Here is a 92,643-nt window from a genome sequence, read left to right as displayed (position 1 = left end):
GATTGGCTTTGACACCTCCTCTCCTACTCGCGTCCGCGCCTGCACCCCTTCAGCAACACGCACCCCAAACGCAACATCCGCACCTATCCGTGCAACCTCTTACTCGCGCCGTCGACCTGCGCCGACTCATAGAGATCGTACGAAACCGATTTCAGCGCAGCGAGATAGATCAGCGCGTTGTATCCGGTCCAGCGCCGCCGATGCTCATCGACATGAGCACAGTGCTGGCTCCCTCGCCGACCCTCCGTCCGCGCCGCGCCGATCGCCGCCGCACGAGTCTTAAGGCATCTCGACTCGGGCGTGATCGCCGCAATCCTGTTCGCCGGTTACGCCGCCGTCTCCCTGCGCCGCCATCACCTGCTGCTGACGTCCGGCTACGACCTCGGCATCTTCGAGCAGTCGGTGCGGTCCTGGGCGAACGGGCAGTGGCCGACCTCACGTCTAAAGGGCGTCGCCTATCCCGCAGACATCCGATCCCGACGTCTGAGACTGATCTCGCCGCGCCGCGGCGACGATGAGACGCCTTGCGCACGCGGGATGAGCCAGGGTCCCGAACGGGTCGAAGTCAGGTGGTCACGAGCGCCAGCGCCGCCACGGCGATGGTCGCGCCGATCTCGATGAGCCCGACCTGCTTGGGAGTCATCGCCCAGCGCGGGAAGTAGGCCGCTCGGGCGGTGAGGGCGGCGAAGACCGCGACAAGCGGCCAACTCACCCAGGCCATCGCGACGGTGGCGGAGAGATGCCAGCCGACCGAGAGCCAGTAGTGCGGACGCGAGCCGCGCTCGCGGATCATCGTCTTGACATAGACGACCGTGCCGCCGAAGTAGGCCTCGAGGATGCCCGCAAGCACCCAGGCGCGCGGCCCGTCGGTGCCGCCGCCAGCGTCATACGCGACTACGGTCATCAACGCGGACCCGACGGTCGTGGCCAGGCCGCTGACAAGGGCGCGGTCCTCGCGGCGGGCGGACGCGACCATACCGACGCCGAGGGGAACCACGAAGAGCGGCGCCCAGCGGATCAAGCCGGGAGCCAATGCCGCCGTGATCAGCCCGAGGGCGATCGCCGCGAGCCCGTATGCCCGCACCGGTGGGAAGTACCGCGGCTTGCGGCGGGCCTTGAGCCACAGGCCGGCCGCAAAGAAGGCGAAGTAGCCGACGAACCACAAGGCGGTTAGTGGCAGGTGCACCCACCGCGGGCCGGCCGCAAGGATTCCCACCAGGAGGGGAGTCGCGAGCATCGCCCAGGCACCGTGCTGGTTGGGCACCCAGCCCGGCCCACGCCGCCGCTTGTCGGGCGGCGCGGCGGGACGGGCGGCGGTCGTGCTCACCCCATCAGCGTAGGCCGGGGGAAGCCTCGACCCCCGCATGGGTCCCAAGGCCTGCGCGAGCGTGGCCGGGGCTGAACCGGCCTCGCCCACGCAGAGCGTGGGACCCAGACGTGGCTGAACCGGCCTCGCCCACGCAGAGCGTGGGACCCAGACGGGATTCAGGTGTTGCGGCGGCCGAGGGCCAGGCCAATGGCCAGACCGAGGGCCCCCGCGAGCAGATAGGGCGCATAGGACTTGATCAGGACCGGCAGCACGGTTGCGCCGAGGTCGATCGAGTCGTCGGCGGCGACCGCGGGCCTGGGCGTCGCAGGACGAGCGGGGGCCGCCAAAGCGGCAGAACCCGCCGCGGGAGCGGGAGCAGCGCCGGGCGCGGCCGACGAGCCCGCGGACGAGTCGTCCGAGCCCAGGCCCTCGGCGATCTCGGCCGGCGAGAGCGCCATGCCCTCGTCGTCCGCGACCTCGGCGCGGTACTGCGGGAGCGGTTCGCCGTGTGACTTCTCCGCCCCGTGCGCACCTCCGCCCGCACCCACGCTGGCGTCCGAAGTGGACTGTGCGCCAACATATTCGGCCGCGAACTTGCTCTCGATACAGGCGACGAACTGCGCGAGCAGCTTGTCCGAAACGTCCTGCATCACGCCGCGCCCGAACTGCGCCGGCTTGCCCGTGATCGCGAGCTCGGTGGTGACGTCGACCCGGGTACGGGAGCCGCCGTCGGCGGGCGCCAGCTGGATCACGACCGTTGCTCCCGCGGTGCCATTGCCGCGCTTGTCCTTGCCCTTGGCCTCAATCACGGCCCGGTGCGCGGCGTCGTCACGCTCGATGAACTGGCCGGTGCCGGCATACACCAGCGCGATCGGACCGAGCTTGACCTTCACGGTGCCCGCGAAGGTGTCCCCGGTCGACTCGGTGACCGTGGCACCGGGGAAGCAACTCCCGACGCCTTCGAGGTCCATGAACGTTGCCCACGCGGCGTCGATGGAGGCGGGGACGACGAAATCGTGCGTCAGTTCCATATCAGCCGCCGGCCGCCGTCAGCACCGCGCGCCGACTCAGGACGGTCGCCAGGTGCCGTCGGTAGTCGGAGTCACCGTTGAGGTCGCTGGGCGGTGACGTCCCGTCGGCCGCCGCCGCGCACGCGGCGGCGACCGCCTCGGCACTCGCCTGCTGCCCGACCAGCGCGGACTCGACCGCCGGCGCGCGCAGCGGCGTGGCGCCCATATTGGTCAGCCCGATCTTCGCCTCGGCGATGACGCCGTCCGCAACCCGAACGGTGGCGCCGACGGCGACGATCGACCACTGGTGCGCGACCCGCACGAACTTCTCGTATGCCGCGCCCCACCCGGTGTGCTTCGGCACCCGGATCGCGATGAGGAGTTCGCCCTCCTGCACCGCGGTCTCGAAGAGGTCGACGAAGAAGTCGGCGGCGCTCACGGTGCGTTCACCATCCGCGCCGCTGATCACCATCTCCGCGTCGAGCGCAAGGACCGGCGCGCCCACATCGCCCGCCGGGTCGGCGTGCACGAGGGCCCCACCGATGGTGCCGCGGCGACGGATCTGCGGGTCGGCGACCTCACTGATCGCCGCGTGCAGTAGGGCCGCGTGCTCGCGGATCAGCGGGTCGGCAAGCAGATCGACGTATGCCGTCATCGCCCCGATGACGAGCGCGTCACCGTCGTCGCGCACACCACGCAACTCGGCGATTCGGCCCAGGTCGACGATCTTCTCGGGCGCGTTGAGCCGCATCCGCAGGATCGGCAGCAGCGACTGGCCACCGGCCATCACCTTGGCATCGTCCGAATCCGCCAGTGCCGCAATGGCATCCGCGACCGTCTCCGGCGCCACATAGTCGAACTCGGCGGGGATCACTGCGCGCTCCCTTCACCCGTGGCGCCGGGATCGGCGTTGCTCGGGGCATGGTCGTGGAAATGGGGCTGGGCTGCGTCGGCGGCTGCTCCGTCGTGGGAGCCGGCCGAGACGATGGCGCGCCAGACACGCTCGGGGGTGCACGGCATACGGATGTCGTGAATCCCCAATGGGCGCAAGGCGTCGACGATCGCGTTGACGACGGCCGGGGTGGAGGCGATCGTGCCGGCTTCGCCGACGCCCTTGGTGCCCAAGGTGTTCGACGTCGCCGGAGAGGTCGTGTTCTCAGTGACGAAGGAGATCGTGTCGGCCGCCGTCGGCAAGGTGTAGTCGACGAAGGACCCCGTCACCAGCGTGCCGTTGTCGTCGAAAATCGCCTCCTCCCACAACGCCTGCGCGATGCCCTGGACGAGGCCGCCGTGGACCTGTCCTTCGACGATGAGCGGATTGATGACATTGCCGATGTCGTCAACGCAAACATACGTCCGCATCCGGGTCTCGCCGGTCTCGGTGTCGACCTCCATCGCGCACAGGTGGGTCCCGTGCGGGAAGGAGAAGTTGTCGGGGTCGAAGGTGGCTTCCGCGTCGATCCCGGGCTCCAGGCCCTCGGGGTAGTTGTGCGAGGCAAAGGTCGCCAGAGCGACGTCGGTGATGCCGACGCCTTGGTCGGTGCCCTTGACGGTGTAGCGCCCCCCGGCGAACTCGAGGTCGTCCGGGTTGGCTTCCAGCAGGTGCGCCGCAAAGGCTTTGGCCTTCTCGATGACCTTGTCAGCCGCGCGGACCACTGCCTCGCCGCCCACGACCAGCGAGCGCGAGCCGTAGGTGTCCAGGCCCTTGTAGGCGACCTGGGTGTCGCCGTGCAGGACTTCGACGTCCTCGAAGGGCACGCCGAGCCGGTCGGCGACGATCTGGCTCCATGCCGTCTCGTGACCCTGGCCGTGCGGCGAGGTGCCGGTGATGACCTCGACCTTGCCGGTCGGGAGCATGCGGATGGCCGCGTTCTCCCATCCGCCCGCGCCATAGCTGAGCGAGCCGAGCACCCGCGAGGGGGCCAGGCCGCACATCTCGGTGAAGGTCGAGACCCCGATCCCGAGTTGCACGGGATCCTTGCTCTCCCGGCGAGCGGCCTGCTCGGCGCGCAACTCGTCATAGCCGAAGAGGTCCTTGGCGCGTGCGGTGGCTGCCTCGTAGTTGCCGGAGTCGTAGGTCATCCCCGCAACTGACGTGAACGGGAACTCCTCGTGCTTGATCCAGTTCTTCTCGCGGATCTCCAGCGGATCCACGCCCACCTCGGCGGCGAGCTCGTCCATCATCCGCTCGATCCCGAAGGTCGCCTCGGGACGGCCGGCGCCTCGGTAGGCGTCGACCCAGGTGGTGTTGGTCAGCACGGTCTGGCAGTTGAACTGATACGCCGGGAATTTGTAGATCGCGTTGAACATCCAGGCGCCCAGGACGGGCACACCGCCGCCGACGACCGCGACATACGCTCCGAGGTTGGCGATCAGGTCGACCTTGAGCCCGGTGACGGTCCCGTCCTTGGTCGCGCTGAGCGTGAGCTTCTGATACTGGTCGCGGCCGTGGTGGGGCGGACACCAGTGACTCGGAACGGCTTTCGGTGTATTTGACCGGCTTGCCCAGGCGTCGAGCGACCGCGAGTGTGATGAACTCCTCGGGCGTCGTCTGCAGCTTGCCACCGAAGCCGCCGCCCACATCGGGGGCGATGACGCGCACCTTCGATTCCGGTATGCCGGTTGTCGCCGCGATGAGGAAGCGCAGGATGTGCGGGACCTGAGTCGCCGACCACATGGTGATCTGTTCGCCGGTCGGGTCGACGACGGTGGAGCGCGGCTCCATGAATGCGGGGATCAGCCGCTGCTGGCGGTACTCGCGCTCGATGACGATGCCGTCCTCGCGGGCCTTGGCGATCGCCTCCTCGACATCGCCGCCCGAGCCTGCGCTGGCCGAGTCGAGCTGCCAGAAGGCGGACTTGTTGGTGCCCTTGTCGGGGTGCGCGAGGACCTCGTCCTTCATCGCCTCCAGGGCGTCGAAAACCGCTGGCAGCTCGTCGTATTCGACATCGACGAGCTCGGCTGCATCGCGTGCCGCGGCGGCACTTCGGGCGACCACCGCGGCGACGATCTCGCCGGCGCAGGCGACCCGGTCACCGATCATGGGCAGGTGGTCCGGGGTGACCTGCTCGGGCGTGATCGGCCAGGCGTTGGCGCACGCGCCCATGCCTTCGGGGAAGTCGGCCGCGGTGAAGACGCCGAGAACGTTCGTCGCGGCCTTGGCGGCATCGGTGTCGATCGAGACGATCTTGGCGTGCGCGTGCGGGCTGCGGACCATGGCCAGGTGCAGCATCCCCGGCAGGATGATGTTGTCGGTCCACCGAGTGCGGCCGGTGATCAGGCGGTGATCTTCCTTGCGCAGCCGACGGTTGCCGATCTCGGGCCGGGCGCCGTCATCCTGCGGCGCGCCGTCGATGACCTCCTCGGCGATCTCGACCAGAGCGTCCGGGCTCACCGACATCTCACTCACCAGCCTTCGCGGCCGCGGCGACCGCCTTGACGATGTTGTGGTAGCCGGTGCACCGGCACAGATTGCCCTCCAGGCCGGCGCGGATCTCGTCCTCGCTCGGGTCGGGGTTGTCCTTGAGGATGTCGATGGCCTGCATGATCATGCCGGGTGTGCAATAGCCGCACTGGAGGGCGTGGCACTCGTGGAAGGCCCGCTGCATCGGGTGCAGCTCACCGTTCTGTGCGAGGCCCTCGATCGTCGTGACCTCGTGCCCATCGGCTTGCACCGCAAGCACATTGCACGACTTGACGCTGCGGCCGTCGAGGTGGACGGTGCAGGCGCCGCAGTTGCTGGTGTCACAGCCGATCACCGTCCCGGTCTTGCCGAGCGTCTCACGCAGATAGTGGACCAACAAGGTCCGGGGTTCGACATCGTCGGTGAACGTCGATCCGTCCACCGTGACGGTAATGCGCGTCATTGCGTGGTCACTCCCTTGTGCCGGCGATCTGTAGCTCGATCCTGGCCCATCGGAGGGGTCGTGACAAGGCTTATGAACCGCCGGAAACTACGGGCTCGCGCATCCGGGTCAGCCGAGATCGAGAACGGCGATGATCTTGGGCCGCAACTGCTGCGGCGCAATCACTTCGTCGACGGATCCGACCTCGACAGCGCGGTGGATATTGTGCACGCCATCGAACTCCGAGGCCACCGTGCCGACCATCTCGGCGCGCACGGCCGAGCGGATCTCCGCCGCCTCAGCGGCCCGCAGGCTGGCCTCGTCCTCACCGGCTGCGGCGAGGGCGGCCTCGGCATCCTTGACCCGGGGGTCGGCCGAGGTCCGGGCGTCGACATCGCGAGCGAAGACCACGGCTGCCGCCGGCGCGCCACCGATCACCGAGGCGAAGGACCCCTCGATGGCGAGCACCGTCATCCGGGGATTGAGCGCCTTGGAGAAGACGACGAAGGCGCCGCCGTGATAGCGAGAGATGACGACGAAGACGATCGGGCCGTCGAAGTTGACGATGGCCCGGCCGATCTCCGCGCCGTACTCCAGCTGCAGGTTGCGCATCGAGTCCGGCGAGCCGTCGAAGCCCGAGAGGTTGGCCAGGACAACGACTGGCCGGTTGCCCGACGCGGCATTGATCGCCCGGGCGACCTTCTTCGACGAGCGCGGGAACAAGGTGCCGGCGGTGTAGGTGTCGGGCCCGTCGGTGGGCGGAAAACCGCGCCGTGGAACGGACTTGGATTCGATCCCGATCAGGCAGACGGAATGGCCGCCGAGGCGGGTGTCGGTGACGACCGCCGTCTCGGCGTCGGCCATCGTCGCCCAGCGCTCGAGCAGGTCGTGGTCGGCGTCGGCGACGGCGCGCATGACGGTGCGGATATCGAAGGCCTTCTTGCGGTCCGGGTTGGTCGCCGCCGACCAGATGTCGCCGACGGTCGTGAAGTCGCTGCCGTCGAGCCGGTGCGGATAGGTGGTGACATCGCGCTCGACCGGGTCGGTCGTAGGCGCATGCCGCGGGCCCTCCTCCCCCGGCGCGACATAACTCGCGTCGTAGTGCTCCAGCAGGACATCGAGCGCACCCGCCAGGTCGCGCGCCCAATACTGCGCCTGACCATTGGGGCCCATCACCCGGTCGAAGCCGCCGATGCCGAAGTTGTCCTCCGCGCTGACGCCGCCGGAGAAGTCCAGGGACTGTTTGCCGGTCAGCACCATCGCACTCTCCGGCGTCATCACCAGGATGCCCTTGGTATGCATGAGCATGGTCGCCTCGGCGTTCCAATACGGTTGCGCCCCGACGTTGATCCCGGCAACGACGATGTTGATCTCGTGCCCGTCCTGCGTGAACTCCACGATCCGCTTGAGCGCCTTGGCGATCCAGTCCATATTCTCGGTGCCAGAGTCCATCGCGATGCGGGCGCCCGCCGACAAGGCGAACCACTCGACGGGCACGCCGAGCTCCTCGGCGAGATCGAGGGCGGCGATGATCCGGGTGCACTCCGCTTCGGCGATCGAGCCCAATGACCGCAGCGGATCGCCGGCCAGCACGACGCGGGCGACGCCGTCGGGGTGAAGGGCAGTAGGCGTCGAGACGAGCGCGCAGATGATGCCCGCGCGATTGAGCCCGTATGCCCGCTCCACCGGCACGAGAGCGCCGCTCTCGTCGAGGTCGTACTCGGTGACCGTGCCACCCTGACCGGTGATGAAGGCGTGCAGTTCGTAGGGATAGACCATCCCGCGCCGTCGCGCGCGGACGACCTTCTCGGCATACGCATCGAGCGGAGCGAGCTTGGTGGTGGCGGCAGGCTCAACGGTGTAGTCGACGCCGGACCCTGGCTGATACCCGAAGCGCACGACGATCGGCACCACGCGCGCGCCCGCGGCCGTCAGGCGGCCTTCGATGCGGACCTCCTCGATCCCGGCACCCGCCGTTAGGGGCGCGATCTTGGTCTCCATCGCCGTGAGTTGCTCGAGGTCGGCTGACACCGGGGGCCAGACGTGCATCCAGACGTGATTCATATCGAGGCGGTTTTCGCGGGTCGCGAGTGCGGCCCGGGCGCGGCGGATCGCCTCGAGGCAGTTGGCGAGAGCGCGCTCCACGTGCGGCAGCGCGACGATCTTGTCGCTCTCGTCGCGGACGACGGAGAACTGACGCACCTGCGCTAAGGCCACCAGGCGTTGGTCCGCCGGGTTGTCCCGGCCGACGCAATGGAGCAGCAGGACGTCCTTGGGGGCATCGAGCCTGGTCAGTTTGAAGTCGCGCAGTCTCCACAAGTTGAGGCGGCGACCGACCATCGGGTGGACGTCGCGGACCGGGTCGTCCTCGACGAGGCTGCCATCGGGCTGTGGGCGGAGAGTGACATAACCGACCTCGGTGTCCGCATCGCGCACGATCCCGATGGCGATCCGGCGCAGGTGAGAGACGAAGGGCAGCGCCGCGAGCCGGGCAGCCAGTTGCTCGGACGCCGCGTCACCATCGCGGGGCAACTCGGGTGCAGCGAGATAGAGGTCGACAACCTGATCGCGATCATTGGCCGCCCGGGCCGCCTCGATCTGCTCGGTCAGGGCAGTGGTCAGCGGTCCGTCGGGCGTCAGCTCGTCCAGGCGGCCCTCGGTGGTGATCAGGTGCGTCGGGCGGCCATCGAGCGAATAGTCAGCGCTCGCGAATGCCCTTGCCGCCGAGGTGTATTCACGCAGATCGTGTAACTCGTGCTCCCGATAATGCCGCCTGATGAGCACCGAGAGCATCGGGTCGGTCTCCGGCGTCCCGGCGAGCAGACGACGACCGAGGAAGCTGACGATCCGCTCGGGGATATCGGCCAGCGCCTCGAGGCGGGCCGCGCGCTCTGGGCCGTCAGGCAATGCGTCGATGGCCGCCAACTCGGGGCCGACACTGTCGAGCACGCTGGCCCGGTCGGCGTCGACGCGGGGTTGGTCGAACCAGCGGAAGCGCACGCTGCGCGCGAGATCGCCGATGAGCGGGAAGCGCAGTTGCGTGGCCTGCACGACGCGGTCGAGCGCCACCCGCGAGCGGTCGGCCAGGTCGCCCTCGGGGGGCGGCTCCTGAAGCCAGCGCTGGAGCATCGTCGTGGCCATCCGGACGTCCGGGGCCGAGCGTTGCTGCGCGAGGAAGACCCGGAAGACTGCCCCCTCGAGGTCGGGGGTGCGGTCCAGCGAGTCGATGCCGTAATGCCGCAGCACCTGGGCGAGCCGGTCGCGGAAACCTTGTGGCAAGCCGCCCCGGTCGGGGTCGAGGCTGCGCAGATAGGTGTGGAAGAACTCCCTCGGCGAATGGATCGCATGCTCGGCCTCGTGCCTGTCCTCCTCGACCGGCCGGTTGCGGCTCAGCTCCGCAAAGTCCGCCAGCGTGGCCAGCAGGCCCAACTCGTCGGCGATCGGCGAATGTCCTTGCGCAACAAGGGTGTCGCGTGCCGCCAGATAGCTCCGCAGGACACCCTCCCCCACTTTGGCGTCGACGTCGTAGCCGAGCAGGATCCCGTTCATCAGGGTCCGCCCGTATGCCATGACCTCCTCCGCGGATTGCTCACCCGCCGCGGGCGGCAGGTCGAGTGGGGCGGCGGCGGTTGCCGCTTCCGCTGCGCTTCCGTCGCCGAGAGGTTCCAGGCGGGCCATCGGGGCACCCGTCTCGACTTGGGTGCCGGTGCTGACCATCAACTCCTTGACGCGCGCGGCGAAGGGCGCGGGGATGACGGTCTCCATCTTCATCGATTCCACGACAAGGACCGGCGCGCCGGCGGCTACCTCGGCACCGACGGCAACCGGCGTGGCGACGACCAGCGCGGGCGCCTGCGAGCGGATGACGCCGCCCTCGTCGCGGCTGACCCGGTGGGCGACGCCGTCGACCTCGATGGTGTGGACCGGTCCGAATGTCGCGGTCACGACGCGATACGTGCGGTCGCCGACGCTCAGGCGCGCGGCATACGGCCCAAGGCGGGTGATCTGGACCTCCGCGGTCTTGATCTCTGTGGCGCTCTCCAGGACGGCACGGAAGGTCGACGGGCCGAGGCGGTAGGTCGTGACCTTGTAGGCCGCGCCGCGCAGTTTGAGCTCGACGGGCCGCCCGACCTCGTGCTGGACCTGAGGCCGGCCGCCGTGGGCGGTCGCGAGCAGGCGGGCCCGCTCGACCTCCTCGGCATCCTCATAGGCCTCGATGCCAGCCGCAACGAGAGCGATGGCCGAGTGGTCGTCGGACACCAGCCGGCCCTCGCCGCGGACGCGGTCGATCCACCCGGTGTCGGCGGATCCGTCGATGACCTCCGGCTGGTCGAGCAGGTCGAGCACGAAGCTCTTGTTGGTGGCGCCGCCCTCGATGACCACCGTCGTCTCCCCCATGGCGCGACGCAGGCGGGCGAGCGCCTCGGTGCGATCACGGCCATACGCGATGATCTTGGCAATCATCGAGTCGAAGTCCGCGGGGATCGAATCTCCTTCTCCGACACCGGTGTCCACCCTGATCCCAGGCCCGGAAGGGAAGACGAGATGCGCGATGCGCCCGGGTGCAGGGGCGAAGTCCCGGTCGGGGTCCTCGGCATTCAGGCGCGCTTCGACGGCGTGCCCGCGCTCCTGTGGCTTATCGCCAAGCAGGCGCCCACCGGAGGCGATGTGCAACTGCAGCTTGACCAGGTCGGTGTCGGTGGTGACCTCGGTGATCGGGTGCTCGACCTGCAGGCGGGTGTTGACCTCGAGGAAAGCGAAGGTGCCGTCGGCGGGTTGGAAGAGGAACTCGACGGTGCCCGCCCCGGCATACCCGACGGCGATGGCGAGGCGCTCGGCGCTCTCCTTCAGGACGGTCGCCTGCTCGGTGGTCATCACGACCGAGGAGGACTCCTCGATGACCTTCTGATTGCGTCGTTGAACCGAGCAGTCGCGCACGCCGATCGCCCACGCGGTGCCCTGCCCGTCGGCGATGACCTGGACCTCGACGTGCCGGGCACCGGTGACCAACTTCTCCAGGAAGACGATGCCGGAGCCGAAAGCGCGCTGTGCCTCATCGCGGGTCAGTTGATAGGCGGCGGCGAGCTCGTCGTCAGTGGTGACCTTCCGGATGCCGCGACCACCACCCCCGGCGGTCGCCTTGAGCATCAGCGGATAGCCGATCTGGGCCGCGGCCGCGGTCGCCTCCTCGAGCGTGTCGACGCCGCCCCGACTCCACGGGGCGACGGGCACACCGACCTCTTCGGCGATCAGTTTGGAGCCGATCTTGTCGCCGAGCTTACGCATCGCCTCCGGGCTGGGGCCAACGAAGGTGACGCTGATGCGGGCGCAGAGTTCGGCGAAGTTCGGGTCCTCGGCGACGAAGCCCCAGCCGACCCAGGCGGCGTCGGCGCGGGTCTCGGTCAGGGCCTTCTCCAGGACCGCATAGTCGAGATAGGGGCGCGCACTGGCCGGGCCGAGGTTGTAGGCGACATCGGCCTCACGAACGAACATCGCCGTCTTCTCGCCGTCCGTATGCAGCGCGATGACCTGGATCGGCGGCCCGTCCGGGGCTGCAGCATTCAGATCGCGAACGGCGTGAATGAGGCGCATGGCGGCCTCACCTCGATTGACCACGGCAATGCGTGCGAACATTCGCCTCCCTTTCCGTGCATGAGTCACCCCACCCTAGTGGCGTGGCTCACACCGGTGCGCGATCACGCGCCGCTCGGGAGCGGGCCGCTCAGCCGCCGTGGTGGATGGGTCCCGCGGTGCCTTGCAGTCGCTCGCCGGCGCCCCCCCACCGCAGGGCGATGATCTCCGCGGCGATGCTGACCGCGGTCTCCTCCGGCGTCCGGGCGCCGAGGTCGAGGCCGATCGGGCTGGAGAGGTGGGCCAGCTCGGCGTCGGTCAGTCCAGCCTCGCGCAGCCGCGCCAAGCGGTCGTCGTGGGTGCGCCTCGACCCCATCGCACCGACGTACGCCAGGTCCAGGCGCAGCGCCAGCTCGAGGACGGGGACATCGAACTTCGGGTCGTGGGTGAGCACGCAGACGACACTGCGCGGATCGACCGCGCCCGCGGCGACCTGCGCGGCGAGATAGCGGTGCGGCCAATCGACGATCACCTCGTCGGCCTCGGGGAAGCGGCTGTGAGTGGCGAAGATCGGCCGCGCGTCGCACACCGTGACGGCGTAGCCGAGGAAAGAGCCGATCCGCGCCACCGCCGCCGCGAAGTCGATGGCGCCGAAGACGAACATCCGCGGCTTGGGAGCGAAGGAGTTGACGAAGACCCGCATGCCCTCGCCGCGCCGCTCGCCGTCGGGGCCGTATTCGAGGGTGTCACTGCGGCCGGCGGCGAGCAGGCCGCGCGCGTCCTCACGGACCGCATCGTCGGCGCGTGCCGACCACAGTCCCGTACGCCGTTCGCTCCCCTCCTCCTGGCCGCTCCCATCCGCGGGGCGGACCAGGACGCGACGTCCGATGCGCTCGGGTTGCGGGTGGGCGACGATGGTCGCGACGGCGATCGGCTCGCCCGCGGTGATGGCGTCGGCGACCTCGCCGAGCTCGGGGAAGGCCTCTTGCGAGACGGCTTCGACGAAGATGTCGAGGATGCCGCCACACGTCAGTCCCACCGCTAAGGCGTCGTCGTCGGACACCCCATAGCGTTGCAGCACAGGCGAATCCGTCTCGACCACGGTCTTGGCGAGCTCGTAGACCGCGCCCTCGACACACCCGCCGGAGACCGAACCGACGACGGCGTCGTCTGGGCCGACGAGCATGGCCGCACCCGGCGCGCGGGGTGCCGAACGGAAGGTGGCGACGACCGTGGCCAGGCCGACCTTCTCCCCCATCTCCCACCGCGCGCGCAAGTCGTCCAGCACGTCACGCATGAGCGATCACCTCCGTCAGCCGCGTGAAGGTTGCGAGCGAATGGCCGGCGAGGAAGTCGTCCACGTGCGGCAGGGCGGCAGCCATACCGGCTTGCACGGGAGCGTAGCCCGCCTTGCCGCGATGCGGGTTGACCCAGATCACCCGATGGGCGAGCGCACGCAGGCGACGCATTTGTTCACCGAGTGTGCCGGGGGCATCGCGCTCCCAGCCGTCGCTGAAGACGACGACGATCGCGCCTCGGGCCAGGCCGCGTCGTCCCCACCGGTCGAGGAAGACCGCGAGGTTGTCGCCGAGCCGGGTCCCGCCCGACCAGTCCGGGACCACCTCGCCGGCGGCGATGAGTGCCCGGTCGGGATCGCGGGTGGCGAGCGCGCGCGTGACCTGGGTCAGGCGGGTGCCGAGGGTGAAGACGTCGACGCGCGCGAGGCCGTGCACGAGGCGATGGGCCAGGCGCAGGAGGGAATCGGCATACGGGTTCATCGAGCCGGAGATATCGATGAGCAGGACGACCCGGCGCGGCCGGCGGGTGCGGCGTCGCCAACGCAGGCGGCCGGGCTCGCCCATCCGGCGCAATTGGTCGCGCAAGGTGGCGTGCGCGTCAATCCGGCCGCGTGGTGCGGAGCGTCGCCGGGGCGAGGCGCGCATCGGCTGTCGCACCGGGATTCCGGCGAAAAGCGCTGCCAGGTCTCGCTTTTCGCGCTGCGTCAGGGTGGCGATATCGCGGTGCCGAAGCACCTCGACGCGACTCGTGGAGGCGGTCAGCGCCTCGTCGTCGCCGTCACCGCTCGCGCCGTCGCCCCCCTCTTCCAGCCCCGCTTGGGCACGCGGTCGACGGGGGCGGTTGGGCGAGCGCCAGGTTGCGATCTCGCCGCCGAACCACGCGGCATACACCTGGTCGAAGCGCTCGAGGTCGTCCGGGGCAGCGCACAGCGTGGCCCGCCCCGCGACATAGACGCCGCGCTCGTCGCTCAGGCCCACGGCCGCGACGGCGTCGAGGAAAGTGCGTTCCCGATCGGTCGTGACGGGAACGCCGGCCGCGCGTAGGGCCCGGGCGAAGCCGAGGAGGATCGCCTCCGGGGCGTGCACCGCGCTGTCCGGCACCGCAGTCATCCGCCCAGGATCCGATCCAGGGCTGCTCGGACGCGCTCCGCGTCCTCGCGGTATTTGACGGCAGCGCCGAGGGTGGCGCCGGCGGTCTCCATGTCGAGTTCGTGGGCGCCGAGCGTATGCAGCGCACGGGCCCAGTCGAGCGTTTCGGCGACGCCGGGGGGCTTGACGAGGGCCGGTTCGTAGCGGATCTGCTGGACCGCGGTGACGACCTGAGTCGCGAGGGTGTCGGCAATCTCGGGCGCGCGACTGTGCAGGATGGCGAGTTCCCTTGCGAGCGAAGGGTGCTCGATCCAGTGATAGAGACAGCGGCGCTTGAGGGCGTCGTGGAGCTCGCGCGTGCGATTGGAGGTCAGGACCGCAAGAGGCGGAGTGCTCGCTGCGATGGTGCCGAGCTCGGGAATGGTCACCTGCCAAGTCGAGAGCACCTCCAGCAGGAAGGCCTCGAACTCGTCGTCGGCGCGATCGATCTCGTCGATCAGCAGGACGCATGGGGCGGCGCGCAGTGCCCGAAGAATAGGGCGTTGGAGTAGATAGCGCGCGTCGAAGAGGCCGCTCTCGACGTCGTCGAGATTCTGTTGTCCGCCAACGGATTCCAGCGCCCGAAGGTGGAGGATCTGCCGGGCGAAGTCCCAGTCGTAGAGGGCCTGGGTCGCGTCGATCCCCTCATAGCACTGCAGCCGGATGAGCGGCAGGTCCAAGGCGTGGGCGAGAGCTTCGGCGAGCGCGGTCTTGCCGGTGCCAGGCTCACCTTCGAGCAGCAGCGGGCGGCCCAGGCGCAGTCCGAGCCACGCGACCGTCGCCAGATCGCGGTCGCAGACATAGCCCGTATGCCCGAGGGCCTTCGCGAGCGCGTCGGCGTCGGTTGGGTAGGTGGCCGGCTTCATGAGGCCAGCATTGCGCACCCAGAGGCGGGTGCGGTTGCGTGGGTGCTTGCGGTTGTTGGCATGGCCCCCTGCCGGGCCTGCCCGTGGTCCTTGTGTCGGAGCACACGACGCGCTTGTCGGCGGGTGCTGGCACAGTGGGGGGTGACGATGAACCGACCCGACCGGGGAAGCAGGTCCGATGTCGACGACGACTTCCGACTATCGCGCTGCACGTGACCTTTTGCTCGCCCTCCGGGGGGATCGCGACGCCGCCGTCCGTGACTTCGCCTGGCCCAATCTTCGCGGGCCGTGGAATTGGGCGAGCGATTGGTTCGACGTCATCGCGCGCGGCACTGACAAGCCCGCGCTGATCATCGTCGAGGAGGACGGCAGCCGCACCGAGCGCAGCTTCGACCAACTCGCGGTCGAGTCCGATCAGGTAGCCGAGTGGCTGGCCGGTCATGGCGTCGGCAAGGGCGACTCGGTGATCGTGATGCTCGGCAACCAGGTCGAGCTGTGGAGCGTGATGCTCGGGGTGATGAAGCGGGGTGCGGTCATCATGCCGACGACCACGGCGCTCGGGCCGGCGGACCTGCGCGACCGCCTCGATCGCGGCGCGGTCAAGGTCGTGGTCTGCAACCCCGCCGACACGGCCAAATTCGACGGCATCGACGGCGACTATCTGCGGGTCAGCGTCGGCGAGGTGAGCGGCTGGGAGAACCTCTGCACGGCATACGAGCAGGCGGCGGAGCCGGCCGCGCACCCGGGCACGGTCCCCACGGATCGGCTGCTGCTCTACTTCACCAGCGGCACGACGAGCCGGCCGAAGCTGGTGGAGCACACGCAGCAGAGCTATCCGCTCGGGCATATGTCGACGATGTACTGGCTGGGGTTGCGGCCCGGCGACGTGCACCTCAACATCTCCAGCCCGGGCTGGGCCAAGCACGCATGGTCGCTCTTCTTCGCGCCGTGGATCGCCGAGGCGACGATCTTCGTCTACAACTATTCGCGCTTCGATCCGGCCGCCTTGCTGGAGCAGTTGCGGACCGAGCACGTGACGTCCTTCTGCGCCCCGCCGACGGTGTGGCGGATGCTCATCAACGCCGATCTCTCGGGCGGGCCGGGCAATCTGCGTGAGGTGATCGGGGCGGGCGAGCCGCTCAACCCCGAGATCATCGCCCAGGTCCAGAAGCACTGGGGACTGACCCTGCGCGACGGCTACGGCCAGACCGAGACCACCGCCCAGATCGGCAATACGCCCGGATCGGTGGTCAAACCAGGGTCGATGGGTCGCCCACTGCCCGGCATGCCCGTGGTCCTGGTCGACCCGCTGAGCAATGAGCCGACGACCGGCGAGGGCGAGATCTGCCTCGCCCTCGAGGACCGACCGCTGGGGCTGATGACCGGCTATCAGGGCGATGAGTTGCGCAACTCCGCCGCCATGGCCGGCGGCTACTACCACACGGGCGATATCGCGGCAATGGACGCGGACGGCTACATCACCTATGTGGGTCGGACCGATGACGTCTTCAAAGCCAGCGACTACAAGATCAGCCCGTTCGAGTTGGAGTCGATGCTGATCGAGCACCCCGCGGTGGCCGAGGCCGCCGTGGTGCCGGCGCCCGACCCGGTTCGGCTGGCCGTCCCCAAGGCGTATGTCGTGCTCGTCGCCGGGCACGAACCCACCCGCGAGACCGCGCTGTCGATCATGACGTACTGCCGCGAGCACCTGGCGCCCTTCCAGCGCATCCGGCGCCTGGAGTTCTCGGACTTGCCCAAGACGGTCTCGGGCAAAATCCGCCGCGTGGAGTTGCGCCAGCGCGAGGAGGACGCCGCGACGGCGATCGACGGCGAGTGGCGCGAGGAGATGTTCCCCGAACTCAAGGCCTGACCCGCTGATCGGCCGAGGCCGGACGGAACCGAACGACCTGGCAGACTCGTCGCACCTGCGGCCGAGTCGGTCTCGGCCGCCAACGCGCTGGAGATCTCCGGGCCGCATCCGGTCCGGAGCGAGTCCGGCGCGGCGCCGCGGCGGGAGGCCACGGCATACGGACATTTCGGAGGGGTATCAGACATGGCAACAAACACCGGGTCGAGCACGGCGAAGGGCCGGCTGAGCGGCGTCGGGGGGCTGGTCAAGGCCGTCATCGTGGTCGGTGTGGCGTTGGCCGTGCTGATCAGCATGACCCGGCTGGTGCGCACCGTCGCGTCGCCGGCCGACGAGGTCGCGGTTCACAAGGGCGGCGGGATCATCGAGGCCCCGAACTCCAAGGGCTGCGTGGCCGCGAACTCCCGCGAGCTGCGCCGGCCCGGCGACAAGTACTTCTGGTACCCCGCGTCGCAGCGCACCTACAACTTCACCGGTGGTGAGGGAGCCGATCACTCGGCCTTCTCGGTGGTCTCGAAGGACTTCCAGACTTTGGAGGTGCCCGGCTCGGTGGAGTTCACGCTCAACGTCAACTGCACCGTGCTGACCCGATTCCACGACGCGATCGGCAACCGCTACCACGCGTTCTACACCACCTCGGACGAGTGGTCCGAGACCAACGACGGCTGGCAGCGGATGCTCGACCTCTACTTCGCGCCGGCGCTGGACGCGACGCTGGACCGGGTGGCCAAGAAGTACACATGGAAGGAGCTCTACGCGGACCCGACCATCAAGGACGAGATGAACCGGACCGTCAACGAGCAGCTGGCGACGCTCATCCAGCAGAAGATGCCGGGCGAGGACGAGTTCTTCCAGGGCTTCTCCGCGCTCATCCAGCAGCCGACGCCGTCGGAGGCGCTGGTGCAGGCGCTCGCCGACGAGGAGGCCGGACGGGCGCAGGCTGCGGCCGCCAAGGCGAAGGCGGTCGCGGACGCCGAGACCACCGAGGCTCGCGCCGTTGCGGACGCCAAGGCCGCAGAAGCTGCGGCGGACGCCCAGGTCGCGCAGAAGGAGGCCGAGGCCCGCATCGCGCGCCTGGAGGCGGAGATCAAGGCCGCCCAGATGAAGCCCTTCGGCAGCGCGAAGGAATACAACAACTGGCTGGCGATCCAGAACGGTCTCAACCCCTACCAGCCGACCTATGGCGGCTCGGTCGTCGCCCCCAGTCCGTCGACCCCGTAGTCAGCGGTCGCCGAGCTTTTGGCCAAGGGCGGCCAGAGCGGCACCGAGCAGCAGGACGGGGATGATCCAAGCCAGGTCCGAGGTGTAGAAGCCCAGTGCCAGTTTGACGAGGCAGCCCACAAAGATTGCCGCGCCGACAAAGAAGAGAACGGCAGGAAGCGGAGCGGACTTTCGCGGTGATGTCGTCACGCTCTCGGCCCGCCCTGGTCGTTCTTTTCGGCGTAGAAGGCATCCATACTCGGCTCGGGCCGATCCTTCTTGAAACTGCCATCCGACCAGAAGGCCAAGGTGCCGACCACCCCGAGAATGACGAGCGCCACGACGACGATGTAACCAAGGGCCTCACCCATTGGGACGCTCGACAAAGGTTCCCGACGCGCTCGGGTCCTGGGCGCGGAGCCCTTCGAGCAGTTTCGCGTTGAAGCGCTTGTATTCGGGGTACCCGACCAGGGTCTTCGGCCCTACCGGGATGAACATGACGGTCGACTGGGTGGTCTTGAACCCATCGATCCCGGTCTCCGCGTGCGAGGCGCCTTCAGCTTCTCGCACATCGAGATGGAAGGACATCAGTTCCATGTGCCCACCCATACTCCGGACCGAGAACAGCAGGCGCCCAGGCGCCGACCCTTCGAATCGGACAAACGGTCGACCGGGGATGGAGGATTTGACCAACTCGCCGGTCGACCTGGCCATTTCAGCGACCGAACCCGCCGGAACAGAAGTCCGGACCTTGAGGCCCGCGTGCTGATTCTTGTGCTTGGCTGCCATACGCTACTCCTTTCGCTTGACGCTTCGCTCAACGGTAGAACGGAAATTTCTCGCGGGAGAAGTCCCTTAATAGAGGGACTCGTCGAATCCGGGCTGCGCAGCCAACGGGAATGCGCTGACTCCGGGGGGGCGCACCGGCGCGGATCACCATGGGCCGGCCAAGGCTGATTCATTTCCAGGTGTGCGGCGTGCCTGCATAGTGATGTGACAAACCGGATGTACAACTTGGCGGGCACGAGCGGCCGTGGATCGTGGTGGGTGCTTGACGTCCATTGCGTTCCGAACGGAGACGCTCGTGCCCGCACCCGTATCCTCGTTCATCCCGACCGCCAACGCCCTGACCGACCACGATGTCCATCCCGGGATGGAGGTTCCGGTCGCCGTGTGGGAGGTGCTGTCCACCATCCCCGATGCCCGCTCCCGCCAGGGCAGCCGCCACGACCTGGCCCCCGTCATTGTGATCGCGTTAGCCGAGCGGTCGTGGCCCGCTCGGAGCAGGCGTGGGTGTTGCTGGGAGTGGTCGCGCAGGTCGCGGGCGGAGGGGCTACTGGCCGAAACCCGCGCCGAGATGCCGGACCTCTAGCCCTGGGTCATCGACCACCCGCTGCGTGCCCTGGCAGCCGAGGCGAGTTGGACAGAGGTGCTGGCCGCCCTCTGCTGGTTGCGCGCGAATGCGGGTCAACATCGCTACCTCAGGGAGATCGAGGCCCCTGGCGTCGACACCAAGTTTGTCGCCACCCACCGCGACCTCCTTTCCGCGCTCCTACCGGCCGCTCGAATCGACGCCACGCATTCCCGGGCGGCCGGCTTTGCGCCCCGTTATGGCTTTGCCGAACCACGGCCACCGATCCGAATGCGGGTCGCCGAGGGTTTCGCCGGCCTCGACGGCGTCAGCGAGATCGGCCTGCGTGCTGAGGAGACCACGCGATTGCGCGTCAGCGTCCAGAGGGTGCTCGTCATCGAGAACGAAGTCACCTATCTGAGCGCGCCGATCCCTCCGGAATCGGTGGTGATCTGGGGCGCGGGCTACTCCGTCGGCCGCCTCGGCCGGATCCCGTGGGTCCGCGACGGCCCCGGTCGTCTGGCTCTGGGGCGATCTCGACACCCATGGCTTCGCCACGCTCAGCCTCCTTCGCGGCCTGGTCCCGCAGACCGGGTCGATCCTGATGGATCGCGCGACCCTCCTCGAACATCGAGAGCGGTGGGGTCGTGAGCCCACACCGACCCGCGCGCGCCTCGCGCACCTGACGGGCGCCGAGGGCGCACTCTATGACGACCTGGTCGAAGACGTCCTCGGCCCAGCAGTTCGGCTGGAACAAAAGAACGCATCGCCTGGCCTTGGGCAGGCACTGCATTGGCTGCGCTCTGGGACTGATGCCCGGCGCGGCGGGATGGAGGGTCGCGCAGAGTAGGAGTCAGCGCTGGGGGTCGACGACGGCCTTGACGGCGCCGGGTAGCCGGGTTGCGCCCAGGGCCTGCTCGAAGTCACCGAGGCCGAAGCTGTGGGTCACGATGCCCTCGGTGCGCACCCGCCCGGTCTGCAGCGCGAGGATCGCCCGGTCGAAGCAGTCGATCTGCGCGAACGACCCCTTGATCGTCAGTTCCCTCGCGAAAATGTCGTAGGGCGAGAAGGGCACCATCGCATCGGCGTCCGCCATCCCGTAGACCATCACCGTGCCGCCCATGCCCACAAGTCCGGTGCACCGCGACAGGACGTCGGGGGCTCCCGTGGCCTCGACGACGACATCGAAACCGCTGGGCGCCAATGCTTTCAGCTTCTCGTATGCCGCGTCCTGACCCGCCCTCGGCAGCAGCACTGTCTCGTCGGCACCGAAAGCCCCAGCCAGCTCGAGTTTGTGCGGACTCGGCGCGGCGACGGTGATCCGCGCTGCCCCGCCGTGCAGGAGCAGTTGGGCGAGCAGCATCCCGGTGGGCCCCGCGCCGAGCACGAGCACGTCCGAACCCGGCGTGAGCGCGAGCATGTCGGCGCCATGCATCGCGCAGGCCAGTGGCTCGGTCAGCACGGCGACTTCTGGGCCGATCCCGGCCAGAGCGAAGCACTTCCGGGCCGGTGCCACCATCAGTTCGGCGAACCCGCCCGGCGCATTGCATCCGAGCGAACGGAAGTTGCGGCAATACAGCGGCCGGCCGCGGCGGCAGTACTCGCACGAACGGCAGACGTCCGCGTTGTCGACGGCGACGAGAGAGCCAGGTGCGACGCGCGCGACGCTCGCGGGGTCGACCTCGGGGCCGTGCGCGACGACCTCGGCAACGATCTCGTGGCCCGGGATGAGCGGATAAGTCGCCATGAAACCCCCGGCAAGGAGGTGGTGGTCGGTGCCGCACACCCCCGTCAGGACCGGCCGCAGCAGCACCTCGCCCGGGCCAGGTTCGGGGTCGGCCCAGCCCCGGACGACGACGACATTGGCTTGTTCATAGACGACGGCGCGCATGCGAACCAGCCTTGCCCGCAAGGGCGTCGATGCGCAAGAAGCGTCCGAATCAGGCGACGGCCAACTCCGACTCCGGGTAGTAGCCCGGGACCGGCGAGCGCTCGCACCCACACTGCGCATCGCACGGCAGGTAGGTGTGCTCGGCGTGGCCGCAGTCGAGGCAGGGCCGGTCGTGGCTGAGATGAACGGCGTTCTGTGCAGTGAGATCCCACATGGCTCCCCCTCGGGTCGGTTGCGACAACAGAGGCAGCGGCCGCGGCGGTGATACCCGGCCGGTCGAATCCTGAGCGTTCGCTGGCGCCGGTGACGCAGCGGAAATACGGTTCCCCTATGTTGATCGCCGAGGAATTCTTCCTGCTCGCCCACGACGAGCGCACCGGCAAGGCGAAGACCGGCAGTCTGCAGATGCGCGCGGCCATCCCCGGTGCTCTCCTCGTGGAACTTGTTGTGCGCGAACGGATCGCGATCGCGCCGCACGACCTTGGCTGGCGGGAGCGGGACAAGGTCACCGTCCTGCTGGATCGCACGACCGAGGACCGGATTCTTGATGAGGCCTTGCTCGAGGTCCAGAAGCGGGCCGGCAAAAGCGCCAACTCGATCGTCCAGCGTTGGGCGAACGGCAAGACCGGCAAGCACTTCATCGACCTCGTGGCCGGCCGGCTCGTCGCTGCTGGCATCCTCGGCCAGGAACGACACAAGGCGCTCGGCATCTTTCCCGTGGCGCACTACCCGGAGCGCGACCCTGGACCCGAGGCCGAGGTTCGGGCCCGCGTCAATGCGGCTCTCCTGGGCGCCTCGACGGATCAGCGGACGGCCATCCTGATCGCGATGCTGCTGGCCACGCGGACCTTGACCACGGTGCTTTCTCCGGAGACCGATCCCAAGGCCGCCAAGCGGGCGGCGAAGCGGATCGCCAAGCAGGAGATCACCAGCACCGCGGTCAAGGCGGCGATCGAGCAGGTCATCGCGTCGGCCGGGGCGAGCGCTGCGGCTGCCGGCGGGGCGTGATCCACGCCTGCCGGTTGCCAAGGCAGTCAGCCGCGGCGCTCTGCGCATAACCCTGGCGCGCTGACCATCGGACGCGAATGGCCCTTGACCGGCGTTTCCGCAGGCCAAGGGCCATTCGTGCACAGGGTGGCAGGTGAAGGATTCGAACCTTCGTAGCTTTCGCGACGGATTTACAGTCCGCTTCCATTGGCCGCTCGGACAACCTGCCGGGTGCGCATGGAAGGATAGCAAGCCGATCGCCCCAGCGCGAAACTGCAGATCCCGCGACCTAGGAAGAGGTGCCGCCATGGCCGACGCCAGCATGGATGTCGTCAGCAAGTTCGACAAGCAGGAGGTCGCGAATGCGGTCAATACCGCGGCGAAGGAGGTCGGCAACCGCTATGACTTCAAGAATGTCGGCGCGTCCGTCGAGCTCGTCGGCGAGGTCATCAAGATGCAGGCGGACTCGGAGGAGCGCGTCAAGGCGATCCTCGATGTCGTCCAGACCTGGCTGATCAAGCGCGGCGTCTCGTTGAAGCACTTGGACGTGCCCGAGGCTGGCCCGCGCCTGTCGGGTAAGGAATACAAGCTCGACGTTCCCCTCAAGGAAGGCATCAGCGCCGAGAACGCCAAGAAGATCAACAAGATCATCCGCGACGAGGGCCCCAAGGGCGTCAAGTCCCAGATCCACGGCGACGAGCTACGCGTCTCCAGCAAGTCCCGTGACGACCTGCAGGCGATCCAGCGTCTGCTGCGCGAACACAGCGACCTCGACGTGGCGCTGACCTTCACCAACTACCGCTGATGGCAGCAGACGCCCCGCTGCGCGCCGTCGTCACCGGCGCCGCGGGTGGCATCGGTGCCGCGCTCGCGGCGAAGCTCGTGGCCGAAGGCGCCAGCGTTGTCGCCACGGACCGCGACGAGTCCGGTCTCGCGGCGATCGCCGACCGCCTCGGGACGTATGCCGTACCCGCGGACGCCGCCACGGCATACGGCGTGGAGCGGGTCATCGAAGAGGCGACGGCGCATCTGGGCGAGATCGACGCCTACTTCGCCAACGCGGGGGTCATCGGCGGGGCCGGCCTCGAGACGCCGGACGAGGTGTGGGCGCAGACCCTCGACGTCAACGTCATGGCGCACGTGCGGGCGGCGCGGCTGCTCATGCCCGCCTGGGTGGAGCGGGGGCACGGGCGTTTCGTCGTCACGGCCAGCGCGGCTGGTCTGTTGTCGATGATCGGCGCTGCACCGTATTCGGTTTCCAAGCACGCGGCGGTTGCCTTCGCCGAATGGCTCTCGATCACCTACGGGGACAAGGGAATCGTCGTCCAAGCCCTCTGCCCGCAGGGCGTACAGACCGCGATGCTCGACCAGGCGGGCGAGTTGCGCGACCTGTTGTCGGCCCAGGGCGCGCTGACCCCGGAGGCGGTGGCCGAGTTGGTCTGGGAGGCGATGCAGGACGATCGCTTCCTGATCCTGCCTCACGCACAGGTCGCGGAGTTCTATCGGCGGCGGGCATCCGACACCGATGCGTGGCTGCGCGGCATGCGCCGTTTGCAGGCCGGATTCGACCAACTCAAGGAGCAGAACACATGAGGGCGTGGCGGATCGACCGGGCCGGTGACGCGGCCGATGTCTACCGACTCGACGAAGTGGACTCGCCGGCACCCGGACACGGGCAAGTGCGCGTGAAAGTCCTTGCCGCAGCGGTCAATTACCCCGACGTGATGATGGCCCGCGGCCAGTACCAAGTGCAGCCGCCCTATCCCTACACGCCCGGGGTGGAGTTGTGCGGTGAGGTCCTGGCTGTCGGGGACGGCGTCGCGCGCTACGCCGTCGGGGACCGGCTCGTCGGCACGGCAGACCTGCCGGCCGGGGCCTTCGCCGAGGAAGCCCTGATGAATGCGGCACTGGCGCAGCCGGCACCCACCGGGCTCGACGACGCGGCCGCATCCGGCCTGCACATCGCCTATCAAACCGGCTGGTTCGGCCTGCACCGGCGTGCCCACCTGCAACCGGGCGAGACGCTCCTCGTGCACGCTGCAGCCGGCGGGGTCGGCAGTGCCGCGGTGCAGCTGGGCAAGGCCGCGGGCGCGCGGGTGATCGGCATCGTGGGTGGCTCCGAAAAAGCCGCTGTCGCAGCGGAACTCGGGTGTGATGTGGTGCTGGACCGGACCGCGGACGACCTGATCCCAGCGATCAAGGCGGCCACCGACGGACGCGGCGTCGACGTCGTCTACGACCCGGTGGGCGGAACGGCCTATGACGTCTCGGCCAAGACGATCGCGTTCGAGGGTCGGATCGTCGTCGTCGGCTTCGCCAGCGGCGTCGTCCCGGCGCCCGGCCTGAATCACGCGTTGATCAAGAACTATTCGATCCTCGGTCTGCACTGGGGTCTCTACAACGCCCTCGACCCGGCCGCCGTCGCCGCTTGTCATGTCGAGTTGACCAAGCTAGTCAGCGCCGGAGCGATCACGCCGCTCGTGGGCCGCAAGGTCGGGCTGGACGAGGTGCCCGCAGCGGTGACGGCGGTTGGCGACGGCGAGAGCATCGGCCGGATCGTCGTCGTGCCCTGATCGCCCGGGGCGACCGGCTGTTCTCCGGACGGCTGGGATTCCGCGAGGCCGGATCGGCCGCGCCCACGCAGAGTCTGGGACCCAGACGGGGCTGAACCGGCCTCTCGACGGGGCTGAACCGGCCTCTCGACGGGGCTGAACCGGCCTGTCGACGGGGCTGAACCGGCCTGTCGACGGGGCTGAAGCGGGTGCGGTGGGAATCAGGTGTTTGGTCAGGGCGACGCGAAGCGCGCCTGTGACGTCAGGGCCGCATCGAGCTTCGCCTGCGCATCCACGATTGCCCGTCGCAGGGCGGGGCTGAGCCGGTCGTCCGCCAACGCGTGCTGACTCATCTCCAGGGTCGCCGGCTCGACCACCCGCAAGGGATAGGCCAAGGTCGCGACCATGCCGAGGGCGTCCTCGCCGAGATGCGCGCCCAGCGCCGGGATGTCGGCGAAGTAGCGCTCGACATAGGGCCGCAACAGATCTCGGTCACCGACCCAGAAGGCCCCTGCGAGGGCATTGCGCTCGTAGTTCGAGCGTTCACCGGTGGCGGTCAGTTCGGCCCAGGCCCACCGCTTGGTCGCGGCACTGGGGCGCGTGGCTCGCGCGGCCAGTGCCGCATGATCGCCGGTGAGCGTGGCGTCCTGCGCGCGCAGCATGTCGATGTCGTCGTCGTCGATCGCGTCGAGGCGCGCGAGGGCCCGCACGACGAGCCAGCGGAAGTCCGAGTCGTCCGCGAGGCCCGGCGGCAATCCGGTCCCCGCCAACCAGGACCCGAGCAGGGCCACATCGGCTGTCGTCTGCGCGACAACCCGGGCACCGATCAAGCGACCACCGCGCGAATCGGCACCGTCGATGAGGCGTTGCGCGGCGTCGGCGACGGCTGATTCTGCCGCCCGCTGATCCTGTGGCACAACAAAATTCGGGATGACGCGGTCTACCACATGCGTCCCGACGCGGTTACGGATCGAGTCGTTGACTTCCACCGGCCACGCGTGGCTGAAGGTGTCCAGGATGGTCCGCGGGTCGATCGTGCCTAGGTGCATCCCGTCGATCAGCGCCAACCAGGCGACCGCGCGGGCGTGCGTGTCCGGGATGCTTGCGAGCCCCAGGGGGAGGTTGGCCAGGGTTTCCGGCTCGAATCCGGTGACCGCCCAGGTCAGGTCGCTGGCGTTCGGGATGACCATCGCCGCCCGCGGCGCTTCCTGCAGCGCGGGCCATCGGGTCGTTGCCTTCGCCACCGTCCCGCGCACGCGAAAGACCTCGCGGTCCGCGTCGAAGCCGGCGATGTCGAAGGTATGCGGCCGGCTCACCTTGGGATGGTCCGCGGGGATCGTCCGGGTCACCCGTCCGGTGTCCTGGTGGGCATGCACGGTGTCCATGCCGGCCGTTTCCAGCCAGGCGTTGCTCCAGCCGCTCAGGTCGGTGTCCGCAGCTCGCTCGACCGAGGCGAGGAACCCGGCCAGATCACTATTGCCGAAGGCGTTGGCGCGCAGGTGATCCCGCACGCCGGCGACGAAGGCCGCGTCGCCGATATGGGCGATCAGTTGACGCAGGACGGCGGCGCCCTTGGCATAGGAGATGCCGTCGAAATTGTTCAGGGCCGACTGCGCGTCCGGCGCGGGCGAGCCCGCGACCGGGTGCGTGGACGGCGACCGTTCGGCCGAGTGCCCCCACAGGGCCCGAGCCATGGTGGAGTCGATCCAGGTGGCATCGGAGTTCATGACGGTGCTGCACGCACGGTGGGCGAGATACTCTGCGAAAGACTCGTTGAGCCACAGGTCGTCCCACCATTTCATCGTCACCAGGTCGCCGAACCACATATGGGCCATCTCGTGGGCGATGGTGTTGGTCCGCGTGAGCAGCTCGTCGTCGGTCGCCGCGCCCCGGAAGAGATAGTTGTCGCGGATGGTGACGCACCCGGGGTTCTCCATGGCACCGGCATTGAACTCAGGGCAGAACACCTGGTGGTAGTCGCCGAAGGGGTAGCCGATTCCGAAGAGCTCCTGGAAGTAGTCCATGAAGGCGGCTGTGACGTCCAATAGCTGATCCGCTTGTCTGGCAAGGGGATCCGCAAGAGAGCGGCGTGCGTGGATCCCGAGCGGGAGGCCGCGGTGCTCACGCTCGGCGCTGGCCCAAGGACCCGCGCACACGGTCACGAAGTAGGTCGCCAACGGCGCGGTCCGGGCCAGCTCCCATTGCCCGGGCGCGGTTTGAGTGGCGTGCCCGTTGCCGAGCACGCGCCAGTGGTGCGGAGTGCGGACCGACACGGCATACGGGGCCTTGAGGTCGGGCTGGTCGAAGCAGGCGAAGACGGTCGGTGCCGCATCGAGGAACACGTGTCCGTAGACATAGGCCTCACCGTCGGCCGGGTCCACGCTGCGGTGCAGGCCCTGGCCGTCCCTGCTGAACGCCATCGTGGTGTCGACCACCAGGACATTGCTCGGCCCGAGACCGGTGAGAGTCAGGCGACGCTCGCGCACCGACGCGGGGTCGAGGGGTACGCCGCCCAGGGTGATGGCATGAACCGTTGTGGCGGCGAGGTCGACGAAAGTGGACTCCGCGCTCGCCTCGAAGTGGATCTCGGTGCGCGAGGCGAAGTGGGTAGGGCCCTGGTCGAGATCCAACTCGACACGCATCTCGGTGACGCGGATGGCGTGGGCACGCTCATGCGACTCGGCGCGCGTCAGGCTCGGCATACGCCCATCCTGCCCGAGTGGGCTGCCGAGGTCCGGGGTTGGAGCAGGTGAATTGGCACGGGGCGGGATGGCCGAGGACACCCCCCGAAGTTCGGCCCCCGCAGAGCCTGGGACCCAGCTCCGAATCTGCGCGGGCACCGCTGTCCGTACGTGGTTTGGTGATCCTTCTTAGGTCACGGGGAGGAGCCGGGCGATCGTGACCGGTAGGGCGTGCGCGACGTCGAGGGCGCGCACCGGTCCGCCCGGGTTGGCCGCCTCGGCCGCGCACCCGTGGACCAGGGCCCCGAGTGCGCCCGCGACGTCGACGGGAAGTCCGGCGGCGACCAAGGTGCCGAGCAGGCCGGCGAGCACGTCGCCGGCCCCCGCAGTGGCGAGCCACGCGGGCGCGTCGTTCTGGCTGTATGCCGGCCCACTCGCCTCGGGCCCGATGACCAGCGTCGTCGAACCCTTGAGCAGGACCGTGGCCCCGGTGGCGTCGGCCAGCCGGGCGGCGTGGGCCACGGGTGCCGCCTCGACGTCTGCCCGGGCCACGTCGTCGCCGGTCAGTCGAGTCAGCAGTCGGGCGCACTCCCCCGCGTGGGGGCTCAGCAAGGTGGGCGCCGAGCGGGGACCCCTGAGCAGGTCGAGGCCGCCCGCGTCGAGGACGACGGGCAGGTCGGACTCAATGGCGGCGCGCGCGGCATCGAGTTGGGCCTTGGCACCGGCCGCGCGCGAGGCGACGTCGAGACCGGGGCCGACCACCCACGCCTGCACCTGACCCACGCCATGGACGGCCTCGGGGACGGCCGCTCGGACGAGCGATGTCGAGGTGGGCGTGCCGACATAACGGATCATGCCCGCACCGGAACACGCGGCCGACGTGGTGGCCAATATCGCTGCACCCGTATAGTTTTCGCCGCCCGCGATGATGCCGACCACACCACGAGAGTACTTGTCGTCGCGCGGCCCCGGGATCGGCCAGAGCCGCGCCACATCCGTGCGGTCCAACCGACGGACCGACGCGGCAACGCCATCGAAGTCCAGGCCGATGTCGATGACGGTGAGCAGTCCGCATGCTAGTTCTGTGGCGGGCAGGAGGTGCACCGGCTTGGGCGCGGAGAAGGTGACCGTCTCGTCGGCGAAGACGCCGTCGGGGTCCAGCACCAGGCCGGCCGGGTCCTGGCCGGAGGGAAGGTCGACGGCCAGGACATAGGCGCCCGGACCGATGGCCTCGACCCACGGCCGGGCAAAGGTGGGCAGCCCGGCACGCCCGCCGATCCCGAGGATGCCGTCGAGAACGAGGTCGGCCTCGCCGACCATGGCGGCGACCGACGCGCCGGGCACGCCGTCGCCAGGTCCGGCGGCGAGGACCACACCGGACTTCTCGGTGGCCCGCCGGGCGCCGTCGTGGACCTGCCCGTCGAGGTGCACGGCCGCGGAGAGGTAGCCGTCGGCGGCGAGGGCGGACACGGCATACAGGGCATCGGCGCCGTTGTTGCCCGGCCCGACCAGGGCAACCACGCGCCGGCCGCCGCGCTCGCGCAGGCGCAGCCGCGCGACCTCGGCGAGTCCGCTGACGGCGCGCGCCATCAGCTCACCTTCGGCGAGTTCGGCCATCGCCGCCCGCTCGACGGCATAGACATCGGCAACGGCATACGCCGAGATCATGAGCGCTCCTTCCGGTCGGGGCCCAGGGCAGCTTTTCCGCCCGATGCCACAAACCCCTCATTCGCACGGGACGCCTTCCGTTGCGAACATCTGCCTTGTGGCATCGCGGGGGAATGCTGAGGCCGGCCCGAGGTCAACCCTCGCAGACGACCACGGCCGAGGCGATGCCGGCATCGTGGGAGATCGAGAGGTGGATGCTGGTGATGCCGAGTTGGGCGACCCGGGCAGCGACGGTGCCGGCGACCTCGAAGTGTGGCCGGCGGTCGGGGCCGCGGTGGACGACGGCATCGTGCCAGTCGAGACCGACCGGGGCGCCGAGGGCCTTGGCGAAGGCCTCTTTCGCGGCGAAGCGGGCGGCGAGCGAGTTCAGCGGCAGCCCGCGCTCCGGGTCGGCGAAGAGCCGGTCGCGCAGCCGCGGGGTCCGCTCCAGGGTTTCACCGAAGCGGGCCACGTCGACGACATCGATGCCCACGCCGATGATCACCGCCGGGTCACTCCACCGTGACGGACTTGGCGAGATTACGCGGCTGGTCGACGTCTAGGCCCTTGGCCGTCGACAGCTGCAAGGCGAAGACCTGCAGCGGCACGACGGTCAGCAAGGGCTGCAGCAGCGGCGAACACTTGGGCACGCGGATGACCTCGTCGGCGAAGGGCACGACGTCCTCGTCGCCGTCGACGGCAATGACCAGAGTGCGCGCACCCCTGGCCCGGATCTCCTGAATGTTGGAGACGACTTTCTTGTGCAACTCGTGCGGCGTGTCGGGCGAGGGCACGATGATGAAGACGGGCTGGCCAGCGTCGATCAGCGCAATCGGGCCGTGCTTGAGCTCGCCGGCAGCGAACCCTTCGGCATGGATGTATGCCAGTTCCTTGAGTTTGAGCGCCCCCTCCATCGCGACGGGGAAGCCCACATTGCGCCCGAGGAAGAGCACCGAGCGGGTGTCGGCCATGAAGCGCGCGATCTCCTTGACGCGATCCATCCGGCCGAGCAAGTCGCTGATCTTGGCCGGGATATCCTGCAACTCGTGCATGACCGAGGCCGCGTCGTCGGCATAGGTGCCGCCGCGCAGCTGCGCAAGATAGAGCCCGAGGATGTAGCAGGCGGTGATCTGGGCGAGGAAGGCTTTGGTGGACGCCACGGCGATCTCCGGCCCGGCGTGGGTGTAGAGCACCGCGTCGGACTCGCGGGGGATGGTCGATCCATGCGTGTTGCAGACCGAAATCGTCAGCGCCCCAAGGTCGTTCGCGTGCTTGACCGCCATCAGCGTGTCCATGGTCTCGCCGGACTGACTGATCGAGACGACCAGGGTGCGCTCGTCGACGACCGGGTCGGCATAGCGGAACTCGTGGGCGAGTGCGACCTCGACGGGGATGCGCGCCCAGTGTTCGATGGCATATTTGGCGACCATGCCGGCATACGCCGCGGTGCCGCAGGCGACGACGACGATTTTGTCGACGGCGCGCATCTGCTCCTCGCTGATGCGCAACTCATCGAGCACCAGCCGGCCGCTCTCGTCGGTGCGCCCGAGGAGCGTGTCGGCGACTGCATGCGGCTGCTCGTTGATCTCCTTCTCCATGAACGTCGCGTAGCCGCCCTTCTCGGCGGCCGCGGCGTCCCAGGTGACCTCGTAGTGCGTGCCCTCGGCCGGCGCGCCGTCGAAGCCGATGACGTCGTAGCCGTCGGGCGTGATCGTGACGATCTGGTCCTGGCCAAGCTCGAGCGCGTGCCGGGTGTATCCGATGAAGGCGGCGACATCCGAGCCGAGGAAGTTCTCGCCCTCGCCGAGGCCCACAACGAGCGGGCTGTTGCGCCGTGCGCCGACCACGACCCCGGGCTGATCCGCGTGCACCGCCAGCAAGGTGAAGGCGCCTTCGAGCCGCTGCACCGCCGCGAGCATGGCCTGTGTCAGGTCGCCGGTGCGGTCGAACTCGCGCCCGACGAGCTTGGCGGCGACCTCGGTGTCGGTCTCGCTGAGAAAGGTCCAGCCCTGGGCAAGCAACTCGCGCTTGAGGGAGTGGAAGTTCTCGATGATCCCGTTGTGGATCAGGGCGAGTTTGTCATTCTCGCCTCCGCGGTGCGGGTGTGCGTTGCCGTCGGTGGGCCCGCCGTGCGTCGCCCAGCGCGTATGCCCGATCGCGGTCCGGGAGTCATCGAGGGGGCGCAGGTCGAGCGCGACCCGCAGGTTCTCCAGTTTGCCGGCCCGTTTCTCGGTCTCAATGCCCTCATCCGTGACGAGGGCGACGCCGGCCGAGTCGTAGCCGCGGTATTCGAGCCGGGCCAGCCCCTCCATCACGACGTCGAGAGCCTTGCCGTCGAGGGTGGGGCCGACATATCCGACGATTCCGCACATGGTCCCCAAGACTACGGTTCCGGGCCGGGCCCTGCGGAGCGCGGCACGCGGGGGGCGCGGCGTGGGCGGGGGGCACGCCACGGCATACGGGCCGGTGGGCAAGAATGGGCGGGTGACCAATGCCGTGCTCACCTCTCCGTATGTGGAGCTGGTCCGGGACGACTGGGCGCGTCTGCGCGAGAACCAACCACTGACCCTGACCGCCGCCGACGTGGCCCGGCTGGCCGGACTCGGTGAGCGCATCGACCTGACCGAGGTCGAGCAGATCTATCTGCCGCTTTCGCGCCTGCTGACCTTCTACGTGGCGGCCACCAAGCGACTCAACGGGGTGACGGCGAGCTTCTTGGGTGAGCGGCCGGAGAAGACGCCCTTCGTCATCGGCGTCGCCGGTTCGGTGGCCGTCGGCAAGTCGACGACCGCGCGCCTGCTGCAGGAAATGTTGCGGCGGTGGCCGGAATCCCCGCGCGTCGACCTGGTCACGACGGACGGCTTCTTGCTGCCGAACGCCGAACTCGTGCGACGTAACCTCTTGCAGCGCAAGGGCTTCCCCGAATCGTATGACCGGGCCGCGCTCATCCGCTTCCTCGCGGAGGTGAAGTCGGGTGCGCCCGAGGTGCAGGCACCGGTGTATTCGCATCTGGTCTATGACATCGTGCCGGCCGAGTCGGTTGTGGTCCGCCGACCCGACGTGCTGATCGTCGAGGGCCTCAACGTCCTGCAACCGCCCAATGGCACCGCACGGCGCCGAAATGCGTTGAGCATCAGCGACTTTTTCGATTTCTCGGTCTATGTCGACGCCGACGCCGAGTTGATCGAACAGTGGTATGTCGAGCGCTTCCTGCGCTTGCGCCAGACCGCCTTCGCCAATCCGGACAGCTACTTCCGCCGGTATGCCGCGCTGTCCGATGACGAGGCACGCGCCACCGCGCTCGACATCTGGCAGCGCATCAACCGCCCGAACTTGTTGCACAACGTGCGCCCGACTCGGAGCCGGGCGACGCTGGTGCTGACCAAGGGACCGCACCACCGGGTCGAGCGGATCAGCCTGCGCAAGCTCTGACTAGGTGGGCGTGACCACCCCGGTGCCCCGATTCGGGCGTAGCGTGAAGGCACCACGACACCCCACGGGTGTCCCCGGCCTGGAGGTGGTCATGATGGTGGCTCCGCACCCCGCCGCACCGCCGCGCCTGCGCATGATGTGCGCGCTGGAACTCGATGAGTATCCGCGTCACGGGGGACGGGACGCGCTGATCGCGTTCGGCGCCCTGCTCGGGTTCATCCTCGCGCTGATCTTCGTGCTGGTCGCCTGATCGCGAGGCACTCCGAGACGCTGACGGGGTCACTAGGCCCTTTGTGGCGCTCGCAGAACCAGACGCGCCTCCGCCCCTAACGAGTGGGCGGCGGGCGTCGTCTGGGGATCAGTACCAGTGCGGGTAGTGGCTGTTCCAGAAGCTCAACGCCCCGCACGGCGTGCCATAGGACGCCTTGATATAGCCCAGGCCCCAGCGGATCTGCGTCTCGGGGTTGGTCTGCCAATCGGCGCCGGCCGAGGCCATCTTGCTGCCGGGCAGGGCCTGCGGGATGCCGTAGGCACCCGACGAGGCATTGGCGGCGCGGTAGTTCCAACCGCTCTCGCCGATCCACAGTTGCTTGAGGCAGATCCATTGGTCGGCGCCGAAGCCGTATTCGCCCATGATGCGCTGGGCCGCGGCCTGCGGGTTCGCCTGCGCTGCGGCGAGGCGTTTGGCGGCTGCCTTCTTGGCCGCACCCTTCTTCGCCGAAGCCTTCTTTGCCGCCGCCCGCTCGGCCGCATCCGCGGCGCGGGCCCGGTCGATCTGCGCGACCTGCTCCTGGACGGATACCTCACGCTGACCACCGGCCTTCGCGACGGCCGACGGCAGGGCACTGCGCTCGGCCGCGCGCGAAGCGGCATCGGCATCGCGGTCGGCCAGCAGTGAGGCCAGACCGGCGGTCGGGGCGGGCATGGCCGCAGAGGTCGTGCCGAGGGCCGAGACGGGCGAGACGCCAGCGAACTCCAAGCCGAGGGCTCCGGCGCCGACGGCGAGGCCGGCGGCGATCGCACTGACGCTCACGCGGCGACGGCGCAGCATACGGGCCCGGCGCAGTGCAGCAGGGGTGAGATGGGTACTGCTCATGGGGATCGAGTTCCTTGAGATCAGGCGGTGAGCCCCGCTCGACGCACGCCTTGACCGGCCGCCCACGGTGCTCGGCCGCGCCGCAGCGGCCAGGTTCGCGCTACCTAGTGCGGGCGCGTCGTTATCAAAACGATACTTTACCCCGTTTCGCCGGGTCGTTCAAAATTGAACGACCCGGCGACGGCTGATCTCGCGCTGCCTCCCCTGTGCTGCGTCAGGGCTCGATGCCCTCCAAGAGGTCGGTGACCAGGGCGGCTATCGGGCTGCGCTCGGACCGGCTCAAGGTCATGTGGGCGAACAACGGGTGGCCCTTGAGGGTCTCGATGACCGCGGCAACCCCGTCGTGCCGGCCGACACGCAGGTTGTCCCGCTGGGCGACATCGTGCGTCAGCACGACCTTGGAGTTCTGGCCGATCCGCGACAGCACGGTGAGCAGGACATTGCGCTCGAGGGACTGCGCCTCGTCGACGATGACGAAGGCGTCGTGCAGCGAACGACCGCGAACGTGCGTCAGCGGTAGGACTTCGAGCATGCCGCGGGCCAGGACTTCCTCGACGACCTCGGCATTGACGACCGCCCCGAGGGTGTCGAAGACGGCCTGCGCCCACGGGCCCATCTTCTCGTTCTCGGTCCCCGGGAGGTAGCCGAGTTCCTGGCCGCCCACGGCATAGAGGGGACGGAAGACGATCACCTTGCGGTGGGCGCGGCGCTCCATCACGGCCTCGAGACCGGCGCAAAGGGCGAGCGCGGACTTGCCGGTGCCGGCTCGGCCGCCCAGGGAGACGATGCCGATGTCGGGATCGAGGAGCAGGTCGAGGGCGATGCGTTGCTCGGCGCTGCGTCCGTGCAAGCCGAAGGCATCGCGGTCGCCGCGGACGAGCCGCACCTGCTTGTCGGCGCCTACCCGGCCGAGTGCGGAGCCGCGTGGCGAGAGCAGTTTCAGGCCGGTATGGCAGGGCAGTTCCGCCGCGTCCGCCGACTCCAGCCGGCCGGTGTCGTAGAGGGTGTCGATGTCGTCGGCGAGCACGTCGAGTTCACGAAAGCCGGTCCAGCCGGAGTCGATGGCCATCTCGGCGCGGTATTCCTGCGCGTCCAGGCCCACCGAGGCCGCCTTGACCCGCATCGGCAGGTCCTTGCTGACCACCGTGACCGCGAAGCCCTCGCCGGCGAGATTGGCGGCTACCGAGAGGATCCGAGTGTCGTTGTCCCCCAAGCGGAATCCGGCCGGAAGGACATCAGGGTCGGTGTGGTTGAGTTCGACCCGGAGGCTGCCGCCCTCGTCGCCGATCGCGACCGGGGCATCGAGCCGGCCGTGGGCAATGCGCAGATCGTCGAGGAAACGCAGGGCGGACCGGGCAAAGTAGCCGAGCTCTGGGTGGTGGCGTTTGGCCTCGAGTTCGGTGACGACGACAACGGGCACGACGACTTCGTGTTCCTTGAAGCGCAGCAGGGCTTTCGGATCCGACAGGAGCACCGAGGTGTCGATGACATAGGTGCGGCGTTGTTCCCCCGTCAGCGTGACGCCGGCATTGGCGGTCATACGGATCTCCTTGCGGCGCACGCCCGTTGCCAGGCGCTGGCGCGCCTAGGTCGAGGTGGCGGTCCGGGGGCGGCCCGATCCGGGCCGGTCCGGCCCGTCTGCCTGATGCTCCGGCAAGTCTGGCCTCCCACGGGCGGATCCGGTGATCCGCTTGGGCTTCACGCTAAGCCGGGCGGTTGGAAGTGCCGCGCACGACACGCGCGGCCGGCTGGCGAATTCCTGGCGGCGCCCGGGTGGCCGCCTGGGTGGTGACGCCGGGACGGGTTGCTCCAGGCGGCGCGAGAGCCCGCCCGGCGACTGCTGCCGACTCTTCGCCGCGTCCGCATGCGACAAGACCGGACGCGGCGCTACGGTTGGACCCGGCCACGGTTGCTGTACTCCTGACCGGGCCGCCGCCTCATACGTCAGGAGAACAGCCACAGGTGTCGCTCGGTGACCTGATCTATGGCGCTTACGAGCGCCACGTCGCTCGGGGTCTGGACCGGCAGGCACTTCCGCGGCATATCGGTGTGATGCTCGACGGGAACCGTCGCTGGGCCGCGGCCCGGGGGGCCGACACCAAGATCGGCCATCAGGCCGGCGCCGACAATATCGCCGGTTTCCTGACCTGGTGCGAGGACGCGGGAGTCGAGGTCGTGACCCTCTGGCTGCTGTCCACCGACAACCTGGCGCGTCCCGAACGTGAACTCGCGCCTCTCCTGACGATCATCGAGAACGCCGTCACCGATCTCGCCGCCACCGGCCGCTGGCGCATCCACCCCGTCGGGGCCCTCGACCTGCTCCCGGCCGCCACCGCAACCGCGCTGAAGGCCGCTGAGCGCTCCACCGAGTCGGTGACGGGGATGACCGTCAATGTCGCCGTCGGCTACGGCGGGCGCCAGGAGATCGCCGACGCCGTCCGCGCCCTGCTGGCCGAGCGCGCCGCCGCCGGCGCCACCCTGGAACACGTCGCCGAATCCCTCACCGCCGAGGACATCGGTGCCAATCTCTACACCCGCGGCCAACCCGACCCCGATCTGGTCATTCGCACGTCGGGCGAGCAGCGGCTCTCCGGCTTCATGCTCTGGCAGAGCGCCCACAGCGAGTTCTACTTCTGCGAGGCCTACTGGCCCGACTTCCGCCGCGTCGACTTCCTGCGGGCCCTGCGCGCGTATGCCGAGCGCCACCGCCGCTTCGGCGGTTAACTCCCGGAAGGCACGGCGCTCGCTACGCTCGCCCAGCTCGACTGACGCCCGGCCAAGGCTCGCTGCCGCTCGACCAGTTCGACCGACGCCCGGCCAAGGTCCGTGGTTGCGTAACACGGCCCAGCACGAAGGAAACTAGGGGGCTTCCGGCGGCGGCTGGTCTGGATCCGGCTCCGCGCCCGGTGCCGCCCCGGCTCGCTCGTCGGCCTCAGCGGCCGTGGCGTCGTCCGGCTCGGCAGGGGCGTCCTGGGTGCGTTGCGTTTCGGCGTAATTCATCCGGCGCAGGCGGCCGGTCATATTGCGCACGAGGAACCAGACGGCGAGCGCGAGAGCAAAGAAAACGACGAAGCCGAGGAAGCCGCTGGAGGCGCTGCTCCCGTCCGCTTCACCGCCGGCCAGGGCGAACTCGGCGATCATGCGGGCACCCGGGCGACCCGGCGGTCGAGGGTCAGGTCGGTCGCGGCGAGCGCGAGCGCGTCGGCCGCGGCGACCGCGTCGAGCCCACCGAAGAGGTCGTCCTCGCCGTCGGCGATGGGCACATAGGAGGCGGCGATCTCGTAATCCTCGAAGGGCCAGACCTGACGCTGCACCTCGCGCGGGACGGAAAAGAAGAAGCCGTCCGGATCGATCTGGGTCGCGTGGGCGAGGAGCGCCTGGTCGCGCTGCTCGAAGAAGTCGGCGCATTCGATGCGGGTGGTGACCGTGCGCTCGACGCGACCGTCCATGCGCTCCAGCCACTCGGCAAACGGGCTCTCCACGCCGAGGTCGAGGAGGGCCTCGTGGTAGGTCTCGATGCGCGCGCGGCTGAAGCCGCCGTTGTAGTAGAGCTTCAGGGGCTGCCACGCGGGCCCGGCACTGGGGAAGGCATCGGGGTCGCCGGCGGCGACGAAGGCGGCCGCCGACACGTCGTGGCAGCGGATGTGGTCGGGGTGGGGGTAGCCCCCGTTCTCGTCATAGGTCGTCATCACGTGCGGGCGGAAGCGGCGGATCTCGCGGACGAGGGCTTCGACAGGGATCTCCAGCGGCTCCAGCGCGAAGCACCCCTCCGGCAAAGGGGGCAGCGGATCGCCTTCCGGCAGACCGGAATCGACGAATCCGAGCCAGTGGTGGTCGACACCGAGGATGGCTTGCGCGCGCGCCATCTCGGCGCGGCGGACCTGAGCCAGATCACGCAGGACCGCGGGGTCGTCGGCGAGCTTCTTGTTGAGAATGTCGCCACGCTCGCCCCCGGTGCAGGAGACGACCAACACTTCGGCGCCGGCGGCGACATATTTCGCCATGGTCGCGGCACCCTTGCTCGACTCGTCGTCGGGGTGCGCGTGCACGCACATCAGGCGCATGCCCTTGGCCATGGAAATCCTCTTCCGGGTGGATGACATGATCGACAGAACACCCATTCTCGCACCGTGGCGCCGGCCACCCCGGAACCGCCGGAGGACTCGATGACCAACCTGCCCGGGAACGACGTCGACTTCGACGCCGAGGAGGCCGCCGCGGAGGCAGCCGGTCGGCGCATCGATCGGCGGCCGCTGCTGCTTGCCCTGCTCGGGGTCGCCGCGGCCATGGCGGTGGTCGTCTGGTTCGCCGTCTCGGCGACGCACGGGCGCGTCAGCTGGCAGACGACCGGGTATGACGTCGTCGACGCTCAGCGGGTCGACGTCCGCTTCACCGTGCACCGGCCCGCGGATGTCGCGGTGACCTGTCAGCTGAAGGCCATGGATCAGGCGTTCGCGGCCGTCGGATTGCTGGATGTGACGATCCCCGCCGGGCCGGAAGTCGATGTGGCGCAGCGCGCGACGATCCGCACCACGGCGCTGGCGGTGACCGGCACGGTGCTCACGTGCAAGCCGGCATAGGTAGACTGATGCATTCACCGGGTCTGGATCGATGGTCGATCCAGACCCTTTGCCCATGACTGAGGAGTGTTTTCATGAGCGAGCCGACCACGACGTCGACCTTCTTGACCCAGGAAGCCTACGAGCGGCTCTCGAGCGAGTTGCAGGAACTCTCGGGCCCGCGGCGTGCCGAGGTCATCGGCCGCATCGAGGCGGCACGAGCTGAGGGTGACCTGAAGGAGAACGGCGGTTACCACGCCGCCAAGGAGGAGCAGGGCAAGCTCGAGTTGCGCATCCGGCAGCTGACCCAGCTGTTGGCGACCGCGGTCATCGGCACTCCCCCGGACGACGGGGTGGTCGAGCCGGGCATGTTGGTGACGGTGGAGTTGTTCGGCGAGGACGAGACCTTCCTGCTGGGCTCGCGCGAGAGTGCGGACGGCGACCTGCAGGTGTTCTCGGAGGCGTCCCCGCTAGGGTCCGCCATCAACGGGCTTCGGGTCGGCGACACGACGAGCTACCAGGCGCCCAATGGCAAGACCATCGAGGTCACGATCAAGGCGGCTAAGCCCTTCACCGGCTGACGCCGAGAGTCGGCGCCCGCGATTCGGTCGTGCAGGCCGAGGGGGCGCGAGCGCAGGTTGGGTCTCCTGCAGCAGGGTCTACCCTGCTGGAGAACGCCTAACTGCTGCTAGAAGGGTTTAGGGACGGGGGGCGTCAGGCGAACTTGAGGCGGTAGCCGGCGGCGCGGAGCGAGGTCAGGACCGCCTGGCAGTGGGCCGCGCCCTTGGTCTCGACCTGGACCAGAATGTCGACCTCGTCCACCATCAGCGTCGGGTCGGTGCGCATGTGCTCGACCTCGATGACATTGGCATCGGTGGCCGCACAGTCGGAGATCAGCCGGGCCAGCGAGCCGGGCCGGTCCGGCATGACAACGCGGAACTGCAGATAGCGGCCGGCTGCGGCCATGCCGTGACGGATGACCCGAAGCATCAGCATCGGGTCGATATTGCCGCCCGAGAGCACGACGACGATCGGGCCCGACCAGGCCCGGTCGGCGGCTTCATTGATCAGGGCGACGCCCGCGGCGCCGGCCGGCTCGACCACGAGTTTGCTGTGCTCGAGCAACTGGAGCATGGCCCGGGACAAGGACGCCTCGGACACCGTGTCGACGCGATCGACGAGTTGCCGGATGACCTCGAAGGGCACGGCGCCGGGCAGTCCCACCGCGATGCCGTCGGCCATTGTCGCCATCCGCTCGGCAGCGATCGGGTGCCCCGCGGCCAAGGACACCGGATAGGCCGCGGCCGCGTCGGCCTGGACACCGACCAGCGTCACATCGTCCCGTTGGGCCTTGATCGCCGTCGCGACGCCGGCGAGCAGGCCGCCGCCCCCCAGGCTCACGACGACCGTCCCGACGTCGGGGCACTGCTCCAGGATCTCCAGCCCGCACGTGCCCTGCCCGGCGACGATGTCGGCGTGGTCGAAGGGGTGGATCAGGACGGCGCCCGTGTCATCGGCATACGCCCGGGCGGCGACGAGCGACTCATCGAGCGTCGCGCCGATCTGCTCGACCTCCGCGCCGTAGGCGCGCGTGGCGTTGAGCTTGGGCATCGCCGCGCCGACCGGCATATAGACCTTCGAGCGGATGCCGAGGGTGGTCGCCGCGAGCGCGACACCCTGCGCGTGGTTGCCAGCGCTGGCCGCGACGACGCCGCGTGCCTTTTCCTCCTCGCTCAGCCGCGAGATGCGCGTATAGGCGCCGCGGATTTTGAAGGACCCGGCGCGCTGCAGGTTCTCGCACTTGAGGAAGACCTGGGTGCCGACCTTCTCGCTGAGGGTGCGCGAATACTCCAGGGGGGTCGGCCGGATCAGGTCGCCGAGCGCCTCGCGTGCCGAGCGGATGTCGTCGAGCGTGACCGTCGGGAGCGTCGCCATGGTGCGCACCTTAGCCCTCGGCGAACACCCGTGGGGTCAGTGCGTGAGCGAGCACGTCAGCGCGGCGGCCGCCTGCGGATGATCCTGCGCGAGCAGGCCCGCGGCGAAGAGCACGTATGCCGTGTCCACGCCCGCCACGGCCCGGTCCGGGACCGGCCACCCCCCGCCGTGATCGGTGAGCAGGGCACCGAGGACCTCGCGAGCGGCGGCGGGGTCGGCGTGGCGCAGCACCCCACCTGACCCCATGACCAGCCCGACATCACGCAGGGCCCGCGGCGCCTGACCGGGACGCACCGGGCGAGCGTGGCGGCGGACGGCGATCACCGCCGCGAGGCGGGCGAGTTCGAGTTCGCATTTCCATTCCGCCGGGGACGTCGGGAGGTGCGCGATGTCGGCGGCGACGGATTCGGCATACGGGCGCAGGTCGTCGGTCACGGGCAGGCGCTCCCGCTCGGCGGCGTCGAGCACACCGCCGGCGCTCCAGCGCATGCCGAGATCCGCTTCGACGGTGCGCGCGACCCGCGGCGTGGGCGAGACATCGCGGACGATCTCGACGTCCTCACCGGAGGGGATCAGCGCCGAATAGACGTCCGTGGTGGCGCCGCCGATGTCGACGACGAGCGCATCGCGGCCCGTGGCGGCCGCGAGGACCTCCACGCCTTGCAGCACGGCATCGGGGGTCGCCCGCCGCACCAGGCCGGCGAACTCCGGGCCGCGGGAGAGCTTCTTGCCGCCGATGACATGGGTCAGGAAGACCGAGCGGATGGCCGCGCGCGCGGACTCCGGAGCGATCTCGCCGATGCGCGGCAGAACGTTGTCGGCCGGGACGACGGTGCGCCTCGTGCGCGTGAGGATCTCGACGCACTCGACGCGCGCGTCGGCATTCCCGGCCAGCACGACCGGCATCGCCACGCGCGCATTCGCCAAGCGAGAGGCGTTGTGCCGCAAGACATCCGCATTGCCGCCATCGGTCCCGCCGACGAGCAGGATGACATCGGGGCGGGCCGCCCGCAGTGCCGCGACGTCCGGTCCGGTGAGCCGGCCGGCGTTCACGTGGACCACGCGGGCACCTGCCGACAGGCCGGCCCGATAACCGGCGAGAGCGGTCACCGACTCCTCATAACCGACGACCGCGAGCCGCAAGCCGCCACCGGCGCTGGAGCAGACGAGGAGCGGCGCCGCTGCCGAGGCGCCGAGGTCGGCCACCACGGCATACAGGCCGGTGAGGACGTCACTGGCGACGGTCGTCGGCCGCGCTGCCGAGCCCAGCACCGCGCCCGAGTCGAGGTCGACGCGCAGGCCCTTGGTGAAGGTCGACCCGACGTCGACGCAGATGGCGTCACTCATTGACTGGGCAGTTCCCGCCAGCGCTCGACCATGGCGTCGATGTCGACCAGCGGCGCCACAATCGTGGCCGATTTGGGGTCGCGCGCGGCGAGCCGGTCCAGACGCACGCGGTCGTTGTAGTCGGCGAGCACCGCGCGGACGCTGGACTCGGTGCGCAGGTCGGCCAGCGCCCCGGGGAACCCCGCCGCCTCGCGCCGCAGGGAGATGACCGCGGGCAGCCCGCCCGCGAAATCCAGGCCCTCGCTGCGCATCTTCTGCTTGATCCACCAGTCCGGGTCATCGCCGGAGCCGAGGTCGAGCGGCCGGCCGGCGCCCTTGAGGTTGTCGAACTCCCCGCGCTCCTGCGCCTCACGGATCATCCGCTCCACGAGCGACTCGTATGGCTGCACCCACCCAGCGTAGGGACCGACACACGGTTGCCGGCGCGGGAGGGAACTTCGCCCGGAGCCCGGGCGTCCCTGAAATAGGGAAACAACAGCGGGAGTGCAACACAACCGTTACCCGCCCGAGCGGCCCGGGCCGCTCAGCCAAGGGGCAGCATTGGCCGGATTGCATCACCACCTCGTGTCAGTGCTCGGTTGAGGTGGGAAGGAGTGATCGGCATGGGACGTGCACGACGGGCGCGCAAGATCGCGGCCACAGCGGCATACGGGGGCGGGGGCCTCGCGGCCACAGCGGGTGCGCTCGGCGCGCTCGGATACGGTCTGATCAAGGTCGAGGCCGCCATGGCGCGCAAGATCGTCGGCCAGCCGTTCGAGGGCGCGCCGCAGGACGAAGGGCGGTATGGCGCGGGCGCAGGTCGCGTGTATCGCCTCCTCGTCCTCGGCGATTCGTCCGCGGCCGGGATGGGCGCGGACACCGGCGCACAGACGGTCGGGGGCATCATCAGCACCGGCCTGGCTGCACTGACCGGGCGGCCGGTGGAACTGGTCAATGAGGCCGTCATCGGTGCCGAATCACAGGATCTGGAGCGGCAACTGGCCAATGCGCTCGACCGCTCACCCACCCCGGACGTGGCCGTCATCCTGATCGGCGCCAATGACGTGACCCACCGGATCGACCGGACCACCGCCGTGCGTCACCTGGAACTCGTCGTGCGCCGGTTGCGCGGGTTGGGCGTCGAGGTCGTGGTCGGGACCTGTCCCGATCTGGGGACGGTCGAGCCGATCCCCGTGCCACTCAAGCACCTGGTGCGCCGGTGGAGTCGGGATCTGGCCGCCGCGCAGACCGTGACCGTCGTCGAGGCCGGCGGGCGGACCGTCTCGCTGGGCGACCTGCTCGGCCCGGAGTTCTATGCGTCACCGAAGGAGCTGTTCAGCCAGGACCAGTTCCACCCCTCCCCCGCCGGGTATGCCCGTGTCGGCGCGGTCCTGCTGCCGACCGTATGCGCGGCCCTGGGCGTCGCCGGGCGCGACACCGCCGACCGACGGCCGGAGCCGGCGCGAGGCGAGTTCGTCGAACCCGTGGCGGTCGCCGCCGGACAGGCGGTGCTCGATCCGGGCACCGAGGTCAGTGGGACCGATCTGGCCGGCGAGGCCCGCGGGCCACGCGGCCGGTGGGCGGTGCTCCTGCGCCGTCGGCAGACACCGGTTGCCGTCGATCAGGAGAGCCACGGCGACGGCCCGGACGCCTCGCCGCCGGCCGATGCCCACCCGAGTGGAGCGGAACCGCGTGGGCGGGGCGTGGACCCGTCCGCGGCGGCCGAGGTGAGCGCGGCCCGCAACGGGTCGCCGAACTGACGCCACGCCGGCAGGGGCACCGGTCACCAAGGGCGCCCGTGTTCTCGACAGGGTTTGGTTGCACTCTCGAGGGCCGGGGGCGGGCGCTGCGCGACGGGGGGTGGCTCAGGGCAGGGAGCGACGCAAGGTGGCCAGGTCGGCGGCGGCCAGGGCAGGGTCGAGGGCGTCGGTCGCGAGGGCGTCATAGGTGACGACACGCAGCTGGTCCACGACCACGGCCGGCCCGAGGTCGGGCAGGGGGTGGTCCGGGTGCACTAGATCGGCATACCGGCTCGCGAGCGCGTGCACCGCGAGCGCCGAACCGGCCGCCCGGGCCAGGTCCAATTGCGCCCAGCGGCGTCCGACCCGGGTCAGCTCGGCGTCGACCTCGGCCGGCCACGCGAAAGGGGCAGACACGACCGCGCCGGGGCCTGGCGAACCAAGCCCCGGCGCGGGACGGTGAACGGGCGAGGTCACTCGCTCCGCAGCCGCGCGAGCAGCCGCAGGAACTCGATGTAGAGCCACACCAGGGTGACAATCAGGCCGTGCGCGAGCAGCCACGAGTACTGCGCCGGCGCGCCACTGCGGACGGCCTGGTCGATGGAGTCGAAGTCCAGGGCCAGCGAGAGCGACGCGAGACCGACGGCGAAGAGCGAAATGGCGATGCCGAGCCCGCCGGTGCCACCGAAACCGAAGGGCGTGTCGGAGATCATCGCGAAGATAAAGTTGACGACCGCGAAGATCGCGTAGCCGAAGATCGCGAGCGTGATGATCCGGCGGAACTTGCTGGTGACCTTGATCAGGCCGGACTTGTAGGCCAGGAACATGCCGGCGAAGGTCGCGAGCGTCGCGACGACCGCGGTGCTGACCAGCCCAGGGCCGAAGGCGTCGTTGAAGAAGTTGCTGACCGCGCCGACGAAGAGGCCTTCGAGCACGGCATACGCCAGGATCAGCGGGACGCTGATGGTCTTCTTGAACGCGATGACCAGGCCCAGGATGAGGGTGCCGATCATGCCGCCCATCCAGAACATGCTGCCCAGCGCCTGGTTGCGGTCCGAGACGATCCAGCCGAAGGCACCGGTCGCCAGCACGATCGAGAACAGGATCAGAGTCTTGACGACGACGTCGTCCATCGTCACCCGGCCGGTCTGCAGCGGGCCTGCGGACGGCCGGTTGTACATGTCCTGCAGGTGCGCGTCGGACACCGGCCCGTATGCCTGCGGGTAGCCTTGGCCGTATCCCTGCTGGGGGGCGTTGCCGAAGCCGGCATACCCACTGCGGGAATCCTTCTCGATCCGGTCGAAAACCGGGTTGCTCGCCATGAGTGCTCGTCCTCCAAAGACAGCAGCGGCGACCCGAGCGGGTCGCACGTCGTTAGATCAAGCGTAGGACAGCTCCTGTTTTGTTCCCTACGAGCGCCGTCGGCTCAGGCAGGTCTGTGATGGGACCGTGACCGTCACACGGTGCCCCCGACGGGAGTCGAACCCGCACCTGGAGCGATTTTAAGTCGCCTGCCTCTGCCATTGGGCTACGAGGGCGAATGCAGGATAACCAGCGTGGGCCTGGCCCGCGCTGACACATCTCGTCGGGCGTCACGCGTGCCCCTCGTCTAGGGTGGCGGGAAGTAGCCACGACGATTCGTCGCAGACACCTCCGCGCCGTGGGTTCACCGCTGTCGGCTCGCCGTCCGTGTCGGACCCGATCGCGGCGGTCGCTTCGAGTCCGGCGCTGGCGCAATCACGAGGGGGTCACATGGACGAACGCACCGCCAATCGCCCGCGTGGCCGGCGTGGGCCGGCACCAGGCACGTCGCGGGGCCCGCGACTGCCACGCGCCGAGCGCGAGGCGCAGCTGATCCAAGTCGCGGAAGAGATCTTCAGCGTCCATGGCTATCACGGCACGACGATGGAGGCCGTTGCGGAGGCCGCGTCGGTCACCAAGCCGGTGATCTACGACCTCTTCGGTTCCAAGGACGGCCTGCTCGCCGCGTGCCTCGCCAAGACCCGGGCGGAGCTGTTCGCCCTGCTGCGTGAGGCGTGGCGCGGCCTGACGGTCAACGACTTGGAGGCCGGCTTCCGGATCGGCATCCTGACCTTCTTCCGCTTCATCGACACGCACGCCGCACTCTGGCACCTGATCGCCGTCGAAGGTCCGTCGAGCCCCGGGGCGTACGAAACGATGCAGGAGACCCGGCTGCTCCACGCGCGCGAGATCGCCGCAACCTTCAACTCGCTGCCGAGCCTGTCGAAGATTCCGCCGGTCTTTGTCGAGGGTCTCTCCGAGGGCGTCATCGGTGCGTGTGAGCGCGTGGCCGCCTGGCGCAGCACGCGGCCGGACGTGACCGCAGAGTTCGCCACCGAACTGGTGATGATGATGACCTGGCACGGGATGAGCCAGTTCGTGGAGCAGTTCACCGCCAGCCCCTGAGGACGCCGGCAACGGGTGCCACCGGTCGCGGCCCGTCGCGACGGTCACCGGCCGCGCGTCGGGACAGAAATGTCAGCGCGGCAAGAGCGAGAGTGCGATCCCGTCGAGGATGTCGTGCTCGGAGGTGACCACCGGGATCGGGCCGGCCAGCTCGGTGACCCGATCGATCACGGCCCGCCAGACCAAGGCGCCCCCGCCGATGACGTCGACCCGGCCGGGATGCATGAAGGGCAGGTCGGCCCGGTCGGCCCGCGTCATGGCCAGCATGTCGTCCGCCGCGGCGCGTGCCAGGTCCGGCTGCAACCGCGAGAGGTGGATGCGCTCCGGCTGATAGGACGGCAGCACCAGCGCGTGGGCGGTGACCGTCGTGACGCTGCCGGCCAGGCCCACGAGCGTGCGCGCGCGGGCCATCGGGACGGCCGCTACGGCCACGTCCAGGGCGGCGTCGACATCTGCCCGGGCCTCGGCGATCTCGGCGTGGGTCGGCGGGTCGCTGCGCAGTTGCCGCTCGGTGATCCGCACACAGCCGACATCAACCGAGATCGCCGCGTCGACGGACTCGGTGCCGAGCACGAACTCCGTCGACCCACCACCGATATCGACGACGAGATAGGGCGAGCTGATGCCGGCCGCGCGCAGGTCACCCGTCGCGCCCTGGAAGCTCAGGGTCGCTTCCTCGGATCCGCTGACCACCTCGGGACTGACACCGAAATCGGCGAAGGCGGCCTCGACGCCGGTGACGAAGTCACCCGCGTTGCTCGCGTCGCGCGACGCGGAGGTGGCGACGAAGCGGACGGCGTCCACGGCATACGTGCGGCACTGCTCGGCATACTCGCGCGACATCGCGAGCGCGGCGTCGATGCGCTCGGGGTCGAGCCGGCCGGTGCGATCGACGCCCTGGCCGAGGCGGACGATCTCCATCCGGCGCACGAGATCGCGCAGGCCGCCGGTCGCCGGATCGACGTCGGCGATCAGCAGGCGGATCGAGTTGGTCCCACAATCGACGGCGGCAACGCGCATGGGCTACTCCTTGGTCGTGGCGCAGGGCGAGGTCGACCACCACTGTGGCAGTAGAGCGAGCGCTTCGTCGCCGAGAGGATTGACCCCCGGCCCGGCGGCCAGGGCGTGGGCGACCAGAACGTGCAGGCATTTGACGCGCGTCGGCATCCCACCGGCCGACACGCCCTCGATCTCGTGCACGTCACCGAGCTGCGCGCGGCGCCGCAGATAGTCCGCGTGCGCCTTCTCGTATGCCGTGGCGAGCTCGGCGTCGTCGGCCAGCCGCGCCTCCATGGCCCTCATCACCCCCGCGGATTCCAGGGTGCTGATGGCCGCGGTCAGCCGCGGACAGGTGGCATAGAAGGTCGTGGGGAACGGCGTGCCGTCGGGCAAACGGGGGCGGGTGCGCACGACATCTGGCTCGCCGCACGGGCAGCGATCGGCGATATCGAGCACGCCCCGCGGCTCGCGACCGAGCTGCCAGGCGACCGTGGCGATGTCGGCCGGGTCGGGGGCGGTCATCCCGCCGAGCGCTGGGGGTTGTCGGCGGTCTTGACCGACTCCCATAGCTGGCCGTACCACGGGTGCGTGCTTGCGGTCGCGGCGTCGAGCACGGGATCGGCGGCCTTTGAGGTCGGAACCGCGTCGGCATCGATGAGGCTGTAGGCCTTCTCGCCGACCTTGACGAACTTCAGCCGCTGGCGCGCCTGCTGCTCGACATAGGCCGGGTCGGACCAGAGCGCCTTCTCCTTCTCCATCGCGGCGACGTCTGCCCGTTGCTTGGCGACATGCGCCTGCAGCGCGGCGATCTCGCCACGCTGGTCGACATAGGTCTTCAAGGTCGGCCCGAGCAGCAACAAGAGCATCAAGGCGACCGTCAGCGCGCCGATCACCCGTCCGACCGTGACGGTCGAGCGCCACTGCGCGACCTCGGCCGGCGTCTCCGTTTCCGGGCGCGGCCGGGCGGCCGGCCCGCGTCCTTTGGGACGCGTGGCCGGGCCGCGACGGGGACCGGTGCTCGCCATCAGCTCTGGGCGGCGAACCGCGGGAAGGCGCCCGCGCCGGCATACAGGGCGGCGGCGTCGAGCTCTTCCTCGATGCGCAGCAGCTGGTTGTACTTGGCGACGCGCTCGGAGCGGGCCGGGGCGCCGGTCTTGATCTGGCCGCAGTTGGTCGCGACGGCGAGGTCGGCGATGGTGACGTCCTCGGTCTCGCCGGAGCGGTGGCTCATCATGCAGCGGTAGCCGGCGCGGTGGGCCATGTCGACGGCGTCCAGGGTCTCCGAGAGCGAGCCGATCTGGTTGACCTTGACGAGCAATGCGTTCGCGGTGCCCTCGGCGATGCCGCGGCCGAGGCGCTCGGGGTTGGTGACGAAGAGGTCGTCCCCGACGAGCTGGACCTGGTCGCCGAGACGCTCGGTAATGGCGTGCCAGCCCTCCCAGTCGTCCTCGTTCAGCGGGTCCTCGATGGAGACCAGGGGGTAGGTCTCGACCAGTCCGGCGTAGTAGTCGATCATTTCGGCGGCGCTCTTGGTGCCGCCCTCAAAGGCGTAGGACCCGTCCTTGTAGAACTCGCTGGCGGCGACATCGAGCGCGAGGGCGATGTCCTTGCCGGGCTCGTAGCCGGCGCCCTTGATCGCCTCGATGATCAGGTCGAGCGCGGCGGCGTTGGACTCCAGGTTGGGCGCGAAGCCGCCTTCGTCGCCAAGCCCTGTCGCCAGGCCTTTGGCCTTGAGCACGGACTTGAGCTGGTGGTAGACCTCGGCACCCCAGCGCAGCGCCTCGCGGAAGCTGGCCGCGCCGATGGGGGCGATCATGAACTCCTGGATGTCGACATTGGAGTCCGCGTGGCTGCCGCCGTTGAGGATGTTCATCATCGGGACCGGGAGGATGCGCGCGTTCGGGCCGCCGATGTAGCGGAAGAGCGGCAGGCCCGCGGAGTCAGCGGCGGCCTTGGCGACGGCGAGCGAGACACCGAGGATGGCGTTGGCGCCGAGCTCGCCCTTGTTGGCGGTGCCGTCGAGGGCGAGCATCTCGTCGTCGATCAGGCGCTGGTCGGCGGCGTCGAAGCCGTAGAGCTTGGGGGCGATCTCCTCCATGACGGCGTCGACGGCCTGCTCGACACCCTTGCCGAGGTAGCGGCTCTTGTCGCCGTCGCGGCGCTCGACGGCCTCGAAGGCGCCGGTCGACGCGCCGCTGGGGACGGCCGCGCGGGCGACCGTGCCGTCGTCGAGGCCGACCTCGACCTCGACCGTGGGATTGCCGCGCGAGTCGAGGATCTCGCGGGCGACGATGGCTTCGATGCTGGCCACAACAGGCTCCTACATACGTGGGTGGTGGACTTGCCTCCCAGCGTAGTGGAGCCCGTATGCCGCCCGGCGCACCGCCGCGCTGACCGCCACCTTCCGATCGGGTCGGCAACCGGCCGTCTCGGGGTGGGCACGGGGCGGGCTCGGGGCGGCCACGACAATGGCAGCGTTCTGTTCCCGTTGCAGGGTTTGTCGCCGTCAGCGGATGCCGAGGCTGTCCAGCACGGCGCGCAGGCGCGCCCAGTCCTCCAGGTAGCTGACGACGGGCGCCGTGGTCGGCTGCCCGGCCGTCTGGAGGCCGCCTCCGGACGTCGTGGTGACGACCACGCTGCCGCTGCAGGGCTGGGGAGTCAAGGTGATGTTCCAATGACGCGAGTCCAGGACGACCCGCGAGCCGGCGTCGGGGGAGCGGACACAGGCCCGGGGCGTCGACCGGCGGCGCGGGTACCAGGAGTTGAGGGCGTCGACGAAGGAGGTGACCTGGCGCGGCGTGAGCGCGCGGGTGCGTGGGTCGACAGCGCCCGAGGCATCGACAAGGTCGACCGATGCGCTCACAACGCCGTCCGCGCCCACGTGGACCGAGCGCTCCGGCCGCCACGAGGTGACGACCTCGACCTTGACGAGGCTGCTCCGGCTGTCGGGGACGACGGCATACCGCAGGTGCAGCGCGGTGTGGGCAGCGGTGCCGGTGCGCTGGAAGCTGAGGCTGTGCACGGTCGCGCCGTTGGGCAATTCGTAGCTGCTGTCGTCGGAGAGAGCCATCCCGGGCAAGCCCGCCGTGCGCAGCCGGTCCAGCACCTGGGCGACCGGTTCGTCGCCTGTCGGCCCTCGGCCCGGTAGACGAGATTGCCGAAAACGCTCTGGAGGGTCTCACCGGCCGCGATAGTCACATCGGTGCGCTGGGCCCCGGCGGGGAGCCGGGCGATAGCGGCAGCCCGGAGCTGCTCGACGGCGGCTTCCGAGCTGGTGCGGTTCGCGGCCGCCTCGGCCTGGGCGAGGACCGCCGGATCGATGTCGGTGGATGTCTGCGGCGGCGGATATGCGCCACGGGTTGCGCCCGATGTCGGTGCCACGCTCGCCCCCGATGGCGCCGGCCGCATCTGCGACCAGATCACCCCTCCCCCCCAGGACCAGTGCACCGGCGACACCGGCGGCCAGCAGGACCCGGGTCCAGCGGCGCCGCGGTGGCGCGTCGGCGACGGTGGCCGCCAGCGCCTGGGCGCGCTGCGGGTCGGGGTGAGCGGCATACGTCTCGAATGTCGTGCGGAGCAGGTCCTCGAGGTCGGTGTCGGTGGGCGTGGTCATCTCACATCTCCTCCCGGGGGATGCCGGCCAGGTGGGTGCGCAGCGTCGCGAGGGCGCGGGCGGCATTGGAGCGGACGGTGGACTCGGATGAGCCGAGGGTCGCGGCGATCTCGTGGTCCGGCATACCGGCGTAGTAGCGAAGGAAGCGTGGCGCGCTGTTTGGGCGGGAGTGCGGCGAGGTGCTGCCAGACGGCGCCGAGGCGCTCCGGGGCGGTGGGCGGTGCCGGCGGTTCGGTGGCGAGGGCGACGAGTCGAGGTCGGCGAGTCGCGCGCCGGCGGCCGGAGAGGAAGGTGTTCAGGAGAGCGCGACGCAGGTAGGCCGTGGGCGCAGCCATCTCCGCAATCACAACGGCGTAGCGCTGGGTGGCGAGCAGGGTGTCCTGGAGGAGGTCCTCGGCGTCCGGGGTTGTTGCCGGTCAGCAGATAGGCCAGACGGAGCAGAGCGGGGGCCGCGGTCGTGACGAGACGGTCGTAGCTCTGCTCGGTTTGCACGCTCACACCCTTCTCAACGCTGACCGGGCGTGTTTCGCTGCATGCGCGTGGTTAAACCCTCGTATGCACGCGAAGTCTTCCGGTGCATATCAGGGGTTTGTGGCATCGGGCGGGAAATCTGGCCGCAGCCGTGCCACACTCGCTGGGTATGGCGGGAGTCGAGTCTTCACAGGTCATCAGCGCATTGACGCGGCGCACCTTTCTCGGGGGGACGGCCGCGATCGGCGGGCTGGGGGCAATTCCCGCAGCGGCGGAGGCACTGGATGTCGCGGCCGGGTCGGCGCACTGGCTCGGCGACCGGTTCTGGGGCAACCGGCTCCAGGACTGGCTGGTGCGAGCCGGGCGGATGGAGTGCGTGGCGGCCACCGGATCAACGGTCGGGCGCACAATCGCGGTCCTGACCCACGAGATCCAGGGCATGTCCTTCGATCTGTCGGTGCGCACGGGCACAGTGACCCTGGGGAACGGGCTGTCCGGCTTCGTGGTGGGCACCGGCATACCGGGTGAGGATGCGCGCCGCCGCGCGCTTCTCGGCTCGGCGAGCGGGATCGGCGGCGGGCTGATTGCCGCGGTCGACCAGGGCGGCGCGGTGGGCTTCCGCGACCATACGGCTGAAGGCGATCAGTTCCTGTGGCAGCAGCTGCCGGCGAGCGTCGTCGGTGCCGCGCAGCCGAGGACGGCAAGCGAGGACCTGACGCTGCGGTTGACCTGCCGGCCAGTGTCCGCCGACGCCGTGACGCTGAGCCTCTCGGTGGCGGCGACCGCGTCCGGGGAGGTGCGCCAGCGCGCCACGCTCGCGAGTGTGCCGTGGGCGCGGGTGCGCGGCGGGATCGCGCTGATCTCGAGTTCACGCGACGGCTCCGAGGCCCGTTACTGGCTGACCGGGTTCACCGCGAGCGGCGTGACCGTGATCCCTAACCGGGCTCTCGGGCCGGTGGTCGGGACGCTCTTCACCGCGGTCGGCGGCACGCTGCGGATGACGGTGCAATTGATGCCGTTGGATCCGCGGACGCTGCCCGGCCTGAGTCTGGAGGTCCAACGCGCCGGTGTCTGGACCCGCCTGGGCACCAGCACGATCGGACCCGGCTACACCGCCCTGTTCTATGCCAAGGGGATCGATACGTCTGCCCCCACGGGATACCGGATCGTCGGGAGTGGTCAGGTGCTCTACGGCGGGACGATCCCGGCGGCACCGCGGGCCGGGCTGCGCGTGGCGAGCCTCAACTGCCTCAAGGCGAGCCACCGGCCCCTGGACTCGGTCACCCCGTGGCAGGCGCGTTTGCCCGGCAGCGTTGCGCTCGATCTCTACAGCAAGCGCAATATCTACTTCCCGCACAACGAGATCATGGCCTCCATCGCCGCCCAACGCCCGGATCTCCTTGTGGCGCATGGGGATCAGCTCTACGAGACCTCACCCACGGCGAAGGACAAGGGCCCAGCTCCGGAGCTGGACTTCCTCTACAAATTCCTGCTGTGGCACTGGGCCATGCGCCCACTTACGCAGCGGCTGCCGACGATCGTGCTCACCGACGACCACGATGTCTACCAGCCCAATCTCTTCGGGGAGGGCGGCATCGCGACGACCGATCCGAAGACCGGGGGCTATGTCAATGCCGCGAGCTGGGTCAACCTGGTGCAGCGCATGTCGAGCTGGCACAACCCGGACCGCTTCGATCCCAGGCCGGTCGCGCAGGGGATCACCGTCGGTTATGCCGCATTCGCCTACGGCGGAACGAGTTTCGCGATCGTCGAGGACCGCAAGTTCAAGAACGGGCCGGTAGCTCCGGGCGGCGGGGCCCTCGAACTCCTCGGTGCCCGGCAGGAAACCTTCCTGTCGACGTGGGCGGGGATGCACGCCGGGATGCCCAAGGTCATCTTGACCGGATCGACCTGGGCGTGCGTGCTGACCAATGCCAATGGCGCGCCGCGCGCGGACCCGGACACCCACGGCTGGCCGCCCGAGGGGCGGGCGCGGGCAGTGCGCCTGGCCCAGGCCGCGCATGCCCTCATCGTCGCCGGCGACCAGCACGTGGGTCACCTGGTGCGCCACGGGATCGCGGGCTTCGCCGATGGGCCGCTGCAGTTCACCCCACCCGCCGGGTCGAGCAGCTTCCAGCGCTGGTTCGCGCCGGCGGCGGCGTTGCCCAATCCGGGAGATACGCCGAACACCGGCGACTTCACCGATGCCTTCGGCAACCGGGTGCGGGTGCTCGCCGTAGCCAATCCGAAGTTCACGCTGAAGGAGTTGTGGCAGTACTACCCGCCGCCGAGCCAGGACTTCGGTGATCGCGGCTTGAAGCGCGAGGGCTTCGGGCTGCTGGTCTTCGACCACGACGCCAAGACGGTGCGCATCGAGTGCTGGCCCTGGCATACGGCCGAATCCGGGGCCGAGCAGTATGCGGGGTGGCCGGTGACCGTGCCCTACTCGGCGCTCTGAGGCGCGGCGCGGAGGGCACCCTCGGCGAGCAGGTATTGCGCGGTCGCGTAGGTCACCATGACCGCGGACTCGAGCCAGGCCGGTGGGTCGGTCAGGGCGAACTGCCCGATCCCCAAGAGCGTGTCGGAGGCGAGAAAGGCGAGCCCGCCGGCCGCTGTCGCCCGCCGTGCCGCGATCGGCACGGACGGTGCGAGATTGCCGGCATGCGCAGCCATCGCCGTCAACAGAGCGGCATAGGTCAGGACGCCCGGCCCGAGGACAGGATCCTGCTGGGCGGCGCCGACGGCGAGGACGGGCCCGGTAGCGGCAAAGGCCAGCGCGGTGGCCCCGCCGATCGGTGTGCGCCAGACCCGGGCCGCCCGATGGCGGCGGAAGCCGGAGAGGTAGGACGCCTGCCCGGCCGCAAAGGCGCCCATCCCGGTCAGAAAGGCGCTCGTGCCCGAGCGCAGCAGGGAGAGGTCACCGATCCAGCCCGCCAGCTGCGCCACGCGGGTCGGGCGGCCCAGCGGCGAACGTCGGCCGCGAGGATCGGCCGCAAAGGCGGCCGCGAGAACGGGCATGAGCAGGGGCTTGGTAACCAGGCGAGCCTGGTGCGCACGCGGACCTCCGCCGCCGGCCAACACGGTGTCGGCCGCGGCCACCACGGCATACGTGATCGTCAACGGGCGGACCAACGAAGGGCGCGGCATACCGCGAACCATATGCCGCGCGCCCCCAGGCAGACGACGCGCGGTTGCGCGCCCGCCCACCCCCGGATAATGGCAACGTTTGACCGCACGTGCAGGGTTTGCCTATCCGTGCATGGCTAGAACCCTGCAACGGATGCACAACCATGCAAGGGTCGCAGAACGCTGCCATTCTCAAACGTCGGCGGGCCACTCGACGACCCTGAACCGGCCACTCGACGGGAAGAGGCAGGTCTAGGCAACCAGCGATGGTTACGGGAGGGCAGCGTAGGCCACGGCGAGGGCGGCACCGAGCCGGGCGTTGCCGCGCACGAGCGCGATATTGGTTCGCAGTGACGCACCGTCGGTCAATTCCACGATCCGGCCCAGCAGGTAGGGCGTGATGTCCTTGCCGATGATGCCCCGCTCGGCGCAGTCCGCCAGCGCCCGGTCGATCACCGAGGCCATCTCCTCGGTCGGAATTTCGTCTTCGGCCGCAACGGGATTCGCGATCGCCACGCCGCCGGAGATGCCGAGCTCCCATTTCGTGTGCAGCAGCGCGGCCAGCTCGGCGGGCGTGTCCAGCCGCATCGGCACGCGGTGGCCGGAGATCCGTGAATAGAAGGACGGGAACTCACCGCTGCCATAGCCGACCACCGGCACACCGAGCGTCTCGAGCACCTCCAGGGTCCGGCCGATGTCGAGGATCGACTTCACTCCGGCGCTGATGACGGCGACATCGGTGACGCTCAGTTCGGTCACGTCGGCGCTGACGTCCATCGAGGACTCCGCTCCCCGGTGGACGCCGCCGAGTCCGCCGGTGACAAAGATCCGGATCCCCGCGAGCGCTGCCAACCGCATGGTGGCGGCGACCGTGGTGGCGCCGTGCCGACCGGTGGAGACGACATAAGGCAGGTCGCGGACGCTGACCTTGGTGACGTGCGGGTCCGTGGCGAGCAGCTCGAGTTCGTCGCGGCTCAATCCGATGCGCGGGATCCCGTCCAGGACGGCGATGGTCGCTGGCGTCGCCCCGCCGGCGCGAATGATCGCCTCGACCTCCAGCGCCATCGCCACATTGTCGGGATACGGCATCCCGTGACTGATGATGGTCGACTCCAGCGCCACGACCGGTCCGCCCGCGGCGAGCGCGACGGCCACCTCCTCGGCGATCGCGAGGCGGCTCACAGGCTCCCGCCGCTCGCGGCGACCAGCGCCTCCGACAGATCGGAGCGGACGACTTCCCCGCTCGCGACGGTGAGTGCCGAGACGATATGACCGTATGCCGCGGCCGCCGCCGGCGTGCTCCCGCGCAGCAGGGCGTGGATGAACCCCGCGGTCATCGCGTCGCCAGCCCCGGTCACATTGGTCACCGGGACGACCGGGGCAGCGAAGGCGAGCGACGAGACCTCGCCGGCCTCGTCGCGCCAGGACAGGGCGCTGCCGGAGCGGCCCAGCCGCACCCAGACATAGGTGACCCCGAGGTCGAGCAGGCGGGCGGCGGACTCACCGACGCGCGCATAGTTGACCGGCCCGCCGGTCAGGGCGACGAGTTCCTCGATATTTGGGGTGACCAGCCACGGCGGCTGGGCCACGAGCGCGGCCCGGAGCCGCTGCGCCTTCGGCACACTGACCGGCTCGGCGATGGTGCGCGCTCCGGCTCGGTGGGCGGCGGCCAGGATCCCCTCGGCCACCTCGGGCCGCAGGTTGCCGTCCACGAAGACGATGTCCTGGGCAGAGAGCCGGTCAGTTGCCGTGACGGTCTGGTCGAGCGTGATCTCCTCGGTCGCTGCCAGGTCCGAGATCGCGACCGAGAGTTCGCCATCAGGCGTCAGGATGGCGGAGTAGATGCCGGTTCCGTGGCCGGCCGCCACGACGTGCTCCATGTCGATGCCGGCATCGACGCAGCGGGCCCGCACGGCGATGCCGGCGGGGTCGTCGGCCAAAGCCGAGATGAGGCTGACCGGCGTGCCGAGGCGGGCGAGATTCTCGGCGAAATTGCGCGCTACGCCACCGGCCGCAGTCGTGATTCTGCCGGGGTTGGAGGTGCCCGGGATCGGGTCGTCGTGGCTGAGGCAGAGCACGTCGAGGATCGCTCCACCGACACTGAGGACGCGTGCGGACATGGGGCCCAACCTTATCCACCGACGAGCGTCGGGGACACGCCGCGCCAGCGGCGCCCAGGCCCGCGTGTCGCCGACTCTCGACCGGTGCGAGCTACCCCTGAGCCGGCTTCGCGGCCTTCTCGGCGGCCTTGATCTCGGCCCAGGCGGCCTCGACCTCCTCGGGCGTGCTCGCTGTGCCGTCGGCGAAGACATGCGGATGCCGGCGCACCAGCTTGGCGACCAGCCCGGTCGCGACATCGTCGATCGTGAAGGGGTCGGTGGGGTCCTCCTCGCCGACCCGCGCATGGAAGGCGACCTGCAGGAGCACATCGCCGAGCTCCTCGATCAGGTGCTTGCGATCCCCGGACGCGATCGCCTCGACCGTCTCGGCGGCCTCCTCGGTCAGATAGGGGGCGAGCGTCTCATGGGTCTGAGCAGCATCCCACGGGCAGCCTCCCGGGCTGCGCAACCGGTCCATGCAGGCGACGACGTCGAGCAGGGCCGAGCCGGGCACGTCGTACGAGCCGACGATCACCTCCACCGTGGGCGGGTCCTTAAGCACCGACACCTCGCCGGCGATGGCGTCAGTCAGGCCAGGGTCACCGTCGGCGCTGGTCAGCCAGACCACCGGGCGTTCGCGGGCCGCGTCGATGAGCAGCCGGGCCAACTGCGGGGGCGCGACCGCCACGCACTCCACGTCCACGCCGCAGCCGCGCATTGCCTCGACGACCGGCTCGGTGTCCTCCCGACCCAGCACCCGGGCCACCTCCACCGCCCGCCAGGCATCGCGGGTGAGCAGGCCGGGCGCGACCCGCACGCTGGTCAGCAGCAGGGTCAGGCCGGACGCAGGCACGATCAGGAGGTCGCCTTGAGCCAGTTCGGGGCCGAGTCGACGATGTCCGCCGTCTTGGCATCCCAGGTGCCATAGCGCGGGTTGATGACGATCTTCGACTTCAGCAACTCGGCACTGACCTCGGACAGGGCGGGCTGCCCCTGCATCTGCGAGGCCACATAGTTCGCGCGCAGCAACTCGATGGCCTCGGGCGAGGGGTCGCTCGTCTTGGCGAAGGCGGCCTTGGCGGCCTCGACGCTGAACGGCATACCGGCCTTCTCGCCTGCGGCGATGATCAGCGGCGCGCTGATCAGTGAGCGGACGGCTTCGGGGGTGCCGAAGGTGTCGGCATCGAAGTTGGCACGGATCTGCTCGGCCGCAACGCGCGCGGCGTTCTCGGAGATCACCCGATCACCGACCTTGGCCGCAACATCGCTCTGGCCGCAGCCGGTCAGCAGCACGGCGGCGCCGACCGCGACGGCAGCGGACGCGCGGACGCGAGCACGGCGGGAGGTGCTGATGGTCATCGGTTCCTTCTCTCGTTGCTGCGGGTCACCTGCGGCCCGGCGCTCTCCTGTGCCACCCGTCCCGACACGCCGATCTCGTCCAGCAAGACCGCGCGAATCAAGTCGCTCGCCCAGGCCAGCACCGCGAGGTCACGCAGGGGCTTGCCACCCACGCGAGCCGTCATCGGCTTCGGCACCAGCATCGTACGGATTCCATCTTTGTACAGCGACTTCGGGTAGAGACGCTGCAGGCGCAACTGCTGGCTATCGCGCAGCGTGACCGGCGCGAAGCGCACATTCGTGCCCTGAACGGCGATCTCGGCGACCCCAGCCTGCCGGGCGAGGATGCGCAGGCGCGCGACGGCCACCAGATTCGAGACCGGCTCGGGCAGCGGCCCATACCGGTCGACCAGCTCGGCGCTCACCTCGGCCAGTTCGGCCTCGGAGGTCACCGCGGCGAGCTTCTTGTAGGCCTCTAGCCGCAGCCGCTCCCCCGGGAGATAGGTGTGCGGCAAGTGGGCGTCGACGGGCAACTCGATGCTCAACTCGGTGACGGGCTCCTCCTGCTCGCCCCGGAAGGCGGAGACCGCCTCGCCGACGAGGCGGACATAGAGGTCGAAACCGACTCCGGCGATATGGCCGGACTGCTCGCCGCCGAGCAGATTGCCAGCGCCGCGGATCTCCAGGTCCTTCATCGCCACCTGCATGCCGGCGCCGAGGTCGGTGTTCGCGGCGATGGTCTGCAGCCGCTCGATCGCCGTCTCGGTCAGCGGGTTCTCGGGCGGATAGAGGAAATAGGCGTATGCCCGTTCGCGGCCCCGTCCGACCCGGCCGCGCAGCTGGTGCAGCTGCGCGAGGCCGAGTTGATCGGCGCGCTCGACGATCAGGGTGTTGGCATTGGAGATGTCCAGGCCGGTTTCGACGATGGTGGTGCACACGAGCACGTCGAACTCGCGCTCCCAGAAGTCGACGACGACCTTTTCGAGCCGGTGTTCGCCCATCTTGCCGTGGGCGGTGGCGATGCGCGCCTCGGGGATCAGCTCGCGCAGCCGGGCGGCGGCGCGCTCGATGGTCGAGACCTTGTTGTGGACATAGAAGACCTGGCCGTCGCGCAGCAACTCGCGCCGGATGGCCGCGGTGATCTGCTTCTCGTCATAACCGCCGACGAAGGTCAGGATCGGGTGCCGCTCCTCCGGTGGCGTTGCGAGAGTGGACATCTCGCGGATCCCGGTGACGGCCATCTCCAGCGTGCGCGGGATCGGCGTGGCCGACATCGAGAGCACGTCGACAGCGGTCCGCAGCGCCTTGAGTTGCTCCTTGTGCTCGACGCCGAAGCGTTGCTCCTCATCGACGACGACCAGGCCGAGATCCTTGAAGCGGACCTCCGAGCCGAGCAGCCGGTGGGTGCCGATAACCAGGTCGATGGAGCCGTCCGCAAGGCCGGCGAGAACCGCCCGCGCCTCGCGGTCGCTCTGGAAGCGGGAGAGGGCGTGCACGACGACGGGGAAGCCGGCATACCGCTCGCTGAAGGTGTTGAGGTGCTGCTGAACGAGCAAGGTCGTAGGCACCAAGACGGCGACCTGCTTGCCGTCCTGGATCGCCTTGAAGGCCGCGCGGACGGCGATCTCGGTCTTGCCGTAACCAACGTCGCCACAGATCAGCCGGTCCATCGGGACCGGACGTTCCATGTCGGCCTTGACCTCGTCGATCGAGGAGAGCTGGTCAGGGGTCTCGGCATAGGCGAAGGCGTCCTCGAGCTCCCGCTGCCAGGGCGTATCCGGGCCGAAGGCGTGGCCCGCCGTCGCCATCCGCGCGCTGTAGAGCCGGATCAACTCGGCCGCGATCTGCCGGACGTACTTGCGCGCCCGCTGCTTGGTCTGCTGCCAGTCCGAGCCGCCGAGGCGGTTGATGGTGGGTGCCTCGCCGCCGACATACCGGGTGACCTGGTCGAGCTGGTCGGTGGGCACGAAGAGACGATCGGCCGGCTGGCCCCGCTTGGACGAGGCGTATTCAATGACGAGATATTCGCGCGTCGCCCCCGCGACGGTCCGCTGCATCATCTCGACGAAGCGGCCGACACCATGCTGCTCGTGCACGACATAGTCGCCGGGGCGCAGTTGGAGCGGGTCGACCTGAGCGCGGCGCCGCGACGGCATCCGTCTCATGTCCTTGGTCGATCCGCCACCCGCAGCGGTGCCCATCAGGTCGGTCTCGGTGATCACCGCGATGGCGCCGTCGGTGAGCCGGAAGCCCGGCCCCACGCTGCCCGTGCTCACCGCAACGATGCCCACCTCCGGCACGGCCGACTGCCGGGTCGCGATCCCGCGCTCCCCCAGCACCTCACCGACGCGGCCCGCCAGGCCCGGTCCCTCCGTGACGATCTGGACCCGCCAGCCGTCGGCCACGAGGGCCGCGATGTCGGCGACCGCGTCCTCGGTCCGACCCCGGTATGCCGTGGCCTCCACCGCCTCGATCCGCGCGGTCGGCGTGTCCTCGGCCCCGAAGGCCGCGAGTTCGTCGTCGGCGTCGAAGCCGCCCAGGCTCCACCAGCCGGTGCCGGCGGCGAGCGCGTGGTCGCGCGCCTGCGGCAGGGTCCAGTAGGACGCCAGGCCGAGCACGCCCAGCAGGTCGATCGGCACGGCGTTGCCGGCGGCCGCATTGCTCCAGGACGCTTGCAGGAACTCCTCGCTCGTGGCGACCAGATCGTGCGCGCGGGCCCGGCAGCGCTCGGGATCGACGATGGCCACGGCCGCCCGCTCAGGGAGGATGTCGACGAGCGGCTGCATGCCTTCGACCAGCGCCGGGGCCAGCGACTCCATGCCCTCGACAGCGATGCCCTCGGCGACCTTCTCCAGCAGATCGCGCACGCCCGGCAACTGCGGGGCCAGGTCCGCGGCCCGAGCTCGGACCGCCTCCGTGAGCAGCACCTCGCGGCACGGCGGCGCCCACAGGCCGTGGCTGGCGATCTCCAGGCTGCGCTGGTCGGCCACCCTGAACCAGCGGATCTCCTCGACGGTGTCGCCCCAGAACTCCACGCGCAGCGGGTGCTCCTCGGTGGGCGGGAAGACGTCGAGAATGCCGCCGCGCACCGCGAACTCGCCGCGGCGTTCGACCAGGTCGGTGCGGGTATAGGCCGCGGCGGCGAGATCCTCGGCCACGAGTTCGAGCGCGCGGTTGTCGCCCGCGTGCAGGGCGACCGGCACCAACTCGCCCAGACCCACGGCGATCGGCTGCAGAAGCGCGCGCACCGAGCAGGTCAGCACACGGATCGGCCCCAACGCCGGGTCATCGGCCACCGGGTGCGCGAGCCGGCGCAGGACAGCCAGGCGGCGGCCGACCGTGTCGCTGCGCGGCGAGAGCCGCTCGTGCGGCAGCGTCTCCCAGCTCGGGAAGGTCGCGACCGTCTCGGCTGGCAGATAGCTCGCGAGCGCGGCGGCCAGGTCCTCGGCCTCGCGTGCCGTCGCGGTCACGGCCAAAACCACCGGCCGGTCGCTGGCGGCCAGCGCGAGCAGGGGCGCCCGGACGCCCCGGGGCAGGGCGACCTCGGCGCGCGGGTCGGTGCCGAGCGCGGCGAGCGCGGCGGCGACTGAGGCGTCACCGGCGAGCAGTGGGAGAAGGGGTGCCAGCGTCATACGGGCCCCGGCGCGTGAAACCGCTGTTGGGCGGCGAGCAGCCCCTCGCCGACAAGAAGCTCGACCGCGTCGCCGGCCTCGACCACGCTCACGGCGATCTCCGGCACCTCCTGGCGGTCGAAGTCGCGCAGGACAAAGTCGGCGGCGTCCATCCGCCCGGGTGGCCGGCCGATGCCGACGCGCACCCGGTAGTAGTCCTTAGTGCCGAGGCTCGCCGTGATCGACCGCAGGCCGTTGTGGCCGCCCTCCCCGCCCCCGCGCTTGAGGCGGATGCGGCCGAAGTCGATGTCAAGCTCGTCGTGGATGACCACGATGCGCTCGGCCGGGATCTTGTAGAAGCTCGCCAGGTCACGCACCGGCGGCCCCGAGACGTTCATGAACGAGGTGGGCACCGCCAGTACAGCCGGTATGCCGCCCGGCCCCGGCACGTGAATCCGCGCCGCGGACGCGCCCCCCTTGTGGCTGCCCAGGGTCACCCGGTGTCGTGTGGCGAGGTCGTCGATGACGTGGGCACCGACATTGTGACGATTGCGGGCATACCGCTGGCCGGGGTTGCCCAGCCCCACGATCAGCCACGGGTCCGATGCGCTCATCCCGGCAAGCCCCGGCCGAGGTCACCGGCGGCCGGCACGCCGGTACACCTCGATGAGTTGGTCGGTCGCCGCGTCCCAGTCGTAGTGGGCGCGGACCGCCTTGGCCAGTTCGCGACCGCCGTCCGCCCCACCCGCGGGGTCGGCGAGTTCGGCGGTGATGGCCTCGGTGAGGTCGTTCTGGGAGCCGTCCGAGAAGACCCGGTGCCCCCGCGCGGACGCGCCGACGACCTCGAGGTGCGGGGGGATGTCGCTGACCACCACGGGCCGCTCGTATGCCGCGGCCTCAAGCAGCGTGATCGGCAGGCCTTCCAGCGTGCTCGGCTGGACGAAGACCCCGGCCGAGGTCATCACCTGAGCGAGATCGGCGCCGAAGAGGTAGCCGGTCATCACCACGCGCGCGTCGGCCGCCGCGAGCTTCTTCAGTTCGCCGGTGTAGCCGCGGGTGTTCGCCGTGTCGCCGACGATCACCAGGCGCGCATCGCCGGGCACCTCGCGGAAGGCGCGAATCAGCAGATCGGGGCGCTTCTCGGGCACCAGGCGGCCGACAAACAGGACATAGCGGCCCGGTTCCAGCCCGAAGCGGGCAAGGGTCGCCCCCGGAGCCACCGGGGTCACGGTGGGCGCACCATTGGGGATGTAGACGGTTGCCCGGTGGTGGCGCTCGGAATAGACCCGGCCCAACTCCCGAGACACCACGACGACCTCGTCGGGGACCCGCGTCGAGACCCACCGGCCGGCTTGCAATAGGCGAGAGCCGAGCCCGCCCCACTTGGACCGCTCGTCATCGAGGCCGTGGATGGTCTGCACCACCCCGGCTCCCGTGAGGAACTTCGGGATGGGCGCGAACAGGCCCGGCCCGAGGGCGTGGAAGTGGACCACGTCGAAGCCGCGCCCGACGGTGCTGGCCGCGGCCAGGCCGCTGTGCACGAAGGCCTCCACGCCCTTGCCTTCCACCGTCGGCAGGTTGCGCAGGATCATCCCGCGGTACCGTCCAGGCCGGCGGCCCACGGGAGCGACGTAGTCGAACTCGGTGGGCAGGTCGAGGTCACCGGCATAGTTCGGCCGGCAGAAGACGCTCACCTCGTGACCGCGTTCGGCCAGCCGCCACCCCAACTCCTCGACGTGCTTCTCGATCCCGCCGAAGGTCGCCGGCAGGCCCCGCAGCCCGACCATTGCGATACGCATCTACACCCTCCTGGTGACGGCTTCCTCGTACACGCGCGCGATCCGCTCCGCGTGTTCCGCGGGCGCGTGTCGCCGCAGCGCCCGCTCGCGCGCGGATGCGCCGTGCCGGAGTGAATACTGCGGGTCGGACAGGTAGGGACGCAAGGCGAGAGCCAGTGCCGCCGGGTCCTCGGCCGGGACGAGATCCCCGTCGACACCCGGAGTGACCAAGTCCGTCAGCCCACCGAGCGCGCTGGCCACCACGGGCACCCCGCTGGCGAACGCTTCTAGGACCGACAACGGCTGGTTCTCATACCACCGCGACGGCACCGCGCTGACAGCAGCGGCGCGCAGCCGGGCGCGGACCTCGTCGGCGCTGACCCGGCCGTGGAAGCGCACCAGGCCCGGAGCGACCCGGGCCGCCCGCTCCTCCAGCTCGGCCCGGTCCGGCCCGTCGCCGACGACGTCGAGAACCGCCCCGGGAGTCTCGGCGGCGAGCACCGGCATCGCGTCGATGAGCACGTCGACGCCCTTCTCGTGCGAGAGCCGCCCGGCAAAGAGCACGCCCGTTCCCGGCTCGGTGCGCACCGGGACATCGGTGTCGGTGAAGTTGTCCAGGTGCAGCAACTTCTCCGGCGCGATCCCGGCAGCGGCCATCTGGTCACGCAGGAAGACGCTCGGACACAGGAAGGTCGAGACCGGACCGTATGCCCGCAGGGTCCGGTGCGCTCCGACCTCCAGTGCCGCGATGCCGCTGGCTGCCAGCGAGCCGTCCTTGCAGCGCCGCTTGAGAGCTTGGATCACGCCGCCGGTGACGCAGGCGGTGCAGATCTCGCCCTTGTCGAGGAATTGGTAGGTGGGGCAGGCCAGCTTGTAGTCGTGCAGGGTCATCACGACGGGCACCCCGGCCGCGGCGCACGCGCGCAGGATGGACGGCGAGAGCTGGTGGTAGATGTTGTGGCAGTGCACGACGTCGGGCCGGAAGTCGGCGATCACCTCGGCGATGCCCGAGGCCGCTGAGCGGGACCAGAGCATTCGCCCGACAAGCTCGACCCGCTTGCTCAACGCCTCGGGAGCGGGCTCGAAGTCGACCCGCGAGGGGAAGTGATCGGCATACCGCATCGGCAGGTTCTCGGGATAGGACATCCCGAAGTACTCCACGTGATGTCCCTGGGCTCGCTGGAGGTCCGCGAGATCGAGCAGATAGCCCTCGGCCCCGCCGCGGCGATAGAGAAACTTGTTGACTTGCAGGATGCGCACGCGGACGCCTCGCCCCTAGGTGCGCACGATGCGCATCGAGCGCGCCGCGCGATCTGCCGAAGAGTCGGCCTCGGCGTCGAGGCGGCGCCGGCGCAGGTAGGCGCCGCTGGACAACGCAATGACGGACACGGCATACATCATGACGACGACCTGCGACATCAAGTTCGCGACCACGCTGAGGATCGCGACCGCGACCGCAACGACGAAGCCGGCCTCGGTGATCGCGCGCGGGATGCCGGTCAAGCGGCGCCGCGCAGCATCGGCCGCGGCCCGCCAGCTGGTCCAGAGCATGAGCACCAGCACCAGCACATACGAGAGCAGGCCGGGGATGCCCAACTCCACATAGGCGCGGATGACGTCATTGTGGGGTTGCTTGCCCTCGGCGGTCGTCTGGGCAACGCTGCGCAGGCCGACGCCCGCGATGGGGCTGGGCTTGGCGACATCGAGGGACTCGCCCCAGTAGGCCCAGCGCCAAGCCAGCGAGTTGGCCGGCTTACCGCTCAGCTGTGCCGACGTCGCCAGGTCGGCGAAGCGGTTCTGGACCATCGGGGTGCCCGCGACCAGGATCGCCAGCGCAGCGCAGACAGCCAGGGCCGCCCCGGCCCGCCGGCGCCACAGCAGGATCACCACACCGAAGGCGGCGACCAGCCAGGCGCTGCGGGTGTAGGTCAAGCCGAGGACGATCACGGCGAGGAGACCGACGCAGAGCACCCCCGCCCGCGTCGCGCCGCGCGTATAGGGGACCAGTGCGGTCATCAGCAACAGGACGACGACGCTGAAATAGGCCAGCGGGTTGCTGTGATCGAAGGTGCCGGTGATCCGGGAGAAGCCACCGGCGATGAACAGGCCCTGGCCCGAGGTGAGCTGGGAGAAGGCGACGGTGGCGGGGACGACGATCCCGAGACCGATCGCGGCGGTGAAGGGCCCCAGCTTGCTGCCGCGGGCGGCGAACTGCTCGACGACGAGGAAGACCACGACAATGGTGGCGATACGCGACCATTCGGTCAGGCTGGCCTTCATATTGGCCGACGTGATCACGCCCATGAAGGCGACGATGACGAACACCAGGTAGGCGATGCCCAGGCCCGAGCTCGGATAGCGGCTCCCGAGGCGCGCCTTGCGCAGCAGCAACCACACCGTGCCGAAGCCCAGCAGCATCAGACCGAGTGCCGTATGCGGCGCGTTGACCCCGATCGCGTCCATGGACGCCCGGGTGAGCAAGGCGATGAGCACGAAGGTCTCGAGGTCGTAGAGCGCGACGATGAGCAGGGTGATCCCGACGATCGCCGCGAGCGGCAAGGCGGCCACGAGGTGGCTCGAGCCGTCGGCGATCGCGACGGTCGTGTAGACGGTCAGCGCGATGCCCAGCAGCGCCGTCCCGAGGGTCGCCAGGTCGAAGCGCCGCCTCGGGCTCGGCTCGGGTGCCACCGGTGCGGGCGGCGCGGCCTTGCTCAGATCGACCGTGTCCACGTGGTTGTCCTCCTGCCCGGCGACGGCGGGCGTTTGCATATTCGGTGCTTGATGGGATTCCTGCGCCGGGCCGACGACCCGGCGGCCGGCGGTGCTGCCCCGGCGGAACGCCAGGAAACCGACGAGCCCGGAAACGACCAGCCCCACGAAGGCGCCCACTCCGGACGCGAGGCCTGTCGGAGAAGCGGGCAACACCTGCGTCACCGCGATGGCGGACGCGCCGCCGGACAGGCCGCACACCAGACTACCGGCAATCGGCACCAGCAATGGCAGCCGCTCCAGCCCGGGCACCGCGCGCATCAGCCACCACGCGTGGCCGACATTGACGTACTGCGAAGCGCTGTAGGCGATCGGGAAGAGATAGATCGCCCTGGCACCGTCGCCCATGGCGACATCGAGGATGAAGAGCAAGCCGACATTGGCGACGATGCCGTAGACGGTGTTGCGCAGCGGCGTGCGCGTATCGCGCATGGCATAGAACGGCGCCAAAAGGGCGCGCTGGAGGCCGGAACCGGCGAAGCTGAGGGAATACAGGGCCATCAAGGTCCCGAGCGTGACGATCTGCTCGTGCTTGAACTTCGGCACCAGCCCGAAGACGGCCTGCGTCAGACCGGGGGCAAGCGTCACCCCGAGGATCGTCATCGGCACGGCGAGGAAGAGCATCAGGCGCAGGCCGAGCCGCGTCATGCTGCGGAAGGCGGGGGTGTCGCCGCGGGTGAAGGCCCGCGAGATGCGCGGGAGCACGGTGACCATGATCGAGCGGAAGATGATGGTGCCACCGACCGCGCTGGCGAGACGGTTGCCGTAGTGCAACAAGGTGGTGCTTCCCTGCGGCAGGGCGCTGGCGATGAACACCTCGACGATTCGCACGATGGGGTTCATGGCGGCACCGACGGTGGGCCGGCTGAACAGACGCAGGGTGCGTCGGACCTCCGGGTGGCCGAACGCGGGAGCTGCGGGCCGCCAGCCCTTGACGAAGGAGGCGATCGCCATGGCGAGGACCTGAACGAGGGATCCCGCGACATAGGCCGCCGGCACCACCCAGTTCGAGCGTGGCCCGAGCAGGATCACGGCAACCGAGACCACATTCAGCACGAGTGTCATCGCGGCGGGGAAACCGATGACCAACTTCGCGTTCAGCCAGCACCGCAGGACCTCGGCGACGATGACGCACGGGACATACCAGGCCAGGATGCGGGTCATCGAGGCCGCGAGGTCGAGCTTGCCGGGCTCGTCGGCGAAACCGGGCGCCATCGCGGCCATCAGGGGGTAGGCGAAGAACGAGAAGATCAGCGCCAGCACGATCGACAGGCCGAGGCAGGCGAGCATGACCGCGCTCACCGCCCGGGCGCGCTCTCGCTCGCCCATCGTGGTCAGCCAGGCGCCGAAGGTCGGCACGAGCACCTGATTGGCGACGACCATCGCGATGGCAGTGATGGCCAGCGGCAGCCGCAGCGCCAAGGTGAAGGCATCCGACTCATAGCCGATGCCGAACACCGACCCCCACGCCAGGTCGAGCACCAACCCCGAGAGCACGCCGACGAGCGCGACCACGGAGGTGATCCCCGACTGCCGGACAACGGCCTTGGGGGACTTCTCGAGCCGCGCCTCCGCCGGGTCCACCCGCGATTCGGTCATCGACTCACCGCGCGTCGACGCCGGCGGCGGCCGCGTCGAGCCGGGCGCCGAGGTCGTCGCACAGGGCTCGGACCCGCGGGTCGAGATCCAGGGGTGCCTTATTGCCCCGAGCCGCGGCCCGGGAGTCGACGTGGGCGCTGACCGCGTCGCGATAGGGCAGGCCGAGGAAGTCGCAGACTCGGGTGAGGCGATCGGCCGGGTCGGTCACGACCTGCTCGTAGCTGACGGGCATGACATCGGCACGCGCATCCAACCCCGTGGTGAAGTAGAGGGAGTTGCGGGCCCACCAGAACAACGCCGCGCCCGAGTTCGCGTCCAGCGCGGCGGGGTCGCAGGAGCGGATCGCCTCCAACACCTCCGGGGTCATCCGGCCGGTCTGCCAGCTGCCATCCACGCCGGTGGCGGCGATGCGCGCCATCACCTGCTGGTTGACGTTGCCGAACTTGGTGACCGCCGACCGCACCCGGTCATCGACACCGCGGAAGGCCCACAGCGCACGGGCCGGATTCGGGGCATCGACGAAGGCGTCCAGCAGCAGGTCGGTGTCGTGACTGTCGCAGATCGGCTTGAACAGCACGACCTGATGCTTGCTGCGGGCCACCGTCTCGGCAACCACCGCGTGCGAGCGGAGTTGGAACCGGTCGAAGACCTGCTTGTCGTTCTCGTTGTGCACCTCGACCTCAGGCATGGCGTCGAGGCCGTGCGTGAGCATATTCGTGCCCGAGCGCTGGACGCCCACCACGAAGGCCGCGCGCGCGTGACCCGGCGTGACCGCGTGCTCGCGGCGCCATTTGCGGCGGGCCAGGGCGGCGGACGCGCGCGCCCGCGGGTCGAGGTTGTCCTCCTCGATCAGCCGCCCGATGCCGCCTTCGCGGGCCCAGGCGACGTGGCGGCCTAGGCGCGCGCGGGCGCGGCCCGCGGCCGATCGGTTCTCGGGGAGTTCGGCAGGCATACGTCAGGTCTCTTCTTGTGTCGGTCGGAGCGCGGCAGCGCCGGTCGGCGTCCCCGTCGTGGGGTTCGCCGACCGGCGCTGGTCGAACTTAGTGCCCGGGCATGGGGGTCACCGCAGGGTCAGAAACCCAGGCGGATGACGCGGTTGCCCCACGTGTCGGACATGTACAGCTCGCCGGAGGCGTCGAAGACGACCTGGAAGGGGCCGACGAAGTCGGAGGTCCCGGCACTGGCGCCGGTCACCTCGTAGCTCATCGTGCCGCTGGTCGACATCCGCACCAACCGCTGACGTCCGGTGTCGGCGACCCAGATGTAGCCGTCGGGAGCCACGGTGACGCCCCACGGCACGGCGAAGGGCCGCGTCGACCCGGCCGGCTTGGTGATCGGCGTGCCCCAAGTGCCCGTCGACGGCTTATAGCTGACGATCCGGTTGTTCTTGGTGTCGGCGATCCAGATGGTCCCGTCGGCGGCAGTGTCGACGCCGGTCGGCATCTGCAACTGGCCGGTGCCGGTGCCGGTGGTGCCGTAGGACGTGATGTAGGTCAGCGAGTCGCTGTTGACCTTGAAGCGCTCGATCCGGCCGTTGCCCGAGTCGGCGACCAGCAAGGTGCCGTCCTCGTCGAAGGTCAGACCTTGCGGGAAGGTGAAGTCGCCCGGTGCCGAGCTGCGCTTGCCCCACGCCCACAACTGGGTGCCGTTGTTGCTGAACACCTTGATCTCGTGGCTCTCTCGGTTGGCCACGAAGACGTTATTGGTGCCCGGCTGGACAGCCACGCCCCACTGGAAGTTGAGGCTGCCGACCTCGCCGCGGATACCGCGCTTGCCCCAGGTGAAGAAGTTGCCGCCGCTGAGGTCGGTGCGGATGATCCGCTGGTTCCACCAGTCGCTGGCGAAGATGTGCCCGAGGCTGTCGAGCGCCAGGCCGCGCGGGCTGTTGGCGCCGGTGTTCTTGGCCGCATTGCCGAACAACTGGCGCACCTTGGTGGCGCCAGACGTGGTGTAGGTGTACTCCTTCAGGGCGAAGTCCCACTCGTCCGCGATGATCAGCTTCTTGTCCGCGGTGACCTCGATGCCGCGGGGGTCGGTGAAGACGCCGGTCCCGCCGATCTGGAAGAGGTAGGCGCCCGTCGTGCCCGAGAAGGCCTGAATGCGGCGGTTGCCGTCGTCGGTGACGAAGACGACCGAGCCGTCCGGGGTGACCGTGATGCCGCGGGGGTCGCCCATGAACTGGCCGTTGCCGGTGCCGACGCTGCCGAAGCGGCGCAGCTCGGTGAGGTTCTTGTTGTAGACGACGACCTGCTTGTTGCGGGCGTTGACGACGTAGACGTCACCATTGGTCTTGTTGACCTCGATCTGGCGCGGCTGGTTCAAGGTGGGGTCCACCTTGGTAGCGAGCCAGGTGCCCGAGGTCGTGAACTTCTGGATCCGGTTGGCATCGATGGTGTAGATGACCTCGGCGCTGGCGCCGCCGGCCCCGATGCCGGGGCCGTCCGCGATGCCGTAGATGGCCGTGAACTGGCCGTTGCCGGTGCCCTTGGAGCCGAAGGTCTTGGGGTTCTTCAGCGTGCTGTCGTACTTGACGATGCGGTTGTTGGGCGTGTCGGCGACCCAGACATTGCCGCTGCTGTCGGCCGCGAGGGCACGGGCCGCGGCGAGTTCATCGGTTCCGGACCCGCGCGTGCCGCCGGCCTGGTAGTCGATGGCCGAGGTGGCCCGGTTGACGCCGAAGATGCTGTAGCGGCCCGGGTCGACCACGTAGTAGTGGGTCGGGGTGCTGGTGACGTCCACGGGGTACATGTCCGCCGGCGCGTAGCCGTAGAGCGTGCTCTTGTACTGCGGCCCGGTGCCGGGCGGCGGGGTGTTCTTCAGGGTGTACTTGAGGATCCGGTCGTTGCCGGTGTCGGAGACGAAGACCGTGCCACCCGAGACGCTGACCGTGCTCGGCGCCTTCAAGCTCTTGCCGTCGAAGGAGGTGATGGTGTTGGTGATCGTCCCGGCCGAGTTGATGATCTGGACGCGGTTGTTGACCGTGTCGGCGACCCACACATCGCCGTTGACGTCGACCGCGGCGCTCTCCGGCCCAGACAGGCCCGGGGCGATGGCGCGGGTCGCGGCGAAGCCGGCCGACTTGGAGTAGCTCAGCTCGATGAGGCGGTTGTTGCCAGTGTCGGCGACCATGATCTGGCCCGTGGCCTGGTCGACGCTGACACCGCGCGGCTGCTTGAGGCCGCCACCGGTGTAGGAGGCGATCTGAGTGCGCGAGGCCACATCCCAGACGACGATCCGGTTGTTCAGGGTGTCGGCGACGAAGGCGAGCCGGTCACTGTTGCGGATGCCGATGGCATACGGCCAGTAGAACTGCCCGGTGCCGCTGCCCTTGTCACCGAGGCGGATCTTCTGGTCGCTGCAGCGCGCCGGGAAGATCTGCAGGCGCGACTGCTTGGTGTCGGCGATCCAGCGGTCGCCGGTGGCCGGGTCGACAGCCAGCCCGCGGGGCCAGTTCAGCGAGACGGGGCGCGAATCGCGCTCACCGCAGGAGTCGACGATGGCGCCGTCGGGGGTCATCTGGACAATCCGCTGGTTGACGGTGTCCATGACATTGAGATTGCCCGTCGGGCCGACGGCGACGGCGCGAGGCTCGTTAAAGGCAGCGGTCGACGTCAGGGGCGGCGGGGTGCCACCGATGGTCTGGGCGTAGGAGAAGCCGGTGCTCGTGCGGGCGAAGCGCACCAGGCGCCAGCCCCACAGGTCGGCACCCCAGACGTCGCCGTTGCTGGCGACGGCGACCCGGCGCAAGGTGGTGAAGCTGCCGGTCTGGCTGTAGGTGCCGGTGGTGCCAAAGGAGGTGCGGTAGGAGCCGGAGGTAGAGAAGATCTGGATCCGGTTGTTGTTGGAGTCGGCGACATAGACGCTCTCGCCCCAGACCGGGTCATTGGCCACGCGCACGCCGTAGGGGTTCTTGAACTGACCCGGCGCGCTCCCCTGGGTCCCCCAGGTGCCCAGACAAGTGCCCGAGGAGGAGAACTTCAGGATGTTGTTGTTGGTGTAGTTGGCGACATAAATATTGCCCGCGCTGTCGGCGTCCGCGTCCCGGACCGCAGCCAGACTGCACGAACCGCTCTCGCCGATGGCGGACTGCTGCACGCCAGAGGTATCGAAGATGCGGATCTTGCGCTTGAGCGCGTCAGCGACGTAGATCTTGCCGTCCTTGTAGGTCAGGCCGATCGGGGAGCCGATCTTGTCCGTGGACGGACCCGTCCAGGTGCCGAGCGTGGCACCGGTGCTGCCCGAGAGCTTGATGACCCGGCTCAACGCCGCATCGCCGACATACACGTCGCCGCTGCTGTCGATCGCGATGTCGCGAGCGTTCTCGGCCTCGTCACCGTCGGTGGTGCCACCCGAGACCCGCCAGATCAGGGTGCCGGAGGCGGAGAACTTCGCAATCGAGTCGTTACCGGTGTCGGCGACCACGAGGGTGCCGTCCGGACCGACCTCCAAACCGGAGGCATAGACCGTGGCGTGGCCGGGGCCACCCAGCACGGTCGGCGTGGGCAGCGTCGCCGCCTGCGCCATGGGCGCGGTCGCAGCGAGCACACCCCCTGCACCGACCACACCAGCGGTAGCACCGGCGAGGAACCGCCGGCGCGCGCGCGAAATCGTCATGGACGTCTTTCCACCCTTCGAAAATCAAGCATTGGCCGCCGTCGATGATGACATACCCCGCTGACGACGTGGAATTACGGGGATCGCACCCCGCGCGCTACCATAGCGTGGGGGCTTCCGCAAGCGGAACGACGGCGGTCAGTTGGCGCCAGCCCACAGCATCCATATCCACGAACGTCGGGGGTCTCCCTTGTCCTTGCGCGCGCGCATCACCACCTCTCTGGGCGTCTCGGCCGGCGTCGCCCTCGCCCTGGGCCCCGGCCTCGCGGCGGCACCGGCATCCGCGACCACCATCAGCCCGGTCTTCGAGCGCACCATCGGTGGGCCCGGCCACGCCGGCCTGTATGCCTGGGGCATGGCCACTCAACTCGATGGCACCATCCTGGTCGGTGACTACTGGAACTACCGGGTGCTGCGCTTCAATGCGGACGGCACCCCGGTCGGACCCGGCGGCGTCTTCATCAAAAACAACGGCAACGGCGCGAACCAGTACTACACGCCCTACGGCCTGGGCATCGACCCGAGCAACGGCGATGTCTACATGGCCGACACCGACAAGTACCAGATCGACGTCTACTCCAAGGACGGCGCCTTCCTGCGCTCGTGGGGCGCCAAGGGCACCGGCCCCGGCAAATTCCTCTACCCCTCCCGCGTGGTCGTCAACAGCCTCGGCACGGTCTTCACCGCGGACACCTGGGATCACAACATCGTGATGTCGGACCGCAACGGGACCGAGATCCAGCAGTTCGGCACGTGGGGCGTCGCCAACGGCCAGATGAAGTCCCCGCACGGCCTGGCCCTCGACGCGAGCGACAACCTCTATGTCGTCGACACCGGCAACTGGCGCATCGACGTCTTCGACAAGAACGGCGCCTTCGTGCGCACGTGGGGCACCAAGGGCTCCAAGCTCGGCCAGTTCCAGGGCGACATGCGCGGCATCGCGGTCGACAAGGTCAACGGCTGGGTCTATGTCGTCGACGGCGAGGGCAACCGGGTCAACAAGTACGACCTCATGGGCAACTTCATCACCCGCTGGGGCTCGCTCGGTAGCGGCCCCGGCCAGTTCGCCGACGGCGGCCGCGAGGTCACCGTGGATCAGCAGGGCAATGTCTGGGTCGCCGACATGCCCAATTTCCGGGTCCAGAAGTTCAGCCCCACCGGCGCGGCGCTCATGCAGTACCCCAACCCGGCGCAGCCCCCCGTCCCGGGTGGCTTCAACGCCCCGCGCAGCGTCGCTGTCAACGCGACCGACGGGACCGTGGCCGTCAGCGACACCTACAACTGGCGCATCGAGACCTTCACCAACGCCGGCACCTTCACCAAGGAGTGGGGTGGGCGCGGGCGCGGACCGTACTTGTTCAACTACGCCCGCACGGTGGCGTCCAACCCGGTGAACGGGGACTGGATCATCACCGACACCGACAACGGCCGGATCGCCGCCTACACCAAGGACGGCGTCTACAAGTGGTCGACCGGCACCGCCGGCAAGGGCGGACTCGGCCAGTTCCGCAACCCGCAGTCCGTCACGGTCGCGCCCGACGGCACGATCTATGTCACCGACTCCAACAACCAGCGCATCCAGGTGCTCGACAGCAATGGCAACCTGCTGCGGATGTTCGGCTCGGCCACCGACTTCGTCTACCCGCGCGGCATCACCGTCGACCCCGTCGACGGCACCTTGTGGGTCAGCGACTCGGCCAAGGACCAGATCACCAACTGGAGCACCGCGGGCGTCAAGCTCAAGACGCTGCCGATCGCCAAGGGCACGGCCGACAACGCCATCAGCGGCAGCTTCGGCATCGCTGCCGACGCCGAGCGGATCTATGTCGCCGACACCCCGACGCACAGCGTGAAGGTCTACACCAAGGCCGGCGTCTTCGTCATGAAGATCGCTCAGCGCGGCACCGTCAAGGGCAAACTGCTGATTCCGGACGGCATCGCCGTGGACAAGGGCAAGCTCTACGTCGCCGAAGAGGGCAACGAGCGGATCTCGGTGTTCAACCTCAACGTCAAGTAGCTTCCGCGACAAACCGAAGGCCGGGCGCGCAGTGCGCGCCCGGCCTTCGGCCTTCTCGACCTGTCGTCGGCGACCGCCGCCGAATCACGAGCCGTAGACAAGCACCCGGTCGTTGTTGGTGTCGCTGACATAGATCGCGCCGTCGACGGCGGTGATCGAGGTCGGCTTGCTGATGGCCTTGCCCGCGGCCGTGGTGATGGTCTCGACGATCGTCCCGGACGGGGTCGCGATGACGATACGGTTGTTGCCGGTGTCGCCGATCCAGTAGTTCCCGTCGGCCGCGCGGGCCACCCCCTCGGGCATCGACAAGCCGGCCGGGGTGATCGTGGAGACCGCGGCGAAGCCGGCCGCCTTCGAGTAGGAGAGCGTCACGATGCGCGCATTGCCGGCGTCGGCGACGACGAGATTCTTTGTGGCGGCGTCGACAGCGATGGCGCGCGGGGACTTCAGGCCGGTGTAGGTGCCCAAGGCGGATCGCGTTGCGACATCCCACACGGTCACCCGGTTGTTCTGGGTGTCGGCGACGAAGGCGAGGCGGTCGCTGGGGCGGATGGCAATGGCATACGGCCAGGTGAACTGCTGGCTCGCGGTGCCGACATTGCCGAGGCGGTAGGTCTGCAGCCCGCACTTGGTCGGGAAGATCTGCAGACGCGACTGCTTGGTGTCGGCGATCCACCGGTCCCCGGTCACCGGGTCGATGGCCACGCCACGCGGCCAGTTGACCGAGATCGGCCGGTAGTCGCGCTGCCCGCACGCACCGAGCACGGTGCCGGACTTGGTCATCGTCACCACCCGCTGGTTGACGGTGTCCATGATGTTCAGGTTGCCGTCGGTGCCCACGGCGACCGCGCGGGGCTCATTGAAGACGGCCGAGTTGGTCAGAGGCGGAGCCTGGCCGCCGATGGTCTGGGCGTAGGCGTAGCCCGTGGCGGTCCGGTCGAAGCGCACCAGGCGCCAGCCCCACAGATCCGCGCCCCAGATGTCGCCGTCCTTGGCGACGGCCACCCGGCGCAAGGTGGTGAAGGTGCCCGTCTGGTTGTAGGCGCCGGCCTTGCCGACCAAGGCCTTGAGCGCCCCGGTCTTGGAAAAGACCTGGACCCGGTCGTTATTGGAGTCGGCGACGTAGACGACCTCGCCCCACTTAGGGTCCTTGGCCACGCGCACACCGTAGGGGTTCTTGAACTGGCCATTGGCGGTGCCCTGCGAGCCCCAGGTCGTCAGGCAGGCGCCGGTCGGCGAGAATTTGGCGATGTTGTTGTTCTTGTAGTTCGCGACGTAGACATTGCCTGCGGCGTCGGCGTCGGCGTCCCGGACGGCGGACAAGTCGCACGCGCCGGTAGCCGTGAAGACTTGGAGCTGGGTGCCGTTCGGGTCGAAGACGCGGACCTTCTTCTTGGCCCCGTCGGAGACGTAGATCTTGTTCTTCTTCGCGGTGATCCCGATGGGCGAGCCGAGGCGGTCACCTGTCGGCCCGTTGAACCAACTGATCGTATGGCCGTCCACCGGGTCGAGCTTGATGATCCGGAACTCGGCCGCATCCGCCACATAGATGTAACCGTGATCGTCGACGGCGATGTCGCGCGCGTTCTCGGCTTCGTCACCCTCGGAGACCCCGGCGGCGACCCGCCAGAGTAGCTTGCCGGCAGCCGTGAACTTCGCGACCGAGTCGTTGCCGGTGTCGGCGACCACCAGGGTGCCGTCGGGGGCCACCTCCATCCCGGAGGCATAGACCGTCGCATGGCCCGGGCCACCGAGCACGGTCGGCGCCCGGACGGCGCGCGCCCCGGCGGGTGCCGCAGCCGCAGTGGCCCCGAGGCCGGCCACGCCCACGCAGGCACCAAGAATCAACGAATACGTTCGCACAGCTTTCCCCTTGAGATATCGGCGCCGGATTGCCGGGCCGCGGCCCAGCGTACCGGCTGGTCACGGGCCGACGGCCTCGACGAATCGTTGGCCACTGTCCCAGGTCGTGGCTACCATGGCGGGGACCCGCTGCCCGGGAGGCAGCACCAACGACACGCGGACCATCTCCGAATGATCTGGGGGAGCTTGCCATGACCACACCCATTCGTCGCCTCAGTCTCCTGGCGACAGCCATAACCACCGCCGCCGGGCTCGTCGCCGGCGCCCAAGTCGCCACGGCCGCCGACCCCGGCGACTCGGCCAAGGGGACGATCAACCCGACCTTCGAGCGCACCATCGGCGGTCCCGGCCACGCCGGCCTGTATGCCTGGGGCATGGCCACCGGGAAGGACGGCAACATCATCGTCGGGGATTACTGGAACTACCGCGTCCTGCGCTACAGCCCGGCAGGCGCCCCGCTCGGCGTGCTGATCAACAACAGTGGCAATGGCGCCAACCAGTACTACACGCCCTACGGGCTCGGCGTCGACCCGCGCAATGGCGACGTCTATATGGCCGATACCGACCGCTACACCATCGATGTCTACTCCGCGGGCGGATCCTTCCTGCGCAGCTGGGGCGCCAAGGGTACGGGCGCCGGCAAGTTCCTCTACCCCTCGCGCGTGGTCGTCAACAGCCTCGGAACGGTCTTCGTCGCCGACACCTGGGATCACAACATCGTCATGTCGAACACCTCGGGCGCGGAAATCAAGTCGTTCGGCGGCTTCGGGTCGGCGAACGGCCAGATGCGCAGCCCGCACGGGTTGGCGATCGACGGTTCCGACAACCTTTACGTCGTCGACCCCGGCAACTACCGGATTCAGGTCTTCGACAAGAACGGCACGTTCCTGCGCAAGTGGGGCTCCAAGGGCTCCAAGGCCGGCCAGTTCCAAGGTGACATGCGCGGCATCGCCGTCGACAAGGCGCGCGGTTGGGTCTATGTCGTCGATGGGGAGGCGAACCGAGTCAACAAGTACGACCTCAACGGCAACTTCATCACCCGGTGGGGATCGATGGGCGCCGGTCCCGGCCAGTTCGCCGACGGCGGCCGCGAGATCACGGTCGACAACTCCGGCAATGTCTGGGTGGCCGATATGCCCAACTTCCGCGTGCAGAAGTTCAGCCCGACCGGCCAGTACCTCATGTCGGACCCGAACCCGCCGCAGCTGCCGCCAGCCGGCGGCTTCAACGCCCCGCGCGGGGTCGCCGTCGCCAAGGACGGCACGGTGGCCGTCTCGGACACCTACAACTGGCGCATCCAGACTTTCTCGGCCACCGGCGCCTTCCAGAAGCAATGGGGCAAGCGCGGCCGCGGTCCCTACCTGTTCAACTATGCGCGGGCGATCGCCAGCAACCCGGTCACCAACGACTGGGTGATCACCGACACCGACAACGGCCGGATCGTCGCCTACACCAAGGACGGCACCTACAAGTGGGGGTCGGGCGAGGCCGGGACCACGCCGGGCAAGTTCAAGAACCCGCAAGGTCTCGCCGTCGCCAACAACGGCAATATCTATGTGGCGGACTCGAACAACTACCGCGTTCAGGTCCTGAACTCCAATGGTGGACTGGTGACCACCTTCGGCACCAACGCCCAGTTCAGCTACCCCAAGGGCATCGCCATCGACCCGGTGGATCAGTCGGTCTGGGTCGCCGACAGCGCCAAGGCGGCCATCACGCACTGGAGCGCGTCGGGTGCCTACCTCGGCAAGCTCGCTATCGGCCGGGGCACCGCGGACAACCAGCTCTCGGGGCCCTATGGCATCGCGATCGACAAGGAGCGGGTCTACGTCGCCGATGTGCCCACACACAAGGTCAAGGTATGGACTAAGTCGGGCGCGTTCGTGACCAAGATCTCGCAGCGCGGGTACGTCGCGGGCAAGCTTTACCAGCCCGACACCCTGGCCATCTATAACGGCCGGCTCTACATCATGGAAGAAGGCAACGAGCGGGTCTCGGTCTTCAACCTGAACACGAAATAGCCCAACGCCCCGTCTCATCATCCGAACGACGCGCCGACTGTGATGTGATTCACAGTCGGCGCGCCGTTTTGACATTCCGAGAGTCTGCGCACGTGACGTGCGAGCAGCACGACAGGTCGCCGGTGAGCGAAAGCGGTGCCGTCCGGTCTAGGGCAGCACGCGAGCGCATTGATCCCCTGCGCCCGATTCGCTATTGTGCTCGACGCCGTTCCCGGGAGCACGTGCCGCGGCGCGGCTCTCCGCACACGCCCCCCACACATCGGACAACGCACGCGCCGTCGGACTTCTCCAGGCGCAGCGGTCCGGCCGATCCCACGGAGTAGACAGTGCCATCACGCCCGCTCGCCTGCCTCAGCGCCGCCGGCGCCCTGATCGCCTCGGTGGGGGTCGCCTCCGGCGCCCAGGCCGACGGGACCGAGATCTATGTCGGACCGGCGGGCAGCGCAACCGGACTCGGGACCCTCGCCTCGCCCCTGGCCACCGTCCAGTCCGCCGTGGATCGCGCCACCCCCGGCACCACGATCAAGATTCTCGCGGGGACCTATACCGGCGCCGTCAAGATCAAGAACTCGGGCACGGCCACCGCGCCGATCCGGATCACGGCAGCCGGCAATGGCCCGGTCCTGCTGACCTACGCTTCCAAGCCGCAACCGTGCAACAACAGCCAACCCGCAGCCGACCGGACCATCACCATCGCCAATGGCGCGGACAACTGGCAGATCGACGGGCTCGCCATCCACAATGGGATCTGGATCGCCGGCAAGAAGTCGAATGTCGCTTACAGCTGGCTGACCAATCTGGTCAAGGCCAATGACTACCTCACGCGGCGCGCCGTCCCGGGTCACGGCTCCCGAAACCAGCCGGCGACCGCGAACACCATCGCCTATCTGCGCACCGTCACCGGTGCCAATGATCTGGACTCCGCCGACGGGATCAGGATCATCGGCAACACGATGACCGGGCGAGGCATCTATGGCGCCCTGGCCAGCAATGGCGTCATCGCCGACAACACCATCTCGCAGATCCCCTGCGGCATCGGGCCGGGAATCTGGCTGATGACCTTCAGCAACAATTGGACGATCGCCGGCAATGACATCAGCGATATTGCGATCTCGACGGCCGCTCATTACATGCAGGAGGGCATCCGCCTCGGCAGCGCCGCCGACTACAACGAGGTCACCGGCAATATCGTGCACGACCTGCCCGGCGACGGCCGCGGCATCAATACCGATGTGGATGCCAGCTGGAACGACTTCCACCACAACACGGTCAGCAATGTGGCGATCGGCTACAACGACCAGATGTCCGGCTGGGGCAACCGCTGGGAGTACAACACGGTCTCCGGCTACCGCACCTATGGCTTCGGCTTCCGCTTGATGGATGCCCAACTGGCAACCCCGTCGTATGCCAGCAGCTCCAACGGCCCGATCGTGCGCTGCAATGTCACCACCGGCGCGGTCGGCAAGGCCAAAGCACTCGGCGTCGGCGGGATGATGAATGGCACCTTCGTCGGCAACCAGATGCCGCTGATCTGGCTGAGCAAGAACCTCCAGACCTACTGGTCGGCTCAAGGCAATACCTGGAACGGATCGAGCCTGCTGCCCGGCACCACGCCGGCGCTCTCCTCGGCCGGCTGCTGAACGAACGCAGCGCCCCAGAACGATAAGGCCGCCCCGGGGATAGCCATCCCCGGGGCGGCCGCACGCGTTGAGGTGGCGGCTCAGCCCTCGGCGGGGGGCTTGGAGGAGCCGTTCCAGGTGTTGCCCTGCTTGGCCCAGTAGCCGGGGACATAGGTGCCGAGCATCACCTTCGGGAAGGTGTTGGCGTTGAAGCTGCTCTTCATGACCGCACCGATGCCCAGGGCGGGAGCGCCGGACACCGGTGAACTGCAGGTGTTATTGCTGATCGTGGACATATTCGTGCTGCTGTTCAGCGACGGCGTCCGCAAAGTCGCGTCCTTGAGCCGGAAGCCGAAGCAATAGGTGCGGTACTTGCTGGCGCGATTGCCGACCCACGTGTTGCCCCAGCCCGACATCTGGTCGTTGAAGCCGATCGCGACATTGGTGGCGATGTTGTTCTGGAAGAGGTTGAAGCTGCCGTCGACATCGGTGTTGAACGCCCGTCCGTCGCCGGGCAGGTCGTGCACGGTGTTGCCGACGATCCGGTTGTAGTTCGCCGCACTACCGAAGCGGATACCCTCTTGCATGTAATGCTTCCAGGTGGAGGCGGCGATCTTGGAGATGTCGTTGCCGCTGACCTCCCAGAAGTTGCTGAAGTTCATCACCCACACGCCCGGCCCGGTGCCGCACAGGATGTTGGTGATCGTGTTGTCCTTGACCACGCCGTAGTTGGCCAAGGTGGCATAGATCCCGCGCCCGGTCATCGTGTTGCCGATGAACTCGATGTGCTCGGACGGGTCGAGGTCGGCATGGAGGAGGTTGGCGAGATAGGGAACCGCGCCCTTGGCCGCGACCGGATCGTTCTTGGACGTCCCCGGCACTTTCCGGCGGGGCTCCCATTGGCCCTTCTTGGCCAGTCCCGCGTGCCATGCGTAGGTCTTCCCGCCGCCTTCGCCATTGATGTAGACGCCGTTGACGATGGTCATGCCGGTGAAGGTCCAGTAGTCCGCACCGCCGCTGACATTGATGGTCCGGCGTGAGGAGGGTTGGCGAGCCCCGCAGCCATCCGGTGCCTGCGCCGATGTCACGGTCACCGGCCCGTCGCCGGCAGCCGTGACGGTGATCGGTGCCCCGGCGCTGCCGGAACTGCGGATCTTCAACTCCTGGGAGTAGGTGCCCTTGTGCAGGCGGATCGTCGTCCCCGGTGTCGCCCGGTCGATCGCCTCCTGGACGGTGCGCAGGGGCGCGTCGGCCGTGCCGGAGTTGGCATCCGAACCCGTGGTGGCCACATCGAGAGTGGCGCCGCCGGCGGCGGCCGGGGCAGCGGCATACGCCACGCCCAGGCCGCCGACGAGAACGGAGCAGGCCAGGCCCGTCAGGGGCCGCATCGTCATCGACGTCGGCATTGACCGGGTCCGACTCAGCAGGAGCTCGGCGCGAAGGTCTTCGGCGGGGCCGACTTCGTGCCATTCCAGGTGTTGCCGTACTTGCCCCAGTAGACCGCGACATTCTTCCCAACCTGCGCTGTCGTCCACGCGTTGCCGGCGTAGGTGCCGTACATCGTGCCGCCGACGCCGAAGGACTTGGCGGTCCCGACCGGCTTGCTGACGACATTGCAGGTCATGTTGATCTTGTTGGCGCTGGAGTTGTAGGAGGGCAGCGTGAGCTTGCCGTCCATCAGACGCACCCCGAAGCCGTAGGTGCGGAAGCTGGTGACGCTGTTGTTCTTCCAGACATTGCCCCAGCCGGACATCTGGTCGTTGTAGCCGATCGCGACATTGGTCGCCTTGTTGCCGCTGAAGGTGTTCCAGCTGCTGTCCACGTCCGTGTTGTAGGCCCGGCCGTCGCCCGCGAGGTCGTGGACGTTGTTATTGGTCACCGAGTTGTAGTTGGAGGAGGTGCCGAGGCGGATGCCCTCCTGCATGAAGTGCTTCCAGGTGGACGGGGCGATCTTGGAGACGTCGTTCTTGGTGACCTGCCAGCCATTGGAGAAGGTGATCAGCCAGACTCCGGGGCCGGTGCCGCACGCGACATCGGTGATCTTGTTGCCCGACACCACGCCATAGGAGCTCATCCGGAAGAAGAGCCCCTTCTTGGTGATGGTGTTGTTCAGGAATTTGATGCCGTCCGCGGAGTCCAGGGTCGGGGTCTTGGTGACCGTGCGCAGGTAGGGGATGACCTGCTTGGCCGCAGTGGGGCTGTAGCTGCCGGCGCCGGGAACCTTGCGGCGGGTCTGCCAGTCCCCCTTCTCGACGAGGGTGTTGTGCCAGGCGAACGCATTGCCGGCATCGGAGCCGGTGGCATAGACACCGTTGACGATGTTCAGGCCCTGGAAGGTCCAGTAGTCGGACCCGTCGATGATCAAGATGGTGCGCATGCCATCGGGCTGGTTGCTGCTGCATGCCGGCATCGGCTGGGTCGAGGTGAGGGTGACCGCCCCGTCACCGGCGTTGGTCACCGTGATCGGAGCGCTGGCCGTCCCCGACTTGCGGATCTTGATCTGGCCGTCGTAGACGCCTTTGTGGATCTTGATCGTGGTGCCGGCCACGGCCTTGTCCACGGCCGCCTGCACCGTGCGCAGCGGGGCCGACGGGGTGCCCGGGTTCGCGTCATTGCCGGTCACGGCGACGTCGATGGTGGTGCCTGCGGCCGACGCCGGCCCTGCAGTGAGCGCCAAAGGCGCGGCCACGAGGGCGCTGCCCGCGACGCCGGCGGCCAGGGCACGGGTGGGGAAGGAAGTGGATTTCATGGGGGATCTGCTTCTCACTGTGTGACGACGAGGTACACATCGGCCCCGCACTCACCCCTGCGGTGAGTCCCTGAAACGTCGCAGAGTGACGTCAGGACGGGCGCGACAGAGCCCGAGTGTAGTCACTTTTGCGTAACGACCGACAATCGGTCCGGCGTGGCGGCTCAGCCGCCGGCGCTCACCGTGACACCGAGGTCGCTCGATACCTCGCGCAACGCCTTCTCGGCGTCGGTGCTGGACAGATCGATCAACAGCGGGCCGGCGACCGACGCCCCGGTGGCAACCGGCGTGGTCGGGGCACTCGCCGCGACGGCCGACCCCTCCTTCAGCGTCAGTTGACCAGTGCTCGTCGGCCACACGGCCGCGAGCGTGCCCGAGGGGCCGACGATCAGGACACCGGTGCCACCGTCGAAGCCGACCCCACGGATGGCGGTGCTCGCCCGTAAGGCGGCGGCATACCGCGCGTAGACCTGTCCGGAGGGCAGTTCCTGGCCCTCGGGTGAGACCAGACCGCGGAAGATCTCGACCTTGGTGGCGCCCCCGGGCGTGTAGGCGAGGGGCAGGTAGACAACCGGGCTGACCTGCGCCGCAAGCAAGCTCCCGATCAGTCGCGCGGTCTCGGCGCCGTGGATCTGCTCGGTGTAGCCGTCACCCGGCCAGGCGGTCCCGATCTCCCAGCCCTGGATCGGCAGGGGCCGGGTCAGGTGGCGCTGGATGTAACTGAGCAGGGTCGGCAGCAGATCGGGGTTCTCATAGAAGTGGAGTTGGTAGGCCGTCACTGCACCGGAGTTGACCGCCTCCCAGTTCGCGGCGACCATCGCGCGGACGCGTTTGGCGCGCCCATCCTGCAGCAGGGAACGTAACTGATCGACGGAGCCGACCAGCGGGAAGCGCGCGGTCCCGGTGTCGTGCCGCCGGTCATACCACCGCTGGTAGAGCTCGAGGGCCTCCTGGTCGTGGCCGGCGTCGAGCAATTCCCCGGCCAAAGCGATGCCATACCCGGTGCTGGAGATGCCCGCGTCGAGGATGGCCGCCTGCGGGTCGGCTCGGCGGATCGCGTCGGCGGCGAGCTTGACCGTTTGGACATAGTCCTGCGGCGAGCCCTGCCAGAAGTTGTTGGCGTCGACCTCGTTCTCGATCGCCCAGATCTTGACGCCGCGGGGGCTGTAACGCGTGACCAGGTTGGTGACGAACTGTTGGTAGGCGGCCGGGTCGTCGGGCAGGCTGCTGGGCCGCTTGCGGGTGCCCTCGGCGGGATCGAGTTGCTCGGGTCCGCCGGAGCAGCCGCCCACCCGGATCTTGACCATAAGCCGGTAGCCCATCTGCTGCGACTGGGTCAGGATGCGTTCGAGTTGGCGGAAGCGATTGGCCTCGGGCAGGTCGCGGACCGCGCACCATTCGACCTCGAAGAAGGTCTCCCCCCAGCCCACCTTGCTGGCGAACGCCAGCGGCGGTTTGAGATTCCAGTTCCACTTGATCCCGATGTCGGCGGCTCCGCCCTCGAGCACAACCGGATTGGCTGTCCCGATGGTTCCGCTGGCCGTGGGCGTCACGCTCGCCGGGCTGTCACAGCCGGCGGTCACGGCCAGGATCAGCGCCGCGGCGATCCCTGCCATCGCCTTGCACGTCATGGGTCAGTCCTCTTGATCGGGAGCGCCGACGGCGCGGGGGTAGCCGTAGCGCCCCAATAGCGGTGCGGTCAGCCCTGAGACGACACGGACCTCGCGTCGGTTCATCGCCGTCGCCCATTCGTTGTCGAGGCGCACAGGCGTGGGACCGGCCGACATCCGGGCAGGGTTGCCGGCGACGGTGTGATTCGGCGGCAAGTGCAGCCGGCCCTCGTCATCGACGACCCGGTCGGCGCCGGTGTGCCCGACGAAATCCGCGAGCAGCGCGATCGTCTCGGCCGGATGCGCGGCGAAGGTCTCGTAGCGCACCCGGGTGTAGTGCGGCGAGCGGCGCCAGGCTCGCTCCAGCCCGGCATTCCAGGCGGTCCAGAGAACGGAGGATTTCACGACCCCCCGCTGCTCCATCAGGCCGGGCCGGCCGCGGTCGGGCTGCTCCTTGGTGCGCTTCCACGAGAAGGCGGCCGCCCGCGGGTCGCGCACGAGGTGCACGACATCGAGGGTCAGGCCGTCGACGCCGGCGAGCACGCCGGCATACGTCGGCAGCTTGGAGGAGTCGACGACCAGCGAGGCACCCGAGACGGTTGCGATCGCCGCGTAGAGCGGGCGCAGCACGTCGGCGAGATCCGCCGGCGCCTGACTGGCCTCGGCGGGCGAGCGCAGGAAGCCCGGCAGGGTGCGCAGTTGCGTCACCTCGGTCAGGCGGCGATGCACCTCGTGGGCGTTGGGGACGTCGGTCCCGTATGCCGTGTCGAGGACCTGCTGCCAGAAGGGGCAGTTCGCGAACCGCTGGCCACATCCGCACAGCCGGTTCTCGGTGATCCCGCGCTCCCAGAGGTAGCGCACCTCACCGACGCTGACCGCGTCATCGAGCGCGCCGAGGGCGTTGGCGACGACGGTGCTTCCGCTTCGGCCGGTCCCCCCGACATAGAGAACCCGGACCTGGGAGTCACTGGGCATGACGGGCTGGCTCAGTCCTCTTGGGTGTAGTACTCGTCATCGCTGCCGGCGCGGCTGCGACGCAGCACCTCGGGGATGGCGAGCAGCAGGATGGCAAGCGCGAGGCCGATGAGGACGGCCGAGACCGCGCGCCGCAGGACGCTGGTCTTCCAGTCCAGCGGCGTGACATCGGTCGAGATCGACTCGGCGACGCTGGCGGCCTTGCGGGCGTTGATGTCGCCGAGGGCCTGGGTGCGGGCGGCGAGGCCCTGACGAGCGTTGTCAACGGCATACTGCGGCGCCGCGAGCTCGGCCTGGGCGGCGGTGATCTCGTCGGCACGCTTCTGCGCGGACTTGAGAGCGTCCTCGATGGGCTTGGTGGTGACGGTGTCGGGGCGACCCTTGGCCGTGGCCAGGGCGACGCGCAGCGAGGTGGCCTCGGATGTGGCCGCTTGGTACTCACGGTCGGGGTTGGTCACACCGGTCGACTTCTGCACCTTCTCCAACTCGGCGAGGGCGGTGTCGAGGGTGCTCTTGGCCTCGGTCTGCGCGACGCGCGCCTGGTTGAGCGCGGGAGCGAAGGCGGCGTCCTGCATCGCGGCGGGGGCGGCCTGAATCACTTTGTCGACGACGGCCTGGTCGCTGTCGGAATAGGAGACGTGCACCAGTTCGGTGTCGGCGATCCGGTTGGCGGAGAGGGTCTTGCCGACGCGGTCGGCGCTCACACCGGCGGCCTGCGCGATCTTGGTGACCACCTCGTCATTGGTGGCGGCGTTGACCAGCGAACCGGCGACGAGGTTGATCGAGGCGACGGTCGGGTCACCGATCGGGTTCGTCGCGCGCAGGTTGACCGAGCTCGTGTACTGGGTGCCACTCGGCGCATTCAGGCCCAAGACGAGCAGCAAGGCAGCGACCGGAATGATCACCAGCAGCCAGAGGCGGCGACCAAGGTGCGCCAGCAGTTCGCGTAGTTCCATCGGGGTGACACAACTCTTTCACGAGGATTGACGATTGCTCTCACATCAGAGACGGGGCTTAGGCCCGCCATCTCGTCATCGATCCTGGCCGGGCGCCCCGACCGACTACGATACACCCCGGCCATGGGGCGGCCGTCCGCCTCCTGACGTCCACGCCCCCGCTCGGAAGGTTCTATCCACCGTGAACTCACGCAACCGGCCCCTGCCGCCGCTCTTCGTCGTGGGGGCCCCGCGGTCCGGAACGAGCCTGGTCTACCGCGCCCTGGCCCTGCATCCGCAGGCCGCCTGGGTCAACAACTATCAACGGCGTCTGCCTGGGGTGAGCGCCCTGGCGGCGCTCAACCGGGTGGCCGGGCGCCGCGCCGACCAACGGCGACGGGTGTGGTTCGGCGAGGACGGCGACAACGCCTATCGGTACAACTCCCGTCGGGCCCTGGACGAGCGGCTCTTCCCGCAGCCGGTCGAGGGCGAGCCGCTCTTCGAGAAGTGCGACGTGCCCGAGGCCTGGGAGGGAGGCGAGATCACCGACCGGCAGCGGCAGTTGGCGCCCTTGCTGGCGGCGACGACGCGACGCAGCGGCGGCACGGTGCTCATCAGCAAGCGCATTGGCCACAACCGCCGAATCGGGTTGTTGCACAAACTGATTCCGCAGTCCCGCTTCCTCGATGTGACCCGCGACGGTCGGGCCGTCGCCTATTCGCTCAGCCGCGTCGACTGGTGGCCGGATATGCCGGTCTGGTGGTATTCCGACCGCACACCGACGCAGTGGGCGGCCGAGGGCAAGGACCCGCTCGAATTGTGTGCCCGGCACTGGGTCGAGGAGACCAAGGCCATCGAGTCGGGCCTGGCCGATGTGCCCGCCGATCAGGTGCTGCGGATCCGGTATGAGGACCTGGTCGCCGCCCCGATGACGGTGCTGCCTCAGATCGCCGGGTTCGCCGGGCTAGACCCCGCAAACCCGACCTGGCTGGCCGAGCTGGAACGCATCCGCTTCCCCAACAAAAACGCTGCGTGGGCGGCCGAGGTCCCACTCGAGCAGCAGGCGGCCCTGGCCCACCTCGAACCCCAACTGACTGCGATGGGATACCGCTGAGATGACCTTGCCCCCCGCCTTCATCCTCGGCACCGGCCGGTGCGGGTCGACCCTGGTGCACGAGCTGATCGCCCGCCACCCCGCGACCGGCTTCGTGACGAATCTGGACGACCTGGGCATCAGGCAGGGCAACGCTCAGCAGCTAACGCTCTGGCGACGCTTGCCGGCTGCCGTGAGCGAGAAGGGTCGGGCCCGGCTCGCACCGAGCGAGGGCTATCGCGTGCTCTCCCGTGAGGTCTCCCCCATGCTCGTGGACCCGGCCGCGGATCTCACCGCGGCCGATCTGACCCCCTGGCTCGCCGGGAGGCTGCATACCTTCGTCGAGAAGCGAATGGCCGGCCTGGACTCCGCCGAGGTCTTCCTGCACAAGTTCACCGGCTGGCCGCGCGCGCGGTTTCTGGCGGCGGCCTTCCCGGATGCGCGTTTCGTGCACATCGTCCGGGACGGCCGCGCGGTTGCGAACTCCTGGTTGCAGATGGACTGGTGGAAGGGCCACCTTGGGCCCGCCGGCTGGCACTTCGGAGAGCTCTCCCCCGAACTCGACGCCGCCTGGAGCGCCTCCGGCCGCAGCCAGCCCGCCCTGGCCGCCATTGCCTGGCGGCTCCTGGTCGATGCGCACGAGGAATGCGCGACCGAACTCGGCGAGCGGTGGCTGACGGTGCGCTATGAGGACGTGCTCGAGGACTCGACGACGCAGTTGACGGCGATCCTGGAGCACATCGGGCTCAGCTACACCGAGGCCTTCGAAGCGGGCATCGCGCGCTATTCGCTGACCTCGGGCCGCAAGGCCGCCTACCTGCGCGATCTGTTCCCCGAGCAGGTCGCCGCCATGGAGTCGGTCGCCGGCGCGCAACTGGCGCGCTACGCCTACGACCTGACCTGACACCCGGTCCGGCACCGCCGGCGCGGGGGTCAGTAGGCGCCGTCGGCCTTGACGACCGCACGGACGGTGCGGATCAGGATCATCACGTCGAGCACGGGTGACCAGTTGTCGACGTACCAGAGGTCCAGCCGCAACGAGTCTTCCCAGTTCAGGTCGGACCGACCGCTGATCTGCCACATGCCCGTCAGGCCGGGGCGGACCTTGAGCCGGCGCAGGGCGTCGGGCTCGTAGGCGTCGACCTCGCGAGGCAGCGGGGGGCGGGGCCCGACGAGAGACATCTCGCCGCGCAGCACATTGATCAGTTGGGGCAACTCATCCAAGGACAATCGGCGCAGGACGCGGCCGGGCCCGGTGATGCGCGGGTCCTGCTTGTGCTTGAAGAGCATCTCATTGACCTGCGGATGAGCGTTCAACTCCGCCAGGCGCGCCTCGGCGTCAACCACCATCGTGCGGAACTTCAGCATCGGGAAGGTGCGGCCCTCCTCCCCGACACGCTGCTGGACGAAGAAGATCGGGCCGCGGTCGTGCACCCAGACGGAGGCGGCGATGAACAACCAGACCGGGAAGGAGACAATCAGGATGCCCAGGGAGCAGACGATGTCGATGGTCCGCTTGGCGAAGGCGTCGAAACCGCCGATCGTCGGGCCCTCGACGTGCAGCAGACTCATACCCGCCGCCGGGCGCAGCGTCAGTCGGGGCGCGGCCACCTCGTTGATGCCCGGGTGCACGAACAGGTCGACACCCATCTCCGACAACGCCCAGCCCAACCGGCGCAAGGCCTTGCCCGAGAAGGAGGCGTCGGAGGCGACGACCACGGCTTCGGCACCCGTGTCGCGCACGGCGAGCAAAGCGGTTTCGGGCCCTCCGTAGAGAGGGACGTCGGCCAGCCAAGACGGATCCGGCAGGTCGGACGCGCAGGCACCGACGATCCGCATCCCGGTCGACATCGGGTCGTTCTGAATTTCGGCGATCATGTCGTGCACGGCGAGCCCGCGGCCGACGACGATGGTCGGCTGCAGGGCATGGCCGAGGTGCCGAGCTCGGGCGAGCCGGCCGCGCAGGACGCGGCGGGCGAGCAGGGTCAACACGAAGGTCAGCGGGACGACGATGAAGAAGAGCGCCCGCGACATCCGCCAGTTCAGCGCGATCAGGCCCACCGACAGCAGAGCCAGCAGGATGACCAGCGCCCGGCCGATGGCGCGGTACTCATCCAGCCCGATGCCGAGGTTGTTGGCGCGGTAGGCGCCAGAGCGGGCGCAGGCGAGCACCCACACAAACGGAACGACCGCGGTCAGGAGCGCGACGCGCAGGTTGGGGATGCCGCCATACCGGAAGAGATCGGCCGTCGTGCACGCGACGAGGGCGGCGAGAAAGTCACTGATGATGACGCGGGCGCGATAGCGGGCGCGCCACCCGCGGCCCGGGCCCTCGGTGTCACTGCGGGGATGGGCCCAGTCCGGCACATGCCAGAAGGCGGTCGACGCACTCGGGCGCACTGCTGTCGAACGCGGGGGTTCGGAAACGGACGACGTCGCCGATTCCTCCGCGTGGATGGCCCCACTCACGCATGCCTCCCGCATACAGAAAGGTTGTCGACACCGACCCCAACCGATGCCTTGAGCTGTGAAGCATGGGACAGACGGGAGGCGGGAGCTGTCTTGTTACCAGACGGACGGTACCGTACCGGGCCCCATATCACGATAGGTAGGTCGAGAAAGTCCGCCACGCCGCCGCGGATGCCGCATTCTGCAGCAGCATCTGCGGGGCGCGACATGACGGGATTTCAGGCCTCGGCGGCGTCGTCCGCGACCTCGGGCGCCTCGTCGGCAGCATCCTCGTGGGTGCTCGGCTCCGCCTCGGCGAGCTCGGCGTCCAAGGCCTCCTGCGAAATCATCGCGGAGATGTTGACGACCAGTGCCTCCGGGTCGCCCGCGAGGCTGGCGCCGGCCGGCAGGGCGATGGCCCCGGCGTGAATCTGCGTCCCGGCTTCGAGACCCTCGATGTCGATGACGATGCTCTCGGGGATGGCCGTGGCCTCGACCTCGACCTGGAGAGCCGGGTGCTCGACGGTGACCACGGTCTCGGCGGCGGCCTCTCCGGTCAGGTGGACCGGGACTTCGACGGTGACCTTCTCGCCGCGTCGGACGATGACCAGGTCGACGTGCTCGATAACGGGCTTGATCGGGTCGCGCTGCACGTCCTTGGCGAGCGCGAGCTGCTCCTCGCCCTCGACGATCAGGGTGAGCAGGGCGTTGGGGTTCTTCAGCGCCATCATGGTGTCGTGGCCCGGCATGGTGATATGCATCGGGGCGGTGCCGTGGCCGTAGACGACGGCGGGCACATTGCCGGCGCGGCGGATGCGGCGGGCTGCGCCCTTGCCGAACTCGGTGCGCTTCTGGACGTCGAGGCGGTTGTCGGTGGACACGAGGGCATCTCCTTCGGCGTGGCGCGCGGTCTCCCATCGCACCGGTTTGCGGTGGCGGCCCAGCGACGAGCGCGTGGCGGCGCGTCATCATCGAGCACCACCGCGTCGATCACGAGCGGCCCGCGGGCCGCCCCTCGCCGAGGCATTGACGCGATTCTACTGGCCGGCAGCGGTGCTCGCGAAATCGCGGACGGCTGCCGGGGTCAGGCGTAATCGCCGAGCAGCGAGGTTACCGAGCCGTCCTCGAACACCGCCCGGATAGCCGCCGCGACCAGCGGGCCGACCGAGAGCACGGTGAGTTTGTCGAAGTGCTGCTCCGGGGTCAGCGGCAAGGTGTTGGTGACGACCACCTCCCGCGCGACGCTCTCGGAAAGCCGGCGCACCGCGGGGTCGGAGAAGATCGCGTGCGTGGCGGCGATCACCACGCCGGCCGCGCCGGCGGCCAGACAGGCCTCGGCGGCGTTGCAGATGGTGCCACCGGTGTCGATCATGTCGTCGGCCACGATGCACACCCGCCCGGACACGTCACCGACGACGCGGTTGGCGACCGAGACATTGGGCCGCGAGGTGTCGCGGGTCTTGTGGATGAAGGCCAGGGGGGCGCCGCCCAGCCGGCGCGACCAGTGCTCGGCGACCTTGATCCGGCCGGCGTCCGGCGAGACGATCGTCAGCGCCTCGTCTTTGTATTTCTTGGCTACGTAGTCGCTGAGCACCGGCAGGGCCATGAGGTGGTCGACGGGGCCGTCGAAGAAGCCCTGGATCTGGTCGGTGTGCAGGTCGACGGCCATCAGCCGGTGCGCGCCGGCGGTCTTGAACAGATCGGCGACCAGGCGGGCCGAGATGGGCTCCCGTCCGCGGTGCTTCTTGTCCTGGCGCGCATAGCCGTAGAACGGCATGACCACGGTGATCCGCTTGGCGGAGGCCCGCTTGAGCGCATCGACCATGATCAGTTGCTCCATGATCGCTTCGTTGATCGGGGCGACGTGCGACTGGATGACGAACGCATCGCAGCCGCGCACCGACTCCTGGTAGCGGACGAAGATCTCGCCATTGGCGAAGTCGTAGATCTGGGTAGGGACCAGCTCGGTCTGCAGCAACCCGGCGACCTCGCCGGCGAGATCGTGTCCGGCGCGCCCGGAGAAGACCATCAGGTGCTTGCGCGTCTTCTTCACGATGGCACTCATCGGGTCGCCTCCTCGGTCGCTCCGGCGGCGGCATCGGCTTGCGCAGCCAGCGCCGCCTCTGCGGCGGCCGCCGATGCGGTGCCGGCGCGGGCGCGGGCCACCCAGCCGTCGACATTGCGTTGCTTGCCGCGGGCGACGGCGATCTGCCCCGGCCGCACGTCATGGGTCAGCGCCGACCCGGCCGCGACATACGCCCCATCGCCGACCGTGACCGGCGCGATCAGCACGCTGTCGGAGCCGACGAAGCTCTGCGCGCCGATCACGGTGCGGTGTTTGCGGACGCCGTCGTAGTTGGCGAAGATCGTGCCGGCCCCGATATTGGCGCCGGCGCCGATCGTGGCATCACCGCAGTAGGTCAGGTGCGGAACCTTGGCCTTGGGCCCGATCTTGGCGTTCTTGGTCTCGACGAAACCGCCGATCTTGCCGCCTTCGCCCAGTTCGGTCCCGGCGCGCAGATAGCTGTAGGGGCCGACGGTGGCGTCGGCTGCGACGAGCGCGGTGTCGACCTCGGCCCGGCGCACGTGCGCCCGATCGCCGATCTCGCTGTCCCGGATGGTCACCTCCGGCCCGATCGTGGCCTGCCGGCCGATCGAGGTGGCGCCGAGCAGTTGGGTGCCCGGCAAGATAGTGGTGTCCTGGCCGATGGTGACGTCCACATCGATCCAGGTGCTCGCCGGGTCGACGATGGTCACGCCGGCGCGCATGTGCCGATCGCAGATCCGGTCGTTGAGCACCCGGCCCAAGGTCGCGAGCTGGGCCCGGTCGTTGACCCCCTCGGTCTGCCACTTGTCGCCGATGACGTGGGCGTCCACGGCACGGCCCGTGGCACGAGCAATCGTGACGACATCGGTGAGGTACTTCTCCCGTTGGGCGTTCTCGGTGCTCAGCTGGGGCAGGGCGGCACGCAGCACGTCGGCGTCAAAGGCATAGATTCCGGAGTTGATCTCCCGGATGCCGAGCTGGTCGGGCGTCGCGTCCTTCTGCTCGACGATGGCGGCGACCTGCCCGTCCGCGTCGCGCACGACGCGGCCATACCCCGTCGGGTCATCGATGACCGAGGTCACCACGGTGACCGCGCTGCCGCTTGCCGTATGCCGTTCGGTCAGGGCGATGAGCGTCTCACCGGTCAGCAGGGGCACATCGCCATAGGTCACCAAAATGGTGCCCGTCAGGTCGCTGGGCAACGCGGCGAGGCCGCACTCCACGGCGCGGCCAGTGCCCTTCTGGTCGTCCTGGTCGGCGACCTGCAAAGCGGCGTCGAAGGCGGTGCAGAAGGCGATGACCTGGTCGCGTTGGTGGCGGACGACGACCTCCACCTGCTCGGCGCCTGTGGCGCGGGCGGCGCGGATCGCGTGGCCGACCAAGGCGGTGCCCCCGATGGGGTGCAAGACCTTGGCCAGATCGGATTTCATCCGCGTGCCTTCGCCGGCGGCGAGGATGATGACGGCAGCAGGTCGGCTGGTCACGAGGGCGCGACTCCCAGGCTCGGAGGGGATTCCCGGCGCGGGGCGCCG

The 92,643-nt window shown here is 69.1% G+C and carries 76 protein-coding genes, 2 tRNA genes and 2 pseudogenes; 22 read left to right on the top strand and 58 right to left on the bottom strand.

The annotated features are described in order from the left end of the window. Nucleotides 1–565: 565 nt before the first annotated feature. From ABD209_RS18670 to ABD209_RS18625, 9 genes and pseudogenes are all read right to left on the bottom strand, one after another. Nucleotides 566–1,327 carry a YwiC-like family protein gene (locus ABD209_RS18670; RefSeq protein ID WP_344069269.1) on the bottom strand — a complete coding sequence of 254 codons (762 nt, stop codon included), beginning with the start codon at nt 1,325–1,327 and terminating at the stop codon, nt 566–568. Between the two features lie 158 nt (nt 1,328–1,485). Further along, entirely contained in the window at nt 1,486–2,340 is an 855-nt protein-coding gene (locus ABD209_RS18665; RefSeq protein ID WP_344069266.1) for an SRPBCC family protein, read from the bottom strand. A 1-nt stretch (nt 2,341) separates the two neighbouring features. Continuing rightward, entirely contained in the window at nt 2,342–3,193 is an 852-nt protein-coding gene (locus tag ABD209_RS18660) for an FAD binding domain-containing protein (RefSeq protein ID WP_344069263.1), read from the bottom strand. Continuing rightward, a pseudogene (locus tag ABD209_RS18655) lies at nt 3,190–5,719 on the bottom strand (xanthine dehydrogenase family protein molybdopterin-binding subunit). Before ABD209_RS18655 ends, ABD209_RS18660 begins: the two are co-directional and overlap by 4 nt. A 1-nt stretch (nt 5,720) precedes the next feature. After that, nucleotides 5,721–6,185, bottom strand: a complete 465-nt coding sequence (locus ABD209_RS18645; RefSeq protein WP_324385957.1) for a (2Fe-2S)-binding protein — start codon at nt 6,183–6,185, stop codon at nt 5,721–5,723. A gap of 108 nt (nt 6,186–6,293) precedes the next feature. Further along, nucleotides 6,294–11,756: an ATP-binding protein gene (locus tag ABD209_RS18640; protein WP_425564732.1), complete on the bottom strand. Its 5,463-nt coding sequence runs from the start codon at nt 11,754–11,756 to the stop codon at nt 6,294–6,296. A 130-nt stretch (nt 11,757–11,886) separates the two neighbouring features. Further along, nucleotides 11,887–13,032 (bottom strand): XdhC family protein, encoded by a 1,146-nt coding sequence (locus ABD209_RS18635; RefSeq protein WP_344069254.1) that lies wholly within the window; start codon nt 13,030–13,032, stop codon nt 11,887–11,889. Further along, nucleotides 13,025–14,143 (bottom strand): vWA domain-containing protein, encoded by a 1,119-nt coding sequence (locus ABD209_RS18630; RefSeq protein WP_324385960.1) that lies wholly within the window; start codon nt 14,141–14,143, stop codon nt 13,025–13,027. Before ABD209_RS18630 ends, ABD209_RS18635 begins: the two co-directional genes overlap by 8 nt. Further along, nucleotides 14,140–15,027 carry an AAA family ATPase gene (locus ABD209_RS18625; protein WP_344069251.1) on the bottom strand — a complete coding sequence of 296 codons (888 nt, stop codon included), beginning with the start codon at nt 15,025–15,027 and terminating at the stop codon, nt 14,140–14,142. The genes ABD209_RS18630 and ABD209_RS18625 overlap by 4 nt, the downstream gene beginning before the upstream one ends. 178 nt (nt 15,028–15,205) lie before the next feature. Here ABD209_RS18625 and ABD209_RS18620 point away from each other — a divergent pair, with 178 nt between their 5' ends. Both ABD209_RS18620 and ABD209_RS18615 read left to right on the top strand, forming a co-directional pair. Further along, nucleotides 15,206–16,897, top strand: coding sequence for an AMP-binding protein (locus tag ABD209_RS18620; RefSeq protein ID WP_344069248.1), 1,692 nt, complete (start codon nt 15,206–15,208; stop codon nt 16,895–16,897). Nucleotides 16,898–17,080: 183 nt separating this feature from the next. Next, nucleotides 17,081–18,115 (top strand): SPFH domain-containing protein, encoded by a 1,035-nt coding sequence (locus ABD209_RS18615; protein ID WP_344069245.1) that lies wholly within the window; start codon nt 17,081–17,083, stop codon nt 18,113–18,115. Here the strand turns inward: ABD209_RS18615 and ABD209_RS18610 are convergent, their stop codons facing one another. The 3 genes from ABD209_RS18610 to ABD209_RS18600 are packed head-to-tail and all read right to left on the bottom strand — an operon-like array spanning nt 18,116 to nt 18,883. Next, a complete protein-coding gene (locus ABD209_RS18610) occupies nt 18,116–18,304 on the bottom strand; it encodes a hypothetical protein (protein WP_324385964.1) in 189 nt (62 codons plus the stop codon). Next, nucleotides 18,301–18,465: a hypothetical protein gene (locus tag ABD209_RS18605; RefSeq protein ID WP_324385965.1), complete on the bottom strand. Its 165-nt coding sequence runs from the start codon at nt 18,463–18,465 to the stop codon at nt 18,301–18,303. Before ABD209_RS18605 ends, ABD209_RS18610 begins: the two co-directional genes overlap by 4 nt. Then, nucleotides 18,458–18,883, bottom strand: coding sequence for a hypothetical protein (locus ABD209_RS18600; RefSeq protein ID WP_324385966.1), 426 nt, complete (start codon nt 18,881–18,883; stop codon nt 18,458–18,460). Before ABD209_RS18600 ends, ABD209_RS18605 begins: the two co-directional genes overlap by 8 nt. Before the next feature lie 295 nt (nt 18,884–19,178). Between ABD209_RS18600 and ABD209_RS18595 the strand changes: the two genes are divergently transcribed. The 3 genes from ABD209_RS18595 to ABD209_RS19940 are packed head-to-tail and all read left to right on the top strand — an operon-like array spanning nt 19,179 to nt 20,295. Next, nucleotides 19,179–19,466 (top strand): hypothetical protein, encoded by a 288-nt coding sequence (locus ABD209_RS18595; RefSeq protein WP_344069242.1) that lies wholly within the window; start codon nt 19,179–19,181, stop codon nt 19,464–19,466. 9 nt (nt 19,467–19,475) lie between these two features. Further along, nucleotides 19,476–20,096, top strand: coding sequence for a DUF3322 domain-containing protein (locus tag ABD209_RS18590; protein WP_344069273.1), 621 nt, complete (start codon nt 19,476–19,478; stop codon nt 20,094–20,096). Then, nucleotides 20,023–20,295 (top strand): Wadjet anti-phage system protein JetD domain-containing protein, encoded by a 273-nt coding sequence (locus ABD209_RS19940; RefSeq protein ID WP_425564734.1) that lies wholly within the window; start codon nt 20,023–20,025, stop codon nt 20,293–20,295. Before ABD209_RS18590 ends, ABD209_RS19940 begins: the two co-directional genes overlap by 74 nt. A gap of 3 nt (nt 20,296–20,298) precedes the next feature. Here ABD209_RS19940 and ABD209_RS18585 read toward each other — a convergent pair whose 3' ends face one another. Both ABD209_RS18585 and ABD209_RS18580 read right to left on the bottom strand, forming a co-directional pair. Further along, nucleotides 20,299–21,336 (bottom strand): zinc-dependent alcohol dehydrogenase family protein, encoded by a 1,038-nt coding sequence (locus tag ABD209_RS18585; protein ID WP_344069240.1) that lies wholly within the window; start codon nt 21,334–21,336, stop codon nt 20,299–20,301. Between the two features lie 49 nt (nt 21,337–21,385). After that, the gene (locus tag ABD209_RS18580; RefSeq protein WP_344069238.1) at nt 21,386–21,550 is read right to left on the bottom strand and encodes a hypothetical protein; all 165 of its coding nucleotides are present in this window, start codon (nt 21,548–21,550) and stop codon (nt 21,386–21,388) included. A gap of 116 nt (nt 21,551–21,666) precedes the next feature. On the opposite strand from ABD209_RS18580, the gene ABD209_RS18575 reads away from it, so the two are divergent. Further along, nucleotides 21,667–22,344 (top strand): GOLPH3/VPS74 family protein, encoded by a 678-nt coding sequence (locus ABD209_RS18575; RefSeq protein WP_344069235.1) that lies wholly within the window; start codon nt 21,667–21,669, stop codon nt 22,342–22,344. 127 nt (nt 22,345–22,471) lie between these two features. Here ABD209_RS18575 and ABD209_RS18570 read toward each other — a convergent pair. Beyond that, nucleotides 22,472–22,552, bottom strand: a tRNA-Tyr gene (locus ABD209_RS18570). 78 nt (nt 22,553–22,630) lie between these two features. Between ABD209_RS18570 and ABD209_RS18565 the strand changes: the two genes are divergently transcribed. The 3 genes from ABD209_RS18565 to ABD209_RS18555 are packed head-to-tail and all read left to right on the top strand — an operon-like array spanning nt 22,631 to nt 24,896. Continuing rightward, nucleotides 22,631–23,128: a YajQ family cyclic di-GMP-binding protein gene (locus tag ABD209_RS18565; protein WP_344069232.1), complete on the top strand. Its 498-nt coding sequence runs from the start codon at nt 22,631–22,633 to the stop codon at nt 23,126–23,128. Then, nucleotides 23,128–23,916, top strand: coding sequence for an SDR family NAD(P)-dependent oxidoreductase (locus ABD209_RS18560; protein WP_344069229.1), 789 nt, complete (start codon nt 23,128–23,130; stop codon nt 23,914–23,916). Before ABD209_RS18565 ends, ABD209_RS18560 begins: the two co-directional genes overlap by 1 nt. After that, entirely contained in the window at nt 23,913–24,896 is a 984-nt protein-coding gene (locus ABD209_RS18555) for an NADPH:quinone oxidoreductase family protein (RefSeq protein WP_344069226.1), read from the top strand. The genes ABD209_RS18560 and ABD209_RS18555 overlap by 4 nt, the downstream gene beginning before the upstream one ends. Nucleotides 24,897–25,108: 212 nt before the next feature. On the opposite strand, the gene pepN is transcribed toward ABD209_RS18555, so the two are convergent. The 4 genes from pepN to glmS all read right to left on the bottom strand — a co-directional run bounded on the left by pepN (nt 25,109) and on the right by glmS (nt 31,575). Then, nucleotides 25,109–27,577, bottom strand: a complete 2,469-nt coding sequence (pepN, locus tag ABD209_RS18550) for an aminopeptidase N (RefSeq protein ID WP_344069223.1) — start codon at nt 27,575–27,577, stop codon at nt 25,109–25,111. Between the two features lie 168 nt (nt 27,578–27,745). Then, nucleotides 27,746–29,224: a bifunctional ADP-dependent NAD(P)H-hydrate dehydratase/NAD(P)H-hydrate epimerase gene (locus tag ABD209_RS18545; RefSeq protein ID WP_344069220.1), complete on the bottom strand. Its 1,479-nt coding sequence runs from the start codon at nt 29,222–29,224 to the stop codon at nt 27,746–27,748. Between the two features lie 133 nt (nt 29,225–29,357). Then, nucleotides 29,358–29,708, bottom strand: coding sequence for a holo-ACP synthase (locus ABD209_RS18540; protein WP_324386633.1), 351 nt, complete (start codon nt 29,706–29,708; stop codon nt 29,358–29,360). A gap of 7 nt (nt 29,709–29,715) precedes the next feature. After that, nucleotides 29,716–31,575, bottom strand: a complete 1,860-nt coding sequence (glmS, locus tag ABD209_RS18535; protein ID WP_344069217.1) for a glutamine--fructose-6-phosphate transaminase (isomerizing) — start codon at nt 31,573–31,575, stop codon at nt 29,716–29,718. On the opposite strand from glmS, the gene coaA reads away from it, so the two are divergent. Both coaA and ABD209_RS18525 read left to right on the top strand, forming a co-directional pair. Beyond that, complete coding sequence (gene coaA, locus ABD209_RS18530; RefSeq protein ID WP_344069214.1) at nt 31,574–32,635, top strand: type I pantothenate kinase; 1,062 nt, start codon at nt 31,574–31,576, stop codon at nt 32,633–32,635. The genes glmS and coaA overlap by 2 nt on opposite strands. Nucleotides 32,636–32,639: 4 nt before the next feature. Further along, nucleotides 32,640–32,885, top strand: coding sequence for a hypothetical protein (locus tag ABD209_RS18525; protein WP_344069211.1), 246 nt, complete (start codon nt 32,640–32,642; stop codon nt 32,883–32,885). Between the two features lie 108 nt (nt 32,886–32,993). Here ABD209_RS18525 and ABD209_RS18520 read toward each other — a convergent pair whose 3' ends face one another. Together ABD209_RS18520 and phoH2 are read right to left on the bottom strand one after the other, a co-directional pair. After that, the gene (locus ABD209_RS18520) at nt 32,994–33,731 is read right to left on the bottom strand and encodes an aggregation-promoting factor C-terminal-like domain-containing protein (protein WP_344069209.1); all 738 of its coding nucleotides are present in this window, start codon (nt 33,729–33,731) and stop codon (nt 32,994–32,996) included. A gap of 214 nt (nt 33,732–33,945) precedes the next feature. Further along, nucleotides 33,946–35,271, bottom strand: coding sequence for an RNA 5'-3' helicase PhoH2 (gene phoH2 / locus ABD209_RS18515; RefSeq protein WP_344069207.1), 1,326 nt, complete (start codon nt 35,269–35,271; stop codon nt 33,946–33,948). A 422-nt stretch (nt 35,272–35,693) separates the two neighbouring features. Between phoH2 and ABD209_RS18510 the strand changes: the two genes are divergently transcribed. Further along, nucleotides 35,694–36,455: an isoprenyl transferase gene (locus ABD209_RS18510; RefSeq protein WP_324386628.1), complete on the top strand. Its 762-nt coding sequence runs from the start codon at nt 35,694–35,696 to the stop codon at nt 36,453–36,455. Nucleotides 36,456–36,590: 135 nt separating this feature from the next. On the opposite strand, the gene ABD209_RS18505 is transcribed toward ABD209_RS18510, so the two are convergent. Together ABD209_RS18505 and mca are read right to left on the bottom strand one after the other, a co-directional pair. Beyond that, nucleotides 36,591–36,872, bottom strand: a complete 282-nt coding sequence (locus ABD209_RS18505; protein ID WP_344069204.1) for a hypothetical protein — start codon at nt 36,870–36,872, stop codon at nt 36,591–36,593. Further along, entirely contained in the window at nt 36,869–37,807 is a 939-nt protein-coding gene (gene mca, locus ABD209_RS18500) for a mycothiol conjugate amidase Mca (protein WP_344069271.1), read from the bottom strand. Before mca ends, ABD209_RS18505 begins: the two co-directional genes overlap by 4 nt. Before the next feature lie 54 nt (nt 37,808–37,861). Between mca and ABD209_RS18495 the strand changes: the two genes are divergently transcribed. Further along, a complete protein-coding gene (locus ABD209_RS18495) occupies nt 37,862–38,311 on the top strand; it encodes a DUF4307 domain-containing protein (protein WP_344069201.1) in 450 nt (149 codons plus the stop codon). A gap of 74 nt (nt 38,312–38,385) precedes the next feature. Beyond that, the gene (greA, locus tag ABD209_RS18490; protein ID WP_324386625.1) at nt 38,386–38,871 is read left to right on the top strand and encodes a transcription elongation factor GreA; all 486 of its coding nucleotides are present in this window, start codon (nt 38,386–38,388) and stop codon (nt 38,869–38,871) included. Between the two features lie 133 nt (nt 38,872–39,004). Here the strand turns inward: greA and ilvA are convergent, their stop codons facing one another. Genes ilvA through ABD209_RS18475 form a run of 3 tightly spaced genes read right to left on the bottom strand, consistent with a single transcriptional unit; the run spans nt 39,005 to nt 41,961 of the window. Continuing rightward, nucleotides 39,005–40,225: a threonine ammonia-lyase gene (ilvA, locus tag ABD209_RS18485; RefSeq protein ID WP_344069197.1), complete on the bottom strand. Its 1,221-nt coding sequence runs from the start codon at nt 40,223–40,225 to the stop codon at nt 39,005–39,007. A gap of 36 nt (nt 40,226–40,261) precedes the next feature. Further along, nucleotides 40,262–41,572, bottom strand: a complete 1,311-nt coding sequence (locus ABD209_RS18480) for a glutamate mutase L (RefSeq protein ID WP_344069194.1) — start codon at nt 41,570–41,572, stop codon at nt 40,262–40,264. Then, a complete protein-coding gene (locus tag ABD209_RS18475) occupies nt 41,569–41,961 on the bottom strand; it encodes a DnaJ family domain-containing protein (protein ID WP_344069191.1) in 393 nt (130 codons plus the stop codon). Before ABD209_RS18475 ends, ABD209_RS18480 begins: the two co-directional genes overlap by 4 nt. A 213-nt stretch (nt 41,962–42,174) precedes the next feature. On the opposite strand from ABD209_RS18475, the gene ABD209_RS18470 reads away from it, so the two are divergent. Further along, the gene (locus tag ABD209_RS18470; RefSeq protein ID WP_344069189.1) at nt 42,175–43,311 is read left to right on the top strand and encodes an SGNH/GDSL hydrolase family protein; all 1,137 of its coding nucleotides are present in this window, start codon (nt 42,175–42,177) and stop codon (nt 43,309–43,311) included. 105 nt (nt 43,312–43,416) lie between these two features. Here ABD209_RS18470 and ABD209_RS18465 read toward each other — a convergent pair whose 3' ends face one another. The 3 genes from ABD209_RS18465 to ABD209_RS18455 form a co-directional block, all read right to left on the bottom strand. Continuing rightward, nucleotides 43,417–43,707, bottom strand: a complete 291-nt coding sequence (locus ABD209_RS18465) for a hypothetical protein (protein WP_344069186.1) — start codon at nt 43,705–43,707, stop codon at nt 43,417–43,419. Nucleotides 43,708–43,763: 56 nt separating this feature from the next. Further along, nucleotides 43,764–44,612 carry a Bax inhibitor-1/YccA family protein gene (locus ABD209_RS18460; protein WP_344069183.1) on the bottom strand — a complete coding sequence of 283 codons (849 nt, stop codon included), beginning with the start codon at nt 44,610–44,612 and terminating at the stop codon, nt 43,764–43,766. A gap of 142 nt (nt 44,613–44,754) precedes the next feature. After that, nucleotides 44,755–44,828, bottom strand: a tRNA-Leu gene (locus tag ABD209_RS18455). Between the two features lie 214 nt (nt 44,829–45,042). On the opposite strand from ABD209_RS18455, the gene ABD209_RS18450 reads away from it, so the two are divergent. Continuing rightward, nucleotides 45,043–45,717: a TetR/AcrR family transcriptional regulator gene (locus tag ABD209_RS18450; RefSeq protein ID WP_344069180.1), complete on the top strand. Its 675-nt coding sequence runs from the start codon at nt 45,043–45,045 to the stop codon at nt 45,715–45,717. Nucleotides 45,718–45,789: 72 nt separating this feature from the next. Here ABD209_RS18450 and ABD209_RS18445 read toward each other — a convergent pair whose 3' ends face one another. The 7 genes and pseudogenes from ABD209_RS18445 to ABD209_RS18415 all read right to left on the bottom strand — a co-directional run. Continuing rightward, on the bottom strand, nt 45,790–46,737 hold the full coding sequence (locus ABD209_RS18445; protein ID WP_344069177.1) for a Ppx/GppA phosphatase family protein: 948 nt from the start codon (nt 46,735–46,737) through the stop codon (nt 45,790–45,792). 3 nt (nt 46,738–46,740) lie between these two features. Further along, complete coding sequence (locus ABD209_RS18440) at nt 46,741–47,238, bottom strand: DUF501 domain-containing protein (protein ID WP_344069174.1); 498 nt, start codon at nt 47,236–47,238, stop codon at nt 46,741–46,743. Beyond that, entirely contained in the window at nt 47,235–47,741 is a 507-nt protein-coding gene (locus ABD209_RS18435) for an FtsB family cell division protein (RefSeq protein WP_344069171.1), read from the bottom strand. The genes ABD209_RS18440 and ABD209_RS18435 overlap by 4 nt, the downstream gene beginning before the upstream one ends. Beyond that, the gene (eno, locus tag ABD209_RS18430) at nt 47,741–49,027 is read right to left on the bottom strand and encodes a phosphopyruvate hydratase (protein WP_344069169.1); all 1,287 of its coding nucleotides are present in this window, start codon (nt 49,025–49,027) and stop codon (nt 47,741–47,743) included. The genes ABD209_RS18435 and eno overlap by 1 nt, the downstream gene beginning before the upstream one ends. Before the next feature lie 195 nt (nt 49,028–49,222). Further along, a complete protein-coding gene (locus ABD209_RS18425) occupies nt 49,223–49,822 on the bottom strand; it encodes a hypothetical protein (RefSeq protein ID WP_344069166.1) in 600 nt (199 codons plus the stop codon). Nucleotides 49,823–49,894: 72 nt separating this feature from the next. After that, complete coding sequence (locus ABD209_RS18420; RefSeq protein ID WP_344069164.1) at nt 49,895–50,329, bottom strand: hypothetical protein; 435 nt, start codon at nt 50,327–50,329, stop codon at nt 49,895–49,897. A 1-nt stretch (nt 50,330) separates the two neighbouring features. After that, a pseudogene (locus ABD209_RS18415) lies at nt 50,331–50,459 on the bottom strand (hypothetical protein); the annotation flags it as partial. 510 nt (nt 50,460–50,969) lie between these two features. Between ABD209_RS18415 and ABD209_RS18410 the strand changes: the two are divergent. After that, nucleotides 50,970–53,258 (top strand): alkaline phosphatase D family protein, encoded by a 2,289-nt coding sequence (locus ABD209_RS18410; protein ID WP_344069161.1) that lies wholly within the window; start codon nt 50,970–50,972, stop codon nt 53,256–53,258. Here ABD209_RS18410 and ABD209_RS18405 read toward each other — a convergent pair. The 12 genes from ABD209_RS18405 to ABD209_RS18350 form a co-directional block, all read right to left on the bottom strand. Then, on the bottom strand, nt 53,243–53,947 hold the full coding sequence (locus ABD209_RS18405) for a lysoplasmalogenase family protein (RefSeq protein ID WP_344069158.1): 705 nt from the start codon (nt 53,945–53,947) through the stop codon (nt 53,243–53,245). The two genes, ABD209_RS18410 and ABD209_RS18405, sit on opposite strands and share 16 nt — an antisense overlap. 249 nt (nt 53,948–54,196) lie before the next feature. Beyond that, complete coding sequence (locus ABD209_RS18400; RefSeq protein ID WP_344069155.1) at nt 54,197–55,108, bottom strand: pseudouridine-5'-phosphate glycosidase; 912 nt, start codon at nt 55,106–55,108, stop codon at nt 54,197–54,199. Next, nucleotides 55,105–56,046, bottom strand: a complete 942-nt coding sequence (locus ABD209_RS18395; RefSeq protein ID WP_344069152.1) for a carbohydrate kinase family protein — start codon at nt 56,044–56,046, stop codon at nt 55,105–55,107. The genes ABD209_RS18400 and ABD209_RS18395 overlap by 4 nt, the downstream gene beginning before the upstream one ends. 91 nt (nt 56,047–56,137) lie before the next feature. After that, entirely contained in the window at nt 56,138–56,878 is a 741-nt protein-coding gene (locus tag ABD209_RS18390; protein ID WP_344069150.1) for a MazG nucleotide pyrophosphohydrolase domain-containing protein, read from the bottom strand. Nucleotides 56,879–56,880: 2 nt separating this feature from the next. Next, nucleotides 56,881–57,384: a SurA N-terminal domain-containing protein gene (locus ABD209_RS18385; RefSeq protein WP_344069147.1), complete on the bottom strand. Its 504-nt coding sequence runs from the start codon at nt 57,382–57,384 to the stop codon at nt 56,881–56,883. After that, nucleotides 57,381–60,995 carry a transcription-repair coupling factor gene (gene mfd / locus ABD209_RS18380; protein ID WP_344069144.1) on the bottom strand — a complete coding sequence of 1,205 codons (3,615 nt, stop codon included), beginning with the start codon at nt 60,993–60,995 and terminating at the stop codon, nt 57,381–57,383. Before mfd ends, ABD209_RS18385 begins: the two co-directional genes overlap by 4 nt. Further along, nucleotides 60,992–61,588, bottom strand: coding sequence for an aminoacyl-tRNA hydrolase (gene pth / locus ABD209_RS18375; protein ID WP_344069141.1), 597 nt, complete (start codon nt 61,586–61,588; stop codon nt 60,992–60,994). The genes mfd and pth overlap by 4 nt, the downstream gene beginning before the upstream one ends. 21 nt (nt 61,589–61,609) lie before the next feature. Continuing rightward, nucleotides 61,610–62,773, bottom strand: coding sequence for a glycosyltransferase family 4 protein (locus ABD209_RS18370; protein WP_344069138.1), 1,164 nt, complete (start codon nt 62,771–62,773; stop codon nt 61,610–61,612). Further along, on the bottom strand, nt 62,774–64,012 hold the full coding sequence (locus tag ABD209_RS18365; RefSeq protein WP_344069135.1) for a glycosyltransferase family 4 protein: 1,239 nt from the start codon (nt 64,010–64,012) through the stop codon (nt 62,774–62,776). It abuts the gene before it with no gap. Between the two features lie 15 nt (nt 64,013–64,027). Next, nucleotides 64,028–67,120, bottom strand: coding sequence for a lipid II flippase MurJ (locus ABD209_RS18360; protein ID WP_344069132.1), 3,093 nt, complete (start codon nt 67,118–67,120; stop codon nt 64,028–64,030). A gap of 4 nt (nt 67,121–67,124) precedes the next feature. Continuing rightward, nucleotides 67,125–68,072, bottom strand: coding sequence for a sulfotransferase domain-containing protein (locus ABD209_RS18355; protein WP_344069129.1), 948 nt, complete (start codon nt 68,070–68,072; stop codon nt 67,125–67,127). 119 nt (nt 68,073–68,191) lie between these two features. Continuing rightward, a complete protein-coding gene (locus ABD209_RS18350; RefSeq protein ID WP_344069126.1) occupies nt 68,192–71,734 on the bottom strand; it encodes an NHL repeat-containing protein in 3,543 nt (1,180 codons plus the stop codon). 190 nt (nt 71,735–71,924) lie between these two features. On the opposite strand from ABD209_RS18350, the gene ABD209_RS18345 reads away from it, so the two are divergent. Further along, the gene (locus ABD209_RS18345) at nt 71,925–73,751 is read left to right on the top strand and encodes a 6-bladed beta-propeller (RefSeq protein WP_344069123.1); all 1,827 of its coding nucleotides are present in this window, start codon (nt 71,925–71,927) and stop codon (nt 73,749–73,751) included. Nucleotides 73,752–73,835: 84 nt separating this feature from the next. Here ABD209_RS18345 and ABD209_RS18340 read toward each other — a convergent pair whose 3' ends face one another. Further along, nucleotides 73,836–75,614, bottom strand: a complete 1,779-nt coding sequence (locus ABD209_RS18340) for an NHL repeat-containing protein (protein WP_344069121.1) — start codon at nt 75,612–75,614, stop codon at nt 73,836–73,838. A gap of 191 nt (nt 75,615–75,805) precedes the next feature. Here ABD209_RS18340 and ABD209_RS18335 point away from each other — a divergent pair, with 191 nt between their 5' ends. Together ABD209_RS18335 and ABD209_RS18330 are read left to right on the top strand one after the other, a co-directional pair. Beyond that, a complete protein-coding gene (locus tag ABD209_RS18335; RefSeq protein ID WP_344069118.1) occupies nt 75,806–77,635 on the top strand; it encodes a 6-bladed beta-propeller in 1,830 nt (609 codons plus the stop codon). 326 nt (nt 77,636–77,961) lie between these two features. After that, complete coding sequence (locus tag ABD209_RS18330) at nt 77,962–79,275, top strand: right-handed parallel beta-helix repeat-containing protein (protein WP_344069115.1); 1,314 nt, start codon at nt 77,962–77,964, stop codon at nt 79,273–79,275. Between the two features lie 80 nt (nt 79,276–79,355). Here the strand turns inward: ABD209_RS18330 and ABD209_RS18325 are convergent, their stop codons facing one another. The 5 genes from ABD209_RS18325 to ABD209_RS18305 form a co-directional block, all read right to left on the bottom strand. Then, nucleotides 79,356–80,648 (bottom strand): DUF1565 domain-containing protein, encoded by a 1,293-nt coding sequence (locus tag ABD209_RS18325; protein WP_344069112.1) that lies wholly within the window; start codon nt 80,646–80,648, stop codon nt 79,356–79,358. 26 nt (nt 80,649–80,674) lie between these two features. Beyond that, nucleotides 80,675–82,003, bottom strand: coding sequence for a DUF1565 domain-containing protein (locus ABD209_RS18320; protein ID WP_344069109.1), 1,329 nt, complete (start codon nt 82,001–82,003; stop codon nt 80,675–80,677). A gap of 164 nt (nt 82,004–82,167) precedes the next feature. Beyond that, on the bottom strand, nt 82,168–83,634 hold the full coding sequence (locus ABD209_RS18315; RefSeq protein WP_344069106.1) for a hypothetical protein: 1,467 nt from the start codon (nt 83,632–83,634) through the stop codon (nt 82,168–82,170). A gap of 3 nt (nt 83,635–83,637) precedes the next feature. Further along, nucleotides 83,638–84,588 (bottom strand): sulfotransferase, encoded by a 951-nt coding sequence (locus ABD209_RS18310; protein WP_344069103.1) that lies wholly within the window; start codon nt 84,586–84,588, stop codon nt 83,638–83,640. Nucleotides 84,589–84,599: 11 nt separating this feature from the next. After that, nucleotides 84,600–85,544, bottom strand: a complete 945-nt coding sequence (locus tag ABD209_RS18305) for a hypothetical protein (protein WP_344069100.1) — start codon at nt 85,542–85,544, stop codon at nt 84,600–84,602. A 181-nt stretch (nt 85,545–85,725) separates the two neighbouring features. Here ABD209_RS18305 and ABD209_RS18300 point away from each other — a divergent pair, with 181 nt between their 5' ends. After that, entirely contained in the window at nt 85,726–86,637 is a 912-nt protein-coding gene (locus ABD209_RS18300; protein WP_344069097.1) for a sulfotransferase family protein, read from the top strand. A gap of 1 nt (nt 86,638) precedes the next feature. Next, the gene (locus ABD209_RS18295) at nt 86,639–87,520 is read left to right on the top strand and encodes a sulfotransferase family protein (RefSeq protein ID WP_344069094.1); all 882 of its coding nucleotides are present in this window, start codon (nt 86,639–86,641) and stop codon (nt 87,518–87,520) included. Nucleotides 87,521–87,549: 29 nt separating this feature from the next. Here the strand turns inward: ABD209_RS18295 and ABD209_RS18290 are convergent, their stop codons facing one another. The 4 genes from ABD209_RS18290 to glmU all read right to left on the bottom strand — a co-directional run bounded on the left by ABD209_RS18290 (nt 87,550) and on the right by glmU (nt 92,595). Further along, entirely contained in the window at nt 87,550–89,085 is a 1,536-nt protein-coding gene (locus ABD209_RS18290) for a sugar transferase (protein ID WP_344069091.1), read from the bottom strand. Nucleotides 89,086–89,303: 218 nt separating this feature from the next. Then, nucleotides 89,304–89,945 carry a 50S ribosomal protein L25/general stress protein Ctc gene (locus tag ABD209_RS18285; protein ID WP_344069088.1) on the bottom strand — a complete coding sequence of 214 codons (642 nt, stop codon included), beginning with the start codon at nt 89,943–89,945 and terminating at the stop codon, nt 89,304–89,306. Between the two features lie 203 nt (nt 89,946–90,148). Next, nucleotides 90,149–91,129 (bottom strand): ribose-phosphate diphosphokinase, encoded by a 981-nt coding sequence (locus ABD209_RS18280; RefSeq protein ID WP_344069085.1) that lies wholly within the window; start codon nt 91,127–91,129, stop codon nt 90,149–90,151. Further along, the gene (gene glmU, locus ABD209_RS18275) at nt 91,126–92,595 is read right to left on the bottom strand and encodes a bifunctional UDP-N-acetylglucosamine diphosphorylase/glucosamine-1-phosphate N-acetyltransferase GlmU (RefSeq protein ID WP_425564733.1); all 1,470 of its coding nucleotides are present in this window, start codon (nt 92,593–92,595) and stop codon (nt 91,126–91,128) included. The genes ABD209_RS18280 and glmU overlap by 4 nt, the downstream gene beginning before the upstream one ends. Nucleotides 92,596–92,643 lie beyond the last annotated feature (48 nt).

It is taken from the genome of Nostocoides vanveenii (genome assembly GCF_039531165.1).
GTDB classification, from domain to species: Bacteria; Actinomycetota; Actinomycetes; order Actinomycetales; family Dermatophilaceae; genus Nostocoides_A; species Nostocoides_A vanveenii.
The sequence above is the reverse complement of the archived record's forward strand: the minus strand, read 5'-3'. Positions and strand labels throughout refer to the sequence as shown.

Coding starts and splice junctions, on each gene's coding strand:
- ABD209_RS18580 (WP_344069238.1), bottom strand. CDS start 21,550: ATGTGGGATCTCACTGCACAGAACGCCGTTCATCTCAGCCACGACCGG.
- ABD209_RS18315 (WP_344069106.1), bottom strand. CDS start 83,634: ATGACGTGCAAGGCGATGGCAGGGATCGCCGCGGCGCTGATCCTGGCC.
- ABD209_RS18370 (WP_344069138.1), bottom strand. CDS start 62,773: ATGCGTATCGCAATGGTCGGGCTGCGGGGCCTGCCGGCGACCTTCGGC.
- pth (WP_344069141.1), bottom strand. CDS start 61,588: ATGAGCGCATCGGACCCGTGGCTGATCGTGGGGCTGGGCAACCCCGGC.
- ABD209_RS18420 (WP_344069164.1), bottom strand. CDS start 50,329: ATGACCACGCCCACCGACACCGACCTCGAGGACCTGCTCCGCACGACA.
- ABD209_RS18565 (WP_344069232.1), top strand. CDS start 22,631: ATGGCCGACGCCAGCATGGATGTCGTCAGCAAGTTCGACAAGCAGGAG.
- ABD209_RS18600 (WP_324385966.1), bottom strand. CDS start 18,883: ATGGCAGCCAAGCACAAGAATCAGCACGCGGGCCTCAAGGTCCGGACT.
- glmS (WP_344069217.1), bottom strand. CDS start 31,575: ATGTGCGGAATCGTCGGATATGTCGGCCCCACCCTCGACGGCAAGGCT.
- ABD209_RS18295 (WP_344069094.1), top strand. CDS start 86,639: ATGACCTTGCCCCCCGCCTTCATCCTCGGCACCGGCCGGTGCGGGTCG.
- ABD209_RS18355 (WP_344069129.1), bottom strand. CDS start 68,072: ATGCCTGCCGAACTCCCCGAGAACCGATCGGCCGCGGGCCGCGCCCGC.
- pepN (WP_344069223.1), bottom strand. CDS start 27,577: ATGCCGAGCCTGACGCGCGCCGAGTCGCATGAGCGTGCCCACGCCATC.
- ABD209_RS18520 (WP_344069209.1), bottom strand. CDS start 33,731: ATGAGCAGTACCCATCTCACCCCTGCTGCACTGCGCCGGGCCCGTATG.
- ABD209_RS18385 (WP_344069147.1), bottom strand. CDS start 57,384: ATGACCATCAGCACCTCCCGCCGTGCTCGCGTCCGCGCGTCCGCTGCC.
- ABD209_RS18320 (WP_344069109.1), bottom strand. CDS start 82,003: ATGAAATCCACTTCCTTCCCCACCCGTGCCCTGGCCGCCGGCGTCGCG.
- ABD209_RS18280 (WP_344069085.1), bottom strand. CDS start 91,129: ATGAGTGCCATCGTGAAGAAGACGCGCAAGCACCTGATGGTCTTCTCC.
- ABD209_RS18480 (WP_344069194.1), bottom strand. CDS start 41,572: ATGAGTGACGCCATCTGCGTCGACGTCGGGTCGACCTTCACCAAGGGC.
- ABD209_RS18350 (WP_344069126.1), bottom strand. CDS start 71,734: ATGACGATTTCGCGCGCGCGCCGGCGGTTCCTCGCCGGTGCTACCGCT.
- ABD209_RS18560 (WP_344069229.1), top strand. CDS start 23,128: ATGGCAGCAGACGCCCCGCTGCGCGCCGTCGTCACCGGCGCCGCGGGT.
- ABD209_RS18615 (WP_344069245.1), top strand. CDS start 17,081: ATGGCAACAAACACCGGGTCGAGCACGGCGAAGGGCCGGCTGAGCGGC.
- ABD209_RS18555 (WP_344069226.1), top strand. CDS start 23,913: ATGAGGGCGTGGCGGATCGACCGGGCCGGTGACGCGGCCGATGTCTAC.
- ABD209_RS18640 (WP_425564732.1), bottom strand. CDS start 11,756: ATGCGCCTCATTCACGCCGTTCGCGATCTGAATGCTGCAGCCCCGGAC.
- ABD209_RS18410 (WP_344069161.1), top strand. CDS start 50,970: ATGGCGGGAGTCGAGTCTTCACAGGTCATCAGCGCATTGACGCGGCGC.
- greA (WP_324386625.1), top strand. CDS start 38,386: ATGAGCGAGCCGACCACGACGTCGACCTTCTTGACCCAGGAAGCCTAC.
- ABD209_RS18545 (WP_344069220.1), bottom strand. CDS start 29,224: ATGATCTCGGCGTATGCCGTTGCCGATGTCTATGCCGTCGAGCGGGCG.
- ABD209_RS18360 (WP_344069132.1), bottom strand. CDS start 67,120: ATGACCGAATCGCGGGTGGACCCGGCGGAGGCGCGGCTCGAGAAGTCC.
- ABD209_RS18395 (WP_344069152.1), bottom strand. CDS start 56,046: ATGTCCGCACGCGTCCTCAGTGTCGGTGGAGCGATCCTCGACGTGCTC.
- ABD209_RS18635 (WP_344069254.1), bottom strand. CDS start 13,032: ATGCGTGACGTGCTGGACGACTTGCGCGCGCGGTGGGAGATGGGGGAG.
- ABD209_RS18630 (WP_324385960.1), bottom strand. CDS start 14,143: ATGACTGCGGTGCCGGACAGCGCGGTGCACGCCCCGGAGGCGATCCTC.
- ABD209_RS18325 (WP_344069112.1), bottom strand. CDS start 80,648: ATGACGATGCGGCCCCTGACGGGCCTGGCCTGCTCCGTTCTCGTCGGC.
- ABD209_RS18445 (WP_344069177.1), bottom strand. CDS start 46,737: ATGCGCGTTGCCGCCGTCGATTGTGGGACCAACTCGATCCGCCTGCTG.
- ilvA (WP_344069197.1), bottom strand. CDS start 40,225: ATGGCGACGCTCCCGACGGTCACGCTCGACGACATCCGCTCGGCACGC.
- ABD209_RS18665 (WP_344069266.1), bottom strand. CDS start 2,340: ATGGAACTGACGCACGATTTCGTCGTCCCCGCCTCCATCGACGCCGCG.
- ABD209_RS18440 (WP_344069174.1), bottom strand. CDS start 47,238: ATGACCGCCCCCGACCCGGCCGACATCGCCACGGTCGCCTGGCAGCTC.
- ABD209_RS18435 (WP_344069171.1), bottom strand. CDS start 47,741: ATGGCGAGCACCGGTCCCCGTCGCGGCCCGGCCACGCGTCCCAAAGGA.
- ABD209_RS18505 (WP_344069204.1), bottom strand. CDS start 36,872: ATGATCGCCGAGTTCGCCCTGGCCGGCGGTGAAGCGGACGGGAGCAGC.
- ABD209_RS18575 (WP_344069235.1), top strand. CDS start 21,667: ATGTTGATCGCCGAGGAATTCTTCCTGCTCGCCCACGACGAGCGCACC.
- ABD209_RS18645 (WP_324385957.1), bottom strand. CDS start 6,185: ATGACGCGCATTACCGTCACGGTGGACGGATCGACGTTCACCGACGAT.
- ABD209_RS18620 (WP_344069248.1), top strand. CDS start 15,206: ATGTCGACGACGACTTCCGACTATCGCGCTGCACGTGACCTTTTGCTC.
- mfd (WP_344069144.1), bottom strand. CDS start 60,995: ATGACGCTGGCACCCCTTCTCCCACTGCTCGCCGGTGACGCCTCAGTC.
- ABD209_RS18605 (WP_324385965.1), bottom strand. CDS start 18,465: ATGGGTGAGGCCCTTGGTTACATCGTCGTCGTGGCGCTCGTCATTCTC.
- ABD209_RS18335 (WP_344069118.1), top strand. CDS start 75,806: ATGACCACACCCATTCGTCGCCTCAGTCTCCTGGCGACAGCCATAACC.
- ABD209_RS18450 (WP_344069180.1), top strand. CDS start 45,043: ATGGACGAACGCACCGCCAATCGCCCGCGTGGCCGGCGTGGGCCGGCA.
- ABD209_RS18470 (WP_344069189.1), top strand. CDS start 42,175: ATGGGACGTGCACGACGGGCGCGCAAGATCGCGGCCACAGCGGCATAC.
- ABD209_RS18310 (WP_344069103.1), bottom strand. CDS start 84,588: ATGCCCAGTGACTCCCAGGTCCGGGTTCTCTATGTCGGGGGGACCGGC.
- phoH2 (WP_344069207.1), bottom strand. CDS start 35,271: ATGACCGCCAATGCCGGCGTCACGCTGACGGGGGAACAACGCCGCACC.
- ABD209_RS18625 (WP_344069251.1), bottom strand. CDS start 15,027: ATGAAGCCGGCCACCTACCCAACCGACGCCGACGCGCTCGCGAAGGCC.
- coaA (WP_344069214.1), top strand. CDS start 31,574: ATGGTCCCCAAGACTACGGTTCCGGGCCGGGCCCTGCGGAGCGCGGCA.
- mca (WP_344069271.1), bottom strand. CDS start 37,807: ATGGCCAAGGGCATGCGCCTGATGTGCGTGCACGCGCACCCCGACGAC.
- ABD209_RS18460 (WP_344069183.1), bottom strand. CDS start 44,612: ATGGCGAGCAACCCGGTTTTCGACCGGATCGAGAAGGATTCCCGCAGT.
- ABD209_RS18585 (WP_344069240.1), bottom strand. CDS start 21,336: ATGCGCGCCGTCGTCTATGAACAAGCCAATGTCGTCGTCGTCCGGGGC.
- ABD209_RS18305 (WP_344069100.1), bottom strand. CDS start 85,544: ATGGAACTACGCGAACTGCTGGCGCACCTTGGTCGCCGCCTCTGGCTG.
- ABD209_RS18405 (WP_344069158.1), bottom strand. CDS start 53,947: ATGCCGCGCCCTTCGTTGGTCCGCCCGTTGACGATCACGTATGCCGTG.